Here is a 112,959-nt window from a genome sequence, read left to right as displayed (position 1 = left end):
GCTGTCGGCGCTCGACCCCTTTTTGCGCATCCAGATGCGCGCCGAGCTGCGGCGCTGGCAAAAGGAGCTCGGCCTGACCTTCGTGCATGTCACGCATTCACAAGAAGAAGCGATGGCACTGGCCGACACCATGGTGGTGATGAACCACGGGGTGATCGAGCAGGTCGGCTCTCCGCACCAGATCTACAACCACCCGGCCAACGAGTTCGTGGCGCGCTTCATGGGCGGGCACAACGTGTTCGACACGTCCACCGGCCCCATCGCCGTGCGCAACGATCACATGCGGATTGCTCCGGCTTCCGATGGCGCCGCCTCCGGTGGCCTTGCCGCGACGGTGACCGATGTCGAATACCAGGGCACCTACGTGCTGCTCGGGCTGGCGCTGCAAGCCACCCCGCCCGGCCGCCAGAACGTGTCGGTGCTGATGGGCGAAGCCGCCTTTCTCGCGCGTCCCTATGCACAGGGCCAGGCGGTGAGCCTGGCCTGGGCCGAGGCCGACGCGCGCGCTCTCGCCACGACTCCGCAGGCGTCGCCGCCTCACCCCATCCCCGTTCCCTTACCCGCCACTTTCCACACGGAGGCTCTTTCATCATGACCGACCCCATCGACTCGTCCGCCGGCGTCCAGCGCCGCACCCTGCTGCAAGGCACCGCCGGCATCCTGGCCACGGGCATCGCGCCCTTCGTGCATGCACAGGAAAAAATCGTGCTGCGCTACCTCGGCACCGCGGTGAACCAGGACAAGGCGATTGCCGAGAAGTTCAAGGCCGACACCGGCATCGAGATCCAGTACGTGGCCGTAACCACCGACGACGTGACCAAGCGCGCCGTGACCGCCCCCAACAGCTTCGACCTGATCGACACCGAGTTCTTCTCGCTCAAGAAGATCGTGCCGACCGGCAATCTGAAGGGCATCGATACCAAGAAGATCAAGAACGCCGACAAGATCACCACGCTCTTCACCAAGGGCGAAGTCGGCGGCAAGGCCGTGGGCGACCAAGGCACCGCGCCCAAGAAGGTGATCTATCTCGAGGGCGAGAAGAGCAAGAAGTTCGCGGCGGCGCCAACACAGTTCATGTCGCTGATCCCCACGGTCTACAACGCCGACACGCTGGGCATCCGTCCCGACCTGATCAAGCGCCCCATCAGCTCCTGGGCCGAGCTGCTGAACCCCGAGTTCAAGGGCAAGGCCGCGATCCTGAACATTCCGTCCATCGGCATCATGGACGCCGCGATGGTGGTAGAGGCCAAGGGCATCCACAAGTACAAGGACAAGGGCAACATGACCAAGGCCGAGATCGACCTGACGATCAAGACCCTGATCGAAGCCAAGAAGGCCGGCCAGTTCCGCGCGCTGTGGAAGGACTTCAACGAGTCGGTCAACCTGATGGCTTCGGGCGAAGTGGTGATCCAGTCGATGTGGTCGCCCGCCGTCACGGCCGTGCGCACCAAGGGCATTGCCTGCAACTTCCAGCCGCTGAAGGAAGGCTACCGCGCTTGGGCCGCCGGCTTCGGCCTGCCGGCCACGCTGTCGGGCAAGAAGCTCGACGGTGCGTACGAATTCATCAACTGGTTTCTCGACGGCTGGGCCGGTGCCTACCTGAACCGCCAGGGCTACTACAGCGCGGTGCTCGACACCGCCAAGGCCAAGATGGAGGCCTACGAGTGGGCCTACTGGATGGAAGGCAAGCCCGCCTCGCAGGACATCAAGAGCCCCAATGGCGACGTGCTCGCCAAGACCGGCGCGGTGCGCGACGGCGGCAGCTACGAGCAGCGCATGGGCGGCATCGCCTGCTGGAACGCAGTGATGGACGAGAACGAGTACATGGTCAAAAAATGGAACGAGTTCGTTGCCGCCTGACCCTGTGAGCGCTCCAACCGCCAGCGCGCATGCGCCCAGCCAGTCCGTCCACGCCGTCAAGGCATGGTGGCAGGCTGCGCCATTCGCGCTGGTTTTTTTGCTCTTCTTTCTAATTCCACTGGCGCTGATCGCGATGGTCAGCCTGTGGAATTTCAACGAGTACGAGTTGATCCCGGCGGTGACGCTGCGCAACTACGCGAGTCTGTTCGAGGGCTGCTCGCAGCTCACAGACAACGGCGACCTGTGCGTCACGCTCAATACCTACCTGAGCACCTTCAAGTTCTGCCTGCTGGTGTGGGGCATCACGCTGCTGATCGGTTTCTCGGTGGCGTACTTTCTTGCGTTCCACGTGCGCTCGTCGACCATGCAGACGGTGCTGTTCGTGCTGTGCACGGTGCCGTTCTGGACCTCCAATGTCATCCGCATGATCTCGTGGGTGCCTCTCTTGGGGCGCAACGGTCTGGTCAACCAGATGCTGGCGGGCCTCGGCCTCGTTGACCATCCGGTCGAGTGGCTGCTGTTTTCCAATTTCTCGGTGGTGCTCGCCTTCGTGCACCTCTACACGATGTTCATGATCGTGCCGATCTTCAACAGCATGATGCGCATCGACCGCTCGCTGCTCGAAGCCGCCAGCGACGCGGGCGCGTCGGGCTGGCAGACGCTCTGGAACGTGGTGGTGCCGCTGTCGCGCACCGGCATCCTCATCGGCTCGATCTTCGTCATCACCATCGTGATGGGCGACTTCGTGACCATCGGCGTGATGGGCGGTCAGCAGATCGCATCGATCGGCAAGATCATCCAGGTGCAGACCTCGTACCTGCAGTTTCCGCTGGCCGCGGCCAACGCGATGATCCTGCTGGCGGTGGTGCTGATGATCATCTGGGGGCTCACGCGGCTCGTTGATATTCGCAAGGAGCTCTGAGATGAAGCCTTGCTATGTCATCCGTAGCGTTGATGGTTCTGAACGCTGCAGTTCGTGGGGCGCTCCCGCCGACGGGGTACCTTACTCCGCGAATGTCCCCCGGCCTGCGGCCTCCTCCTTTATTTCGCTGCGCAAGGCACCCCGCCAGCGGGATCGTTGGGCAGTGCGGTGGTTGATCGAGCGGAACAGGATCAGCGTCCAGTGGGCACAGGGCGCCGGGTGCTCCCCGCAGCGAAATAAAGGAGGAGCCGAAGGCGGGGGACATTCGCGGAGGGGAGTACCCGGTGGCCTTTGCACGCGCCCTGAACACTCCTGAACTGAACGCCCCCGAACGCCCCGAAGCAAGGACAACACACATGAGCCAGCGCATAGGAGAACAACGCAGCCCAGGCTTCTGGCCATTGGCCATCGTCTTCGCCCTCTTCGTGCTGTTCCTCTACGGCCCGATGATCACGATCTTCATCCTGAGCTTTCAGGGCCCTGAAGGCGGCCTGACCTTTCCACTGCGCGGCGTTTCTCTGCACTGGTTCTACAAGTTGGCAGAAGGCCTGGGCACAGTAGACATCGGCGCGGCTTTCAGGCGCTCGCTGGCGCTGGGCGCGGTGGTAATGGGCTTCACCGTGGTGCTCTCGGTGCTGGCCGGCCTTGCGTTCCGCAAGAAGCTCGCGGGCAGCAACGCGCTGTTCTTCGTCACCGTGGCGAGCCTCATCATGCCGTCGATCATCATTTCGCTGGGCATCGGCCTGCAGTTCCGGCTCATCGACACTGGGGTCAAGAGCCTGCTCGAGGCCGTGGACGCCACCGCGCTGCTCGAAGGCTACGGTACTGCGCTCGGCCTGTTCAGCTCCGCGCTCGGCGCCCACCTGACGTGGACCCTGCCCTTCGGGCTGCTCATCATGTTCGCGGTGTTCAACCGCTTCAACCCGGCCTACGAGGAAGCCGCGCGCGACCTCGGCGCCACGCCCTGGCAAACCTTCCGGCACGTGGTGCTGCCGCTGATCGGCCCGTCCATCGTCGGCATTGGCATGTTCGGCTTCACGCTGTCATGGGACGAGATCGCCCGCACCTCGCAGGCCATCGGCGACGTCAACACGCTGCCGCTCGAACTGCAGGGCCTGACCTCGACCGTCACGACGCCTTCGATCTATGCGCTGGGCACCGTGACCACCGTGGTGTCCCTGCTCGTGATGGCCGTGGCGCTGGGCACGGCCGCGCTGCTGCGCCGTCGCGCCGTTCGGCCGCGCTAACGCCAAGATTCGCGCATAAGGCGGGAAAGCCACGAAGGCCGTCTACCCCGTTCGGTCGACGTGAGAGTTTTCCTACAGCCGCCTAAAATCGCGCGCAACAAATCACAAGCGAGAGAGAGGCGGGCATGCTCGACATCGAGAAACTCAACGAATTCACCCAGACCCACGGCGAGCTGCGCCGCGGCCGAGGCCTCGTCACAGGAACCATTGCGCTGAGCCTGGGCATCCTGTGCTTCCTGGGCGTGCTGGCATTCCACTTTCCGCAGTACCTCACGACGCCCGAGTTGCGCAAGAGCTACAACGTCGACGTGATGCGCTTCATTCTGCTGGCGGCCATGGTCGTCGCGGGCGGGATGGCGCTGGTGAACATCATCTTCAACCGCTCGCGCTGGCTGTCTTCGGCCGCGTTCCTGCTGGTGGCCGCCGCGGCCCTGCTGGGCGGGCACAAGGTGCCGGTGAACGACTTTGCCGACAACACGCCCTATATCGGGCTGGACTGGTTCATCCTCGACCTGCTGGGGTCGTCGCTGATCTTCATCTTCATCGAGAAGCTCTTCGCCTTGCGCAAGGACCAGCCGGTTTTCCGCGCCGAATGGCAGACGGACTTTCACCACTTTGTGGTGAACCACATGATCGTGGGCTTCGTGCTGCTGGCCACCAACCTGATGGTGCACAAGTTCTTCGGCTGGGCGGCCAACGACGGCATCCGGGGCTGGGTGGGCAACCTGCCGTTCTGGGCCGGGCTGCTGCTGATCGTCCTGGTGGCCGACCTGGTGCAGTACTGGACCCACCGCGCCTACCACGAGGTGCCGGTGCTGTGGCGCCTGCATGCCGTGCACCACAGCGTGAAGAGCATGGACTGGATGGCGGGCTCGCGCCAGCACATCCTCGAGCTGCTGATCACGCGCACACTGGTGCTGGCCCCCATCTACGTGCTGGGCTTCTCCAAGGAAGTGATCGACGCGTACATCGTGGTGGTGGGCTTCCAGGCGGTGTTCAACCACTGCAACGTGAGCGTGCGGCTCGGGCCGCTGCGCTACATCATCGTGACGCCCAACTTCCACCACTGGCACCACAGCCAGGACGTCGAGGCGCTCGACAAGAACTATTCGGCGCACTACGCCTTTCTCGACTATCTCTTCGGCACCGCGGTCAAGAGCACCAAGCTCTGGCCCGAGAAGTACGGCGTGCTCGGCGACTACGTGCCCAACGGCTTCTTCAAGCAGTTGAAGTTCCCGTTCATCTGGAAAGGATGATGCGGCGCCATCTCCGCGCGGCGGTGCTCGGTGCTGCCGCATTGCTGCTCTCTGCCTGCGCCACCCGTGTCGAGCTGCCGTCCAAGGACGCGGGCCTGCGGCTGCGCGTGCAGAGCTCGGTCATCGCCCCCGGCAATGGCGGCGAGCTGATTGCAGCCGATGCGCTGCAGCCAGGGGACATCCTCCTGACCTCCATCGCCACCGTCAATTCCTTCGGCATCCGGCTGGGCACCTTCTCGCCTGTGAGCCATGCGGTGCTGTACCTGGGCGACGGCCTGATCGCCGAGGCGGTGGGCACCGGCGTGCGCGCGCGCCCGCTGGCCGACGTGGTGGACGAAGAACAGATGGTCGTGGCCTTTCGCGTGCCCGGGCTCGACACCGCGGGCGCCGACAAGCTGCGCACCTGGGCCAACTCCCAGGTGGGCACCCGCTACAACACCACGGGCGTGCTGCTGAATGCGCCTTTCGTGCTGAACCGGCGCCTGTGCGAGCTGCCGCTGATTCCCTCGGCCGTCAGCCACTACTGCATCAGCGGCATGGCCATGGTGCAGCTGGGCGCGAGCCGCGACGACCAGTTCTTCTGTTCGCAGTTCGTACTCGAGGCCTACAGGCGGGCCGGCCTGCCGATCACCGACGCCGACCCGCGCTGGGTGAGCCCGGCCGACCTGCTGCACATGCGCGAGGGCGACGTGCCCTCGATTGCCGCCACGCAGCCGCTGCGCTACGTGGGCCACCTCAAATACAACCCACCGCCCCTGCTGGCGGCCGACGGACCCTGACTGATTTGAGCGCGCCTTTTCGATTCGATGTCGTCGTTGTCGGCGCCGGTGCCGCGGGCCTGTTCTGCGCGGCGCTGGCCGGGCAGCGCGGGTTGAAGGTGCTGCTGGTCGACCACAGCGAGAAGGTGGCGGAAAAGATCCGCATCTCGGGTGGCGGCCGCGCCAATTTCACCAACCGCGACCTCGACGTGCGCGCTCCGCAGCGCCACTTCATCGGCGAGAACCCGAATTTCTGCCGCTCGGCCCTGTCGCGTTATGCGCCGCAGCAGTTCATCGAGCTGGTGCAGAAGCACGGCATCGCCTTTCACGAGAAGCACAAGGGGCAGCTGTTCTGCGACGGTTCCTCGCAGCAGATCATCGACATGCTGCTGGCGGAATGCGACGCGGGCAATGTCACGCGCTGGCAGCCGTGCAAGCTCGGGAAGATCGAGTTTTCGGCGTCCGGCAATGATGGAGCGGGCACGGGCAGCTACAAGATCGATAGCAGCAAGGGCCTGATCGAAACGCCCAAGCTCGTGGTTGGGACGGGCGGCCTGTCGATCCCGCAGATCGGCGCCAGCGATTTCGGCTATCGCCTGGCCGAGCAGTTCGGCCTGCGCGTCGTCACGCCCCGCCCGGCCCTGGTGCCGCTGACCTTCGGCGGCGAAGCCTGGGCGCCGTATGCCGAACTGGCCGGGCTGGCGCTGCCGGTGCGCATCGAAACCGGTGCCAAGAAGGAAAAGATGGCCTTCCTCGAAGATCTGCTGTTCACTCACCGCGGCCTTTCGGGCCCAGCCGTGCTGCAGATTTCGAGCTACTGGAAGCCCGGCACCCCGCTCACGCTCGACTTCGCGCCCGGCGTGGACGTGGCCGAGGCCCTGGGCGATGCCAAGCTCCGCTCGAAGAAACGCATTGCCAATGAACTGGCCATGCTGGTGCCCTCGCGGCTGGCGGACGCCTGGGTAGGGCAGGATGCTGCCCTGCAGCGGCCCGTCAACGAGGCCGCCGACAAGGCCCTGGCCGCCCTGGCCGAGCGCATCGCCCGCTGGCAGATCACCCCCAGCGGCACCGAGGGCTATAAGAAGGCCGAGGTCACGGCAGGCGGCATCGACACCCGCGATCTGTCCTCCCAGACCATGGAATCGAAGCAGCCGGGGCTGTATTTCATCGGCGAAGTGGTCGACGTGACGGGTTGGTTGGGCGGATACAACTTCCAATGGGCCTGGGCGAGCGCACATGCGTGCGCAACCGCGCTATAATCGCGGGCTAACTTTGGCCTCCCCTCAACGGCCGCAAAAATTTTTCAGTTGAGGAACCCCGGCTTGGGGCCTCGATCTCCCCGAGCCAAATTCAGTTCAACGATTCATCAATGACCACCATTCGCGTTAAAGAAAACGAGCCTTTCGACGTCGCCCTGCGCCGCTTCAAGCGCACCATCGAAAAGCTCGGCCTGCTGACCGACCTGCGCGCCCGCGAGTTCTACGAAAAGCCGACCGCCGAGCGCAAGCGCAAGAAGGCAGCCGCCGTCAAGCGCCATTACAAGCGCGTGCGCAGCATGCAGCTCCCCAAGAAGCTGTACTGATGCCCGTTGGCAACAGGATCGCCGGCCTTTGACGCAAGTCGGCCCAGCGATCCGATTGCTGCCTCAGCCGCGCCAGGGAAACCTGCCGCGGCTTTTGTTTTTCCCGAACCAGGAGCCCCGAGCATGAGCCTCAAGGAACAGATCACCGAAGACATGAAGACCGCGATGCGCGCCAAGGACTCGGAGCGCCTTGGCACCATTCGCCTGCTGCTGGCCGCCCTGAAGCAGAAGGAAGTCGACGAGCGCGTGGAGCTCGACGACGCCATGGTCGTTGCCATCGTCGACAAGATGGTCAAGCAGCGCAAGGACTCGATCGCCGCGTTCACGACCGGCGGGCGCGCCGACCTGGCCGACAAGGAAGCGGCCGAGATCAAGGTGCTCGAGGTCTACCTGCCGCAGCGCATGGGCGCCGACGAAGTGGCTGCCGAAGTGAAGGCCATCGTGGCCGAGCTGGGCGCCAAGGGCCCCGGCGACATGGGCAAGGTGATGGGCGCGGTCAAGACGCGCCTCGCCGGCAAGGCCGACATGGGCCAGGTGAGCGCGGCGGTCAAGGCGGCCCTGGCGAGCGCCTGATGCGCAGCGGCGGCGCCGGCGCCACCACGACGATTCCGAAGGCCTGCGCCTGCCTGGTCGATGCCAGGGGCCGGCTGCTGGTGTTCCGCCATCCCGGCGATGGGAACATGCAGCTGCCCAAGGGCACCATCGAGCCCGGCGAATCGCCCGAGGTGGCGGTGCGCCGCGAGCTGCTCGAGGAGTCGGGCATCGACCACGTCGGCGAGCTGCAGCCGCTCGGCACCCTGCAGCGCGACTGCGAGGCCGGCATCGAGGGCAATACGCTGCGCCACCCGCAGCTGTGGCACCTGTTCCTGATGCGCGCCGATGGCCCGCTGCCCGAAACCTTCGAGCACGTGGCCATGGGCAGCCCCGAGGAAGACGGCCTGGTGTTTTCGTTCAGCTGGCTCGCGCCCGACGACGGCATCGAGAACTTCGCCCTGCCCTACAGGCAGGCCATCGCGCGCGTTCGCGCGGCCCTGCTCTCCGCCTGAGGATCGCCGGGGTTCCGGCTCACCTGGCTCAGGCCAGCGCGTGCACCACCATATAGAGCCCCAGGAGCGCCAGCCCGGCCAGGAAGCAACGCCGGAACACCGCCACGGATAAGCGCCTACGCAACCACGTTCCCAGCACCATGCCGGCCAGAGCCGGCAGCAACATCGCCACCGACCCGCCGATCGCCGAAGCGGGATAGCCGCCGTTGCCCGCCAGCCCGATGGCCAGCACCACGGTCGAGGTAGTGAACGAAATACCCATCGCCTGGATCAGCGCATCGCGCTGGAAGCCCAGGGCCTGCAGGTAGGGCACGGCCGGCACCACGAACACGCCGGTCACGGCCGTCACCAGACCCGTCGCGGCGCCCACCAGCGGCCCCAGCCAGCGCTCGTGCGCCGCGGGAACCTGCAGCTGCCGCCCCGTGAGCCCCCAGAGCGCATAGGCCACCAACGCCGCGCCGAGCGCCACCGAAGCCCAGGCGCCAGCCGGCACCCCGAACCACAGCGCGCCGCCCAGGGTGCCCACCACGATGCCCGCCTGCATGCCGCCGATACGCCGCAACACCGGCCGGAAGGTCGCCCGCGGCCCGGTCTGCCACAGGTTGGTGACCAGCGAGGGTGCGATCAACAGCGCCGCCGCGCGCACCGGCGGCATCCACAGCGCGAGGAGCGCCATCGACACCGTCGGCAACCCGAGCCCGACCACGCCCTTGATCACGCCGGCCAGGAGAAATACCGCGGCGGCGGCGGCCCAATGGCCTGTTGCCAGTTCGTTCGAGATCGTCATTGCGGCGCAGTCTGCCGGCCTGTGCCGACGCTGAAAATGCGGCATTCGCGCAGCCAGCCTCAGGCACAGGCTGAGGCTCCCGTGCTACCTTGCAGCCTCAATGCGATTCGACCTCACAGACCTGCGGCTCTTCCTCCACGTCGTGGAGGCCGGGAGCCTGACCGCCGGCGCACAGCGCTCGCACATGACGCTCGCCTCGGCCAGCCAGCGCGTGCGCGGCATGGAAGACGCCCTTGGCAGCCCGCTGCTCACGCGGCATGCGCAGGGCGTGCGCCCCACCGAGGCCGGCCGCACCCTGCTGCACCATGCGCGGGTCGTGCTGCAGCAGATGGAACGCATGCGCGGCGAACTCGGTGAATACGGCCAAGGCCTCAAGGGCCACGTGCGCTTCATGTGCGGCACCTCGGCGCTGAACGAGCACCTGCCCGAGGTGCTGAGCCGCTTTCTTGCGCAGCATCCGCGCATCTCGGTCGATCTCGAGGAAAGACCGAGCCCGCAATCGGTCGATGCGCTGCGGGCTGGGCTGTGCGACATCGGCATCGTCTCGGACGCGGTCGGCACCGAGGGCCTCGAATGCCATCCCTTCCGCCGCGACGACCTGGTGCTCGTGATGCCGCGCGGCCATGCGCTGGCGGGGCGCCGGCGCGTACGGCTGGCCGAGGTGGCCGACAGCGAATTCGTCGGACTGACCGAGGACAGTGCGCTGCAGCAGTTGGTGACGCAGCATGCCCGTGCGCTCGGCAAGCAGCTGGCCTACCGCGTGCGCGTGCGCAACTTCGAGGCCGTGTGCGGCATGGTCGCGCACGGCATCGGCGTGGGCATCGTGCCGCAGACCGCAGCCGCGCGCTGCGCCCGCTCGATGAAGATCGCGCGCGCCAACCTCAGCGATGCATGGGCCGAGCGCACTCTGATGGCCTGCGTGCGCTCGTCGGAACATCTGCCGCTCAACGCGCGGCGGATGCTCGAGCACCTGCTGGCGCCGCCCGAGAAGCCTGCGGCGAAGTAACCTGAACGCGAGGCCGGATGCGGCTCAACGCCGCTGGAATGCAAGCAGCTCCGCCATCTTTCGCAGCGCTTCTTCCGGCGTCGGCGCGATGTGGATCGAACAGGCCAGCATCAGGTTCAGCGGCTGGCCGAAGTCTTCCACCGCGATGCCGCTGCCGGTCTCGCGCAGCACCCCGGCTGCATCGGGCGCGCACGGCAAGAGGGACCGGGCGCGGTCCGCATAGCTGCCCGCAGGCACGCCGTAGGCCACGACCGGAATCCCCAGCGCCACCGCAGCGCCCACCTCGAACACCGTCCCTGAATCGGGCTCCAGGCCGCGGAAGCTTGCGAGGTTGGCCACCACACCGTCCGCGCCGCGAAGCCGCTGCATGTTGGCCTCGTAGATCTGCTCTTCCGGCGCGCCGGCGACTGGCTGATCGTTGCCATCGGCCGGCAGCAGGGCCGCAAGCCCTAGCGCATCGCAAGCCGCCGCGAGCCGCACGAAGTGGTCTCGGGCGTCGGGGCGGAAGACGTCCGGGCCCGCGAGGTAGATCTGCGGGCGAGCCGGATTTTGTGAGTTTCGATTCATGGAGAGCACATCTTAGATTTACCGGGGCCGCCCGGGCCAACTCCAAAGATGGTTCAACGCCCCTTGGGCTCCGCCGCCATGGCCAGCCCCGCCCCGGCTTCACTGCGAAACTGCCGCGGCGTGACGCCGTTGCGCAGCCTGAAACGGCGGCTGAAGTACACGGCGTCGCCAAAGCCGCACTGCCGCGCGATGTCGCCGATGCGGGCGTTCGAGGTGACCAGCAACTCTTTCGCACGCTCCAGGCGGCGCTCGGTCACCAGCTCGGTGAAGGTGCGGTGGGTCTGCTTCTTGAGCAGGTGCGCAAGGTAGTTGGGCGACAGCATGGCGGCCGCCGCGGCATCGTTGAGCGACATTTCCTCGCCCAGATGCTCGCGCACGTAGCGCATCACGCGCTGCAGCGCATCGCGCCCCGAACTGCGCCCGCTCTGCAGCGCCGCCTGCGCGAGCAGTTGCGGCTCGTGCCGGTCGCAGGCCAGCGCCATCAGCTGCAGCAGGATGCCGCGGATCGCGCTCCCGGCACCGAAGCGCCGCTCCCGGTTCAGCGCCGCGAGCTCATCGAGCCAGGCAAGGATGCGCGCGAAATCGGCCTCGCCAAAGTGGAAGTCCATGTACTCCTGGAACAGGAACGGCGCGAGCTCGGGCTGGCGCAGGGCCGGCACCTCTTCCAGATCGAGCGCTTCCACGGCCAGTTCGGGCCACAGAAAGCCCTGGTCGAAGTTCACGATGGCATAGCGCGCCCCGGGCGGATGCGGCACCACGTGCACGCGATAAGGCAGCACGAAGCTCAGGTGCCCCGCGGTAAAGGGCCGCACCGCGCCGCCGATCACCTGTTGCGAGCCGCCATGGATGCTGACCTGGATCTGGAAATACTCGTGCCGGTGCGGCCGCGCCAGAACGTCCCGCGCGCCCTCGAAGCGGATGTCGAAGTCGAGGTGGTTCGCGCGCTCCTGCATGCCGTAGAGGCGGAGGCTGGATCGAAGGGCCGACATGGCGCGATGGTAAGCCCTGGCCTCGAGGCTGCAGATGCGGGCGCCTGGTGTTGCTTGCGTCCTGTTTTTGCGTAGATGCGTACGGAAGCAATACCTCGACGCGCTCCAGAATGACCCCGCTGGCACGGCCGGCTTTCATCGCTTACCCAAGAATTCAGGAGACAAAAATCATGTCCAGTTCACGACGCGGCCTGCTGGCCGGTTCCGCCGCCATGGCCGCCGGCGCGATGACCGGCTGCGCCCTGCCGGCGGGCGCATCGCGTGCGCCACAAACGCCCTTCACGGTGGCGCAGGCCACGGTTCCGATCGTCGGCAGCGAGCAGGCGTTTCCGGTGCGCCGCATCTACTGCATCGGCCGCAACTATGCGGCTCATGCGCGCGAAATGGGTTCCGACCCGACCCGCGAGCCGCCGTTCTTTTTCCAGAAGCCGACGGACGCGATCCAGGTCGTCACGCCCGGCGCCGTGGCCGACCATCCGTACCCGCCGCTGACCAAGAACTACCACTACGAAGTGGAATTGGTCGTGGCCCTCGGCAAGGGCGGACGCGACATCGCGCAGGCGGATGCGCTGGGGCTCGTCTACGGCTATTCGCTTGGCCTGGACATGACCCGGCGTGACCTGCAGCGCGAGATGGGCGACCAGAAAAAGCCGTGGGAAATCGGCAAGAGCTTCGACAAGTCGGCGCCGATCGGGCCGATCCATCCGGTGGCCAAGGTCGGCCACTACACCGACGGCGCCATCTGGCTCAAGGTAAATGGCCAGACGAAGCAGAACGCCACGCTCAAGCACATGATCTGGTCGGTAGCAGAGCAGATCAGCCGGCTGTCACAGGCCTTCGAGCTGATGCCCGGCGACATCATCTACTCGGGCACGCCCGAGAACGTGGGCCCAGTGGTGCGCGGTGACCTGATCGAGATCCACATCGACGGGCTGCCGAACCTTTCGGTGCGGATCGTCTGAGCGAGTCAGTGTGCTGGCAGCCTTTAGCTGCCGGCCACTTTCATGCGATTGATCAGGACCGACCCCGTGGTCTTGGCGCCGAAGGTGTAGGCATCGGCCCCGATGGCCTCGACGCCCATCAGCATGTCCTTCAGGTTGCCGGCAATGGTGATCTCGTGCACCGGGAAGGCAATGCGGCCCTTCTCGACCCAGAAGCCGCTGGCGCCGCGCGAATAGTCGCCGGTGACGTAATTCACGCCCTGCCCCATCAGCTCGATCACGAACAGGCCGGTACCGAGCTTGGCGAGCATGGCGTCGAGGTCGTCGCCGGCCTTGGTGAGGCGCGAGCTCAGGATCAGGTTGTGCGAGCCGCCGGCATTGCCGGTGGTCTTCATGCCCAGCTTGCGCGCCGAATAGGTCGAGAGAAAGTAGCCCTCGAGCCGCCCGGCATCGACCACCTTGCGCGCGCGGGTCACCACGCCTTCGTCGTCGAACGGCGAACTGCCCTTGCCGCGCAGCACGTGCGGGTCTTCGGCCACGTCCACGTGCTTCGGAAGCACAGGCTTGCCGAGCGAATCGAGCAAAAAGGTGCTCTTGCGGTACAGCGCCCCGCCGCTCACGGCCTGCACCAGCCCGCCCAAGAGGCCCACGGCCAGCGGCGACTCGAACAGCACCGGGCATTCGGTGGTCTTGATCTTGCGCGACTTGAGACGGCTCAGCGCCCGTTCGGCGGCGTAGCGGCCCACGGCCTGCGGGCTGGCCAGCTCGTCGGCCGAGCGCATGGAGCTGTACCAGGAGTCGCGCTGCATGTCGTCGCCCTTGCCGGCGATGGGCGCAACCGAAATCGAATGCCGCGAGCTGGCATAGCCGCCGCGAAAACCGTGCGTGTGGGCGCTGAAAAAGTGGCTCTGCTGGGCCGAGACGCCTGCGCCTTCGCTGTTGGTGATGCGCTTGTCGGTCGACAGAGCCGCCGCTTCGCATTCCAGCGCCAGCTTGGCGGCCTGTTCGCTCGTCACGTCCCAGGGGTGGAACAGGTCAAGTTCGGGGTGTTCCTTGGCAATGTCTTCCTCGTCCGGGAGGCCGCTGACCGGGTCTTCGGCCGTGAAACGGGCGATGTCGTAGGCGGCCTGCACCGTCTGGGCAATGGCAGCCTCGGAGAAGTCGGATGTGCTGGCGTTGCCGCGGCGGTGGCCCACGTACACGGTGATGCCCAGCGACTTGTCGCGGTTGCGCTCGACGTTCTCGAGTTCGCCCTTGCGGACCGAGACGCTGAGGCCGCAGCCCTCGGAGGCCTCGGCGCCGGCATCGGTTGCACCGAGCTTTTTGGCGTGGGCCAGGGCCGAGTCGACCAGGTTTTCGAAGAAGGAGCGGCTGTAGGCGAAGCCGGAATCGGCGCGCGAGGAGGATGTCGTCATGTGGTGGCTATGATACTTGCGCCCCCCACATTCCGTTTTCCCTTCAGCTTCCCACTGCGCATTGCACGCGTTGCAACGCCGCACGGTGCGGCCCAGAATCCACCCCATGTCCCGCAAACCCAAAAAAGGCTATTTCGTCCGTGGCCAGTTCGTCGCCGAAGGCAGCGAGCTCGACCTGGAGCTCAAGCGCGAGCTCAAGGGCACCGACGAAGCCAGCCGCACCGACCTCAAGCGCGAAAGCGACGAACTGCAAAAACTCGGCACCGAGCTGCTCGGCCTGCGCGCCGGCTTGTTCGATGCGCTCCCACTCGACGAAAAACTGGTCGACGCCGTGGCCGAGGCCAAGCGCATCACCAATTTCGAGGGCAAGCGCCGCCAGATGCAGTTCATCGGCAAGCTGATGCGCAAGCTGGAGCCCGAGGTGCTGGAGGCCGTGAAGCTCGCCCTGACCGAGCAGAACAGCGTGCCGGCGGCCGAAACCGCCGCGCTGCACGAGGCCGAGCGATGGCGCGACCGGCTGATTGCCGACGACGATGCGCTGGGTGGCTGGATCGAAACCCACCCTGCCACCGATTCCCAGCAGCTGCGCGCCCTGGTGCGCCAGGCCCGCAAGGACATGAAATCCGGCCCCGCCGGTGAAGCGCCGCGCCAGGGCAAGGCCTACCGCGAGATCTTCCAACTGGTGCGTGCCCAGCTGGCGGTGCACGGTGGCGCAGACCACGCTGCGGAGGCTGCCGCGCAAGACCGGGAAGACGACGCATGAACCCCTTGCCTTTCTTCCTCCCCTCCCGGGGGAGGGCTGGGGTGGGGGCAAGCGGCGCATCCATCGGGCGCCCTGCCCGCCCCCATCCCAACCTTCCCCCAAAGGGGGAAGGAGCAACACCATGACCGCACCTGATTCAGTCCGCATCGGCATCGTCTCCATCAGCGACCGGGCCTCCAGCGGCACCTATGAAGACAAGGGCCTGCCTTCGCTGAAGGAATGGCTCGGCCGGGCGCTGAAGAACCCCATCGATTTCGAGTCCCGGCTGATTCCCGACGAAACCGCCCTCATCAGCGCCACGCTGATCGAGCTGGTGGACGCCGGCTGTTCGCTGGTGCTGACCACCGGCGGCACCGGCCCGGCCCTGCGCGACGTGACGCCCGAGGCCACCCTTGCCGTGGCCCACAAGGAAATGCCCGGCTTCGGCGAGCAGATGCGCCAGATCAGCCTGCGCTTCGTGCCCACCGCGATCCTTTCGCGCCAGGTGGCGGTGATCCGCGACAAGAGCCTGATCATCAACCTGCCAGGGCAGCCGAAGTCGATTGCGGAAACGCTCGAAGGGCTGAAAGACACCGAAGGCGTGCAGGTCGTGCCCGGCATCTTCGCGGCGGTGCCCTATTGCATCGACCTGATCGGCGGGCCGTACCTGGAGACCGACGACACGGTCTGCAAGGCGTTCCGGCCCAAGTCGGCCATTCGGCCGCCACGCTAGGCGGCCGCGGCGCGCTGCCGAACCCAGGCCTCGAAGCCGGTCGGCGCGAGGCGCGCACCGGCAGCCGGCGTGAGCGAGCGGTCGTCGAGGCGCACGCCGAAGTAATCCGCGTTGGCATCGGTGACCACTTGCCGGGCGTCGCCTGTCGCAGTGAGATAGCGCCGCACCAGGTCGTCGAGCGGCACCGCCTCCGGCCCGGCGATCTCCACCCTGCCACCTGACGGCGGCTCGGTCACGATCTCGGCCAGCGCCGCGGCCACGTCTTCCGCCGCAATCGGCTGCACCAGTGCGTGCGACAGGCGGATCTCGCTGCCCGCGGCGCCCGCGTTGGCGATGCCGCCCAGGAACTCGAAGAACTGCGTGGCCTGCACGATCGTGTAGGGCACGGGCGAGGCCTCGATCAGGTCCTCCTGAGCCTGCTTGGCCCTGAAATAGCCGCTCGCGAGCAGCCGGTCGGTGCCGACAACCGACAGCGCGATGTGGTGGGCCACCCCAGCTTCGGCCTCGGCCGCAAGCAGGTTGCGCCCCGAGGTTTCGAAGAAGCGCAGCACGGCCTCGTCCTCGAACGACGGCGAGTTCGCCACGTCGACGACCACCTGTGCGCCTGCCAGCGCCTCCTTCAGGCCTCGGCCCGTGAGCGTGTCGACGCCCGTGGAGGGCGAGGCGGCGACGACTTCGTGGCCGGCATGGCGCAGCCGCGCGGCGAGCTTCGAGCCGATGAGGCCGGAGCCTCCGATGATGACGATCTTCATGGTCGATTCCTTGTGAAAGGGAGTCCAGAGAACGTCCCCCTTGGACGTCCATGCGAGAAAGACGTGCAATGGGGATGGTTTGTGACAACGGGACCAAAAACTACCTTGAATCGGCCTGGGGGTAAAGCTCGGCGCCACGCCCTTTCTCCTCGTGGCGCCGGTGCGCCATGCGGTAGAGCAGCGGGAGCACCAGGAGCGTCAGCACGGTCGATGACAGGATGCCGCCAATCACCACCGTGGCCAGCGGGCGCTGCACCTCCGCGCCGGTGCCGGTAGCGATCGCCATCGGCACGAAGCCCAGCGATGCGACCAGCGCGGTCATCAGCACCGGCCGCAGCCGCGTGAGCGCGCCTTCGCGGATCGCCGCATCGAGCGGCAGCCCGCCCTCGCGCAGGTTGCGAATGAACGAGATCATCACCAGCCCGTTGAGCACCGCCACGCCTGAAAGCGCGATGAACCCCACCGCCGCGGAGATCGAGAGCGGAATGCCGCGCAACCACAGCGCGACGATGCCGCCCGTGAGCGCAAATGGAATGCCGGTGAACACCAGGAGGCCGTCCTTCAGGTTGCCGAACATCGCGAACAGCAGCGTGAACACCAGCAGCAGCGATACCGGCACCACCACCTGCAGCCGCTCGGTGGCCGAGGCGAGGTTCTCGTACTGGCCGCCCCAGGCCGTCCAGTAGCCCGGCGGAATGCTCACCTTGCGCATCGCTTCCCCGGCCTCGGCCACGAAGGAGCCGAGGTCGCGGCCGCGCACGTTGGCGCTCACCACGATGCGGCGCTTGCCGTTCTCGCGGCTCACCTGGTTGGGGCCGGGCGCCAGCTCCAGCGTGACCACCTCGCCGAGCGGGATGAAGCTGGTGCGCTGCTGCGCCTCCGCGCCCACGCCCCGGGGCAGCGCCACGGGGAGGCGCTTGATCGCCTCCAGGTCGGCGCGCAGGTGCTCGGGCAGGCGCACGAGGATGTCGAAGCGCCGGTCGCCGTCGAACAGCGTGCCGGCCTCGCGGCCGCCCACCGCGATGGAGACGGCGTCCTGCACGTCGCCCACGTTGAGCCCGTAGCGCGCGGTCTTCTGGCGGTCGATGTTGACCGTGAGCATAGGCAGGCCAGTGGTCTGCTCGACCTTCACTTCGGCGGCGCCGGGGATCTTGCCCAGCACGCCCGACACCTCGGCTGCCGTCCTGTTCAGCACGTCCATGTCGTCGCCGAAGATCTTCACCGCCACGTCGCTGCGCACGCCGGAGATCAGCTCGTTGAAGCGCAGCTGGATCGGTTGCGAGAACTCGTAGTTGTTGCCCGGCAGCTTCTCGATCTCCTCCTGCACGGCCGCCAGCAGTTCTGCGCGTGTGCGGCGCGATGTACCTTGCGATGTGGGCCACTCGCTCTCGGGCTTCAGCATGATGTAGCCGTCGGAAATGTTCGGCGGCATCGGGTCGGATGCGATCTCGGCCGTGCCGGTGCGCGCGAACACGCGCTCGATCTCCGGAAACTTCGCCTTCAGCGTGCGTTCGATCTGCTTTTGCATCTCGACCGACTGCGTGAGGCTGGTACCCGGAATGCGCAGCGCCTGCACGGCGAAGTCGCCCTCGCCCAGGCTCGGCACGAACTCCGTGCCCAGGCGCGTGGCCAGCAGGCCCGAGAGCACCACCGCCACCACCGCCGTGGTGATGACCAGCGGCTTGGCTCCCATTGCGCGCGCCAGCAGCGGCGCGTAGCCGCGCCTGGCCCAGTGCATCAGGCGGTTTTCTTTCTCGCCCACCTTGTTGCCGATGAAGAGCGCCACGGCCGCGGGGATGAACGTGATCGACAGGATCATTGCGCCCAGCAGCGCAATCACCACGGTGAAGGCCATCGGGTGGAACAGCTTGCCCTCCACACCTGTGAGCGCAAAGATCGGCAGGTACACGATCATGATGATCAGCTGGCCGAACAAGAGCGGTCGCCGCGCCTCCTGCGAGGCCGCGAACACTTCATGGAAACGCTCACTGCGCGTGAGCGGCCGCCCGTGCTTCGCCTGCGCATGGGCGAGGCGCCGCACGCAGTTCTCCACGATCACCACCGCGCCGTCGATGATGATGCCGAAGTCCAGCGCGCCCAGGCTCATGAGGTTGGCGCTGATTTTCTGGTTCACCATGCCGGTGAAGGTGAAGAGCATCGACAGCGGAATCACCAGCGCGGTGATCAGCGCCGCGCGCATGTTGCCGAGAAACAGGAACAGGATGGCAATAACCAGCACTGCGCCTTCGAGCAGGTTCTTCTTCACCGTGGCAATGGCCTTGTCGACCAGCACGGTGCGGTCGTACACGGTCACGGCCTTCACGCCCGCGGGCAGCGTTCGGTTGATTTCCTGCATCTTCTTGTCGACCGCCTGAGAGACGGTGCGGCTGTTCTCGCCGATCAGCATGAACACGGTGCCGAGGACCGCCTCGCGGCCGTTGTCGGTCGCCGCGCCAGTGCGCAGTTCCTGGCCAATGCCCACATCGGCCACGTCGCGCACGCGCAGCGGAATGCCGCCGGCGTTGCCGAGGATCACGTTGCCGATGTCCTCCACCGACTTCACCTGCCCCGGCGCGCGGATGAGGTACTGCTCGCCGCGCTTCTCGATGTAGCCCGCGCCCACGTTGGCGTTGTTGCGTTCCAGCGCGGCCACCAGGTCGGTCATCGTGAGGCCGTGCGCCAGCAGCTTGGCAGGATCGGGCGCGATCTGGAACTCCTTGGCGTAGCCGCCGATGGAGTTGATCTCCGTCACGCCCTTCACGTTGCGCAGCTGCGGCTTGATGATCCAGTCCTGGATCTCGCGCAGGTCGGTCGGCGTGTATGGTTTGCCGTCGGCCTTCTTCGCGCCCTCTTCCGCTTCCACGGTCCAGAGATAGATCTCGCCAAGGCCGGTCGAGATCGGACCGATCACCGGCGAGATGCCGCTCGGCATGCTTTCGCGCGCCGACTGGATGCGCTCGTTCACGAGCTGACGCGCAAAGTAGATGTCGGTGCCGTCCTCGAAGATCACCGTCACCTGCGAGAGGCCGTAGCGCGAGAGCGAGCGAGTCTGCTGCAGCCCCGGCAGGCCGGCCATCACCGTCTCGATGGGATAGGTCACGCGCTGCTCGGCCTCGAGCGGCGAATAGCCGGGCGCGGACGTGTTGATCTGCACCTGCACGTTGGTGATGTCGGGCACCGCGTCGATCGGCAGCTTCTGGTAGCTGAAGATGCCGAGCGCGGCCATGCCCAGCACCGCGAGCAGGATCAGCCAGCGCTGTTCGATGGAAAACCGGATGACTCGTTCGAACATTCGGCCTCCTCAGTGCGTGTGCGTGGCAGAGCTCTTGCCCTGCTGCGACTTGACGACGAAGCTGCCGCTCGCGGCATACGTGGAGCCGGACGCAAGGCCGCTCACGATCTCGATGCGCCGGCCGTCGCTGCGTCCGGTCTGCACCGCCTGCGGCATGAAGCCGCCGGGCACCTTGACGAAAACCGTGGGCTGCCCCTCCACCGTCTGCACCGCCTCGGCCGATACCGTCACCGGGGCCTCTGCTCCGGACGAAGCAAGCTCCACGCTCACGAACAACCCGGGCCGCCACACGCGCTGCGGATTCGTCACGGTGACGCGCGCCGTCGCTGTACGCGTCTGCGCGCCGATGAGCGAGCCCAGGTACGACACCGTGCCGCTGGCTGTCTGGTCGAAAGCGCTGGAGCGGATGGTCACCGGCTCGCCGATGCGAACGAGGTTGAGGTTGTTGGCGGCCACGCTGATCTCGGCCCAGACCGTGGAGAGATCCGAAATGGTGAAGACGCTGGCGTCTTCCTTGACCGACTCGCCGAGCGAGATGTGCTTCTCGACCACCATGCCGTCGAAAGGCGCGCGCAGCTCGTAGCGGCCAAGGGCCGGCGAGCCCGGCGTGGCGCCCAGCGCCAGCAGCTTCTGGTTCGCGTTGGCCACGGCGATCTGCGCCTCTTGCATGGCCTGCTCCACCTGCAGGTAGTCCTGCTGGGCCGAGATCTTTTCTTGCCAGAGTTTTTTCTCGCGCTCGTAGGTGGTGCGGGCGAGCGCCAGCCGGCGCTGCGCCGACTGCAGTTCGCTGCGCTGCTCCGAGAGCCCCGGGCTCGACAGCACCGCCAGCACCTGGCCGCGCCTCACTTCCTGGCCAAGGTTGGCCGGCACGCTCTCGACCACGCCCGCCACGCGCGGCACCACGTGGGCCGTGCGGTCTTCGTTGAACTTGATCTCGCCCGGCAGTTGCAGCAACGACCGGATGCGCGCGGGGCCGGCGCTTTCGATGGCCATGCCGACGGCCTTGACCTGCTCGTCGGTGAAGACGATTTTTTTGTCGCCTTCCCGTTCTTCGTGCGCCTCGCCGGTGTGGCCCTTGGCTTCGCCGTGGCCCTTGGCCTCGCCATTGCCATGGCCATGGCCGTGCTCATCGCCCTCTTCATGGTGCTCGCCCTCGGCATGCTCTGCGGCTTCCGAATGTCCCCCGGCTTCGGGTTGGGCGGGCGTGGTGCGCAGGATCATTGCGCCGGCCGCGAGGCCTACCACCAGCACGGCCACGATGGCCAGCCACTGCTTCTTGCCGACGCGTTCCGCGAAGGTCTTGCGTTCTTGCGTGTTCATGATTCGTGGAGTCCTTGTCAGCGCGCAGCAGGTGCCGCACGGAGGGTTTCGTCGCCGATGCCGAGCAGCCGGTCAAGTTCGCCGGCCGCGCGATGCGCCTCGGCCAGGGCGAGCAGGTGCTGGTTACGCACCTGGAACAGCGTGCGCTGCGCATCGAGCGCTTCGAGAAAGCTGAACTTCCCGAGCTCGAAGCCTCGGGCGGCTGCGTGGCGGGCGGCTTCGGCGCCGGGCAGCGCGTCGCGCTGCAGCATCTCGGCGGTGGCGCGCGCCGAACGCAGGCGCTCGGTGGCCTGCGCCACGTCGGCACGCAGCTGAAGTTCGGCCGCCAGAAGGTCGTCGCGCGCCTTCTCTTCGCGGCTCAGCGCCTCGGCGACGTTGCCGCGGTTGGTGTCGAAGATCGGCAGCGGCACCGACACGCCCACCACGACCTGGTTGCGGCCGCTGCCGCTGCCCATGCCTTCATCGGCCGGCACGCGCTTCGCGCCCAGCGACACGGTGATGTCGGGCACACGCCGGGCCTGCTCCAGCGCCGAGAGCGCCTCGCGCCGCTCGACCTCGAGCCTGGCCTGGCGCAGTACCGGTGCCTCGGAAAGCCGATGCTGCACGGCGTCCGCAGTCGCTGCAGGCAGCAGGTCGATCGCGCCGTCTGCGTGCGTGAAACGGGGCGACGCATTGCCCCAGAGCGCAGCGAGTTGCCGGCGCGCCGAACGCAGCGCGCCCTCGGCCTGCAGCAGCTCGACGCGGATGCCGGCCTCGGCCACGCGCGCCCGGTTCTCCTCGAGCGGCGACACCTTGCCCGCCGCCACCCGGTTGGCGGCCGCGCGGGTCGCCACCTCTGCAAGCCCCACCGAGTCCTGCGCCAATCGCAAGCGCTCCTGCGCGGCCAGCACTTCGAAGAACAGCGTGATCGTCGATGCGCGAAGCTCGGAACGCCGCGCAAGCAACGCCGATTCGGCCTGGTCCCGGGCACGCTCGGCCGCCGTCACGCGGGCCGCGCGCTTGCCGCCCAGCTCGATGGGCTGGCTCAGCTGCAGCGTGGTGGTGCGGTTGTCGCGCCGCAGGTCTTCCACCTGCGCGCCGAACACCGGGTTGGGCCAGGCTCCGGCCTGCACCACGGCCGCATCGGTGGCCTCCCGTTCGCGCGCGGCGGACGAGAGTCCGGGGTTGAACTGCCGTGCCAGCGCGAGCGCGCTGGGCAGGTCCAGCGGGCCTGCGGGCTCTGTCGCTCCCGGGGCAGCGTGCCTGAGCGAAGAAGGATTGGAACCGGCAGTGGATTGTGAAAATGCCGGGGACACCGCCAAGGCCATGACGGCCAGCGGCACGAAGAGCGTGCGCATCGAATTCTCCTGGGTTGCAAAACAACGGGCGAGGGAATTCGGCGAGAGCTCAGCTGATGATGGGTATCAGGAAAATGGGTTGTTCTCTCGCCGAATCAAAGGGCGAGAGGCCACGCAGGAGGCACGGGCACTTCGGAGATGTGCGAGACGAAATGTTCCGCGCGCATGGCGCGCAGTGCCTGCGCGATTGGCGGAGCCTGCACGCGATCGGCCATGGTCGGCAGGTGTTGCGCATGGCCCAGGTGGCAGACGGCGCAATCGCCGAGCACGGCGTTGGGCTGGGTGCCGGGGCTCTTTTGCGCGTCATCGGTCGTGCGCGAATCGCTGGCACTGCTGCTCGGCTCGTGCTCGTGATGCCCCCAGTGGCCCGGTTGCACATCGCGTTCATGCTGGCAATAGGCCGCCGACGCCGCCCAGCTGAACTGGAACGGAAGCAAAAGCAGCAAAAAGATCAGAAGCCAGTGGCGCATGGTCCAAAAAAGTATATCGGCGACATGGAGCTCGCCGGTCTGAAATGCCCTTGCAGTTCGCAGGCGATGCGAATTCTTGTCATCGAACGCGAGCCCGGACTGGGCGACGAGCCGGTGTCAAGGCTTGGCCGGCGCCTCCGGCTCTGCCTCAGGCTTGCCCCCAGCGTCGCCGGCATGCAGCGCCTTGCGTCCGATGCACAGCGTCATCAGCGGCCCCGTCATCGCGGTGGTGGCCAGGGCCATCACCAGCAGCATGGTGAAAAGCTCGGGGCCGATCAGTCCCACGTCGAACCCGATCTTGATCACGATCAGCTCCATGAGCCCGCGCGCGTTCATCAGCGAACCGGTGGCCAGGCTGTCGCGCCAGCTGTAGCCCGCGATGCGCGCGCCGGCCGCGCCACCGGCAATCTTGCCGACGGTGGCCACGCCCACGATCAGCAGCATCGCACCCAGGCTCGCACCGGAGAAGGCATTCGCCGTGGTGCCCAGCCCCGCAAGCGCAAAGAACAGCGGCATCAGCACGACGATGGAAATCGGCTCGATGCGTTCGCTCAGCGAGCGCAGCAGGCGGTCATCGCGCGGCAGGCAGGCGCCGAACAGGAAGGCGCCGAACACCGCGTGCAGGTGCAGCCATTCGGTCAGCAGCGCGGTGAGCAACAGGCCGATCATGAGCGAGGCCATCACCGTGGTCGAAGGCTCGCCGTCGGGCGCCTTCACCCGCAGCAGCCATGCAAAGGCGGGCTTCAGACCGAAGAACAGGAAGGCGAGCATCACGACCACGCCGACGGTGATCTTGATCAGGCTCTCGTAGCCCTCGCCCGCGCCAACCAGCGCCACCACGAAGGCCAGCAGGATCCAGGCGAACACGTCGACCACCGCCGCCGCACTGAGCGAGAGCTGGCCGAAGGCCGTGCGCGTCATGCCGCGGTCCTTGAGGATGCGCGCCATGACGGGAAAGGCCGTGATGGAAAGCGCCGCCGCCATGAAAAGCGCAAAGGGCCAGAAAGCGACACCGGCCGGCGCGAGCGTGGGGTACAGCGCAGGCGAGATCGCAATGCCCAGCGCCAGGGGCACGATCACGCTGAGCACGCCCACCGCGCCCGCCGCCTTGAGCTGCGCCCGCATGTTCCGCGTGGCCCGCAGCTCCAGGCCCACCACGAACATAAACAGCACCAGCCCCACCGTCGACAGCGAAGAAAGGCCCTGCAGCGAGTCCTTGGCAAACAGCTGCGCGTGCAGCGAAGGGAAGAGCGCGCCCATGACCGCCGGGCCGAGCATGAGGCCCGCCGCCATTTCACCCACCACGCCCGGCTGGCCGAGGTAGCGAAGCACCCAGCCGCACAGGCGCGCGGTGGTCAGAATGACGACGAGTTGCAGCAGAAGGGAGGTGACGGACATCGAGGGGCTGGAGTCGGAAGGCGAGGCAGCCGATGTTAGTTCCAAGCGGTGTCGCCCAGCCAGCGGTTGGCCCACTGGTTCAGCGTGAGGCGCTTGGCAGCCCCCGGCAACTCACCTGGACGCGCGCATCAGCCGCAAGCCGTTCGCAACCACCAGCAGGCTCGCTCCCATGTCAGCAAACACCGCCATCCACATCGTTGCGCCGCCGAACACCGCGAGCACGAAGAACACGACCTTGATGCCGAGCGCCAGGGTGATGTTCTGCCACAGCACCGAATGCGCGCGGCGCGAGAGGCGAATCGTTTCGGGAATGCGCCGCAGGTCGTCGTTCATGATGACCACGTCGGCCGCTTCCATGGCGGTGTCGGTGCCCGCGCCGCCCATCGCAAAGCCGATGTCGGCCTGCGCGAGCGCGGGTGCGTCGTTGATGCCGTCGCCCGTCATGCCGGCCATGCCGTAGCGCTGCTGAAGCGCCTTGATGGCATCGAGCTTCTCCTCGGGAAGCAGGTTGCCGCGCACGTCGTCAATGCCGGCATGTTCGCCGATTGCCCTGGCCGTGGCGGCGTTGTCGCCGGTCAGCATCACGGGCGTGACGCCCAGCGCACGCAGTTCGGCCATGGCCGCCTGCGAAGAAGGCTTGATGGTGTCGGCCACCGCGAACAGCGCCAGCACCGCATGGCCGGAGGCCAGCAGGGTGACGGTGCGCCCTGCCTCCTCATGCCGCTTCAGCTCGGCTTCGAGCGCGGGGCTGCACAGCTTCTGTTCTTCGATGAAGCGATGGTTTCCAAGCACATAGCTGCGGCCTTCGTGCGTGGCCTGCACGCCGCGTCCGGGCAAGGCCATGAAGTTGCCGACCGGTCGGTGCTCGCGCTTCAGGCCCTCGGCAATGGCCTTCGACACCGGGTGGTCGGAGCGGCCAGCGATGCTCGCGGCAATGGCAAGGATTTCGCCCTCGTCCGCCGTCTTGTCGAGCAGGCTGGTTTCGACCAGCTTCGGCTTGCCTTCGGTGATGGTGCCCGTCTTGTCGAGCGCGACGGCCTTGAGCTTGCGCGCCTCCTCGAGGTAGGTGCCGCCCTTGATCAGGATGCCGCGCCGCGCGGCCGAGGCCAGTGCACTCACCACCGTGACGGGCGTCGAGATGACGAGCGCGCAAGGGCATGCAATGACCAGCAGCACCAGCGCCTTGTAGACGGCCTCCATCCAGGTCCAGCCCATGAGCCAGGGCGTGAGCACCGCCACTGCGATTGCCAGCACGAAGACCGCGGGCGTATAGACGGCGGCGAACCGGTCGACGAAGCGCTGCGTGGGAGCGCGCGTGCCTTGCGCTTCTTCGACCGCGTGGATGATGCGAGCCAACGTGGTGTTGGCAGCCACGGCCGTGACGCGGAATTCGAGCGCACCCGCCTGGTTGATGGTGCCCGCAAACACGGCGTCGCCCACCGACTTGTCGACCGGAATGCTCTCGCCGGTCACGGGCGCCTGGTCGATGGCGCTCATGCCTTCCGTCACCACGCCGTCGAGCGGCACGCGCTCGCCGGGGCGAATGCGCACCAGGGCACCAAGCGCCACGGTGTCTGCCTTTGCCGTCTTCCAGCTGCCGTCGGGCTGCCTGACCTCGGCCAGCTCAGGCGCCAGCGCCAACAGGCCCTGGATGGCATTGCGGGCGCGGTCGACGGCGCGAGCCTCGATCATTTCCGCAATGGCATAGAGCGCCATCACCATCGCGGCCTCGGGCCATTGGCCGATGACGAAGGCGCCCGTGACCGCCACCGCCATCAGGGCGTTGATGTTGAGGCGCCAGCGCACCAATGCGGCAAAGCCCTTCTTGTAGGTGTCGAGCCCGGCCAGCGCGATGGCTGCGAGCGCCACCCCCATCTCCACCGCCGTGAACGCGATGCCCTCCGGGGCGAGAAATGAAATCGTCTCGGCCGCGATCGCCAGCACCAGCGCGGCCACCAACCGCAAGAGCTCCGGCGTCATGAGGCCGGCGGCGCGCGCCGTGCCGGGAGCAGGCGGCGCACCGGCCACCTCGTTCAGCGGCTCGGGCTTGAAGCCCGCCTTGCGGATGGCCTCGAGCGCATCGGGCAAGGCAGTGTCATCGGCGGTGATCGCCATCGTCCGTTCGGCGAGCCGAAAGCGCAGCCCGCTGATGCCGCCGACAGGCTCCAGCGCGCGGCGGATCTCGGACTCCTCGACGGCGCAATCCATGGTGGGAATACGGAAGAGCAAGGCGCCCTTCGGGATGTCTGCGGTATCGACGGAGGCAACAACTGCCGATCCACATGCGGAGTTGCCGCAGCAGGCTGTTTCGGCCGGCGCATGCGAATGAGCATGTGCATTCGGCGCCACCGATTTCAGAGCGTTCTGGTTCGTCATGAATTGCATTGGAAACCCTGAAGCAGGTGTAGAGTCAAACGCTGTATTCCTCCACCCCCTTCTTGCCGCATCATGAAAATCGGAGAACTGGCCAAGGTCGCGAACACGCCGGTCGAAACCATCCGGTACTACGAGCGCGAGCAGCTGCTGCCCGAGCCGGCGCGCACCGAAGGCAACTACCGCATCTACGACGACGAGCATGCGCAGCGGCTGGGCTTTATCCGCCGCTGCCGTTCGCTGGACATGACCCTCGATGAAATCCGCAGCCTGCTGCGCTTTCGCGATGCGCCCGGCGAAGACTGCGGCGAGGTCAACCAGCTGCTGGACGACCACATCGGCCACGTGGCTGCGCGCATTTCCGAACTCAAGACACTGGAGAAGCAGCTGAAGGCCCTGCGCCTGCAATGCGGCGCCCCTCAATCGGCGCAGAACTGCGGCATCCTGCAAGAGCTCGACACTGCCGCGCCGGCGACCGAACCCTTCGGACAGCACGCAGGCCATGTTCATGGCTCGCTGCATGCGGCCGCGAAACGATCGCCCTGAAAGGCCCCGCTACTTGCCGATGAGCTGCGTGAGCTTCTCCGCCTCGAAGCTCTCGTCAAGCGCCGCATCGCAGGGCACGCAGTCCTTGGTACCGGGATGCGCAGACAGCTTCTCGATGGCCTGCCACAGCAGGGCGATCTGGTGTTCCTGGCTCGCGGCACTGTCGACGAGGCCGCGCATGGCCTGGCTCAACGGGTCGTCGTCCTGCGTGATGCCGTAGGCGGAGAACTTCTGCGGCGCGGCCACATCGGCGCTCTCGCCGGCCTTCGACGGGATGATGCGTGCGGGAATGCCCACCGCGGTTGCCCCTGCCGGCACCGGCTTGATGACCACCGCGTTGCTGCCGATCTTGGCGCCATCGCCGACGAGAAACCCGCCCAGCACCTTGGCCCCCGCGCTCACCACCACGTTGCGCCCCAGCGTCGGGTGCCGCTTGGTGCCCTTGTAGAGCGAGGTGCCGCCGAGCGTCACGCCCTGGTAGATGGTGCAGCCGTCGCCGATCTCGGCGGTTTCGCCCACCACCACGCCCATGGCATGGTCGAAGAACACCCGCTCACCGAGCTTGGCCGCGGGATGGATCTCGATGCCGGTGAGCCAGCGGGCCCAGTGCGCGATGGCGCGTGCCGGCCACTTGAAACCGTGCATCCAACATGCGTGCGCCCAGCGGTGCAGCACCACGGCATGGAAGCCGGGGTAGACCGTGATCACTTCCCAGGCGCTGCGGGCGGCCGGGTCGCGTTCGAGGATGCACCGGATGTCGGCGCGCATTCGAGAAAACATCGCTGCCTTTGTTGTCGTTATATCGATAGGGGCCGGGCAGTCTAAAGCGCAGGGTCTTCGCGTACGGGCGATGGGGTTTTAGGCTCGCGCGCGGCGTCGGCCATGGCCTTGGCGATGCCGCGGAGGATGTGAATTTCCTCCGGCGTGGGCTGGGCGCGGTTGAAAAGCTGCTGCAGCCGGGGCATCAGCTTCTTGGGCGCCTGCGGGTCGAGAAAACCGATCTCCACCAGCGACCGTTCCCAATGATCGAGCATGCCGGCCACCGCCTTCGCATCGGCCGCCTGCACCGGCGCCGTGGCGTCGCGCACCTCGTAGCCCCCCAGGGCCAGCCGCCATTCGTAGGCAACCACCTGGATGGCGGCGCCGAGGTTCAGGGAGCCGAACTTCGGATCCGTGGGAATGCTCAGGGCCACGTTGCAGCGGTAGACGTCTTCGTTGCGCATGCCGAAACGCTCGGAGCCGAACAGGAAGGCCACATGCTGGTCGCCCTGCTTCACGAGCGGCTCCAGGTGCTCGCGCGGGGTGCGCGTGGGCGGGCCGAAGTCGCGCGGGATCATGGCGGTGGCGCACAGGTGGGTCACGCCGTCGAGCGCCTCGTCCAGCGTTTCAACGATGCGGGCGTTGTTCAGAACGTCCAGCGCACCGCTCGCGCGCTGGATGGTTTCTTCCCGCCGCAGCACGTTGGCCCACCGTGGCGCCACCAGCACCAGGTCGTCGAAACCCATGGTCTTCATGGCGCGGGCGGCGGCGCCCACATTGCCGGCATGGCTGGTCTGGATCAGGATAAATCGGGTGCGCATGGAGGGTTTGGAGACACAAAACGGGCGGAGCCGGTAAAATGTCCGATTCTCGCCGCCCGCATCGCCGGGCCGCTCATCGGGGCGCCAGCCGCTCCTTCCGCCGTTCTTCTCACAATCCAATGTCGTCCCCCAACCTGCATCCCATGCTCAATGTGGCCGTCAAGGCCGCACGCGCCGCCGGCGCGATCATCAACCGCGCCGCCCTCGACGTCGAGGCCGTGCGCATCTCGCAAAAGCAGGTCAACGACTTCGTCACCGAAGTCGATCACGCCAGCGAGCAGGTCATCATCGAAACGCTGCTTGGCGCGTATCCGGGGCACGGCATCCTGGCCGAAGAATCGGGCACCCAGCATGGCGCCAAGGATTCGGACTACGTCTGGATCATCGATCCGCTCGACGGCACCACCAACTTCATCCACGGCTTTCCGGTCTACTGCGTTTCCATCGCGCTGTCGGTGCGCGGCAAGATCGAGCAAGCGGTCATCTACGACCCGAGCCGCAACGACCTCTTCACCGCCACCAAGGGCCGCGGCGCCTTCATGAATGAGCGCCGCATCCGCGTTTCCAAGCGCACCAAGCTCAGCGAATGCCTGGTGTCCACCGGCTTCCCGTTTCGCAGTGGTGACAACTTCAAGCAGTACCTGGCCATCATGGCCGACATGATGCCCCGCATGGCCGGCCTGCGCCGCCCTGGCGCGGCCGCGCTCGACCTGGCCTACGTGGCGGCCGGCTTTACCGATGCCTTCTTCGAGACCGGCCTCAACCCCTGGGACGTGGCCGCGGGTTCGCTGCTGGTGACCGAGGCCGGCGGCCTGATCGGCAACTTCACGGGCGAGCCCGACTTTCTCGAACAGCGCGAATGCCTGGCCGGCGCGCCGCGCATCTATGGCCAGATGGTGCCCCTGCTCGCCAAGTACTCCAAGTTTGCCGGCATCGACGACAAGATGCGCGCCAGCGACCGCGTGCGCGCCGTCTCGGCCGCCGCGCGGCCCGGTGCCGATGAATCGGTCGACCTGTATGCCCGCAGCACCGTCACCGAGCTGACGGCAGCCCCGCTCGACGGCGAAGCGCCCGCGCCGGCCGCCGCACCTGCGGCCCCGGTGTCGCGCAAGCTCACGCGCATTCGCCGCGACGCGCCTGCCGACGGCAGCCCTTCCGAAGGCGACACCTCCGCCAAGTGATGCAGGGGCCACGTGCCGCCCTCAGGCTCCGTGCGGCGCTGCGCATCGCGCTGAGCCAATACGTCGCCAGCGGGCTCACCGTCGCGCTCGGCCTGCTGGTCATCTCGGCCGGCGCGCACCTATGGCTCGGCGCCATTGCGGCGGCGTCGGCCGCGGTGGGCGTGATTGTCACGGCCCCGCCGGACCTGCCCGGCCCGCGCCGCGGCAAGTTCTTCCAGATGCTGCCGGCGCCGCTGATCGGGCTGCCGCTCTTCTTTTTGGTGCAGCTGCTGCACACCGCGCCCATCCGCCTCGGCCTGGTGCTGGTGCCCGCCACCTTCATCGCCTTCCTGGCCATGGCATGGGGCAAGCGAGGCATCCCGATTGCCATCGCGGTGATGTTCTCGATGATTTTCTCGATGGCCACGCCCGCGCCCAGCGGCATGGCCGAGGCGCTCGAACGCACCTGGCACTTCGGCCTGGGCGCGGGGCTCTACGTGATCTGGGCCACGCTGGCCAACCATGCGCTCAACACGCGCTTTCGGGTGCAGTCGGTCTCGGACGTTCTTTATTCGCTGGCCGCGCTGATGCGCACCGAGGCCGGCCAGTTCACCCCGCTCGACGACACCAGCGACATCCGCGAAACCCCCGCGCCATTGCTGGGCCAGCTGTTGCGCGAACAGGCCGCGCTGGCCGACCAGCTGCAGGCCACGCGCGACATCGTGCTGGAGTCGCCGCGCACGCCACGCCGGCAGCGGCTGGCGGCCATGCTGGTGATCGTGCTCGAGATGCGCGACCAGCTGCTCGCGAGCGAGCTCGACCTGGACGCGCTCAAGAGCCATCCCGCGCATGCCGAGGCGCTGATCGAAATGCGCCGCGTGCTCGAAGAACTGGCCGACGAAACCACCGCGCTCGGCGATGCGCTGCTGATGGGCCGCCAGCCCGAAGCAGTGGCCGACCGGCGGCCGCGGCTCGCGTCGATCCATCTTTCCGGCGAGGACGATGGCGGGGGCCATGGTTTGCCCGGCCCGAATGCCGCCATGCTCGCGCGCGGCCTTGCCAGCCGCATCGGCCACATCAACGACGAGGTGCTGCGCCTGTCGGCCATGGCGCGCGGCGACGCCGAGCCCAACCTTGCCGTGGTGCGCGCCAACTGGCAGATGTTCGTGAGCCCCACCGATTGGTCGCTGCGGCCCTTTCTCACGCTGTGGCGCTGGGACGCACCGCCGCTGCGCCACGCCATTCGCGCGGCGCTGGCCATTGCGGCCGGTTACGCCATTGCGGTGTCGCTGCCCTGGGGATCGCACGACTACTGGATTCTGCTGACCATCGTGGTGGTGCTGCGCGGCAGCCTCTCGCAAACGCTGGAGCGGCGCAACAGCCGCGTGGCCGGCACGCTGCTGGGCAGCGTGCTGGCGGTGGGGCTGCTCTCCGCGCATCCGTCGCCCTTGCTGCTGCTGGTCATCGTCACGGTGTCGCAAGCCATTGCACACAGCTTTGCGGTGCGGCGCTATCTCATCACGGCGGTGGCGGCCACGGTGCTGGGCTTGGTGCAGGCGCACATGCTCAACACCGGCGCCGCGCCCATCTTCGCGCTGTTCGAACGCATTGCCGACACGCTGATCGGCGCCGCGCTGGCATGGGGCTTCTGCTATGTGCTGCCCTCGTGGGAGCGTGGGCAGATTCCGGCGCTGGTGGCGCGCACGCTCACCGCCCAGGCGCGCCATGCACGCCTGGCACTCGGCCTGGGCCAGCTGCAGGCAGTCGACAGCAGCCCCGAACTCGAATGGCGGCTTGCGCGCCGCGAGGCCTACGACAGCCTCTCGGCGCTGGTGCAGGCCACGCAGCGCTCGCTGTCCGAGCCGCGCGCGGTGCAGCCGCCGCTCGAGCCTCTTGAGCACCTGCAAGCGCACAGCTATCAGTTGCTGGCGCAGCTGAGCGCAGTCAAGTCGATGCTCGTGCTGCGGCGCGACCGGCTCACGCCGGCCGATATCGAAGGCCCGCTCGCGCGCACGGCGCAGCGCATCGACGCCGCCATCGGCACCGCCCCGATCACCGGCCCATCGCTTCCCGAAAGCTCCGCCTCCACCACGGTGGGCGGGCCGATTCCCCTGCCCGACCCGTTCGACAACGACATCAGCCCCTGGCTGCTGCGCCGCCTCGACCTGGCCACGGCGCTTGCCACGCAGCTGCGCGACGACGCGGCGCGCATTCTTCAACCTCTGAACGAGACACAGACCACGACGACCGCCACTGTCCAATGACTCAAGAGATCCTTGCCCACCCCTGGTTCGGCACCTGGCTCGCAGCCTTTGTCGGCGTTCCGGTCGCCCTCTTGATCCACCGCGTGGGCGGCCTCGTGCTGTTGCGGGTCACGCGCCCGACGCCGGCGCTTCATGCGATGGTGGTCAACTGCAAGGCAGTGGCGCGACTGGTGCTGCCGCTGGTCGCGCTGCTGCTGGTGTTTCAGGCTGCGCCAGACAACCTGCGCTTCATTGGCAGCGTGCGGCATTTCAACGGCCTGCTGCTGATTGCCGCCACCACATGGCTTGCCGTCAAGGCCATCAGCGGATTCGCCGACGGCGTGCTGGCGCAGCACCCGCACGACGTTGAAGACAACCTGCATGCGCGCCGCGTGCTCACGCAGACGCGCGTGCTTGCGCGCACCGCCATGTCGATGGTGCTGGTGGCTGGCGGCGCGATGATGCTCATGACTTTTCCGGGCGCGCGTCAGGTCGGTGCCAGCCTGCTGGCCTCGGCAGGCGTGATCGGCATCGTGGCGGGCCTGGCGGCCAAGCCGGTGTTCAGCAACCTGATTGCCGGCTTGCAGATTGCGCTGGCCCAGCCCATCCGCATGGACGACGTGCTGGTCGTCGAGGGCGAATGGGGCCGCGTCGAGGAGATCACCGGCACCTTCGTGGTCGTGAGGATCTGGGACGACCGGCGGCTGATTCTGCCGCTCAGCTATTTCATCGAGAAGCCGTTCCAGAACTGGACGCGCCAGTCGTCACAGTTGCTTGGCGCGGTCTTCATCTACGTTGACTACGGCATGCCGGTGGCCCCGCTGCGCGCAGAGGTCGAGCGCATCGTGAAGGGCGCACCCGAGTGGGACGGCCGCTTCTTCAATCTGCAGGTGACTGACGCCACCGAGCGCACCATGCAGATCCGCGTGCTTTGCACCGCGAGCAATTCGAGCCTCGCCTTCGAGCTGCGCTGCAAGGTGCGCGAAGGGCTCATCGACTTCATGCAGCGGGAGTACCCGCAGTTCTTGCCCAAGATGCGCATCGAGGGCGACGCGATGCAGGCCGCGCGCGCAGACCACCCGCTGGGTCAGGAAGCCGCGCCTCCCCATTAACTGCCGCGCTAGCCTGCGCGGAGGCTTCGGCGCAGCGGCGGAAGCTGGAGGTAGGTGAACGCCCGCAGCAGCCACTCCACCGGACCGTAGGCAAAGCGGCGCATCCACCACCCGCTGAGCAGCAGGTTGCCCGCGAAGATCGCCAGCGCGACGCCGAAAGTGGCCAGCGGCCCCATGGTGCCGATCCACCGCAGACCGTAGGCGAGAAAGAGCCACGCGCACACCAGTGATTGCAGCAGGTAGTTCGACAGCGCCATGCGGCCTGCCGGCGCAAGCACCCGCGCCAGCACGCGGCCGCGCCCGCTCTGGAACACGAGCAGCATGCCGGCCGCGTATGCGGCCGCCAGGAACGGCGCCGTCAGCAGCGTGACCGCGAGGCCCTGGACCTCGCGCACCGCGTTCAGCCGAAGGGTTGGAAGCGCATAGGCCAGCGCACCCGGCAAGCCGATGGCCAGACCCCAACACAGCACCCGCCACAGCAGGGTGCGATGCGCTTCGATGTGCGCAAGAAGCCCGCGCCGGCCGGCAATGAACCCCAGGAAGAACATGGCCAGCGCCTCCGGCGCCTGCACCAGCGCCGTCATCCACCAGGTCTGCGAAAGGTCGCGCACATGCTGCACCGCCACCATGGCCGGCGTGGCGCGGTAGGCGGCCAGTGCCGCGGCGGCCTCTCCGTAGGCCGCCTGCACGGCCATCTGCATGTCCAGTTGCGAATACATGCTGCCGAGGCGGGCCCACAACAGCGAAGTGAGCAGCACCAGCCCGATGGCCGCGCACGCCAGAAACACATCGCCGCGCCGCCGCAGCATGAGCAGCACCGCGCCCAGCACCGCGTATGCCATGAGGATGTCGCCGTAATAGAGCAGCACGGCATGCGCCACGCCGATGATCCACAGCCCGAGGTGCCGCCGCACCATGCGGGGCACGAAGGGTTTGCCGTCGCGCTCCGCCGCCCGCATCTGCAGGGTGAAGCTGTAGCCGAACAGGAACGAGAACAGCAGGTAGAACTTGGTCTCGAACGCAAAGGCCCGGACGAACGAGGCGATGTGGTCGGGCAGCGACATGCCCAGCGGATCGGGAATGCCCAGCGCGTAGTAGGTCGAAGCGAAGCTCGCGATGTTGACCACCAGGATGCCCATCAGCGCGAAGCCGCGCAGCGCATCGACCATCTGCTGGCGCTCGTCCGTTGCACTGCCCGGGTCCGGTGCGGAAGGGTGGTCCAAGGCGCGGTGCGGCGCGGTCATTGGGGGTTATTCCGGGGGATGGTTGATTAGATCAATCGACTGTAGCGTCTCTACAGTCGTTCGGGATCGAACGCCGACCGGCAAAGCAGGTGCAGGGCACACTGGGTCCGGGCCAACGATTGAACGAACGAACGATCGATCGAACCAACCAACGAATGAACGGATCGACGAATGACCGAACGAGGAGCAACCCCATCATGCTGAAGAACACCCCCATCACCCGCCGCCTGGCCACGCTGCTTGCCGCAGCCGGTTTCATGGTGTCCATCGCCGCCATGGCCACCACCGCGGGGGCGCAGACGCTGGACAGCCCGCTGCACATCGTGGTCGGCTATGCGCCCGGCGGCGCCACCGACCGCGTGGCGCGCATCGTTGGCGACAAGCTCGGCGCACGCTTGGGCGTGCCGGTGGTTGTCGACAACAAGCCCGGCGCGGGCGGCCGCCTGGCGGCGCAGCAGGTCAAGACCGCACCCGCCGGCCAGAACGTGCTGATGCTCGCCAACCCCGCCGTGATGGTGGTGGCGCCGCTTGTCTTCAAGGACAACAACTACGACCCCGAGCGCGACTTCGTGCCCGTGTCGCACGTCAACGCCTACGACTTTGCGCTTTCGGTCTCGCCCGCACTGCCCGTGCGCGAGCTGAACCACTTGCTGGCGTGGATGCGCGCCAATCCGAACCAGGCCAACGTGGGCGTGCCCGCCACGGGCAGCCTGCCGCACTTCTTCGGCCTCATGGTGGGCGAGAAGGCCAAGGTGCAGACGCAGATCATCGGCTACCGCGGCTCGGCCCCGCTGCTGAACGACCTGATCGGCGGCCAGGTGCCGATTTCCATCGACACCGAAGACGTTGTGCTGCCGCAGCACAACGCGGGCAAGCTGCGCATCCTTGCAATCTCCGGCGCCAAGCGCTCGCCCTTTGCGCCGAACATTCCGACCTTCAAGGAAGCCGGCCTCGACCTGGCCGCCACCGGCTGGAACACCTTCTTCGCGCCCGCCAGCATGCCCAAGGAGAAGGCCGAACGACTGTCCAACCTGATCCGCGAAGTCATGCAAGACCCCGACACGCAGCGCAAGTTCAAGGACGCGGGCATGACGCCGGTGGTGAGCACGCAGGCGCAGACGGTGGCAATGCTCAAGGCCTACCGTGCGCAGTGGGCCCCCGTCGTGCAGAAGTCCGGCTACCAGCCCTGAACCTTTCCAGACACATGACCAGACCCAACATCATCTTCATTGTGGCCGACGACCTCGGCTATGCCGACCTGGGCTGCTACGGCGGCCGCGATGCCGCCTTCGGCCCAGTGTCGCCCGTGCTCGACGGCCTGGCCGCCAACGGTTTGAAGCTCACGCAGGGCTATTCGAATTCGCCCGTGTGCTCACCCACGCGCTTTGCGATGATCACCGCGCGCTACCAATACCGCCTGCGCGGCGCGGCCGAGGAGCCCATCAGGAGCAGCAGCCGCGGCAGCACCACGCTCGGCCTGCCGACCGACCACCCCACCCTGCCATCATTGCTGAAGGCCAGCGGCTACCAGACCGCGCTCATCGGCAAATGGCACCTGGGCTACCCGCCCAGCTTCGGTCCGCTGCGCTCGGGGTACGACGAATTCTTCGGGCCTATGTCGGGCGGTGTCGACTACTTTACCCACTGCGACTCCACCGGCGGCCACGACCTGTGGCTTGGCGAAGAGGACAAGAAGGAAGAGGGCTACCTCACCGACATCCTCTCCAAACGCGCCGTGGACTACGTAGAGCGCATGGCCGTAAAACAGAAACAAGAGGAAGCCCCCTTCTTCCTCAGCCTGCACTACACCGCCCCCCACTGGCCCTGGGAAACCCGCGACGACGTCGAGAAGGCGCCGACCGTGAAAGACAACCTCTTCGACCTGGCCAGCGGCAACATTCATGTGTACCGCCGCATGATCCATCACATGGACGAAGGCATCGGCTGGATCATGGCCGCGCTGCAAAAGCACGGCATGGCCGACAACACGCTGGTGGTGTTTACCAGCGACAACGGCGGCGAACGCTTCTCCGACAACTGGCCGCTGGTCGGCGGCAAGATGGACCTGACCGAAGGCGGCATCCGCGTGCCATGGATCGCGCACTGGCCCGCGGTGATTGCCAAGGGCGGCGAGAGCAAGCAACTCTGCATGACCATGGACTGGTCCGCCACCATGCTCGACGCGGCCGGCGTGAAGGCCGATGCGGCCTACCCGCTCGACGGCGTGTCGCTCATGCCCGTGCTGAAGGATGCGAAGCACAGCTTCCGCCGCCCGCTGCACTGGCGCATGAACCATCGCGGGCAAGAGGCGATGCGCGATGGGGACTGGAAGTACCTGAAGGTGGACGGGTACGAATACCTGTTCAACATTCCGGCCGATGAGCGCGAGCGGGCGAATCTGGGGAAGAAGGAGCCGGAGCGGTTGGCTGCGATGCGGGCTGAGTGGGCGGCGTGGAATGCGACGATGCCTGGGATTCCGGAGGATGCGACGGTTAGTTTGGGGTATTCGGTTAGGGATATGCCGCAGAGATAGCGGTGCGACGGCGTGGGGAATGCGTGCCGTGCCTTCCGAAAACGACTGATTGGAGGACGTCGTCGAGCGGCTACTCAAGACTGTGTTGCAGACCTTGAAGCGGCGCGCCGCAGAGCAGTCGTTCAGCGCTCAATCCGAGGGGAAATTTTAGTGCGAAACGCAGGCCTATTTGGTCAGCAAGACGTCGCCGTAGACTGTCATTGCCAGGGAATACTGTGGGCCATCGCCGAGGGCCTGCGCAACTGCCTCGTTAGCTTTTTTTGTTGCTTGGAGAATTGTCGAGCCGGTTTCCCAATTACGGAGAAATGGCCCAAGCCATCGATAGGTCACCTTTACGTCTAGCGGCCAAGGTGAAGCGATGACCGCACGCGCTCCCTTTTCCAAGAGCTGCTTGGGTAGACCGACCGTTCTGTTATCCCAGGGATGCTTGTCGATTCGACCACCGCTGCACACAAACAAAATCACGACCTCAATGCCAGCCAATGCGGTTGCAAGCGCCGAAGGCGCTTCGACGAGGGTACCTTCATCTCGAATGCTATGTATGTACCGCCCCTCAGCCATTAGGCCACCATGGGCCGTAACAACCGCCAAGCCAGCATCGGTCATATCGCGCGGGAGCCTCCGCCCTGTGTCGACGGTGAACCCAAATTCCTCAAATGCCCCACCAAGCCTTGCGAGCGCAACATTCAGAGCGCCCGCCTCCTGTGGGTCGTCCTGAGCAGATATCCACGCTTTGTAGGCGTGATTGCCTTTGCGCTCGCGGGCTCTAGTCATCGAAAGCCAAGTAAGGGATGGAACCATACCGACTGCGGTTTGGGTGCCGAGGAAATAGCTAAAACCGCCGTCCTGTGGCTCGATCGGCACGAGATTGATTGTCAGTTGCTGCAGCAAGGGTTCTGCCACCACAACAAGCGAGTCTGGCGCGGGCAGGCGGACGTCCAGCTTCTCCATCGTCGTAAAGAAGTCATTGTTGCCTTGGGCCGCATCTATGTAGCCGTAGTTCCGCGGGTAGTCCTCCAGCCATGCGAGCATCCTCTGCTGAAAGGACTGCCCGTGTCGAGGCTGTTTAATGGACTGAGCTTTGCCCCCGGAGACGTAGATTACGTGCAAATTCCAGCGTTATCTACCCCTAAGAATGCGACGTTCAATCCTTCTTTGTTGAGCGACTGCGCATAGCGCACGGGCCAGTCGATCACCATGTCAGGTGGCACGCCGGACACTGAAACGGTGTGATCCGCCAGAAGCTCGACAGAGAGCGCTTTGTCGTCATCCGTTGGCGTTTGTTGAGCATGACCATCCAGGAGGCGGCGGGCGGCCAACCCCACCACCGCGTAATCGCCTGCAGCGTCCGCGGCATAGAGTGCTCGCTGCACCATATTGAACATCGCCGCTACGTCCAGAGCCGATGGTGTGACGGACGAGACTGTCTCCACCATTTGCGATGCTTGTTCGCCTACTAGGCCGAATGTCTTCCTCAGCAGGTCGCGCGTTTGTATGTCCACGGGAACACCTGCGACGTCAGCCTTCCGAACGATTTGAGCAAGTAGAATTGCGAGAGGAAGGAGCTCCGTCCGGTTGTTCGCGGCGAGCTCACAGCCGCGTGCCAATTCATCCACCAGCGTCGCGATTTCGTCAGGCTCGGTGTCCTTGACTACCAATAAACGCAAACCCAGTTCAGTAGAGACAATGCGCAGGTCAGTTAGCGGGTCGAACCCCAGATCCGATAACAGCTCCTTCAACTTCGGCAGAAACTTGCGCGCAAGCTCGTGCAGACCCAGGTCGCGCAGGATACGGATAACCGCATAGACCTCTTGCCACAGGTCCGCCTTTTCGACTGGAGCATCGGTCGCCAGCGCGCATGCGAGGCCGACTAGCGCCTCCACTTGATTTCGACACCGGTGGTACACATCCGCGAAAGCGAGCCATGCCAAGCGCCGGCGAGATCCGTTTCCCTGCCCCATCAACAACACTTGTTCGGCGAGGTTTCGGGCTCGTTGGAATTGGCCCGCTATCGCACAGTGGCTTGCCAAAAGACGCATCACCCGAAGATCCTCGTTGCGCTCTTTGGTCGCATATGGGCACATCGCGCATGCCAAGAGAACCATCCGTTCCATGTAGACAAGGTCGACGTCCTCGCCCTGCTGTGCCCCAATACGCAGGATGATGCGCGAAATGTATTGGACAACAAGGTCCGGATAGGGGCCCATCAACTCGGCGGGGAGAACGGTTACTCCAAATTCAGCGGCGCCCTGGACGTTCAGCCACGTCAAGCCTCGCTCGATAGCTTGCACGATGGCATCCTCGTCCACTTCCACGTTGTCAGCGGCCTCATTCAGTCCGAATTCAGGTGCTTCCTTTTCTGGCAAGGCAAGTCTCACCCCCTCACCCGCTATATCGAGCATCGTGAGCGCGATGATTGGAATGCCTAGATCGCCGCAAGACTCCACGGAGAGCAGCGTCGAGAGCGCCGAGCGTATCCCCCTGTCCTCAGGGTGCTGCGCCATGAAACGGATTGAAGCCAGAAGAGGTGCTCGGTAGTAGTCACGCTCTTCGCGACCGACCTCTTCTTTGAGCATCATGGCGCGCACCGACGACAGCACGATCTGTGTTGCCTGCCGTCCATACAGATCAGAAGTTGTGATTAGGCTTGCGGCATTGGCGGCATCTCGTGATTGACCAATGCTCCGCGCGTGAATGGCACAACAAATCAATGCAAGCTCCAGCCAATCCGTGCCCCATGCGCGAGCTTGCTCTATGGCTTGGTCATAGTTTGGCTCAGCGACCGACACATCCCTCAACAGCGCAAGATGATGCTCGGAAAATCCTGCTGTCGTGAAAACGCTGCCCCCATCCGACTTTGGCTGCTGGCAATTTAACAACAGGCGACGGTCGCGGTTTTCCCTGAGACGGACTGAGTTCGGATAAATCTGGGTGAGACGCGCATCAAAGCGCTCAATTCGTACGTTGTCTTCGAGATGAGTCGCAAGCTCGAGTCCTTCCTCCAGCCAGATCTCCTCAACAATGCCGTCAGCGTCATTCGGCAGTAAAGCGCGTGCGCGGGAGTCGTCACCAGCTTTGTGAGCAATCCGTGAAACCTGAACTAACTGCGAGGGCGTCAGGGACGAGAGAGATGACTGCATCTGCCCTATGACGTCCAGCGCTTCGTCGTCCCTGCCAGCCCGATGGAATAGTTGCGCCAATATATGTAGTCGCGCAACCTCAGTCAGTCGTAGTTCGCCAATCTCCTTAATCGCCTCAGTAATGCCTCCTCGGAGTGCCATGGAAAGCCACGCCTGTGCTCGCCGATTGACTTCCTCTTCGGGGTCATGCTCATATTGCAGAGAACCAACATAGCAGTCGTCGACACTGAGCAATTGCTCCAAGTTGTCTGGTCGTTCCGCCGGGATATCAGCAACATGCACTACTGCGTACCCGTTCGTTGTCTTGACCGCAGATACGCACTGACGGCATAGGGAAGTCACGTGGGACGCCCACAGGTCTTCTGAAGTCCGGACGGCCGATAGTCCGAAGACAGGTGGAAAGATGATGGTTGGGTCTCGATACTTGCTAGCCTCAGCAATAGCCACGAGCCTCTTTTGTCCTTCGTGCACGACGGCTGCCGTAAGGTCAGCGACTTCAAGCGTGGGGCAACTTACCACTCTCAATTGACGCTTCAAGACTTCAAGTTCTTCGGGGTCTGGCACCGAACCACGGAGTGCCTCAGTGCCGGACACTATGGCCTGCAGCACAGACTCGGGCGTCAAGCTAGTCGTCGTGGCCGGTGACAAGATGACGGAGACACCGGAGAACGGAAGCTTTCCAGTCTTCTTATCTATCGCCCCTATCAACAATGCGACCACCGTTCGTCCAATGGCCTCTTGAAATGAGCCCCCTTGAATCAAGTCAATACATCCGAGGTCGAATCCTTTAGAAAACAGGTAACGGGGATCGAAGCCTTTGACGACGTGAGCCTGTCTCGTTTCCACTCCGTTCATGTAGTCCTCCATTTTTTGCTGCGCGAGCTTAGCGGACGTTGAGCATTTGTTTCTCAAAGAAATCAACGTGCAGCAAGGACCAGGCCACAACCTCTCCCTCGAACGCCTGCTCCCAATCGAGGTCTGCAATCGCTGCGTAGCAGCCCTTGAGGGATGGCGGCTTCGGACTGAAAAATGGAGGTTCACGATTGACGCTGGCAAAATCGTTGGATGAATACAGAGAACTTTGAAGCTATTCACGCGATCAATCGCCCGCACGCGCCCGACGAAGCCACCGCTGATTTCATCTTCAAGGCCTATATGCTGCTGAAGAATGCTCCGCCCACCTTCAGCAAGTGGGCACGACAGGGCGCCTTCGAGAATATTGCGGCCTGCGCGGTGTCGTGGCGAGTCGTAGGCATTAGTGAAGACGCCCTCCGCAAGATCGCCGCGACCGGCAAGCGCGGTGACCTGCAACGTGGCCACTGGTTCGCGCGAGACAAGCGCTATGAAGCCTTGTTCGGCGTATCGGGGCCGACCATGGAGCGAGATGCTCTCATTAGGTTTTTCTTCGATCACGACACCACGGTAGTGATCACGAAAGAGCAGAACAATGCCGACGGAGGCCCCACCACATGGGGAAAAATCGTCGCAGTGCCGGAGGGCATGTTCACGACCAGCGGATACAGCTTTAATGTGCGCAAGCGCACCGAGATCCCCTGGGTCGCTGCCGCGGTGGCAGAGCTTGATCAAGGATGAATAGGATCTGGGTCCGCCTACACTGCCGGAGCCTATGGTTCGCGCCCATCGTCGGCGGGGGTTGCGGAGGTCTTCAAAACCGACACCTACGATCGCCCGCTTGTGGCCGACATCTGCCTGACAGCAAATCGACCGCGAGCGGCAGGTAACGTTGCATACCGAAACGTCGAGGCCATCCCCTCGACGCCAGCTATGCGCATGCATCGACATATGACACGGCCAGGCCCGCATGGCGGCCCTGCGCATCGCGCGCATGAGAGAACAGGTCCGGGGCCTTCGCCGCCTTGTTCGATGCACATGCCCATTGCCTCTCAGTCCTCGCGAACAAGCACATCCCCCTCAAACCGATACCGAAAATAAAACCACTTCTCAGTCTCCGACTTCGCTTCGATGCGAAACGCCGTGATCAGCCGTTCGCCATCCGTCTTCAGGTAGATAGCGCCGTACACCTCGACGTTGCTGCGCGCGAGCTCTTTCACGTCGGACTTGAGCTGGGTGATCTTGTCGGGCGAGAGCGTGCCCGCGGCCAGCTTGTCGATGGCGGCCAGCAGCTTGTCGACCGCATTCTTGTCTTCCATCGCCCGCGAGGAGCGCTGGAGCTCGGTTGAAAGAATCACCGGTGCGCCGCCGCGGCCAAAGCGTCCCAGTCGGCCCAGCAGGTCGGGCCTCGGGTGGATGTGGCCCTCTTCGTCTCCCGACGAGATGATGAAGGCGGCCGGGTTGACGGCATCCAGAAATGCATCGGTGACTTTCTCGGAGCCGTGGTGGCACGACTTCATGACGTCTGACCTGAAGGTGTCGCGCGCCTTGGTCACCATGTCGTCGTAGGCCGGGGTGCCGGTCTTCGGAAACTTGCTCGCGCCGGTGTAGTGCTGCAGCAGAAATTTTTCGGCGCCCTCGTTCAGGTCGCCGCCGAACAGCACGCTGAACTTTCCGTACTGGAGCCGCAGGATGACGGAATGGCCGTTCTTGGTTTCGCTGTACGAGCCCAGCTGCCGCAGCGCCGGGGTGCCATCGGGGCCTTCTTCGACGACAGGGGCCAGCACCCGTATCGTGTAGCCGCGGTCGTCCGACGGGGCGAAGTCGGGCATCCAGGCAGCGCCGTCTTCGATCGTCGCGTGCTGCGCCGAGAGCATGCGGACGTCGTGGATCTTCGGGTTGTCGAGCGCGGCTTTCATGACCTGTGGAAACAGATGGCCGGTGCCGGCGTTCTCGAAGATCGTCTTGACGGTTGCGTAGTCGGTTGCCAGATCGCCTATGTAGGCAATGGAAGCGCCGTCTTCCTTCACGGGCTTGCCGCCCAGCTTCTCCCAGGTTCCTGCAACGGGCCGCTCGACCAGCCCGTTGTGATAGACCGCACCAAAGCCGATGCCGGGGTCGGCAAAGACGTCCTTGAAGCCGAGGTAGTGATCGCTGTCCGGATGCGTCATGACGGCGGCCGCAAAGTTGAAGCCGCGATAGGTTTGGAACCTTGCGGCGAGAAAGGCGCGCATGTTGCCGCCCTCGCCGGCGTCGATGACCACGATGCGCTCTTCGTCGTCGGTCTCGGGTGAGATCAGCACGGCGCCATCGCCCTGCCCCACGTCGACAAAGATGATTTCAAGCGGCCGGCGGGCAACCGTGTCTTCCTTGCGGATGTAGAGCGTGCGCCGCTTGGTGGGCGAGCGGGCGGCCCAGTCGATCTCGAGCCATCCGTCGCCTAGATCTTTCTTGACCTTGAGGTAGTCACCCCAGATCACCTCGCGAAATTTTTTCTTCTTGTCATCGAAGAGATGGATCGGACTTCCGTCCGCGCGCAAGTTGACGAATCGATGTGCCATGCCTCGCCCCTCTCGTTCTCGGTGCGAGGGGGACGAGGCGTATCAACCAACGGCCTCGTCCCTCCGCCAAGCTTCATCCGTTCACGACAAGCTGGAACCTGCGCGCGAAGCTTCCTGCCCAGACGCGACGGCCTTCATCGAGGGACCTGCCGCAGCACCCGCCTCCAGCGAACACCATGCGGCTGACGGTTTGCCTGCTTCGAGCGAGCACCATGCAGCTGAAGGTTTGCCGGCCTCAAGCGAACACCAAGCAGCTGCAGGTTTGTCCACCTCAAGCGAGCACCAGGCCGCAGTTGGCTTGCCTGCCTCAAGCGAGCACCACGCGGCAGCTGGTTTATCTACCTCAAGCGAACACCAAGCAGCTGCTGGCTTGCCCGCCTCCAGCGAACACCACGCAGCCGCCGGTTTACCCGCTTCCAGCGAGCACCAAGCCGCCGCAGGTTTGCCCGCCTCAAGCGAACACCACGCGGCCGCATCCTTGCCGACCCCACGTTGAGACGTCGCAGGCGTAGCCTCGCCAAACTCCTCAGCCGTCAACCGCTGCATCTCTTCAAAAGCAGCTTGCAGCGCCTTGGCATCGTCCTCGCCGCGGAGGCCAAGGTACGGAAAGTGATGCAAGAAATAGCCGAAGGTGATTTCGCAGTCAGCGGCGTACTTTCTCGTGTCCAGAATGTGCATGTGCCAGAAGCGGTCGACGTCCTGCTCGGGAGCGAGCGTCAGGTCGGGGTGCTTGGCGTGCAGGATCAGGTAGCGCTTGTAGGCCACTTCCATTTGATTCGCGTAGCTTGGGGACCAGCCGTAGCCGTCTTCTTTACGGCAGGCCTTGAACTTGATGGGCGTGAGATCGAGCGCCTCGATGGCGGCGATGGTTTGGTCGAGTGTCTTGCGTTGGGCCGATTGAGTCATGAATGAATGCTCCTGTGGAGTTGCTGCAATGTCCGAGCGAACGTGCCCGGTAACGATTGCTTCAAAGGTTCGCTTGTCAGGCAGTCACCGTTGGAGCAAATTGGTTGCGCAGATGACGCGCCATGAAATTGCGCACCTCGTCGGCGGGCACGGGCTTGCAGAGCCAGTAGCCCTGGGCCTCGTCGCAACCGCGGCTGCGCAAATAGTCGAACTGGGCCGTGGTCTCGATGCCCTCGGCCACCACCTTCATTCGCAGCCCGTGGGCCAGGGTGATGATGCCGTCGATGAGCGCGCGTGCGTCGGCGTCCTGCGAAAGGTCGTTGATGAAGGAGCGGTCGATCTTGACCGTCGACAGCGGAAAGTGCTTCAGATAAGAGAGCGAGGAATAGCCCGTTCCAAAATCGTCGATGGCAAGTCCAACGCCCATCTCTCGAATCGTCCGGAGCAATTGGGTCGCACGCTCGGGGTTGGCCATTACCGCCCCCTCGGTAATTTCCAGCTCCAGCAGCGACGGGTCCAAGCCCGAGTTTTCCAGGACGGACCGAATGTCGGTAATGAGCGTGCGGCTTTCGAACTGGCGCGGCGACAGGTTGACGCTCATCAACACGTCCGGCAAGCCGAATTCCTGCCATGAACGCGAATCGGCGCAGGCTTTCTCCAGCGCCCACTTGCCCAGGGACACGATCAAGCCGATCTCTTCGGCAATCGGAATGAACTGCACCGGCGGAATCATGCCCAGGACCGGGTGGTGCCAGCGCATCAGCGCCTCGACACCGACGATGCGTTGAGTCTGAAGATCCAACTTCGGCTGGTAGTGCATTTCCAGCTCGCCGCGTTCCAGAGCATGGCGCAGCGCGCTTTCCATCATCAGCTGCTCGGTACTCTGCGCGTTCATCTTCGCCGCGTAGAACCGGTAGGTGTTGCGGCCTCTTTCCTTGGCGCGGTACATCGCGGTGTCGGCGTTCTTCAAGAGCGCTTCGGCGTCGCCGCCGTTGTCCGGGTAGACGCTCACGCCAACGCTGGCGGTTACGTGCAGCTCGCGCCCCGCAATCATGAAAGGCTCGGCGCAGCAGGCGAGCACTCTTTCGGCAAGCACCGCGGCATCGTTCGCGCTGGACAGGTTCTCCAGAAGCAGCACGAACTCGTCGCCCCCAAAACGCGCCACGACGTCGGCCTCGCGCAGCAGCGCCGTCAAGCGCTCGCCGCAGATCTTGATCATCTCGTCGCCCACGCCGTGGCCCAGCGTGTCGTTGATGTGCTTGAAGCGATCCAGGTCGACGAATATCACCGCAAACTGCTTCTCGTGACGGTTGCTGCGCTTGATGGCGCGAACCAGCTCGTGTTGCAGCGCGGCGCGGTTGAACAGCCCGGTCAGTTCGTCATGACTGGCCATGAAGCGGAGACTTCTCTCGGCCAGCTTGCGTTGCTTGTACTGGGCGATCTGCAAGGCAATCACTCGCAGCGACTCCAGCGTCTCGGCTTCGACAACGTACGGATTCGAGCCAAAGAGCTCCAGCGCCGTGGTCGAACCGGTGATGACCATGGGCACGATGACGCCGATGGTCAGTCCGGCCTGCCTGGCGCTCACATCGCGCGCAAAATTCTTCGGAGCCGCCTGCGCGTCGATCTGGACGATGCCGCCTGTTTTCCAGGCGCGGCCCAGCGAGCCTTCGTCAGCCGGGTATTCGAGCAAACGACTGTCAGAGACGAACTGCTGCACTGCCAAGGGGATGTCATTGGCATGCCAGGCGGCGGTGCAGCGAACCAAGCCGTCCTCGCCGACGCTCCACAGGGCGCCGCAGTCCCAGCGCAAGTCGGTGCATACGGCTTCCAATGCGAGTGTGATGACCGTCTCGGCCCGGCCATCGCCGGCAAGCAGCCGGGCGATCTTGTATTCGAGCTTCTGGCGCAAGGCATCCTTGCGCGGCCGCGTAGCGTCGCGCACGGTGCCGCGCACCAGCGTCTTTCCGTCTTCCACGGCCGACTGCGCGATGACGTGGAGCCAGCGTTCGGTGCCATCGGGCAGGCACAGGCGGTGCTCGAATTCGCTGCGCTCCATGGACTGCGAGGCCAGTGCGATCTGCTCTTCGACCGCGGCGCGTTCCGCGGGTGGAACCCGCGAGAGCAGCGCGGGCAGGTCCGGCTGCGAAGAGCCGGGTTCAAAGCCCAGGATGCGCCGAGCTTCGTCGGAGCATTGCAGGGCTCCGGTTTGGGGATCGAGGATCCAGCTGCCCAGGCTTGCCAGGTGCTGGGCCTCTTCCAACTGCCGCTCGCTGGTGCGCAGGTGAACGGTCATCTTGTTGGCCAGAACCTGGGCTCGGCTGCGCGAGGTGGTCAACGAAAAAACGATGCCGGCAAGCAGCATGCTGGTGGCCAGCCCGCCAAAGACGATGAACCACGGAATGGCCCTGTCGAGGGGGCCGAAGACCTGGTTTTCGTCTTGGGCGACCTCCACGAGCCAGGAATGGCCGCCCAGCTCGAAGCCGAGCATGCGCTCGAGGCTGTGCGCCGGGGCCGAAGCACTGGGCTTCGCCAAGGCCCCGCTGTCGAACATCAATTGCCGCTCTCCGAATGAGGTTGGCGTTACGAATCGCGTCTCGACGCGTGTCCCGATCGCTCCCTTGCCCGGCCCCGCGTCGATCAGGCGCAACCGGAAGGTCCTTGCGGCAGGGGCGCCCACCACGTCGCTCAGCATCCCTGCGATGCTGAAGCCCGCGCCCACCGATCCGATATAGGCACTGCGCCGCTGCTCGAGCGTGTCGAGCGGTTGTCTTGGGCGATAGACCGGCAGCCGCATCGCCAATCCGATGTCGGACTCGCGGCCCGCGATGCGGACCTTGCGGCCGGACATGACGAGCCCGCCGGTGTCGCGCCCCTGCTCGAGCGCGTCTCCCCTGTCGGGCATCGCGCCCAGGTCATTGCCGATCAGCCTCTCGTTCCCGGCCCGCGGTTCGATGTAAACCAACGGGTAGTACGTGTCCCGCTCACCGGGCGGCTTGATGGCAAAGGCGGAGGCAACGCCAGCGGCAAGGCTGGCATCGCCGCGGACCTGTTGCTCGAAGGCCTGCTTGTCGTTGGCCAAAATGCGGGGCGCATAGTTGACGGCCTGGAAACCGGGGTAGGCGCTCGCCAGGTTCAGCCCTGCGACGTAGTCCGTGAAGTCGCTTCGCGTAACGGGCTCGGAGGTGTTGAATCGCGCACGCAGGCCGATCAGCACGGCAATGTAGTCGTCGAAGCGGGCTTCGACCTTTCGCGCCAGGTCGAAGGCGGCTGCGTCGAAGCGCGCCTGGGCACTGCGTCCGATCTCCTGGCGGGCGGAGACGGCGAGGGCGATCGCTAGCGCCGCGCCGGCAACGAAAATTACCAGCGGCAAGCGAATCCTGACCCAGACGGACAATGACATTGGATTCGACTCCCGTCGTTGCACAGACCGGTTGGCTCTGGGTGCTGCAATGCAGCACGGAGAGAACGCAGCATTTTGTATTGTTTTGTCGCAATATATACAAAGGTTACCGAAACGTCACGCGATTTGTCCTACCCACAGTCGGGTCATGGCGCGGACGACTTGACCGAACTTCGGCAGTTCGCGTTTTTGCGTGCTTGGTTGAGCATTGCGCCTCCCTAATTCGCACCTAAGTCTTTTGCCTTTTGACTGACACAGGGCAAACCTAGATTCGTTCGCGGTCCTCAGCGCCGACGCACCCTGCGCGGCGCTGCGTCATGCCCCTCCCACGCCGAAAGAACGAATTGAATAGAGAAGCCACTCCAAACATCAGATCCTGTTTGCTGTACCCCACCCTGACCGTGCTCGCAGCGTCGCTGCTGGCCGCGTGCGGAGGCGGCGACAACGGCACAGGCCAGTTCGCGTTTCTGCCGCCCGCGAACCAGCCCGGCACGAGCCAACCCGCCGGCCCCGGCAACACCACCTTCAGCGGTGTGCTCACGGCCAGCGCCTTCAAGCCCGGCAGCAGCGCCGACCCGGTAATCGGCGCCGGCTACTACGCCGGCGCCACCGTCTGCGTGGACGCCAACGGCAATGGCCGCTGCGACACCGGCGAGCCTGCGGCGGTCACAGATGCCAATGGCAAGTTCAGCCTTTCGCTCTCCGGCGCGTCGGCACTCATTGCTGACATCGGCACCAACGCCAAGAACACCGCAACCAACACCAACGTGGCCACGCGCGAAGTGCTGCGCGTCATGCTCGATCAAGTGCAGGAGCAAGGCACGGCGGTGGTGGTGAGCCCGCTGTCGTCCGAAGTGGCGCGGCTGGTCGAGGCCAACGGCACAAGCTATGCCGTCGAGAAGCAGAACCTGGCCACGCGCCTGGGCGTGCCCGTCGCCTCCCTGCTCGGCGACGTCAACGCCGCCAGCGGCACCGTGCAGACCGCCTTGCTCAACGAAGCCAATGCGCTGAACAACCGCTTCGCCTACGCCACCACCAAGCTCGATCGCGGCGACAAGTTCCCTGATGCGCTGGCCAACCCCGGCGGCGATCCGCGCCTGACCGGCATGGCCGGCGTGACCACGGCCACGGCCAACGTGGTGGACAACCGCAAGCCGATCACCTTCCTGCAGTCGCAGCAGGCGGCTTTCAACGTCGAAGGCATTCCGCGCTACGACAACATCTTCATCGTGATGCTGGAAAACAAGGCCACGATGTCGATCCTGAACTCGGCCTACGCGCCCAAGATCAACGGCTACCTGAAGGCCGGCAACCAGCTGGTGAGCTACTACGCCACCGGCAACCCGAGCGAGCCCAACTACACGGCGCTGGGCGGTGCGGACGACTGGGGCATTACCGACGACAGCCAGTGGAACTGCGACGCGACCGGCACCAATGCCGTGCAGGACACTCCCGTGCCCGACAACACGCAGCCCGGCCTGTCCAAGTCGCCGTTCGCAGCCACCTGCACGCAGGCCGCCGCGGTGAACCACAACATCGTGGGCAAGCCCAACCTGTTCAATGCAATGACGAGTGCCGGCCTGACCTGGCGCACGTACAGCGAGTCGATGAACCCGGGCCAGGACTTCCGCACCGACAGCGTGGCCGATGCGGCCGTTACCGCCAAGGACAACGTCTATGCACCGGGCACGCTGGGCGGCAACACCACGGCCATTGGCGACGCCACGCTCACGCTGCCGCTGCCCGCGGGCCTGTACAAGACCAAGCACCACCCCGGCATGGCCTACCAGAACGTGCGCAGCGCGCCCGAATGGAAGTACAGCAACCGCACCATGGGCGGCGGCCAGTGGGACGCCACGCTGAAGAACAGCACCGACTACGCCATTCCCGCCAGCTACGACTACGACCAGCTCGGCGCCGACCTGGCGAGCGGCAACGTCGGCAACCTGAACTTCCTGGTGCCCGACCAGTGCGACGACATGCACGGCATCAGCGTGAAGGGCACCGGCGGCGTCGGCACCGCGAGCGACTGCGGCAGCGTGGCGAACAACGTGTCGGCCACGGCCGTCTCGCCGATCATCACGCGCGGCGACAACTACGTCGATTTCACGGTGAAGCGCATCCAGGCTTCACCGCTGTGGCAGAACCCGCAGAAGCGCGTGGCCATCGTGCTGATGTTCGACGAAGGCAGTGCCACCAGCGGCTTCAACTCCTGCTGCGGCTGGAACGTGTCGAACAGCACGGTCGCCAACCCGGTCAAGCAGAACGCGGACGGCACCTGGTCGGTGGACGCGACCATCAACAACTACACCAAGGGCAACCGCGGCCACGGCGAGAGCATCTTCGGCATCCTGACCAACAAGGCCAACGCACCCAAGGGCGTGTCCGACAGCGACGCCTACAGCCACTTCTCGTTCGTGCGCACGCTGCAGGACATGTTTCAGCTGGCCGACCCGGTGGCCGACGGTTCGTACATGAACCGCTCGAAGTACACCGAGGCCTTCATCGCCGAGAACATCATGAACCTGCCGGAATACGCAGGCAGCGCGGACACGCACTTCGACAGCGTGCGGCCGATCAACCACGCCTTCGTGATTCCGGCGAGCTATACGCAGAAGCAGTCGGGCGACGTGTCGACCACGGCGCAGGTCGGGCCCGATGCCAACCAGCTGAATGTCTGGTCGCTGAAGCAATGAGGGCGCTCTGTGCGGCGGGCATCGCAGGCGCGATGCTCGTCGTCGCATGCGGCGGCAGCGGCAGCGGCCCTGCCGTCGCGTTGCCGGGCACGGCCACGGGCGCCATGGCGGGCGCATCCGCACCCGCACCCGCACCTGCATCCGCATCTCCGACGGCGGCATCCGCGCCGTCCAGCACACTGAGCCTTGCGGCGCAGGTGGGCCAGAAGATGTTCTTCGACAAGAGCCTCTCGGGCTCCGGCGCCATGTCTTGTGCCAGCTGCCACGACCCGGCGCATGCGCATGCGCCGGCCAACGACCTGTCGGTGCAGCTCGGCGGCGTGCACATGGACCAGGCCGGCCTGCGTGCCGTGCCTTCGCTGCGCTACAAGGACATCACCCCGCCCTACGCCGACCTGCTGGACAACCCGGACGGCATCAGCGTGCCGGGCCCGGGCGGCGGCTTCACCGCCGACGGCCGCGCCGACACGCTGGCCGCGCAGGCCCGCATTCCGCTGCTCGACCCGATCGAGATGGCCAACGCCAGCAGCGCCGACGTGGTGAAGAAGCTGCAGGCCGCCGACTACGCGCCGCTCATCGCCAAGGCTTTCGGTGCAAAGGTGTTCGACGACAGCGACGCCGCCTTTGCCAATGCCTTGCTGGCCCTGCAGGCCTACCAGCTCGAGGACAGGAGCTTTCATCCGTACAGCAGCAAGTTCGACCTGTATGCGGGCAACAAGATCGGCGGCACGCTCACGCCTGCGGAAGCGCGCGGCCTCAAGGTGTTTGCCAATCCGGCCACGGGCAACTGCGCGTCGTGCCACTACCAGGGCGCGGGCCTCAACGGCAGCTCGGCGCTGTTCACCGACTTCTCCTACGAGGCAATCGGCGTGCCGCGCAACGCCGGCATTCCCGCCAACAACAACGTGCAGTACTTCGACATGGGCGTGTGCGGCCCGCTGCGCACCGACCACGCGCCGGCCGCGCCCAATGCCGCGAACAGCTTCTGCGGCATGTTCAAGGCGCCAAGCCTGCGCAACGTGGCGACGCGCACGGCCTTCTTCCACAACGGCGTGATGCATTCGCTGGAACAGGTCATCCGCTTCTACAACACGCGCGACACGCAACCCGAGCTCTGGTACCCCACCGTGGGCGGCACGCCCAAGGCGAAGAACGAACCCGGCTTTCCGGGCTACGGCCTCGTCACCACCCAGTACACGGGCGGCAAGGTCCAGAAGTACGACGACCTGCCAGCGGCCTACGCGCCGAACATCGATACCCAGCTGCCGATGGACGGCCGCGCCGCGGGCTCGACGCCTCCCATGTCCGAACAGGACATTGCCGACCTGGTCTGCTTCCTGAACACCTTGAGCGATGCGGACACGAAGCCCGCAACGCCCACGAAGCCAGGTGCATGCGTCAATTGATTCCTTTCTTCTCTCCTTCCATGAACAACGAAAAAATTTCCACGGTGCTGGGCGCGGTTGCGCTGGCCGTGCTCGCCCTGCTCGCTGCGTGCGGCCCGCAGCAGCCCGAAGCCAATCTGCAGAACCTGACGGCCGCGATGAATGCCTACCTGGCGAAGAAGGGCGACCTGTGCCTGGGCAAGACGCAATGGCCCATCGACGTGCCACAGCGGGAAGCGGGCACGCGTTCGCGCAACGCGGTGCAAATGCCGGTGCTGGAGCACGTCGGGCTGGTGAGCGCATCCGCGGCCAAGGTGCAAGACGCCAAGGAAAGCCAACAGCCCACCGAGATCGCCGTCACGCGATATGCGCTGACCGAAGAAGGAAAGAAGTACTTTCACGCGCGCGAAACCCAGGGCGACTTCTGCGCCGCCCACCTGACCCTCGACAAGGTCGTGGGCTGGGAAGCACGCAAGGACGAGAAAGACGCATCCGCCGTCGTTGTCACCTACACCTACAAGATCGATGCCGCGCCGTGGACCGGCGATGCCGACGTGCAAAAGGCTTTTCCGATGATGGACCGCGTGGTGCGCGGGGCCGGCACGATGCAGCTGAAGCAGAACTTCAAGCGCACGCAAACCGGCTGGGTTCCGGAGGGCGTCTGAGCCATGGATGCCGTGCTGCGTTTCTCGCCCGCACTGAGCGACTGGGTGCTGCACAACCTGCGCCAGGGATGCACGCCCGCGCAGGTGGTGGTGGCCATGCGCGCGCAAGACATGCCTCCGGAAGCGGCCAAGGCCATCGTCGATGCCTTTGTCTTCGCGCTGCGCACCGGAAGCCCGGTGCCGACCGATTCGGTGACAGTGACGCCGGCCTATGAACACGAAGCGTCGCGGCTGCCGCCGGGCACGTCGATCCGCACGGCGGACCGGATCGTGCGCGTGGTGGCGCGCGCGGCGCAGCCGTCGCTGGCGGTGCTGAACGATGTGTTCAGTGCCGAGGAGTGCGAAGAGCTGATCGCCCTGGCCAGGCCGCGGCTGGCGCCCTCGACCACCGTCGATCCGCTGACCGGGCGAAACCGCGTGGGCGAACAGCGCAGCAGCCTGGGCATGTTCTTCCGGCTGCGCGAAAACGCCTTCATCGCGCGGCTCGACGAGCGCATGTCCGAGCTCATGAACCTGCCGGTGGAAAACGGCGAGGGCCTGCAGGTGCTGCTCTACCCGGCTGGCGCGCAGAGCCTGCCGCATTTCGATTTTCTGGTGCCGTCGAATGCGGCCAACCAAGCCTCGCTGGAACGCAGCGGCCAGCGCGTGAGCACGCTCGTGGGCTACCTCAACGAGGTGGAAGAAGGCGGCGAAACAGTGTTTCGGGAAACCGGGTGGTCGGTAACGCCGCAACGCGGCAGCGCGGTGTACTTCGAGTACTGCAACAGCCTCGGGCAGGTCGACCACGCATCGCTGCATGCGAGCGGGCTTGTAGTGCGCGGAGAGAAATGGGTGGCGACCAAGTGGATGCGGCAGCGGCGCTTCGTGCCGGCGGGAGAAGCGCCCGGTCCCTGACGAGCGCGGGCGTCCGATGCGTACGGGTTGACTTTTATTTAGATATATCTAAAATAATCTCGACACACCTCGGAAAGGATGCCCGCCATGAGACATTTCCACTTCGGCCACCACCACCATCACCACTGCCACGCCCCCCGTGGCGAACACGAAGACGGCCTTTCCGGCGGCTGCGGCCCCCGCCATGGCGGCGGTGAAGAGCGCATGCACGGAGGAGGCCGCGGCGGACGCGGCGGCGGGCGGGTCTTCGGCCACGGCGGTCTGCGCTTCGTGCTGCTTCAGCTCATCGCCGAGAAGCCGGCGCACGGCTACGAGCTCATCAAGGCCATCGAAGACCGACTGGGCGGAAGCTACGCACCGAGCCCCGGCGTGGTCTACCCCACGCTCACGCTGCTAGAAGAAATGGGCTACCTCAGCGTTGAAACGGCCGACACCGGCGGGCGCAAGCGCTACAGCATCACCGCCAGCGGCCAGGAGTTTCTGGCCGCCAACCGCGACACGGCCGACGCAATGATGGCCCGCATGAACGGCGGCGTCGACGGGGCCGGGCCGCGCGGCGGGCGCCCGCCGCAGGTCACGCGCGCCATCGAGAACCTGAAGCTCGCGATGCGCATGCGCCTCTCGGGCAAGCCCCTCACCGAACAACAAGCCCACGATTTCGCCGCGGTGCTCGACAGCGCCGCCCAGCAACTGGAACGACTCTAGAAAGAATTTTCTTGAATGACTGACTTCACCACCACAACCTCCCCTGTCGGCGCGCCCGACCGCACGCCGCGCCGCGTGCGCCACGAGCTTCGTTTTCGCCAGCTCACCGTGAAGACGGCGCAGCGCATCACGCCGCACCTGATCCGCATCACCCTCACGGGCGACGACCTCGCGGGGTTCACGAGCCTGGGCTTCGACGACCACTCGAAGGTCTTTTTCCCCGATGCCGCAACAGGCCAGCTCACGCTTCCGACTGTCGGCCCAGACGGTCCGGTGTGGCCCGCGAGCGGCCGGCCGACCATGCGCGACTACACGCCGCGCCGGTACGACGCCAAGGCCAACACGCTCGAAATCGACTTCGCGCTACACGAGGCCGGCCCCGCCACCCAATGGGCCGAGCAGGCCAAGCCCGGCGACGTGCTGGGCGTGGGCGGCCCGCGCGGTTCGTTCATCGTGCCGACCGAATTCGACTGGCACTTGCTGATCGGCGACGACACCGCCCTGCCCGCCATCGCCCGGCGCCTGTCCGAGCTGCCGGCCGGCGCGCGGGTGGTGGTGCTGGCAGAGGTCGACAGCGAAGCCGACCAGATTCCGTTCGAGACGCAAGCCGAACTCACGCTGCAATGGGTGCACCGCCGCGGCGCCGAGCCGGGGGTGAGCCCTGTTCTGGTCGATGCGCTCAAGGCGATGAAGCTGCCTGCCGGCGACTTTCATGCGTGGGTGGGATGCGAATCGGCGATTGCTAAGGCGTTGCGCGCGCATCTGGTGGGCGAGCGCGGCGCCAACCCGAAGTGGGTTCGCGCCTCTGGCTACTGGCGGCGCGGCGCAGTGGCCACGCACGATACGCACGACGAGTAAGCGCCTTCGGTTTTGCTCCTTCCCCTTCCGGGGGAAGGTTGGGATGGGGGCACGCGGCCTATGAAAAGGCCGCTATCGCTTGATACGCCGCTTGCCCCCACCCCTGCCCTCCCCCGGAAGGGGAGGGAGAAAGAAAAAAAGAAACTCAGATCCAGCCGGCCCGCTTGAACCGGTAGTAAAGATAACTGCAGGTGCCGCCCATCAGCGCCAAGGCCATCGCATATCCATAGCGCAATTTCAGCTCGGGCATGTGCTCGAAGTTCATGCCCCAGATGCCGGCGAACGCGGTGCACACCGCAAAGATGCTGGCCCAGGCGGCAAGCCGCTTGGTCACTTCGCTCTCCTCGATGGTGACCATCGAAAGGTTCACCGAAATGGCGGTGCCGATGGTGTCGCGCATGGCGTCGATGGAGCCGTTGATGCGCCCGAGGTGATCGGCCACGTCGCGAAAATATTCCTGCGATGTCACGCAGATCTGTGGCACCCGACCACCGTGCAGCTTGCCGGCGGCCTCCACCAGCGGCGCCACCGCGCGCTTGAGAATCAGGCTGCGCCGCTTCAGGTCGTACAGCTGCTTGATCTTGTCGCGCGCCGCGCCGCCTTGCGTAAAGATCTGCTGCTCGATGGATTCCAGCTCCACCTCGAGCGCATCGATCACCGGAAAGTAGCGGTCGACCACCGCATCCATCAGCGCATAAAGCACAAAGCCCGCGCCGTTGCGCAACAGCTCGGGCTCTCGCTCGCAGCGCTCACGCACGCCCAGAAAGCCTTGTTTGCTGCGGTTGCGCACCGAGAGCACGTAGTTCTTGCCCACGAACACGTCGACCTCGCCCACGTTCACCGAATATTCGCCCTCGGCAGCGGGCTCGACCAGGTGCATCACCACGAAGAGGGAGTCGCCATATTCCTCCACCTTGGGCCGCTGGTGGCCATGGTGGGCGTCTTCCACTGCCAGCGGATGCAGGTTGAACTCGTCCTGCATCTGGGCCAGCTCTTCCGGCGTGGCGTCGCTCAGCGCTACCCAGACGAAACAGCCGGGCCGGATGATGTATTCGCTGATGTCCTCCACCGGAATATCGGCGAGCTTGGCGCCGTTCTCATAGGCAACGCAGTTGATCAGCATCGGTACTCGTCCATGGTCAAACTGGATGTGGGGTCAGGTCTTCACCGCATCTGGGTTCGAAGCCGCGGCCAGGAGGGCGGTGGCGGCCAGCGAAGCCTCGATGGCCTCTGTCTCGCCCCTGAGCAGGGCGAGCCCCTTTTCGGCGAACGCCGAGTGGCTTGCAACGTCGGCCCACAGACTCGCGGCGGCTTCGGCGCATGTCAATGATGTGAAGCGGATGCGGCCCTTCGCCAGCTCCACGAAGCGCTTCTCGCGCAGCGGGTCCGCCCGGTCCCAGGCGCCGCCGATGAGCACGCGCCGGCCGCGCTTGACGCGGGGTTCGAGCTCGGCGAAGAAGGGCAGCTTGGCGGTCACCCAGCCTAGCATCCCGGAATTCAACGCGGTGTCGAAGGCTGTTGGGGCGGTGTGCGACTTCGCAAAGTCGCGCAAGGTGCTGAGTTGGTAGAGCACCGGGTCTTTCGCCCCCTTTGCGCTGCTTTCGGCAGGCTTGATGATGGGGGGGCCGTTGCCAGCTCGGCCATCGGGCCGTCTCGACTTGCGCAGGTCGGCAAGCTGGGCCGGCGACATGCAGAGATACAGCGCGGCGAGTTCTGCGGGCAAGGTCGCGGTGTCTGGCAGCGCGTCTGCATCAGGGCCTTTGAATTCATCCGGGTGGACCATGGGCGCCTTGTTCTTCACGCGGGGTTCGCGCCGGCAGATTTTAGAACGGCGGGGTGGACGCTGATTCGCGCCGGCAAGCCGGCCAGGTCGGCCGTCGGCCGAGCCGTCCGGCGTCCCCGATAATCGTCCGAGTGAAAACGACGACTGCGCAACCCTCTCCCTCCACCAGCGACTTCTCCGGGCATACGCCCATGATGTCGCAGTATTTGGGCCTCAAGGCGAACCATCCGGACACCCTGCTGTTCTACCGGATGGGCGATTTCTACGAGCTGTTCTGGGCCGATGCCGAAAAGGCCGCGCGCCTGCTCGACATCACGCTCACCCAGCGCGGCCAGTCGGCCGGGCAGCCGGTGGTGATGTGCGGCGTGCCCTTTCACGCGGTCGACACCTACCTTGCGCGGCTCATCAAGCTCGGCGAATCGGTCGCCATCTGCGAGCAGGTGGGCGAGGTCGGCGCGAGCAAGGGGCCAGTCGAGCGCAAGGTGGTGCGGGTGGTCACGCCCGGCACGCTGACCGACTCGGAGCTGCTCAACGACAAGAGCGAATCGCTGCTGCTCGCGGTGCATGCGGGCACGCGCAACTTCTGCGGGTTGGCCTGGCTCAGCGTCACGGGCGCCGAGCTGCGGCTGGCCGAATGCCCGGCCGACGCGCTCGAAGCCTGGATCGCACGCATCGCACCGAGCGAGCTGCTCTACAGCGCCGAGGTAACGCCCGCCTTCGAGCAGCGCCTGAAGGCCGCGCGCGCGGCCACGCCCTTCACCCTCTCGATCCGCCCGGCCTGGCAGTTCGACGGCGGGCTGGGCGAACGCAAGCTCAGCGAGCAGATGGGCAGCAACAGCCTTGCCGCCTGGAACGCCGAAACGCTTTCCAACGCGCATGCCGCGGCGGCCGCGCTGCTGGGCTATGCCGAGCACACGCAGGGCCGCGCCCTCTCGCACGTGCAGCGCCTTTCGGTGGAGCGCGACGGCGACCTGATCGAGCTGCCACCCACCACGCGGCGCAACCTGGAACTGGTGCAGACGCTGCGCGGCGAAGACTCGCCCACGATGTTCTCGCTGCTGGACACCTGCATGACGGGCATGGGCAGCCGCCTCTTGAAGCGCTGGCTGCTGTCGCCCCGGCGCGACCGCAGCGAGGCGCAGGCGCGGCTCGAAGCCATCGGCGCGCTGCAGTCCACGGTGCTGGGCGGCACGGCCGCGCCCTGGCGCTCGCTGCGCGAGCAGCTCAAGAACACGAGCGACGTGGAGCGCATTGCGGCGCGCATCGCGCTCAGGCAGGTGCGCCCGCGCGAGCTGCTGGCGCTGCGCCTGGCACTCGCCAAGGCCGAGCAGTTGGCGCCGCTTTTGCCCGCCTCGGCCGCGCTGCTCGACCGGATTGCCGAGCGGCTCGCGCCCCCGCCGGGCTGCGCCGACCTGCTGGTGAGCGCCATCAAGCCCGATCCGTCGGCGCTGGTGCGCGATGGCGGGGTGATCGCCACCGGCCACGACGCCGAGCTCGACGAGCTGCGCGCGATCAGCGAGAACTGCGACGACTTCCTGCTGAAGCTCGAAATCAGCGAACGCGAGCGCACCGGCATCAGCAACCTGCGGGTGCAGTTCAATCGCGTGCATGGCTTCTACATCGAGGTGACGCAAAGCGCGCTCTCGAAGGTGCCCGACAACTACCGCCGCCGCCAGACGCTGAAGAACGCCGAGCGCTTCATCACGCCCGAGCTCAAGACTTTCGAAGACAAGGCGCTGAGCGCGCAAGACCGCGCCCTGGCGCGCGAGAAATGGCTCTACGAACAGCTGCTCGATGCGCTGCAGCCCTCGGTGCCGGCGCTCACGCAACTGGCCGGTGCCATTGCCACGCTCGACACGCTGTGCGCGCTGGCGGAGCGTTCGCACACGCTGCACTGGCGCGCGCCGAGCTTCGTCTCACACCCCTGCATCGAGATCCAGCAGGGCCGCCACCCGGTGGTGGAAGCGCGGCTGGCCGAAAAGTCGTCGGGCGGCTTCATTGCCAACGACACGCAGCTCGGGCCGCAGCAGCGCATGCAGATCATCACCGGCCCCAACATGGGCGGCAAGTCGACCTACATGCGGCAGGTGGCGATCATCGTGCTGCTGGCTTCCATCGGCTCGCACGTGCCGGCCGCGGCCTGCCGGCTCGGGCCGATCGACGCGATCCACACGCGCATCGGCGCGGCGGACGACCTGGCCAACGCGCAGTCGACCTTCATGCTCGAAATGACCGAGGCCGCGCAAATCTTGCACGGCGCCACCGCCCAATCGCTGGTGCTGATGGACGAAATCGGCCGCGGCACCAGCACCTTCGACGGGCTGGCGCTGGCGGCCGGCATCGCGGCTCAGCTGCACGACCGCAGCAAGGCGTTCACGCTCTTTGCCACCCACTACTTCGAGCTGACCGAATTCCCGGCCACGCACCACTCTGCAGTGAACATGCATGTGAGCGCCACCGAAGCGGGCCGCGACATCGTGTTTCTGCACGAAATGCAGCCCGGTCCGGCCAGCAAGAGCTACGGCATCCAGGTGGCGCGGCTCGCCGGCATGCCTGCCGCGGTGGTCAACCATGCGCGGCAGGCGCTGGAGGCACTTGAATCGCAGCATGCGCAAACTCGTGCACAGGTCGACCTGTTTGCACCGCCACCCGCGGCTGAAACTCCCATGGCCAGCGCCGTAGAATCCGCGCTGGCTGCACTCGACCCCGACACGATGAGCCCGCGCGAAGCCCTCGACGCGCTCTATGCCCTCCAAAAACTGAACACGCGTGAACGCAGTGCCGCCTGAGCGGGCCTGATTCATGCGAGACGAACTCATGACTTACTGCGTAGGCATCAAACTCAACGCCGGCCTGGTGTTTCTTTCCGACTCGCGCACCAACGCGGGCGTGGACCACATCAGCACCTTCCGCAAGATGATCGTCTACGAGCAGCCCGGCGACCGCGTCATGGTGCTGCTGTCGGCGGGCAACCTGAGCATCTCGCAGTCGGTGCGCGAAATCCTCCAGATCGAGGAACTGCGCGAAACCCGCGAAGACGGCACTCAGGGCGCCCCCATCACCATCTGGAACGCCAAGAGCATGTTCGACGCCGCGCGCGTGCTCGGCTCGGCCGTGCGCCACGTGTACGACCGCGACGCCGAGGCGCTCAAGCATGCGGGCCTCGACTTCAACGTGTCCTTCATCTTCGGCGGACAGGTCAAGGGTGAAGGCATGCGCCTGTTCCTGGTCTACGCGGCCGGCAACTTCATCGAGGCCACCACCGAGACGCCCTACTTCCAGGTCGGCGAATCGAAATACGGCAAGCCCGTGCTCGACCGCGTGCTCACGCCCGAAACCCCGCTCGATGAAGCCGCCAAGTGCGCGCTGGTGTCGATGGACTCGACCATGAAGTCGAACCTTTCGGTCGGCCTGCCGCTCGACCTGGTGGTGTACGAGGCCAACAAGTTCGAGACCGACCGCGTGATCTGCATCGACGCCGACAACCCCTACTACCGCATGATGCACAACAGCTGGGGCCAGAAGCTGCGCGAGGTGTTCGACAGCATCGAAGACCCGGTGTGGGACGACGCCGCCACCGAGCATCCGCTGAAGATGCCGGCAACCCGCCACAGCCCGCTGCGGAAAATCTCCACGCCCGACGAAAAGCTGATCTGAACCCCGTGCCTCCGGTCGTTTTTTCGCACGGCAACAGCTTCCCTGCGAGTACCTACCGCGTCGTTCTCGACAGCCTGCGCAACCGCGGCTTCGAGGTCGATGCCATCGAGAAGTTCGGCCACGACCCGAAATACCCTGTCACCGACAACTGGCCGCACCTGGTGCAGCAGCTGGCCGACTTTGCCCGGCAGCACGCCGACCGCGCCGGCAAGCCGGTGTTTTTGGTCGGCCATTCGTTCGGCGGTTTCCTGAGCCTGATGTGCGCGGCCATGCATCCGGCGCTCGCCTGCGGCGTGGTGCTGCTCGACTCCCCCGTTCTCGGTGGCTGGCGTGCCAACACGCTGAACCTGGTCAAGCGCACCCCGCTGATGAAGACCGTGTCGCCCGGCGCCGTGAGCCGCCGGCGCAAGAACCGCTGGGCGCACCGCGAAGAAGTGTTCGAGCACTTTCGCGGCAAGAAGGCCTTTGCCAAGTGGGACGAGCAGGTGCTGCACGACTACATCGACCACGGCACTTTCGACAGCGAGGACACCCGCGAGCTGAGCTTCGATCGCAACGTGGAAACCGCGATCTACAACACCCTGCCCCACAATCTCAGCGCGCTGTTGCGACGCAATCCGCTCAAGTGCAAGGTGGCTTTCATCGGCGGGCGCCAGTCGGCCGAGATGAAGCAGGTGGGCATGAAGATGACCCAGCAGGTCACCAAGGGGCGCATTGCCATGCTCGACGGCACGCATCTCTTTCCCATGGAAAAGCCGCTCGCCACCGCCGCGGCCATCGAGGCGTCGCTGCGCAACCTGCTGGGCTGATCGCCAAAGCAAGAACGACCTACTGGCTTCCACCGATCAGAATGCCGGCACATGTCCATTTCCCGACCGGAAATCGTTGAAGCCGTTTCCCTGAGTCCCTCGCTGGTGGTCGAAGACGACCCGGCGATGCGCGAGCGCCTGGGCCGCGTGCTGTCGACGCTCGGCTGCGACGAGCCGCAGATCGCCTGGGCCGACAGCGTTGCCACGGCCAAGAAAATGCTCGAGGCCCAGAGCTTTGGCGTCGCGCTGGTCGACATCGGCCTGCCGGACGGCAGCGGCGTCGAACTGATCGACTGGATGCAGGCGACGCATCCCAAGGTGCCGGCGGTGGTGATCTCGGCCTGGCGGACCGAGGAAACCATCTTCGCGGCGCTGCGTGCCGGCGCCATCGGCTACCTGCTGAAGGAGCGCGACGACCTCGAACTGAGCATTGCGCTGCGCAGCATCGAGCAAGGGGGCGCGCCGATCGATCCGGCCATTGCGCGCCATATCCTCGGCTGGCTTGCAGCGCAGCAATCGTCGCCATCCGCCGTGTTGGCGGCCGATGCGCCCGTCCCACCGCCTGCCCCGCTTGCGGTTGCGCTGACCCCGCGGGAGCGAAAGATCCTCGAACTCGTGTCGCAGGGGCTGAGCAATCGCGACATGGCCGAATCGCTGTCGATCTCCAAGTTGACGGTCGAGTGCCACACCAAGAACATCTACCGAAAGCTGGCCGTCAACTCCCGCACCGAGGCGGTCTATCAGGCCCGAAGGCACGGCTTGCTGCACTGACCGGTGCTTGCGGCATCCCTGCGCGCTTCACCATGAGTAACCCGCCTGAACGCGAGCGGCCATGCGATTGCTGCTGCCGCTGCTGGTGGCAGTGGAGACGCCCAGCCCCAGGTTCAGGTTGTCATTGACCTGATAGCCGAAAGCGAAGCCGATGGCCGATGCCCCGGCGTAGTTGCCCACGGCGGCACCCATCCATTTCTTGCCCACCGACAACGTCGGCATCGACGGCATCGCCAGCGCCGCAGCGACGCCCTGCGCTGCAAAGGCGTTTGCCTGGCTTGTCGCATTGCTCACCGCCTGCTGCAACTGGTTGACGTTGACGGCATCGGTGCCCAGCAAGCCGGGGGCGACATTCGCAATGCCGCGCAGCTGGCCGGTGGCCGCGTTGCCTACCGAGACGGTGTTGTCGCGATCCGCCACCGAGCCCTGTCCCAGCGCGACCGCATTGCTGCCCGAAGCCAGTGTGTTGGCCCCCAGCGCCACGGCGTTGTTGCCGGTGGCCACCGCATTGTTGCCCACGGCGGTGGTGGGATCGGCCAGCGCCCTGGCGCCGGCGCCGATGGCGACCGAGCCCGCATGGCTGGCTTGCGCGCCGTTCCCGATGGCGACGGTGTTTTCGCCATTGGCCTGCGCGTTGGTGCCCATCGACGTGCTGCCGGCACCGCTAGCGCTGGCCCCGGGCCCGCAGGCCACGGCGCCACCCGCGCCCACCGCGCACACACCGCTGGCCAATGCCTGGTTCATCAGGGCCTGCAATGCGGTGACCTGCTGAACGGTGAAGTTGTTTGCCGTGGTGACGGCGGTCTGTTGGGCCTGCTGCACCTGGCCGACATTGGCGGCATCCGTCGTAACCTGACCCGCGCCGACATTGCTGATGGTGGTGCCAGCACCGCCGTTGGCATTGAGTTGCAGCGAAGTGCCCCCCGCACCGTACTGCGCCGAGTTCTGGGCCAGGCCAAGCGCGGAGTTGGCCGTTGTCTGTGCCGCGCCCGCAGCACCCACGGCTGCGTTGGCAGTGGTTTGTGCAGCAGAGGCGGCGGTTTGTGCCGCGGAGGCGGTGGATGCCGCGGTGTTGGCGGTCTGCTGCACGGTGAACAGCTGACTGCCGTTGACGGCGTCGGTGCTCGTGGCGGTCACCGACCCCGCGCTGACATTGACCAGGCCGCGCGTCTGCCCCGCAGTCCCGAAAGACACCGTGTTGGCCGCCGTGGCAACAGAATTCGCACCGATGGCCACGCTGCCATTCGCGCCGCTCGCGACCTGGCTGCCGGACCCGATCGCCACGCTGCCCGTGGCCAATGCGGCCGCGCCCGAAGCGCCGCCGTTGGCGCCACCGATCGCGGTGCTGCCGTTGCCGGATGCCACGGCGCCCTGGCTGGTGCCGGAGGCGCTCCCGATGGCGATCGCCGCATTGCCCGAAGCCTGCGCGCCGCTGCCGCCCGCCTGGCCGGTGCTGCCGCAACAACCGTCGGTGCCCGCGCCTCCCGCGCCGAGCGCGATCGCGCCGCCCGCCGAGGCCTGGGCGCCGCGTCCCCCTGCGCCGCCCGTTCCCCCCGCTTCGCCCAGTGCGCCAGCACCGCCGCCCCCGACGGCGGTTGCGCCGCTTGCGGTTGCGCTGGCTCCCGCCCCGCCCGCGCCGCCGACGCCTCCCGCAGTTCCGATGCCGCCATCACCGCCCGCACCGACCGCCGTGGCCCCGTTTCCCGAGATGATGGCCGCGGCGCCTCCGGCGCCTTCCGTCCCGTTGTTGGTTGCAGGGCCGTCATTGCCCGCCGTGCCACCTGCGAATCCTGCCGCGTAGGCGCTTCCTGCGACCAGCAACGCAATCGCAGGCAGATGCCGAAGTTTGCGCAACCCTTGACGGGTGCCATTGGTGCCGATCTGGACTGGCATGGACTTCCTCATTTTTCGAAAGCAAATAAAACAAACGTGGCAAAGTGTGTCTTTCCGGGCTCGACGGGGCCATCCCCGAAAATTGGTAAATGCCACACCGAGAACCTCTTCCGCGGGCATGGCTTGCTGCGTCGATTGGCGCCGTTCTTTTCTTCCTCCTCCTTGTCACCGGCCCTGCGTTGGCGCGGGCGCAACCACCCGCTGCTGAACTCCATGTCGAAGCGGTGCGCAGCCCCGGCTGGGACGACACCGCCCCGCCGGCCGACGGCTGGACGCCCGTCACCCTGCCCGACAGCTGGGCCGGGCGCTGGCCGGGCTTCGACGGCGTGGTCTGGTACCGGCTGACCTGGGAGCAGCCGGAACAGCTGCGGGAGGTCGGGCTGCTGCTGCACTACCTCAACATGGCCGGTGCGGTGTCGCTCAACGGCACGCCGATCTCGCGCGACGAGAGCCTGGTCGAGCCGCTCACGCGCGCCTGGAACACGCCGCGCTACTGGCTGCTGGCGCCGCCGCTGCTGCAAAGCGGCACCAACACGCTGCAGGTGCGCGTCTCGGGCCTGTCCGCCTACCAGGCAGGCCTCGGCCCGGTCAGCCTCGGCACGCCGGCGGCGATGCAAGCCGCGTTCACTTACGAGCACATCGTGCGCCGCGACCTGCAGGTGCTGGGCCTCGCGGTGAGCGCCGCTGTCTCGGCCCTCTTCGCCGCGCTGTGGCTGATGCGCCGGCGCGAAACCGCCTACGGCTGGTTCGCGGTAATGGACGTGCTGTGGCTGCTGTTCGGCTACAACCAGATAGCGACCAGCCCCTGGCCCTTTGCCTCCAACCACAGCTGGCAGGCGCTGAACACCTCGCTGCTGCTGGTGTTCAGCGCTTCCTATGTCGTCTTTGCGTTGCGCTTCTGCGACCGGCGCATGCCGCGCCTGGAACTGGCGGCGCTGCTGGTCACGCTGGCCGGCGTGCTCGACCTGTGGCTGGCGAACGGCCCGGGCCTGCCCCTGCATCGCGCCTTCTGGACTCTGGTGGGCGGCCTCATGACCATTGCCGTCAACAGCGCGTCCATCGTGCACGCCTGGCGCCACCCCGGCAGTCCGATGCGTTTGCTTGCGCCGTTCATGGCGGTATCCGCAGTCGCAGGTGCGCACGATCTGCTGGTGTTCACGCAGGTGATCGACAGCAACGTCTACTACACGACCATCTCGTCGTACCTGCTGCTGCTCGGCATGGCGCTGACCCAGGCCGGCCGCTTCGTGCAGAGCCTGAAACGCATCGAGAACTTCAACACCGAGCTGATCGAGGAAGTGAACGCTGCCAAGGCCGAGTTGGCCGCCACGCTCGCGCAGCAGCATGCGCTGGAGCTGGCGCATGCGCGCATCGGCGAGCGCGTCAACCTTGCGAGCGACCTGCACGACGGGCTGGGGGGCATGCTGGTCGGCAGCATCGCGACGCTGGAACGCAAGCCCGAGAACCTCTCCGCGCCCGAGTTGCTGGCCATGCTCAAGCGCCTGCGCGACGACCTGCGGCTGATCATCGACGCCACCGGCCGCCACGACGGTGCCCGGGCGTTCGGTGAACTGCTCGCGCCACTGCGCCATCGCACCTCGCAATTGCTCGACGCCAACGGCATCGACTGCCGCTGGCAGGTGTCGAACATCGAGATGCTCGAACTCCCTCCCTCGCAGAGCCTCGACCTGCTTCGCTTTCTACAGGAGGCACTGACCAATGTGCTCAAACACAGCGCAAGCCGCCGCGTGGATGTGGCAGTGACGCGCACCGGCAACGAACTGCAACTAAGCGTGCGCGATGACGGCTGCGGCTTCGTGGTGGATGGGGCCGACAAGGGAGGCGGCGCGGGCTTACGCAGCCTGCGCGCCCGCGCGCGCCGCCTCGGGGCGGATCTGCAGTTGCATTCGCGGCCCGGCGAGACGCAACTGGCCCTGCGCCTGCCACTGGCGTCCACAGCCTGAGAGCCTGCGAACGCCCGGCTTCTCGCGCGGGGCGCGTTTTCGTCCGTATCCGCTGGGACGGGCCTGCTCCGCGCCGGCCCTGTCAAGACGGGGATAAACCAGATGATACAAATTGCCATCTTCGGTAACAATTGCTGAAAATAAGTAAAAACGTCCCAGTTCTCCGGCCGCCGCTTCAGAATGCAGCACAAATGTCAACTTCCCTCTCGGAAGCCGTTGAAGTCATCTCCCTGAGCCCGACCCTCGTGGTCGAAAACGACCGGGCGATGCAGGAACGTTTGCACTACGTTCTGTCGATGCTCGGCTGCGACGAGCCGCAAATCGCATGGACCGACGACGACGCGACGGCCATGCAACTGTTCGAGAGCCAGCGCTTCGGCGTCGCCCTTGTCGATATCGGACTGCCGGACGGCCGCGGAATCGAGCTCATCGAATGGCTGCAAGCGCACCACCCGCAGGTGTCGGCGGTGGCAATTTCCGCCTCGTCGCGCACCGAAAAAACCATCTTTTCGGCATTGCGCGCAGGCGCCGTGGCCTATTTGCTGAAGGAGCGCGACGACCTCGAACTCAGCATCGCGCTGCGAAGCATCGAACAAGGCGGCGCGCTCATCGATGCGGCCATTGCCCGGCGCGTTCTCGCGTGGCATGCCGATCACGCAAGCGACTTGCTGTCCATGCCGGACGCGGCACTGACGCTGCGCGAACGCAACATGCTGGAACTCGTGGTGCAGGGGCTTACCCACCGCGACATCGCCGAAACGCTTTCGACCCCCCGGCTTGCGGTGGAACGCCGCACCCGGAACATCTATAGAAAGCTGGCGCTGGGCCCGCGGGCCGGCTCGGCGTACCAGGCGGTCAGCACAAGCATTCTGCTGCGATAGCGCAGTTGCTTCGCGGCCGCGCTACGCCGCACGCTACGTTCCTTGCTACTCCGCCCAAACCACCGTCCCCGTCCATGCCGTCGCCAGCACCACGATGCCGAAGGCGATGCGGTACCAGGCAAACGGGATGAAATTGTGCGTGCTGATGTACTTCAGCAGCCAGCGCACGCAGAGCCACGCACTGACGAACGAGAACACCAGGCCCACGGAGAACAATGGAACGTCGGCCATCGAGAGCAGCGCGCGTTCCTTGTAGAGGCTGTAGGCACCAGCGCCGATCAGCGTCGGAATGGCAAGGAAGAACGAGAAGTCCGTGGCGGCCTGGCGTGACAGGCCCAGCAGCATGCCGCCGATGATGGTCGAGCCGCTGCGGCTGGTGCCCGGAATCATCGCGAAACACTGCACCAGACCGACCTTGAGGGCGTCCCACATCGTCATGTCGTCGACGTGCTCGATGCGGATCGAACCCGGCGGCCGCTTCTCGGCCCACAGGATGATGAAGCCGCCGATGATGAACGTGCTTGCCACCACCACGGGCGTGAAGAGCTGCTCCTTGATCATCTTGCCGAATATCAGGCCGAGCACCACGGCGGGAATGAAGCCGATGACCACGTTGAGCGCGAGACGCCTTGCCTTGGCCTGCCGCGGCAACGCCACCACGGTGGAATGGATCTTCTGCCAGTACACCAGGATCACCGCGAAGATCGCGCCGGTCTGAATCGCGATGTCGAACACCTTGGCCTTGGCGTCGTCGAAGCCGAGCAACGAGCCCGCAAGAATCAGATGTCCGGTCGACGAGATGGGCAGAAACTCGGTCAGCCCCTCGACGATGCCCATGACGGCGGCCTTCACCAGCAAAACGATGTCCACGCTTACTCCTTTAAAGAGCGTCAATTATGGCGAGGCATCGAGTCAGGCCAGGTTCAGCTGGCCCCGGACAGTTGCGGGCCTTATCGAGGGACTTGACCGGCGCGCATCCGCAGGGCTCGCACCGCACTGTCTACGGTGGTGAGCACGGGCAAGCCGCTCGCTTGCTCGCAGGCCGTGCGCGCGCGCGCCATGCTGAACTGCGCGAGCGCAATGCGCGTGCAGCCGCGATTGCGCAGAGCCACCGCCTGCGCGGCGATCAAGGCATCGTGGCGCTGTGTGTCGCCAGCGTTCAAGGCATCGAGCGCGCCTTCGGCCAACGCGGGTTCGAGCGCGATGCCGGAGGGAAATTCAGGCGGCATCGACACGAGCGTGGCCGCGAAGGTTGCGATGAGGCCGAGCTTGCCCTGCCCTTCGGTTGGAGCTTGCGCGGCCTCGGCAACCATGGCCTCGTTGGGCTTGAGCACCGGAATGCCCGCATGCCGCTGCGCCACCGCCTCGATGCACGGCCCGAAGGCCGAGCATGTGAAGAGAATGCCCTCTGCACCAGTGTCGACCGCGTACTGTGCGAGCCGCTGAAAGCGCACGTGCATGGCAGCGCCGAGGCCGCGCCCACCGCGCGCAAGGTTGGCCGAGAGGCTGTCGTCCAGCAGGTTCATGCGCACGGCCTCTGGCCACTCGCGCTCGAAGGCGGCGTTGATGGGCGCAACCGAATGCGAAAGCGCGTGGATCAGTGCGATGCGGGTCATGCGGGAACGGCGGTCAGATGCCCTTGGAAGACGGGTTGGCAAAGGCCTCTTTCGTCTCTGCGTTGAGCGGGTAGTTGATGTTGATGCCCTTGGGCGGAATGGGCGACGTGAACCACTTGTTGTAGAGCTTCTCCATCTCGCCGGACTTCATCATGCCCGACACCACGCGGTCCACCAGCGCCTTGAAGGCCGGATCGTCCTTGCGGAACATGAGCGACTGGTTCTCGGTGCGCAGGCTCTCGCCGGCGATGATGAAATCCTTCGGGTTGCGCGCATTCGCGATCTGCCCGGCCAGCAGGATGTCGTCGAGCACGAAGGCCTGCGCCCTGCCGCTTTCCACCAGCAGGAACGAGTCGCTGTGGTCCTTGCCGCCGAGGTTGTTCACCTCGAGATTGCGGCCCTTGTCCGCCTCGCGCAGCAGGCGGAACGAGGTGGTGCCGGTGGTGGTGACCACCGTCTTGCCCTGCAGGTCGGCAATGCTCCTGATGCCCGCATCGGCCTTGACCAGCATGCGCACGTTGTAGCGGAAGATGTCGGGCGAAAACGCCACCTGTTTCTGGCGCTCGACCAGGTTGGTGGTGGAGCCGCACTCGATGTCGACCGTGCCGTTCTGCACCAGCGGAATGCGGTTGGCCGAGGTCACGGCCTGGTACTTGATCTCGATGGCCGGCAGCTTGAGCTCGCTCTTCACCGCCTCGACGATGCGGTTGCAGATTTCGATGCTGTAGCCCACGGGCTTGAGGTTGCCATCGAGGTACGAGAAGCCGAAGGACGACTCGCGATAGCCGAAGGTGATGGTGCCGCTTGCCTTGATCTTGGCGAGCGTGTCGTTGTTGTCCTGCGCCTGTGCGGCCGTGTGCGGCAGGAGGACGGCAAAGGCCACCGCGAGAGCGGCAGCACCGAAGGGAATCGGCAGACGAAGCTTGGGCATGGGAGCGCTCCTCGGAACGGCGGTTGAAGAAAACGGCGAAAGAAATTGAGCAGTGGTCAGCGCGCGGCGGCACTCGTCACCGCGCCGATCGAAGCAGCGAGGCGGGTGGCGATTTCCCGCAGGTCTTGCCGCTTCGCGATGAACGGTGGCGCGAGCAGCACGTGGTCGCCCTGCCGGCCATCGACCGTGCCGCCGAAGGGATAGCACAGCAGGCCGCGCGCCATGGCGTCCTTCTTGATGGCTGCGTTGACCTTCAACGTCGGATCGAACGGCGCCTTGCTCGCGCGGTCGGCCACCAGCTCGATGCCCCAGAAGAAGCCGCGGCCGCGGATGTCGCCCACGTGCGCATGGCCGCCGAGCGCTTCGGCCAGCATGGCGCCGAAGGCCGCGCCGTCTTCACGCACCTTGGCGACCAGGCCGTCGCGCCGGATCACCTGCTGCACCGCGAGCGCCGCCGCACAGGCCATGGGATGGCCAAGGTAGGTGTGGCCATGCTGGAAGAAGCCGCTGCCCTTCGACATGGCCTCGACGACCTTGCCCTGCGCCAGCACCGCGCCGATCGGCTGATAGCCGCCGCCCAGGCCCTTGGCAATGGTCATCAGGTCGGGCACCACGCCCTCTTGTTCGCAGGCGTGCAGCGTGCCGGTGCGCCCCATGCCGCACATCACTTCGTCGAGGATCAGCAGCACGCCGTATTTGTCGCACACCGCGCGCACGGCCTTGAAGTAGCCCGGCACGGGCGTGAGCACGCCGGCCGTGGCGCCGCCCACCGTTTCGGCCACAAAAGCGATGACGCGATCGGCGCCCTGCGCGACGATGGCCGTCTCGAGTTCGGCCGCAAGGCGCAGGCCGTATTGCTCGGCGCTCTCGCCGACGCGCTGCTCGCGATAGGGGTAGCACGGCGCCACATGCGTGGCCGGCACGAGGATGGGCGCGAACGGCTCGCGCCGCCATGCGTTGCCGCCCACAGCCAGCGCGCCCAGCGTGTTGCCGTGATAGCTCTGGCGGCGCGCGATGAAGTGCGTGCGCTGCGGCTGGCCGATCTCGACGAAATATTGCCGCGCCATCTTGAGCGCCGCCTCGACCGCCTCGGACCCGCCGCTCACCAGGTACGCATGGCTCATGCCTTCGGGGGCGGAAGCGATCAGTTCGTCGGCCAGCCGCTCGGCCACTTCGCTTGTGAAGAAGCTGGTGTGCGCGTACGCCAGCTTGTCGATCTGCGCATGCATGGCGGCCAGCACCTCGGGGTGCGCATGGCCGAGCGACGACACGGCCGCGCCGCCCGAGGCATCGAGGTATTCGCGGCCCTCGGCGTCGCGGATGAACATGCCGCCGGAGCCTGTGGCAACGGGGGGCGTGTGGCGAAGGTGGCGATGGAGGACGTGCGTCATGACGGTTGGGCGGCGGTGGATGGCGGATGCGTGTTTGGAACCAACGTTTCCGCCGGATTATTATTTGGAACGTTTGTTCCGTCAACTACTTCGTCGTTCCGTGTCCGGTACATTCGTTCCAACAACCGCCAGAAGAGAGACACCGCCATGGGCGCCAGAGACCAGATCCGCCAGCGTTTCAACGAGTTGAGCCCGGCCCTGCAGCAGGTTGCGCGCTACGTGCTCGACCACCCCAACGAGGTGGTGACCGCATCGATGCGCAACGTGGGCACGCGCGCGCAAAGCACGCCCGCCACGTTGGTGCGTTTTGCGCAGCATCTGGGCTATGCGGGCTGGCCGCAGCTCAAGGAAGCCTTTGCTGGCGACATGGGCCTGGGCAGCGAAACCTACGGCGGGCGGGCCAAGCAACTCATCGGCCGCGCGCAGGACCGAAGCCTGACGGCCGAGATGTTCGAGGTTCAGCGCCGCAACCTCGAGGCCACGCACCAGCAGAGCGAGCAGGCGCTGCAAAAAGCCTGTGCGCTGATCGAGAAGGCGCCGGCCGTGCATGCGGCGGGTTTCAGGGCCTGCTTTCCGATCGCGTTTTCGTTCGTCTACGTGTATCGGCTCTTCCGCGCCAGCGTGCACCTGGTCGACGGCCAGGGCGGCTCGCTCGAAATGCAGCAACGCGCCTTTGCCAAGGGCGACGCGCTGGTGGTGGCCAGCTTCATGCCCTACTCGCGCGAGGCGCTTCAGGTGGCACAAGCGGCCAAGGCGGCCGGTTGCCGCATCGTGGCCATCACCGACAGCGTGACGTCGCCGCTGTCGCTGCTGGCGGACGAAACGCTCCTTTTCACGATCAACAGCCCCTCGTTCTTTCCGTCGGTGGCGGCGGGGGTTGCCGTGACCGAGGCGCTGGTCGAATTGCTCGCAAGCCGCGCGGGCAAGCCGGTGATCCGGCGCATCGACCAGGCCGAGGCGCAGCTGTTCGAGTCAGGGGCTTACCTGGTGCCGCCGGTGCCGCGCGGAAATTAGGCCTCCGAGCCGAATCCGCGTGCTGCAGTGCCGCAATGGCGGAACCCCGTTCGAGCCCGAATGGTCGAACGACTGTCGCGGTTGTGTGCCGCGACAGGAGGTAATGACCATGAAGCAGGTGAAACATTGGCAAGACCCCGTCAGCGTCGCGCTCGGTGCGTGGCTGATCATCTCGCCTTGGGTCCTGGGGTTCCAGGACGTCACTTACGCGATGTGGAGCGCAGTGGCGACAGGCGTCGTGCTGGGCGCAGTGGCGCTGGGGGCGACCCTGGTTCCGCGTGCATGGGAAGAGTGGACCGAAGGCGCGATCGCCATCTGGCTGGCCGCGTCACCCTGGGTACTAGGCTTTGCCACCGTTGAGAAAGCGATGGTCAACGCAGTGCTCGTGGCAGCGGCGATCCTGGTGCTCGCACTCTGGGTTCTGGTGACCGACAAGGACTACCTCGGCGGGTCCCTGGACCGTCACGCGCACTGAGCGCCTGACGATCGCGCCGTGAAGAAGAACGGCTCCGCGCGTAACCCACGCCGGGGCTGAGGGGATGGGCAGCCGCCCATCTCGCGCACAGCCAGTCCGCTCCGCTCAGCGGAGGGGGGTGGGCTGTTGCCAGCCGCCGCCAAGAGCTTGGATGAGTGCTACCGCGGCGGTCTGCCGATTGACCTGCAGCTGCACCAGCGTGCGCCGCGCACTGAGAGCGGCTGCCTGCGCCGTGACCACGTCCGTGTAGCTGACCTGCGCCGCGCGGTAGCGGTTGAGCAGCTGCTGCTCGGTCTTGTCGGCGGCGGCCGATGCCTCGCGCCGCAGGCCCTCCTGCTGCGCGAGCGCGGCGCCGGCCGTCAACTGGTCTTCCACCGCCTGGAACGCCGTGAGAACAGCCTGCCGGTAACGCGCCACGCTGGCTTCATGGGCCGCCTTGGCCGAGTCGACGCTCGCGCCGATGGCGCCGGCATCGAACACCACCTGCGCCACGGAAAGGCCGAGCGCCCACAGCGTGTTGGAGGCATTGAACAGGTCTTTCACGCGGCTCGCATTGCTGCCAATCGAAGCGCTGAGCCCGAAGTTCGGGAAGTACGCCGACCGCGCAATGCCGATCTGCGCATTGGCCGCTGCCACCGCACGCTCGGCGGCGGCAATGTCGGGCCGGCGCTGCAGCAGGGTGGAAGGCACGCCGGTGGGGATGCCAGGCACCGTGGGCGTCCACTGCGCAGGCGGCAGGCTGAAGTCGGCGGGCGCCACGCCCACCAGCATGGCAATGGCGTGCTCCAGCGTGGCACGGGTGCGCTGCAAGCCCACGCGCTCGGCCTGCGCGGTCACGAGCTGGGTCTGCGCCTGCAGCACGTCGGTCTGGGCCGCAATGCCGGCCTTGTAGCGGTTGCTCGTGATCTCGAAGGCGCGCTGGTAGCCCTCGATGGTCTGGTCGAGCAGAACGATTTCGGCGTCGGCTTCGCGCAGTGAAAAATAATTGGTCGCCAGGTCGCCGATGGCCGAGAGGCGTGCCGACGCCAGGTCGGCCTCGCTGGCCTGTGCATTCGCCTGTGCGCTGGTCACGGCCTGCCGCAGCCGGCCCCACACGTCGGGCGCCCAGTCGACACCGAGCGTGGCCGAAAAGGCATTGGACGCATTGCTGCTGCCGCCGATGTTGCCGCTTCGCCGGCCGCTGCCGTCGAGCGATACCGTGGGGAACAGTGCGGCGCGCTCCCCCCGCACCAGAGCCTGCGCCTGCGCGTAGTTGGCCACGGCCGCGGCAATGTTCTGGTTCGACACCTGCACCCTGGCGGCCAGCTCGTCGAGCGTGGCATCGCCGAAAAGCTCCCACCAATCGCCGCGATCGAGCGCATCGGCCGGGGCCGCGGGCAGCCAGCCCTCGGCGGTCTTCTGCTCCTTCCAGCCGGCGGGCATGGCCGAGCTTGGCACCTGGTATGCAGGGCCTACGGCGCAGCCGGCCACCATGGCCGCGAAGGCGAGCGCGGACAGCGAAGGGATGCGGGTGCGATGTGTCATGGCAAGGGATTCATTTTCTCGGAGGCCGGGGACACCGCGGAACCGGCTTTGCCGGGCCGCCGGTGTTGCCCCCTTGAGGGGGGAGTCGAGCTACACGAAGTGAGCGAGGGACGGGGGTGGGTTTCATACTGGCAAGCTCGCGGCGCGGCTCAGGTGCCGCTCGTTGCCCGAGCGCCGGCGCAGCTTGTCGAGCAGCACGTAGACCACCGGCGTGGTCAGCAGCGTAAGCAGCTGGCTCGCCACCAGGCCGCCGATGATCGCCACGCCCAGCGGCTGACGCAGTTCGGCGCCCTGGCCGAAACCGATCGCCAGCGGCAGCGCGCCCAGCGCGGCGGCCAGCGTGGTCATGAGAATCGGCCGGAAGCGCAGCAGGCACGCCTCGCGCACCGCTTCCACGGCCGAGATGCCGCGCGCGCGCTCCGCCTCGAGCGCGAAGTCGATGATCAGAATCGCATTCTTCTTCACGATGCCGATCAGGAGGAAAAGCCCGATCAGCGCAATGATCGAAAAATCCATGTGGAACAGCAGCAACGCCAGCACCGCGCCCACGCCGGCCGAAGGCAGCGTGGTCAGCACCGTGATCGGGTGGATCAGGCTTTCATAAAGGATGCCGAGCACGATGTAGATGACCACGATGGCTGCCAGGATGAGCGCCAGCTGCTGCCCCTGCGATTGCTGCGCGGCGAGCGCCGTACCCTGGAAGCTGCCGCGCACGTTCACGGGCATGGCGATGTCGGCCTCGGCCTGCGCGACGATGCGCCGCGCATCCTGCAGCGTCACGCCCTCGTCCAGGTTGAACGAGACGGTGCTTGCGAGTTCGGTGTCCTGGTGGTCGATGGAGCTTGGCACAGCGCGCTCGCTGACCTTGGCGATGGCCGAGAGCGGCACCATCAGCGTGGTGTTCGCGGCCAGCGCCTGGCCGGTGGACGCGGTGCGCAGTGCCGGGTTGGCCGACGTGGTGGTCGAGGTGCCGGTGGTCGCATCGGTGGTGTTGGCCAGCGAACTCACGATGGTTGCGCCGCTCGCGGTGGTGCTGGTGGTGAGCGTCGAGGGTACGTACAGGTCCTTCAGCACGACGGGCGCGCGCTGGTAGCGTGGCGCCCATTCCATGATCACTGAATACTGGTTGAGCTCGTCGTAGATGGTGGCGACCGAGCGCTGCCCGTAGGCGTTGTAGAGCGCGTTGTCGACCGCGCTCGACGTCACGCCAAGCCGCGCGGCGCTTTCGCGGTCGACATCGACATAAGTTTCAACGCCGTTGTCCGCCTGGTCGCTGTCCACGTCGGTCAGCGCGGTTTCCTGGCGCAGCCGGTCGGCCAGCTTGGCGGTCCAGGTGCGCAGGTCGGCCAGGTTGTCGCCCTTCAGCGTGTACTGGTAGGTCGAATTACTCGATCGCCCGCCCATGCGCAGGTCTTGCACCGGGCTCAGGAACACGCGCAGGCCGGTCAGCTGGTTGAGCTGCGGCCGCAGCCGGTTGACGACCGCCGCGGTCTTTTCGGTGCGCTGAGACAACGGCTTGAGATTGACGAACATGAAGCCGCCACCCGAGCGGCTGCCGCCCGCAAAGCCAACCACGGTATCGACCGCCGGGTCCTTGTGAATGATGTCGACCGCCTGGCGCAGTTTTTCGCTCAGCGCGGCCGACGAAATGCTCTGGTCCGCGCGCAGGCCCGCATTGAGCTGGCCGTTGTCCTGCTCGGGGAAGTAGCCCTTGGGAATGGCAGAGAACAGGTACACGTTGAGCCCGATGACTGCCAGCAGCACCACCATGACCACGGCCTTGCTCGCGAGGGCCCAGTCGAGGCTGTGGGCATAGGTGCGCAGGCTCCATTGGTAGACGCTTTCGGCCATGCGCGCCAGGCGCCCCGGCGGCTTGGCATCGGGCTGCTCGGCCCGCAGCAGCATGGCGCACAGCATGGGCGTGGTGGTGAGCGAGATCACCAGCGAGATGAGCACCGCCACCGACAGGGTGACCGCGAATTCGCGGAACAGGCGGCCGATCTGCCCGTCCATGAACAGCAGCGGTATGAACACCGCCACCAGCGACAGGCTGATCGACAGCACGGTGAAACCCACCTCGCGCGCGCCGCGCAGGGCCGCCTCGATGCGGCCCACGCCGGCCTCGATGTGGCGGCTGGTGTTCTCGAGCACCACGATGGCGTCGTCCACCACGAAGCCGGTGGCCACCGTCAGCGCCATCAGGCTCAGGTTGTTCAGGCTGTAGCCCAGCAGGTGCATCACGCCGAAGGTGCCGAGCAGCGACACCACCGTGGCCACGGCCGGAATGATGGTGGCACGCGCACGGCGCAGGAACAGGCCCACCACGAGCACCACCAGCGCGATGGAGATCATCAGCGTGGCCTCGATCTCGCGCAGCGAGGCGCGGATGGAGTTGGTGCGGTCGGAGGCCACCTGCACCTCGATGTCCTGCGGCAGCTGGGCACGCAGCTCAGGCAGCAGTTCGCGCAGGCCGTCCACCGTCTGGATGATGTTGGCGCCGGGCTCCTGCGTGACCAGCACGACCACCGCGGGTTGTCCGTTGAAAAGGCCCAGCGTGCGCGTGTTCTCCACGCTGTCTATCACTCGCGCGACGTCGCCCAGCCGCACGGCCGCGCCGTTGCGCCAGGCGATCACCATGTCGCGGTACTCCACAGCGTGGCGGCCCGGCGAGGGCGTATAGATCTGCAGCCGGCGCTCGTCGTTCTCGATCGCGCCCTTGGGACGGTTGGCGTTGTTGGCCTGGATGGCGGCGCGCACGTCTTCGCTGCTGATGCCGTAGCGGTTGAGCGAAAAAGGCTCGAGCTCCACCCGCACCGCCGGCAGCGAGCCGCCGCCGATCTCGACTTCGCCCACGCCCTCCACCTGCGAGACCTTCTGGCTCACGATGTTGGACACGGCCTCGTAGATCTGCCCCGGCGTGCGCGTCTTGGACGTGAGCGCCAGGATCGCGATGGGCGCGGCCGTCGGGTTGCGCTTGCGGTAGGTCGGGTTGCTGCGCAAGGTGGCCGGCAGGTCGGCCCGCGCCGCGTTGATGGCCGCCTGCACCTCGCGCGCGGCACTGTCGATGTTGCGCTTGAGGTCGAACTGGAGGCTGATGCGGGTCGAGCCGTTGGAACTGGTCGAGGTGAGCTCGTTGACGCCCGCAATCACGCCGAGCCGCCGCTCCAGCGGCGTCGCCACGCTCGATGCCATGGTGCTCGGGCTCGCACCCGACAGGCTGGCCGTCACCGAGATAGTGGGAAAGTCGACCTGCGGCAACGGCGACACAGGCAGCACGAGGAACCCGGCGATCCCAGCCAGCGCAATGCCGATGGTCAAGAGGACCGTGGCAATCGGACGTTCGACGAAAGGCCTGGAGAGGTTCATGCGGCTGCGGCCTCCCCCTTGGGCCGGAAGCGACGGCCCAGCCGGTCGAATGCCAGGTAGACCACCGGCGTGGTGAACAGCGTGAGCACCTGGCTCACCACCAGCCCGCCGAAGATCGCCAGGCCCAGCGGCCGGCGCAGCTCGGCGCCCTCGCCCCAGCCGAACATCAGCGGCAGCGCCGCGAAAAGCGCCGCCAGCGTGGTCATCAGAATGGGCCGGAAGCGCAGCAATGCCGCCTGGTGGATGGCCTCCTGCGGCGACTTGCCCTCGCGCCGCTCGGCGTCGATGGCAAAGTCGATCATCATGATCGCGTTCTTCTTCACGATGCCGATCAAGAGGATGATGCCGATGATGCCGATCACGCCCAGGTCGTTGCCGGTGACCATCAAGGCCAGCAGCGCGCCCACGCCGGCCGAGGGCAGTGTCGAGAGAATCGTCAGCGGATGGATGTAGCTCTCATACAGCACGCCCAGCACGATGTACACGCACACCACTGCCGCCAGGATGAGCCACAGCTGGTTGGAAAGCGATTTCTCGTAGGCCCCCGCCGCACCCAGGAAGGTCATGGTCATGCTCGACGGCATGCCGATTTCCTTGGCCGCCGCGCGAATGGCCGCCACCGACTTTCCGAGCGCCACGTTCTCGGCCGTGTCGAAGCCCACTGTGGCCGCCGGATACTGCGCCACGTGCGTGACCTGCAGCGGCGCCGGCCGCTCGCGCACCGTGGCAATCGACGACAGCGTGGTTGCACTGCCGCCGCCGGTGCGCAATTGCAGGTTGCCCAGCAGCTGCGGCGAGGCCAGGGCTTCGCGCTGCGCTTCCAGGATCACGCGGTACTGATTGGTTTCGGTGAAGATGGTCGAGACGATCCGCTGGCCGAACGCGCTGTACAGCGTGTCGTCCACCGAACTGGCCGTGACCGAGAGGCGCGACGCCGTGTTGCGGTCGATGTCCACATAGGCAGCCAGGCCCTTCGCGCCTGCGTTGGTGGTGGCATTGCGCACCAGCGGTTCGGAGCGCAGCCGCTCCACCAGCTTTTGCGCCCAGGTATCGACGGTGTTGGTGTCCACCCCTTCGAGCGAGACGCGGAATTCGGTCGGACCGGTTTCGGCGTCGATGGTCAGGTCTTGCGTGGGCTGCAGGTACAACGTCACGCCGGCCACGGCACGCACCCGCTCGCGCAGGCGCTGCATGGTGGCTTCCTGGTTGCCCCGGTCGGCGCGCATGTTGATGAGCATGCTGCCGGTGTTCAGCGCCGTGTTGTTGGCAGCGTCAACGCCCACCACCGAGCTCACGCTGGCCACTTCGGGGTCGGCCAGGATGGCATTGGCGGCTTGCTTCTGCAGCTCGGCCATTCGCGTGTACGACACATCCTGCGACGCCTCGATGCGCGCCTGCAGCTGCCCGGTGTCCTGCGTCGGAAACAGCCCCTTGGGAATCACCACGTAGAGCAGCACCGTCAGCGCCAGCGTGGCCAGTGCCACGATGAGCGTCAGCGGCTGGTGGCGCAGCACCCATTGCAGCCACACGTCGTAGCGGCCAATGACGCGGTCGAAGAAACGCTGCACGCTGGCACCGAAACGTCCGCCCTCCTCGGCCTGCGGCTTGAGCCAGCGCGCCGACATCATCGGTACCAGCGTGAGCGACACCACGGCGGAAATCAGGATGGTGATGGCCAACGTGACGGCAAACTCGCGGAACAGCCGGCCCACCACGTCGCCCATGAACAGCAGTGGAATCAGCACCGCGATGAGCGACACCGTGAGCGAGATGATGGTGAAGCCGATTTGCGTGGCACCCTTGAGCGCGGCCTTGAACGGCGGGTCGCCCTCTTCCAGGTAGCGCGCGATGTTCTCGATCATCACGATCGCGTCGTCCACCACGAAGCCGGTGGCAATGGTCAGCGCCATCAGGCTCAGGTTGTTGAGGCTGTAGCCCAGCAGGTACATCAGCCCGCAGGTGCCGATGAGCGAGATTGGCACCGCCAGGCTCGCGATGATGGTCGCGCGCACGCTGTGCAAAAAGAAGAAGATCACCAGCACCACCATCACCACGGCCAGCCCGAGCTCGAGCTGCACGTGCGAGACCGAGGCGCGAATGCCGGTGGTGCGGTCGCTCAGCACCTCCACCTTGATCGAGCCCGGGAGCGATGCCTCGAGTTCGGGCAATTGCTTCTTGATGGCATCGACGGTGCCGATCACGTTCGCGCCGGGCTGGCGCTGTACGTTGAGGATGATGGCGGGATAGAGCGTGGCCGGCTGCTCGCCGGCGCGCAGCGCTGCCCAGGCGCCCAGCTGCGTGTTCTCGGCGCCGTCGACCACGCGCGCCACGTCGGTCATCCGCACCGGTGCGCCGTTCTTCCAAGCGACGATGAGGTTCTTGTAGTCGTCCGCCGTCACAAGCTGGTCGTTGGCGTTGATGGTGTAGGCACGCCGCGGTCCGTCGAAACTGCCCTTGGCGCTGTTGGCGTTGGCCGCGGTGATGGCGCTGCGCAGCGTGTCCAGGCCGATGCCCACCGACGCGAGCGCGTTGGTGTCGGCCTGGATGCGCACGGCCGGGCGCTGCCCGCCCGAAAGCGACACCAACCCCACGCCGCTGACCTGGCTGATCTTTTGCGCGAGCCGCGTGTTCACGAGGTTCTGCACCTCGGTGAGCGGCATGGTCTCCGAGCTCACGGCCAACGTGAGGATGGGCGCATCGGCCGGGTTCACCTTGGCGTACACCGGGGGTGCCGGCAGGTCGGCCGGCAGCAGCGAGCTGCCCGCGTTGATGGCGGCCTGCACCTGCTGCTCGGCCACGTCCAGCGTCTGGTCGAGGGCGAACTGCAGCGTAACGATGGAGACGCCCGCCGAGCTCACCGAGCTCATGCGATTGAGGCCCGCCATCTGGCCGAACTGGCGCTCGAGCGGGGCCGTCACAGTGCGGCCCATGACCTCGGGGCTGCCGCCGGGATAGAGGGTCTGCACCTGGATGGTCGGATAGTCGACCTGCGGCAGCGCGGCCAGCGGCAGCAGCCGCAGTCCGACGAGGCCGGCCAGCACGATGGCCACCATCAGCAGCGCCGTGGCCACCGGCCGTTCGATAAAAGGGCGGGAGGGGCTCATCGCGGACGCTCGCTGTTTCCGTGTGGTGTTGTGGTTGCTCGTCATTGCGGCGGGCGTTGGCGCCGCCGCTCTCCACCGCCTTCGCCGCGTTCTCCACGCTCGCCGCGTGCGCCGCGCGGACCCGAAGCCGCACCGCGCGGGCCGGAAGCACCGCCGCGCGGACCTGCCGCGGGCCGGTCGCCCTGCAGCTGCACGGCCGACCCGTCCTTGATGCGGTCGCCGCCTTCGGTCACCACGTTCTCGCCGACACGCAGGCCCGAGGTGATGGCCACCACCTCGGAGTTGGCTTCGCCGCGCTTCACCGGCCGCGTCGACACCTTGCGGTCTTCGTCGATCACGTAGACATAGTCGCCATTGGGGCCCGTGCGCACGGCCGTCACTGGAACCACCACCGCCCGCACCTTGCGCAGCAGCATCTGCACATTGACGAACTGGCTCGGGAACAGCGTGGTCTCTGCATTGCCGAAGCGGGCCTTGGCCTTCACCGTGCCGGTGGTGGTGTCGACCAGGTTATCGAGCGTGGAGAAAGTCCCGATGTCGAGCGTTACCGCTCGGGTGCGATCGAATGCGGTGACCGGCAGCGGCTCACCCTTGGCGAGCTGTGCCTGGATATCAGGCACTCGGTCTTGCGGCACCGAGAACTGCACGTCGATCGGGTTCATCTGCGTGATGACCGCGATGCCCGTGGTCGCGTTGGCCGTGACGGTGTTGCCGGCGTCCACGGCGCGCAGGCCGATGCGGCCGGCCACCGGCGAAGTGATGCGGGTGTAGTCGAGGTTCAGCTTGGCGGCGGCTTCGGCGGCGAGGTCGGTGGTGACCGTGCCTTCGAGCTGGCGGACCAGCGCGGCCTGGGTGTCGACGTCCTGCCGGGCGATGGAGTCCTGCCCCAGCAGCGTGCGGTAGCGCGCCAGCGTGACGCGCGCGGCCTCGAGCTGCGCCTCGTCGCGCTGGCGGGTGCCGCGAGCCTGCATCAGCGCCTGCTCGTAGGGCCGGGGATCGATGCGCGCGAGCAGTTGGTTCTTGGCAACGGTCTGCCCTTCGGTAAAGAGAACCTCGGTCAGCACGCCGCCCACCTGCGCCTTGAGCGTGATCGTTGCCAACGGCGTGACCGTGCCCAGCGCATCGATGGTGACCGGAAGCTCGATTTCGCGCGCCGCCGCATGGCCAACCGTGACGGTCGCACCGCCGAAGCCCGGGCCGCCGGTGGGGCTGGCCTTGCGGTTGATGAGATACCAGGCGCCGCCTCCCAGCGCCAGCAGCAACAGCAGCGCGATCAGGCTGCCGAGCCAGAGCTTGCGGCGCGAGGGCGGCCGGGGCGGCGGAGACGAGGAAGGTTGTGTTGCCGGTTGTACAGCAGGCGAATCGCCGGAAGAAGGCTCGGAGTTCGGAGATTCCATGTGTGATGTGGCAGTGCGCAAGTACGGCCGCTAGTGGAGCGCTGCATCGTAGCGCGCCTGTCTTATGAACCGTAAAGCGCCGGTAAAGCTGCGGCGAACGGCGCGTTTCGCGCCAATCCCCTGCGCTTGGCGCCGCAAGCCCGCATTTCGTCGCAGACCCGTGGCGGCTGCGTGGGGGCGCCGGCACAGTCCGCCCATCGAATCACCGTTTGTTGGAGAAACACCATGCTGCTGCAAATCATTCTTCACACCCCGAAGTGGGTCTTCGCCGTTTTCGTGCTGCTCGTGTGGCTGGGCTGCAAGCAGCTGATGTCCGGCAGTGTCAGCCTCGCCAAGGTCACGGTGGTGCCGATTGCCATGACAGGTCTTTCGCTGGCCGGCGTGATCTCGGCTTTTGGCGATTCGCCCGGCGCCCTGCTTGGCTGGGCCGTGGCGGCTACCGCGCTGGTGCTGATGGTGCTGCAGCGGTCCCTGCCCGCCGGCACGCGCTACGACCGCGCCGCACGCGAGTTCCAGGTGGCTGGCAGCGCGGTGCCGCTGGTGCTGATGATGGGCATCTTCTTCACCAAGTACGTGGTGGGCGTGGCTCTGGCCATGCACCCCGAGCTGCGCCAGCAAGCCAGCTTCGCCGTCGCGGTTCCCATGCTTTACGGCGCCTTCAGCGGGATTTTCGCGGCACGGGCCGTGCGCCTGTGGAAGCTGGCCATCCGCACCGACGCCATGGCCGTGGCAGCCCGCGCGGCCTAAGATCGCCGCCGGCGCACATTCCAGGAACCACCATGACCGTGCTCTTGTTGATCCTCCAGATTGCCGTCACGGTGGTGCTCGCCGCTTCCATCGCCGAGGCGCTGGTGCTGTCGTGGCGCAACGGCTGGGGCAGCTACGACTGGAAGGCCGCCGGCGTTTCCGTGGTCGACTTCCTGGTGCGCGAGTATCCCCTGCGCTGGTTGCTGCCGCTGGCCTTCTGGACCGGCGCGATGGACTGGTTCTGGAACCACCGCCTCTTCACGCTGCCCATGGGCCACTGGAGCGGCTGGGTCGCCTGCTTCGTCGGCCAGGAGTTCTGCTACTACTGGTACCACCGCGCCGCGCACCGGGTGCGCTGGTTCTGGTGCACGCACGCCATCCACCATTCGCCGAACCAGCTGAACCTGTCGGCCGCCTACCGCTTCGGCTGGACGGGCCGGCTCACCGGCACGCTCGCTTTCTTCATGCTCGCGCCGCTGCTGGGCATGCCGCCGAAGGTGATCCTGCTGATGCTCACGCTGAACCTGCTGTACCAGTTCTGGATTCACGCCACCTGGATTCCGAAGCTGGGGCCACTGGAATGGGTGCTCAATACGCCATCGGCCCACCGCGTGCACCACGCCTCGAACCTGGAATACCTGGACGGCAACTACGGCGGCGTGCTGATCGTGTTCGATCGCCTGTTCGGCACCTACATTCCGGAGCGCGCCGACCTTCCCTGCCGCTACGGGCTGGTGAAGCCGATGGTGTCCAACAACATCTTCGAGATCGAATTCACCCATTGGCGTGCACTGCTGCGCGACCTGCGCGCGGCGCGCTCGGCGCGGGCTTTCATCGGCTACCTTCTCATGCCGCCAGGCTGGCAGCCCGACGGGCCGGGCGAGACGACCGAGGAACTGCGCGAGCGGGCGGCTGTGCGACCACCATCATCATTGCCCGCCGCCACCGATCTCATTCCTGTCCAATTCAAGGAGCTGTCATGAACACCGCTGCATCCAATTCGAACCCCTCTTCCTCCGACGTCGAGCGACTTGCCCGCCGCCGCGCCCGTGCCAAGATGGGCTGGTACATCCATGCCTTCGTCTACGTTCTGGTCAATCTCGGGCTGGTGGTGCTCTCGGCATCGCGCGGCCATACCTGGGCGGTGTACCCGCTCATGGGCTGGGGCCTGGGCCTTCTCATACACGGCGCCGTGATCTGGTTCGTTGCGCCTGGCGGCAATTTCTACGACCGGCTGGTGGAGCGCGAACGGCGCGCTCTGCGCTCCGGAGAGCGCGGATGAGTGTTGAGGCGCTCCCTCGTTTCCGCGCGGAGAACGTCCGCGGCATGCTTCGGCATGGCCTGATCACCGTCGCCTTCTGCTGCCTCATCGCTTCCGCGTTGGCCATCTCGGGCAACGGCAGTTGGGAATCCCAGATGGTGTATTCGCTGTCGATCGGAACGATCTGTTGGCTCGTCATCGACACCGGCCGGTTGCTTCTGAGCGGTCACAAGGAGGTGCTGTGGCCGCACGGCCTCTGGAGCTATGGGCTGATAGCGCTGGGTATCACCGTCGGCTTTCTGGGCGGCAACGTCATCGGCGACGCCTGGGTCGGCGCGCCGCCGCTCGAGTTCCGCAACCTCGCCGCGCGCAAGATGGCCTCGACCATCATCATCACCCTGGTTGCCACCATCGGCATGTGCTTCTTCTTTTTCAGCCTCGGCAAGAGCAAGCACATGCAAAGCCAGCTCGACCTGGCGCAGCGCAATGCCACCGAGGCACGGCTCAAGCTGCTGGAGACGCAGCTGGAGCCGCACATGCTGTTCAACACGCTGGCGAACCTGCGCGTGCTGATCACCCTCGATCCGCCGCGCGCCGTGGCCATGCTCGACCGCCTCAACAACTACCTGCGCATGACGCTCAGCGGCTCGCGCGCCCTGGCGCATCCGCTGTCGGCCGAGTTCGAACGCCTTGCCGACTATCTCGAGCTGATGTCCGTGCGCATGGGCGAGCGCCTGCGCTACACGCTCGATCTGCCGGAAGATTTGCGCGACACGCCCGTGCCGCCGCTGCTGCTTCAGCCGCTGGTGGAAAACAGCATCCGCCACGGGCTCGAGCCCAAGGTCGAAGGCGGCAATATCATGGTGCGCGCCCGCCAGGAGGCTGACCGGCTGGTCATCGAAGTGAGCGACACCGGGGTCGGCCTCGACGCAAACCCGTCGCCGTCGGAAGGCGGCGGTTTCGGGCTCGCGCAGGTCCGCGAACGGCTGGCCACCGTGTACGGCGACCAGGGCCACATGAGCCTGGGCCCCGAGCCCGCGGGCGGTACCCGCACCATCATCAGCTTTCCCTTGCCCCCACGCGCATGAACCCCACCGCCCTCATTGCCGAAGACGAGCCCCTGCTTGCCCAGGCGCTCAAGGCCGAACTGGCCGCTGCATGGCCTGAACTGCAGGTGCTTGCCACCACCGGCGACGGCCGCGGCGCCGTCCGCGAGGCGCTCCGCCTGCTGCCGCAGGTACTGTTCTTCGACATTCGCATGCCCGGCCTCGACGGCCTGGGCGCTGCCGCCGAACTGGCCGACAGCTGGCCGACCGACGAGGCGCCCATGCCGCAGCTGGTGTTCGTGACCGCCTACGACGAATACGCCGCCCGCGCCTTTGAAACCCAGGCCATCGACTACGTGCTCAAGCCGGTGCAGCCCGAGCGCCTGCGCAAGACCGTGCTGCGGCTGCAGCAGGCCTTGACCGCACAGCAGCCATCGAAACCGGCCCCGCACGGAGCCGACGAAGTGTTGGAGCAAACCCTTGCGCAGTGGCGCCAGGTGCTTTCGGCTGCGTCCGGCGGCGCGCAGGCACCAGCCACCGCCCCGCTCCGGATGATTGCAGCCAGTGAAGCCGGCGGCAGCACCGTGCGCATGGTCCCGATGGACGAGGTGCTGTATTTCGAGGCGGCGGACAAATACATTCGCGTGCTCACCGCCACGCACGAATACCTGATTCGCACGCCGCTGAAGCAGCTGCTGACCCAACTCGACCCCGAGGTCTTCTGGCAAGTACACCGTGCGGTGGTGGTGCGCAGCTCGGCCATCGAGGCCGTACACCGCGACGAGGCGGGCAAGTTGCATCTGGACTTGCGCGGCCGGCCCGAGAAAATTCCGGTCAGCCGGCTTTACGGGCACCTGTTTCGCGCAATGTGAAATAAGCAGGCTCGAAACGCACATAAAAAAGCCGGCCCTGAGGGACCGGCTTTTTCACATGGCGGAAATTCCGCCTCAGCTACCGCTTAGCGCCAGTGGCGATGGCCGTGGTGATAGCCGCGCGGACCGTAGTAGCGGGGCGCGTAGTAGGCCGGCGGCGCGTAGTACACCGGGGCCGGACGGTAGTAGACGGGCGGCGGCGGACGGTAATAAACCGGGGGCGGCGCGTCGTAGTACACGGGCGCAGGGGCCGCGTACACCGGCGCCGGGTAGTAGGCTGGAGCGCCCACTCCCACAGCCACCCCTGGCAGGCCCACGCCCACCGACCAGCTCACGTCACCACGAGCACTGGCCGAAGTGGCCGCAAACAATGCACCGGCTGCCACGACACCCGCGGCGGCCCATTTGAAAAAGGTTGAACGTGTGAGGCTCATGATCTTGGACTCCTGGTTGGGGCGTTTCCCGCCCATGTATGTATTGAACGCGCCAAATGCAAAGCGGTTGCCCGCCGCAATGTGAAGAACGTTGCCAAAGGTAACTGGCAGGGGGTGCACTCTAGAATGCCGCAATGACCTCCCCGACCGACAAAGACAGCGCAAAAACAGCCGCTGCACCGAGTAATTTCTTGCGCCACGTGATCGAAAACGACCTCGCGCAGGGTGCCTATTCTGGCCGCAAATGGGGCGGTTCGCCCGGCGACGCCGCCCATCACGCCCAGGGCATGGCCGATCCGGCCAAGGTGCGCATGCGCTTTCCGCCCGAACCCAACGGCTACCTGCACATCGGCCATGCCAAGAGCATCTGGCTCAATTTCGAGCTGGCCAGGGAATACGGCGGCGTGTGTCATCTGCGCTTCGACGACACCAACCCGGAGAAAGAAGAACAGGAATACGTCGATTCCATCCGCGATGCCGTCCAGTGGCTCGGCTACGAGACCTACCTGGCCGACCGCCCCAGCGCGCCGGGCACCCTGCAGCCGCACGAATACTTTGCGAGCGACTACTTCGACTTCATGTACCGCGCGGCCGAGTACCTGATTGGCGCCGGCCTCGCTTACGTGGACGAACAGACGGCCGACGAAGTTCGCGCGAACCGCGGCGACTTCAACACGCCCGGCACCGACAGCCCCTTCCGCACCCGCACGCCCGAGGAAAACCTTGCGCGCTTTCGCGCCATGCGTGATGGCCAGGTGGCCGACGGCGCTGCCATCCTGCGCGCCAAGATCGACATGGCCAGCACCAACATCAACATGCGCGACCCCGCGCTGTACCGCGTGCGCCGGGCCACTCACCACAACACCGGCGACAAGTGGTGCATCTACCCGATGTACACCTTTGCGCATCCCATCGAAGACGCGCTGGAGCAGATCACCCATTCCATCTGCACGCTGGAGTTCGAAGACCAGCGCCCCTTCTACGACTGGTTGCTCGACCGTTTGGCCGAAGGCGGCCTCATCGCCAGCCCGCATCCGCGCCAATATGAATTTGCGCGGCTGAACGTCACGCACGTGATGACCAGCAAGCGCAAGCTGCGCCAGCTGGTCGAAGAAAAGCACGTCGACGGCTGGGACGACCCCCGCATGCCCACCCTGGCCGGCCTGCGCCGCCGCGGCTATACGCCCGAGGCGCTGCGCCTGTTCTGCGAACGCAGCGGCACCACCAAGTCCGGCGGCTGGATCGACTACGCGAGCCTTGAGGCCGCGTTGCGCGACACGCTCGACCCCATCGCACCGCGCGCCATGGCCGTGCTGGATCCTGTGAAGCTGGTCATTACCAACTGGGGCGAACTCATGGGCGGCGACGACGTCCTGGACGACTGCTCCGCCCCCGTGCACCCGCACCACCCCGAAATGGGCAGGCGCGACTTCAAGCTCGGCCGCGAGGTGTGGATCGAGCGCACCGACTACGAAGAAGTGCAGCCCAAGGGCTTCTTCCGACTGTTCCCCGGCAACAAGGTGCGGCTCAAATACGGCCACGTCATCGAATGCACCGGCGGCACCAAGGACGCGAGCGGCAAGCTCATCGAAGTGCAGGCCACGCTCGTGCCCGACACCAAGAGCGGCACGCCCGGCGCGGACGCCATCAAGGTGAAGGGCAACATCACTTGGGTGGCCTCGGCGGATGCGGTGCAGGCTGAAGTGCGCTTGTATGAGCGGCTGTTCTCGGCGGCGAATCCGGGCAGCGGTGAACTGCTGGACGAGTTGAACAAGCAGAGCCTGGAGGTTTGCTCGGCCTTTGTGGAGCCTTCGCTGGCCAAGGCCGAACCCGGTGTCGGGATTCAGTTCGAGCGGCACGGGTACTTCGTGCTCGATGCGAAGGCTGGTGCAAGCGGCAAGCGGGTGTTCAATCGCGCCGCGGGCATGCGGGACAGCTGGGGAAAGTAATTCCTTCCCGCCTGATCCGCTTCAACAAACCCTACGGCGTGCTCAGCCAGTTCACGCCCGAGGGCCGCTGGCGCGGGCTGAAAGACTTCATCGACATTCCTGACGTCTATGTCGCCGGCCGCCTCGATGCCGACAGCGAGGGCCTGCTGCTGCTCACCAACGACGGCCAGCTTCAGGCGCGCATCGCCGATCCGCGCTTCAAGATGGAGAAAACCTATTGGGTGCAGGTGGAAGGCGTGCCCACTGAAGAGGCGCTTGCCGCGTTGCGCCAAGGCGTGCAGCTCAACGATGGCCTCACGCGCCCGGCCCGTGCACGCCTGCTCGACCCACCGCCCGATGTGTGGGCACGGCAACCGCCCATTCGCGAACGCAAGAGCATTCCGACCGCGTGGCTGGAACTGGCGATCAGCGAAGGCCGCAACCGCCAGGTGCGGCGCATGACTGCCGCCGTGGGGCTTCCCACCCTGCGTCTGATTCGCGCCGCCATCGGGCCGCACACGCTGGACGGATTGGCGCCCGGCACCTGGCTGGAGTAGCGAGGCAGTGCCGCCGCACACCTTCATTCATTCGCCCTTATGCGCAACCAAACCCATCTTCCCGATCTCCTCTCGCCCGTCCTGAATCGCCGCCGCGCGTTGCTCGGCACGCTGAGCTTGCTCGCGCTGCCTGTAGCGCACGTCAGTGCCGCGCCCCCAGCGAAGCCGAAGCAACAACAGCGGCCCGACGTCTGGCCGCACGCGTCCCAGGTGCCGGGCGGCGTAGCACGCCTGTCGCTCGGTCCGAGCGCCAAACGACCGGCCGCCTTTTCAGGCGATGTGCCATTGCTCGTGCTGGGCGACGCCATCGAATGGACAGCGTTGGTGGGCATTCCGCTCGCCGCCACGCCAGGCGACGCAAGCATCGTTGCGCGCTCCGAGAGCAGCGCCGAAAAACAGGTCGCCTACACCGTGGCCCCCAAGCAGTACCGCGAGCAACGCCTCACGGTGCCACCGCGCACGGTCGACCTGTCGCCCGACGACGAAGCACGCTATGAACGAGAACGCGCGCACCTGGCCACCGTGATGGCAACCTTCACCGACCTGCGGCCCGATGCGTCGCTGCAGATGCGTGTCCCCGTGCCGGGCCGCCGCTCCAGCTCGTTCGGCCTGCGCCGCGTGTTCAACGGCCAGTCGCGCAATCCGCACAGCGGCATGGACATCGCGGCTGGCACCGGCACGCCCGTGCTGGCGCCGTTGCCGGGGCGAGTGATCGACACGGGCGACTATTTCTTCAACGGCGGCACGGTGTGGCTCGACCACGGCGGCGGTTTGCTGACGATGTATTGCCACCTGAGCCGGGTGGATGTGAAGGTAGGCGACGTGCTCAAGACCGGCGAGCAGCTTGCCGCCGTGGGCGCCACCGGGCGCGTGACGGGGCCGCATCTGCATTGGTCCGTGATGCTGAATCGGGCGATGGTGGATCCGGCGCTGTTCATTGCGGCTTGAGTCGCCACTCCGACCTCAGATCGGCTTCGTCAAATACACCGCCTCCCGCCCCACGATCACCCGCTGCGCGGGCATGAAGATCGTGCAGTCGTCGCACGGCGCGCGGATCTCGTCCGAGCCGTTGGTGGCGATGAGTTCGCCCTTGGCAAAGGTCTCGAAGCCGATCAACGGGCGCACGAATACAAACTCTTCCGACTTGATGACGTGGGTTTGCAGCAACTCGAAGCGGCGTTGCGGACCGGGCGCGGGCACGGCCGGGTCCTTGTCGATGAGGCCGAAGTGCGCCAGAAAATCGAGCGAGATGGCTGTGGCCAGCTCCGACGCAGAGCGCAGAAAGTGCTGGCCGCATTCGGCCACCAGCGCCACGCCCTTGCCTTCGGGGAGGCCATGGCGGCCATGTTGGATCAGCGGTGTGCCGGAGCCGAGGCCCTCGGGCATCACCAGATGCACCGAGGGGCGGCCGATGGCCATTGCAGCCTCGGCATTGCGATCGAACGCCGGGTACACCCAGAACGGAATCACCGGCTGGCTGGTGGAGTGAATGTCCAGGATATGGTCGGCCGCGCTCACCACCGGACGGAGCACGCGCGCGCGGCGCAGTTCGGGGCTGTCCTCGGTGCCGTCGAGCCATTCGGGCGACCAGATGCGATTGAGGTTGTGCACCAGCTGGCGGCTGTCGAAAGGCAGCGCCTTGTCGAAGGACTCGTACGCTTCCACATTGGCAAAGCTCACGGTGAGCGTGCCGATTTTCGGGCGCACGTTGGTGTCGAGCAGATGCGTGGCGGCGGTCATGCCGCAGATCTCGTTGCCGTGCGTGAGTGCGTTGATCAGCACGTGCGGGCCCGGCTTGCCGGACTCGAAGCGGTGCACGTAGTCGATGCCGACGTTGCCCTTGCGGTAGGAGGAGAGGTCGCGTGGGAGGACTTCGAGGGCGGGGGGCGTTTGGGTCATTGGCGTTGACGAAATTGAAGCGGACAGGTCGGGCGAGTTTGCTACAGGCTGCGCTTTCGTGCTTCTTGTGCTGCCAGCAGCTACGTCGAGCGGATGAGCGCGTACCGAGTTGACTTGCCCTGCCCCGTTTTTTCGAGCAAGCCGGATACCACCATCTCGGTCAGTTCCCGATATGCGGTGGCGCGCGACACGCCCGCAATGGCCACATATTTCTCCGTGCTCATGCCGCCCAGGAATCCATCGGGACCGGCGTCATAGAGCTTGTTCAACACTTTGCGCTGGCTCGGCGTAAGTTGCGGATGCGCGGTGTCCAGTTGGGCCCAGAACCCGGCCTTGGCGCCTGCGGCCTGGATCTGCGCCAGCGTCGAGAGGCACGCCTTTTCGATACAGCCGATGAACCAGCGCACCCAGGGTGTGACATCCATGTGCCCCTGCGCGCTGGCAGCCTGCAGCTGGTTGTAGTACCCGGCGCGGTCGAGCCACAGCTGCTGCGAGAGGCTGAACAGTCGCTGGTTGCTGCGCAGGTCCTGCGCCAGCGCCAAGTCGCTCAACGCCCGGCCGATGCGGCCGTTGCCGTCTTCGAACGGGTGAATGGCTTCGAACCATAGGTGTGCGATGGCGCTGCGCACGATGCCATCGATCTTCGGGTGCTCCCGCCCTTCTTCGAACCATTCGAGCAACGCCTTCATCTGCGCTGGCACATCACGGGAAGGAGGTGCTTCATAGTGCACCGTGTCGGGCTTGCCGATGCGCGGCGTGACGATCTGCATGGGGTCTTCGTGGACACGGTAGCCACCAGTGACGATGCGCGTGACGCCGCTTCGCCCGTTTGGAAAAAGCGCGGCATGCCAATCGAGGAGCCTGTCTTCTGCCAGTGGTTCATTCCAGCGCGCGATGGCCGCCTCAACGATGTCGAGCGTGGCTTCCGTGCGTGCATCCTTTGGCACGCGATCGGCGGGCGTGAGCCCCAGCCGCCGGGCCGCCGAGGCCCGTACCGAATTGACCTGAAGCGTTTCGCCCTCGATCTGCGCGGTAGCGATGGCTTCCTGCGTCCATTCGCCGAGTTGGAGCTCGCTCAGGTCGACGAGTTGAAGGTTGCCCGCCACGCCCAGCATGCGCCCCTGCGCCAGGCGCACAGCCGACAGCGCGGGCTGCAGCGCCTGCGCGTCGACTTCGAAGTGCGGCCATTTTTTGGCTTGCCAGATCCACATGAAGCGTATTCTAGGTAAATACGCTTCAAAAATGAAGCGTATTCAAGGCGAATGCGCTTCAGCACCGGTTGCGCTTACCAGTTCACCTCACGCTCCGGTGTCGCCGAAATGTGGTGAATCGACAGGTCAGCGCCGTCGTATTCCTCTTCCTGCGTGAGCCGCAGGCCCATGGCGGCCTTGAGTACGCCGTACACCACCGTTCCTGCAAGTGCAGCCCAGGCCACGCCTATCAGGGTGCCGATGAGCTGCGCCCACACGCTCACGCCGCCGATGCCGCCCAGCGCCTGCGTGCCGAAGATGCCGGCCGCGATGCCGCCCCAGGTGCCGCACAGGCCGTGCAGCGGCCACACGCCGAGCACGTCATCGATCTTCCACTTGTTCTGGGTGAGCGTGAACATCACGACGAAGATGGCGCCTGCCACGCCGCCCACCACCAGCGCGCCCAACGGGTGCATCAGATCGGAGCCCGCGCACACCGCCACCAGCCCGGCGAGCGGTCCGTTGTAGACGAAGCCGGGGTCGTTCTTGCCGAGCGCCAGCGCCACCAGGGTGCCGCCCACCATGGCCATGAGCGAATTGACGGCCACGAGGCCCGAGATCTTGTCGATGCTCTGCGCGCTCATGACGTTGAAGCCGAACCAGCCCACGCACAGCACCCAGGCGCCCAGCGCCAGAAAGGGAATGTTCGACGGCGGATGTGCGCTGAGCGAGCCGTCGCCGCGGTAACGGTTGCGGCGCGCGCCCAGCAGCAGCACGGCCGGCAGCGCGAGCCAGCCGCCCACCGCGTGCACCACCACCGAACCCGCGAAGTCGTGGAACTCGCTGCCCGTGAGTGAAGCAATCCACGCCTGGACGCCGAAGGCCTTGTTCCAGGCGATGCCCTCGTACAGCGGATAGACAAAGCCGACGATGACCGCCGTGGCGATCAGCTGCGGCCAGAACTTGGCGCGCTCCGCGATGCCGCCCGAGATGATCGCCGGAATGGCCGCGGCAAAGGTCAAGAGGAAGAAGAACTTCACCAGCTCGTAGCCGCTCTTGGCGGCGAGCTCGGTGGCGCCCACGAAGAAGTGCGTGCCGTACGCCACGCCGTAGCCCACCAGGAAGTACACGATGGTCGAGACCGAGAAGTCGACCAGGATCTTGACCAGCGCATTGACCTGGTTCTTCTTGCGAACCGTGCCCAGTTCGAGAAAGGCAAAACCGGCGTGCATGGCCAACACCATGATGGCGCCGAGAAGGATGAACAGCGCGTCTGCGCCCTGTTTGAGTGCGTCCATTGAAGCTTCTTGCAGTTTTCTGGTTTGAATTGGTGCATGCACCCGAATTGCCCGGCGCAGCGGCGCAAGAAAGCAAAAATGGTGCCTATTGGCTCTGCGATGGTGCGCTACGGGCCAAAACGGGGCTACTGCATTTCAGGGCGCACCGGAACAGGACACTGCCAAGCTACGGCACGAACTCACCGGCCCACCCCGGCATGCAGGGCCTCTCGATAGCGGCGGCTGCATGGCACGGTGGTGCCGTCGGCCATGTGGAGCCGGGCATCGCCGCCGTCGAGAGGCTCGATCTCCTTGATGCGGCCGAGGTTGACCGCATGGCTGCGGTGTACCCGCACGAATCGGACGGGGTCGAGCTGGGCCAGAAAGTCGGTGAGCGTGGCGCGCAGCAGGTAGTCGTGGCCGTTGACGTGCAGGCCGACGTAGTTGCCTTCGGCCTGGAGCCAGTCGATATCGCCCGCAGCAATGAGAAATTCGCGCCGCAGCTTGCGCACCAGAAATCGCTCTGGCCGGGCGGGCGGCACGGAGTGCTCTGGTGCGGTGGGCTGAATAGGCTCGGGCGCCGCCGCCTCAGGCGGATCGAGCACGCGCGCCTCGCCTTGCAGCCGCAGCATGAAGACACCGTAGACCCAGATGCCGAACACCATCGCCAGGTAGGCACGCACGTCCTTCAGGTATTCGTAGCCCCAGTGCCCGGTCCAGCCCGCATAGTCGTAGCGCTCGCCGGCCGCGGTGTAGACCATGGACCGCAGCGCGAACATCGCCGCCACGTGCACAACGCTGAAGACGACGCTTGCCGCCAGGTGCCAGGCCAGGTAGCGCAGCAGATGGGTGCGCGCCAGCGGCGACAGCCGGCGCTGGATGGCCACCACGGCCGGCACCAGCACCAGCAGCACCAAGTGGCTCGACACCTCCCAGGTGACGATTTCCCAGCTGGCGCGCGGCACCGCGCGGTCGCGCGCATCGACCAGCGCCACGATGGTGTTGAACACAGCCTGCAGCGCCATGAAGACGATCCAGAACCCCACTTCCACGCGGCGGCGGATGGGCTCATAGCGCTCGTACAGGTTCTTTTTTCGGGAATCTCCCATGCCCGGGATTCTCGCGATCCACGGGCCCTGCGGGAAAATTTCGCCCCCGCCGGCCACCGCTCGTCACAAAAGGGCCGCGATCCGTCCCTCGGGAAGACCGCGCGCGGCGCAACAACGCAACCATCGGCCCTCCTTCCCAAGCGTTTTCGAGGAGCGACCGATGAGCGCAACCCCTGACACCCCGTCCGCAGCGCCCGACCGCCGGCACGACATCGATGCGCTGCGCGCATTGGCCTTCTTGTTCGTCATCCTCTATCACGTGGGCATGTACTACGTGGCCGATTGGCCCTGGCACCTGAAAAGCCCGCATGCGGCAGAGTGGCTGCAGTGGCCGATGCGGGTGCTCAACCTCTGGCGCATGGACCTGGTGTTTCTCGTCTCGGGCGTCTCGCTGGGCTTTCTCGCCCGCAACCAGGACAGCTGGGCCCTGATTCGCAGCCGCGGCGTGCGGCTGATGCTGCCGCTGGCCTTCGCCATGGCGGTGATCGTGCCCTACCAGGCCTATGCGGAGGGCGTCGCCAACGGGCTGGTGGCGCCGGGCTTCGGCGCGTTCCTGCTGCGCTATCTCTCGATGGGCCACCCTTGGCCGAAGCAGGCCTTTGCCGGCGCTGAGTTCGGCATCACCTGGAACCACCTCTGGTACCTGCCCTATCTGTTCACCTATACGGCCATCATCGCGCTGACGCTGCCGCTGTGGAGGTCGCCCGCCGGCCAGTGGATGCGCCAGCGCTTCAACGGGCTGCGCGGCTGGAAGCTGCTGTTGCTGCCGGTGCTTCCGCTGCTGCTATCGACGATGCTGCTGGCCCGGCACTTTCCGCCCACCCACAACCTGATCCGCGACTTCCACCTGCACAGCATCTACTTCACGGTGTTTGTGTACGGCTACTGGATGGGCGTGGACACGGGCGTGTGGCGCGAACTGGAGCGCCTGCGGCGGGTTTCGCTGGCGCTGGCGGTAGCGGTGATCGCCACATTCGTCGTGCTGAGGCTCGGCGCCAAGGGGCCGCCTTCCGGCGTACTCATGGACACCTTGCGCATGCTCTACCTGTGGCTGGCGGTGGCCACCATCCTGGGCCATGGCCACCGCTACCTGAACCGGCCGTGGCCCTGGCTGCGCTGGGCCAACGAGTCGGTGTACCCGTGGTACGTGCTACACCAGACGCTGATCATCGCCGGCGCTGCGCTGCTGGCGCCCCTTGCATTGGGCCCGGTGCTGGAGCCCGCCTTGCTGGTGGCGTTGACCATCGCCGGCTGCTGGGCGCTCACCGACGGGCTGATCCGGCGCGTCAACTGGCTGCGGCCGCTGTTCGGGCTCAAGCCTCGGCGCACGAGCGCCGATCCGCGGGCTACTTCGCCGGAGGGGCCTCTTCCACCGGAACCAGGATTGCGCTCCCCGTCGCCACGAGCTTGAGACTGTCGCCCTCGCCCTGGCCATAGAGCTCGGCGGTCGCAAACACCTGCTTGCGCCCGGCCTTCACAACCTTGCCGCGTGCAATGAAGGCGCGACCCAGTGCGGGCGAGAGGCAGTTGACCGAGAAATGCGAGGCCAGCACCCGCCCCGCCACCGTGGCCGCCGCGAAGCCGCAGGCGGTATCGAGCATGGCGCCGATGAGCCCCGCGTGCAGGAAACCGGCGTACTGGCCCATGTCCTCCTCGCGCCACGCCATCCGCAGTTCGGCTTCGCCGTCAGCGGCGCGGGTCACTTCGAAGCCGGCCCAGCGATTGAAGGCGGCAGTCTTGTTGATGGCCTGGAGGGTGTCGAGCATGGCGGTCTTTCACGAAGAAGGATGAAGCGTCGAAAAAGCCACTCTACGAAGCAGCCCCGCTGCGCCCCGTCGCGCGGGCGACGCGCACGGCCCGATCAGCTGCCTTGGCGACAGCGCGCTTTTTTTTCAGCCCCTTAACCCCGGTCTGCGAGCCCCGCCGTATGAGTGGAGGAACGATCCACTACCGAGGCTCCGATGAAAGCTATCTCTTCCTCTTCTTTCCTTTTTCGCACCACCGCCGTTGCCGCGCCTTGGCTGATGCTCGCAGCCAGCGCGTATGCGCAGGCCCTCCCCACCGGCGCGGATGCATCGCGCATCACCCAGGTCAAGGTCTATCCCGGCAGCGCGACGGTGGAGCGCGTGGCACGAGTCGCGGCCGGCAGCCGATCCGTCACTTTCGCCTGCCTGCCCGCGGGGCTCGACGTGCAGAGCCTGCAGGTATCGGCCGGCTCATCGGTGCGCGTGGGCGAGACCTCGGTACTGAGCGAGCCACGCGAACTTTCGGCACGTTGTGCAACCAGCGCGCTCGACGGCCGCATTCGCGAGCTCGAGGACCAGAAGGCAGCACTCCAGGCCGAGAACGACGCGCTCGGCATGGTGACGGGTTATCTCAAGGGCCTCTCGGGCGGCGGCGAGTCGGCCCAGGGCGCACGCGCGCCAATGGACGCACGCAACCTCGCCGCGATGACCGAAGCCATGCGTCGCGCCGGGCAAGACTCGCTCCTCAAGCAGCACCAGATCCAGCGCAGGCAGGCCGACATCGACCGCCAGCTCAACCCGCTGGTGGCCGAGCGCACGCGCACACAGGGCAACGGCGCGCAGGTAGTGGCCGTGACCGTCACGCTGGCCGCCAGTGCCGATGCCGACGTGAAGCTCAGCTACCAGGTCAACGGCCCCGGCTGGACCCCCGCGTATCGCGCGCTGCTCGACACCGCCACGCGCAAGGTGCGCATCGAGCGCCAAGCCCTGGTGGCGCAGGCCACGGGCGAAGACTGGCGCGGCGTGAAGCTGGTGCTTTCCACCGGCCAGCCGCGCCGCGAAACCACCGGCCGCACGCCCGGCGCATGGCGCATCGGCATCGAGCCGCCGCAGCGTGCGCCGGCGAGCCCGGCACCGGCCGCAATGATGGCGGCACCAGCTCCCATGGTGTCCGCCGACAAGCGTGTCATGGCCGAGGCTGCACAGCCGCTCTTCGACGTGAACGTGTTCGACAACAGCTTTGCCACCGAATTCGCGGTGCCGCAGAGCATCGACGTGCCTTCCAACGGTCAGCGCGTGACGCTGGCGCTGGGCCAGCACGAAGACACCGCAAAACTTGCCGCGCGCACCAGCCCGCGCGTGGACGCTAGCGCTTTCCTGGTCGCCGAACTCGCGCAGCCGGCGGGCGTGTGGCCGGCCGGTGCGTTGCAGCTCTACCGCGATGGCAACTTCGTAGGCAGCGGCCGCTGGAACCAACCCAGCGATTCGAAGCTCACGCTCTCCTTCGGCCGCGACGAATTGGTGCGCGTGCAGGCCGAGCCCGAGCAGGACAGCCAGGGCACGGGCGGCTTCGTCGGTTCGCGCGCCGAGCGCAAGGTACAGCGTGCCTACGTGGTCGAGAACCGCCACCGCACGCCCATCGCGGTGCAGGTGCTGGAGGCCGCTCCCGTGTCGGTCGACGAGCAGGTGCGCGTGGCTGCGCAGTTTTCGCCCCAGCCCGGTGAACTGGCCTGGAACAAGCAGCCTGGCCTCGCGATGTGGAGCTTCGATCTCGACGCGGGCAAGACCGCGCGGGTGGCAGCTGACTACACCATCAGCTACCCGAAGGACGCGCGGCTGCAGATGCGCTGAGCGCGCAGTTCAGTGCGTCTGGGGCGCCTGGCCTTCACCGGGCTCGGCGCCCGGCTTCCGCTTCTTGCCCCGCGCCGCTTTCTTTGCCTGCCGCTCGACGTCGATGCGCTGCCCTTCCGCAAGCCACTGCGCGAATTCCTCGGGCGTCTCGAGCGTGATGCGCCCGAGGTTGCCGGCACGAAACTCGTGCATCACGATCTCGGCCGCCTTCTGCAGGTTGACGCGGCCCTTGCCCAGCAGCGCACCGCGCTTGCGGCCGATGGCGTCGAGCACGTCCTCGTCCTTCATCCCGGCGATGGTTGCTGCATCGAGCTCGACCAGCTTGAATCGCTCCGCGATGCCCGCCGCATAGTGCGTCTTCAGGTAGTTGAGCAGCTCCAGTGCCACTTCTTCCTCGTCGAAGGCGTTGCGCCCCACGGCGCCGCTGGCCGCAAGGTTGTAGCCGCTCTTGGGCACCACGATGCGCGGCCACAGCATGCCGGGCGTGTCCCACAGGTAGAAGTCGTCGGCCAGCGTGATGCGCTGCTCCAGCTTGGTGATGCCGGCCTCGTCGCCGGTCTTGGCCTTGCGGCTGCCGGTCAGGGTGTTGATGAGGGTCGACTTGCCGACATTCGGTATGCCGCAGATCAGCACGCGCATCGGCTTGGCCATGCCCCCGCGGTTGGGCGAGAGCTCATGGCAGGCGCGAACGATGGCCTGTGCGGGCGTGGTCTGGCTGGCGTCGAGCGGGATGGCGCGCGTGGACGGCAGCGCGTTGTAGTGCGCGAGCCAGAGCGCGGTGCGCCCGGGGTCGGCCAGGTCCTGCTTGTTGAGCACCTTGAGCGAGGGCCGCCCCGCCGTGAGTTCGGCCAGCATCGGGTTGGCGCTGGAGCCCGGCAGGCGCGCGTCGAGCAGCTCGATGACCACGTCGATGTCCTTCACCCGCTCGGTGATGGCCTTCTGGGTCGTGTACATGTGCCCGGGGAACCACTGGATCGCCATCGATGGATGCTCTTTCTTTCGCTTTGTCTGGAATCGGCCCGAAGGCGGGTGGGCATTGTGACCCCGGAATGTGCGCTAGGTCACACCGCTATGCTTTCGATAGCCTCGAATGCCGATTCTGCCTGCGTCCGAGGAATGTCGGCCTCTAGAATGCGCGCGCTGCGGCCGCAGCCATCTTCAATAAGTACCGAGGGAAATCCATGTTCAAGCGCCTTGCCGCTGCCGCCCTGTTGGCAGCCACCGTCCTTCCCGCGACCGTCGTCCATGCGCAGCGCCCCTCGCCGCCGCAAGGCCCGATGCTCAGCGGCTACCTGTGCTGCAACATGCGCACCTACGGCAGCTCGATCAGCGACATCAACTACGACGAGCAAGGCACGAGCATCGTGGCGGTGGGCACGCCGGCGCGCATCACGGCATACGACTTCCGCTGGTTCGACACTGATCTCGGCGGCAAACCCCAGCGCATCAAGAACGACTACAGCCGCAACATCACGCTCGCCGATTTCGCGAAGCGCTATGTGGTGACCGAAGATCCGAAGCAGAAGATGGCCGCCTTCCCACCCGCCGTCCGCGATGCCATCGTCGCCGGAAAGGTGGCGCCCGGCATGACGCGCGAACAGGTGCTGATGGCCATCGGTTATCCGGTGGCCGGCGAGAACCCCAGCCTCGACGCACCCACGTGGCGCTACTGGCGCGACAGCTGGTCGGAATACCAGGTGATTTTCGACGACAAGGGCTTGGTCAAGACCGTCGCGGGCAACCCCGTGGCGCTCAGCCGTGTGCTGGCATCAACACCTTAGTTCGCCCGTTGCGCGCGACGCGCACAATCCCCTAGAGGTTTTTGGATTGCGGGGGGCAGTTCCTCTGATATCGCCCCTATGATTTGACCGAGTGCGGCGCATGGACGCGTCGGTCGAATCGAAACTTTTTTGTTGGAGTTACCGCGATGAAACCCGTCTCCGAACTGCTCAAGCGCCACGATTCCGCGGCCTGGCGCACCTCGCCGGACACCAGCGTGTTCGATGCGCTGGCCACACTGGCCCACTTCGAGGTGGGCGCGCTGATGGTGATGGACGGCGACCGGCTGGTGGGCTTTCTTTCCGAGCGCGACTACACCCGCAAGGTGGCGCTGCAGGGCAAGAACTCCAAGGAGATGAAAGTCTCCGAGATCATGACGCCCGACGTGATGACCGTGACTCCGCAGACCCACACGCGGGCTTGCATGTCGCTCATGAGCCAGCGCAAGTTTCGCCACCTTCCCGTGGTCGACGGCGACAAGGTGGTGGGCATGATCTCCATCCAGGACCTGATGGACGACATCATCAACGAGCACGAGCAGACGATCGACCAGCTCACCAGTTACATCCGGAGCTGAAAAAAGCCCCGTCCCGGACCATGCCCGGCCCGGGGGTGGGGAACATGCCTACGCGCAGGGTCACCGTTTAGGGCGCACAGTAGGGGCTCGTTCATCCATCAGCAGGGACATGGCATGCAGATTCAGGTCAACACGAGCAACGGCATCAACAACAGGGACGCCCTCGAGCGCTGGGCCGACACCGAGATCAAGCAGCAACTGGGCCGTTTCGTCGAGGACGTGACGCGCGTCGAGGTGCATCTGAGCGACGAGAACCACGACAAGGCCGGCGGCGGCGACAAGTGCTGCGTGATGGAAGCCCGCCTTGCCCACCACCAACCGCTTGCAGTTACGCAACACGCCGCCAGCCTCGACGAGGCCTTCCGTGGCGCGGCGGACAAACTCAAGCGCCTGCTGGACAACACGCTGGGCCGTCTCAGCAACCACCGCGACCGCGAATCGATCCGCAGGGACGCGGGCTTTATCGCGGAGTAGCCAGAAAATCCAGCAGCAGGCGGCTCACTTCGGCGGGCTGCTCCTGCTGCACCCAGTGCCCCGCCCGCTCGATCCAGTGCACGCCGCGCAGCTGTGTGAAGGCCGTCGCCTGCATGGCTTCGAAGTCGCCCGGCTTCTGGAACACGCCCCAGTCGCTGCGGCCCGCGATAAAGCACGCGGGCACGTCGATCGTGCGCCCCGACCAAGCCTGCATTTCCGGAATGTAGCGCCCGCCGGTGCCGCAGCGATACCACTGCAACCCGCCCTGGAAGCCGGTCCGCGCGTATTCGGCGGTGTACACGGCCAGGTCTTCTTCGGGCAACCATCGGCAGGCGGCGATCTGTTCGGCGGAGGGCATTTCAGCAGCCACCGTCTCGGCCATGGTCTGGTCGGCCTGCATCACGTAGTAGGTGGGCAGGCGAGCCAGTTCGTCGGCGCTCATTGCGGCCAGCGCGAAGGGCCGGTTCTGCGGCCAGTCGGCACTCTTGTGGTGGTAATAGCCGCGCAGGAAGGCATGCAGCCCTTGCGGTGCCAGCCGCATGTCGGCATCGGCCTCGGGCCCCGAGTAGTACCACTGATAGTGTTTGCGTGGCGGATGCAGGGCGGCCAGGCCATCGAGCAGGTGCCGGATGGCCTGCGCGAACACGGGTGCCGCCCCAGAGCTCGGCGGGCCCGGAAACGGCGCGCTCATCAATGCAACCGAGCGGAACACGTCCGGACGGGTCAACGCGCACCAGGCCGCCACCGGCGAGCCGAAGTCGTGCCCCACCACGGCCGCCGTCTGGTGGCCCAGCGCGGACACGAGCCCCGCCGCATCCCGTACCAGGTTGAGCAGGCGAAACTCGTCCAGCCCGGCTTCGTAGCCCTGCTGCCAGCCCGTGGTACGGCCATAGCCGCGCTGATCGGGTGCGACCACGTGAAAGCCCGCCGCGGCCAGCGGCAACATCACCTTGCGCCAGCTGTAGGCCAGCTCCGGAAAACCGTGCAGCAACAGCACGCAAGGGCGCCCCGGCGCATCGAAGCCGGCTTCGAGCACGTGCATGGACAGGCCATTGCCGTTGTCGACCTGGCGCGCGCGGATGCCCACGGGCAATGGGATGGGGGCAAGTTCGGCGATGGTCATGGGGATTTCCGTGGTTTTGACGGTTTCGGCGCGAGCGCCCGGACGCGGGGTGTTTCGGCGGGAATCAACGGCGGCCGGTGGCCGGTGTGCATCCACTCGTCGTAGAAGTCGATCTTGCGATCGACCAGTGACAAGGCGCGTTTCCAGTCTGCAATGGTTTCGGCCACACGCGCACGGTGCGCTGCGAGCATGCCGCGGCGCTGCGGCAGCGTGGCCCTGCCCTGCAATGCGAGCGCGGTGTATTCGCGCATCTCGGCAATGGACATGCCAGTGCGGCGCAGCCGGTCGATCAGGTCCAGCCAGCCGACGTGCATCTCGCCATAGAGACGTCGGCCACCCTCGTCGCGCGAAACGCCGGGCACCAGGCCCTGCGTCTCGTACCAACGGATCGCGTGCACCGTGCGGCCGGTGCGCGTGGCGAGCTCGCCGATGTGAAAAGGGATGCCGCCGTCAGCCGGCATGGGCATGGGGAGCAGAGGCGGGCGGCGCCTCGAGCGCCTCCTGGACCAGTGCGGTGTCGAAGTACTCGGTCAGCTCTTTCACCTTGCCTCCTTCGAGTCGATAGATGTAGCAATAGCGGTTGTTGTACCGCTTGCCGGCCTTGGTGGGCACGTCGCCGCTGAAGAGCACCACCACCCGGTCGTCCTCGGCAATGATGCGCTCGGTATGGCTCACGTAGGGGCCCGCGAACTGCGCGAACAGCGGCTTGATCAGCTCTTCGCGGATGGCCGCCTTGCCCGCGTAGGTGCGCGACCATGGCGTGGTGCCTTCCAGCGTCCAGCGGGCGTCGTCGGCCAGGCTGTCGATGAAGAGCTGGCCGTTGCCCTTGTCCAGCTCGGCATGGATGCGCTGCACCAGCGCCTTGTTGTCTGTTGTCGTGTTCATGGCTGCTTGTCCTCGTCGAATGAATGAACCGGAAGCCCCGGTCGATTCATTGGAAATGCTCGAGTGCACTTCAGGTCAAGCGCCATGGACAGGATTGGCGCGTCAGCCCTTGCGCGTGTTTGCGGCCATGGCCTTGCCGACCTCGTTGCTGCCTTGCGCAGTGCCGCTCTGCGGCACGATTTCACCCTCGCGCGAAGTCACCTCGGCGAGCCGCGCGGCCAGTTGCTCCGGCGTGTCCGCACCGATGCCGAGCCAGGCGCCCTGCGTCAGCGTGATGTGCGCGGCCTCGAAGGTGCCGGCACCCGCGCAGAGGATGGTGCGGTTCGGCGCGTCCGTGGAGGCCAGCACCAGCATGGCGGGCACCACGGCCTCCGGCTTGAGCGCATCGAGCACCTCCTGCGGCATCAGGCCCTCGGTCATGCGCGTGGCCGCCGTGGGGGCCAGGCAATTGACGCGGATGTCGTTCTTGGCACCCTCGATGCTCAGGGTCTGCATCAGCCCCACCAGCGCGAGCTTGGCGGCGCCGTAGTTGCTCTGGCCGAAGTTGCCGTAGAGGCCGGACGACGAAGTGGTCATGACGATGCGGCCGTATTTCTGCTCGTTCATGAGCGCCCAGACGGCCTTGGTGCAGTTCACAGCGCCCATCAGATGCACGTCGACCACCAGCCTGAAATCGGCAAGCTCCATTTTGGCGAAGCTCTTGTCGCGCAGGATGCCGGCGTTGTTGACGAGGATGTCGACCCGGCCCCAGGCATCGACGGCCTGCTGCACCATGGCCTGCACCGCGTCGAAGTCGGTCACCGAGGCGCCGTTGGCCATGGCCTCCCCGCCCGCGGCCTTGATCTCGTCGACGACGGCCTGTGCCGCGCTCACCGAAGCGCCGGAGCCGTCGCCGGCGCCGCCCAGGTCGTTCACCACCACCTTGGCGCCGCGCGCCGCCAGGGCCAATGCATGCTGGCGGCCCAGGCCGCCGCCCGCGCCGGTCACGATGGCCACTCGGCCCTTGAAATCGATGGTGCTGTTGCTCATGTGTCGCTCTCGCTGCTTTGCTGGGGAATGGGGATGTGCAGGCCATGGCGGCCGCGAGGCGTTTTACCTCAGAAAAGCGGGCCGGGCCGACCGGCCGGCCGCCAGCTCAGTCGCGCGCGTGACGCAGGGTTTCGCAATAAGCAACCAGCTGGTCGAGTTCGGCCGACTTGTCGAAGAAGGCATCGGCGCCCAGTTGCTCGGAGCGCTGGCGCATGTCGTCCGTGGCGTAGTTGCTCAGCACCACGACTTTTTGCTTCGCCTTGCGGTTGCGGCAGGCCTTGATCACGCCAAGGCCGTTGCCGCGCTCCAGGAACAGGTCGACGATGGTCAGGTCCCAGTCGTCGCGATGCTGGCGCAGCCAGCGCACCGCCTCTTCCTCGCTGCTGGCGCAGGCCACCACGTCAGCGTCGGCCACGTCGTGAAGGAACCCGACGAGGTTTTCACGGATGAGGGCACTGTCCTCGACAAGATAGGCCTTGAAAGTCATACCAAAATTTCCGGCCAAACCGCGGGCCGGAACAAAAAACTGGAGCTTGCGGGATGCATGTCTCCATGGTCTCCACGGTGGCGGCGCCCGCAGTGGGTCATGCCGGCCAATGCCTGTAGGCCATCGGCCCCCGCCGCTGTCGTCAGGCGGGCTGCGTGACGGTGAGACGCGTAGGACAGGGACGGGTCAGGCCGCGACGGCCATCCGGCCGCGGCCGAACCCCAGGCGTGCCGGCGAGACGTATTGCTCGCGATAGATCTCGAACGGCATGGTGTCCGCGGCCTCGATGCGCTTCTGCTCCTGGATCGATTCTTCGGTCATGTGCTCGAACGCGGCCTGCTGCTCGGCCGAGAACGGCAGCGCCAGCAGCGTGGCGCGGGTCTGTTCGGACTGGGCCCGCACGAAGCCGATGAAAGAGTTGCCGTGCCGCTCCTCGACGGCAGCCAGCACGCGCGCCGAGGGTAGGCTGTCCGGGTTCTGCAAGGCGGAAAGCGCCGCGCGAACCGCGTCGGCATGCTGCGTGCCGCCATTTGCAGCGTCAAGCGCCGCGGCGATGGGCAGGCACTGCTCGACCAGTTCCACGCCCCAGTCGGTCAGCGAAACGTCGCGCCCACCGCGCAGCAGTTGCAGGCCCGGCTCGCGTCCGCGCGCGGCGGTGAGATGCTGGTTGTGGGCCAGTTCGGCAATTTCCTTGGGCGTGTCGGCGGGGCTGTCGCTCAGAAGGCACTGCAGCAGGAACACGTCAAGGAAGCGCATCGTCTGTGCATTGATGCCCACCGGCTCGAAGGGGTCGAGGTCCATCAGCCGCACCTCCACGTACTCGACACCGCGCTCGCGCAGCGCATGCAGCGGACGCTCGCCGGGGTTGATCACGCGCTTGGGCCGGATGGTGCCGTAGAACTCGTTCTCGATCTGCAGCAGGCTGGTGCCCAGCTGGTTGTAGTCGCCGCCGAGGTTTTGGATGCCGATGGCCTCGTAGGCCGGCCACGGCCGCGTGAGTGCGTCCTGCAGCGAGGCGGCGTAGCCTTCGAGGCTGTTGTAGCTCACGGCCAGCGAGGCCTGCGCGTCGCTCTGGTAGCCGAGCCGGCCCATGCGCAGGGAGGTCCCGTGCGGCATGTACATGCTGCCATCGCCCAGCGCCTGGAGCTCGTGCGGACGGCCCGCGACAAAGCTCGAACACAGCGCCGGCGATGCGCCGAACAGGTACAGCAGCAGGAAGGCATGCCGGCGGAAGTTGCGGATGAGCGCGAAATACTGTTCGCTCGACACGTCGGGCAGCGACCAGTTGTAGTGAATGCCCGAGATGGTCTGCATGCGTCGGCCGTAGCGGTGGCTCAGGCCCATGCGGTAGACGCTCTTGGCGCGCCCGACGTTCGACGAGCCGTAGCGCCCGATCGGAATGGTTTCGTCGGTCGGCAGGCCGCAGGGCATGCTCGACACCCAGAGCCCCTCGTCGCCGAGCGAATCGAGCACGCGGTAGGTGAACTGGTGCACGCGGGTCAGTTCCTCGAGCGCCGACTCGACACCCGCATGCACGCCCGTGATGAGCTCGAGCTGCGACTCGCTGAAGTCGGTGGTGATGTGCGGATGGGTCAGCGCAGACCCGAGGGCGATCGGGTGGGGCGTGAGCGCAAGCTTGCCGTCCGGGAGCGCGCGCAGGCTTTCCTTCTCGATGCCGCGCCGCATTCCCTTCAACCGCGCGGTCGAGAGTGCACTCAACCTTTCTTGCAATCTGCTGCTCATATTGTTATGACCCGTCATTCTCTGAGGGGCTGGAAGGTAGCACGGCCGCGCGGGCATTGCTGGTGCAGGGAATCCCGACTTCCGCTAGGCCGCACGGCGCTACGGTTTTGATAGCTGAGTTCATGGGATTCGGCGCCCTCCTGGATTCGATCCGCGAACCTCAGTCGCGCCCTTCTCCAAGATCGATCTCGTTGCACTCGTAGACGGAGATCTGCGGCATGCCGTCGGCCATGGCGGCCAGCGCCTTCGCGAACGCGCGCGAGGCCTCGACGCCGAAATGCGCCTTCAGCGCTGCCATGTCGCTCCACCGCTCCACGAAGGTGAGCCGCAGCGGCTGCTGCACATTGGTGCTGACCTCGTGCGAGATGCAGCCGGGTTCGGTGCGCGAACGCAGCACATGCTCCACGCTGATGGCCAGCATTGCGTGCAGGGTTTCTGCCTTGGCCATGGCGTGCCCGATGACGAGGATCATGGTGTCGTCTCCTGCTTTGTCGCGTATGGGTGAAGGTGTCGAAAAAAGCGTCAGGAAGCCAGAACGCGCAGAAGAAACCGGTTCAGGTCGGCAATTTCCTCCATGCAGACCGAATGCGCCATCGTGTACTCGTGCCACTCGACGGGATGGCCAAGCGCGATGAGAGCGTCGCGCGACTGCAGCGCCCTTTGGAGCGGCACCACCGGGTCTTGCCGGCCATGGGCCAAAAAGACCGGGGTCTCGTGATTGGCCGCGTGCCGCTCGGCTGCGGTGGTGGCCGCAATGGGCAGATAGCCCGAGAGCCCGACGATGCCCGCCAGCCGCTCGGTGTGGCGCAGGCCGGTCATCAGCGCCATGGCGCAGCCTTGCGAAAAACCCGCCACCACGATGCGGCCGGCCGCGATGCCGCGGGCCTTCTCGTTGGCGATGAGTGTCTCGATAGTGGCCTGCGAACGGCGCAGTCCCGCCTCGTCCTCGCGCGCGGCCAGGTCGGCCACGGCAATGTCGTACCACGCCGGCATCTGGTAGCCCCCGTTGATGGTGACCGGGATGACCGGGGCATTGGGGAACACGAAGCGAACCGGGCCCACGCTCGACAGGTCGAGTTCGTTGGCAATCGGCACGAAGTCGTTTCCATCGGCGCCCAGGCCGTGCATCACGATCACCGTGGCGGTGGGATGGGGAGCGGTTTCGATTTCGATCGGGGAGCGGGACATGGTCGGTAGAAGGTATTCAGAGACGCAAAAAACCAGACCTTAGCGCATTCGGGCCGGGCGGGGCGCGGTCTCACGGAATGCAACACAATGGCGGTTCCGTGAAGAACCCATGAGCCTGCATCCGAAGCCCCCTCTCGCCGCCACGCCGCCCGACAGCGAAACCCTGCTGCGCCAGAGCGGCCTGCGCGTGACGCGCGCCGCGCAAACCGTGGTGGAACTGCTCGCGCGCGCCTCGCAGCCGCTCACGCACGACGACGTGGTTGCCGCCTACACCGCCGCCGCCGGCGAGGCGCCCGACCGCGTGACCATCTACCGCGTGCTCGACCGCCTGGTCGAAGCGGGCCTGTGCGACCGCCGTGTGGGCGCGGACCGCGTCAACCGCTTTTCGCGCCACGTGGAGGCCGCTTCGGGCAACATCTTCGAATGCGACCAGTGCCACAAGGTGCTGGCCCTGCCCTCCGACCCCGAGCTGCCCAAGGTGATGAGCCGCCTGGGCCGGGAACTGCGCAAGCAGGGCATCGACACCCGCCACACCGCGCTCACGCTGCACGGCACCTGCGGGGAATGCAGGGGCTGAAGCCCAGGAGCTACACGTTCCAGGACGGAAACGGATCGGGAAAGTTGGTCCACCACGAAGCGCCGTAGCGCATTTCGCTCTCCGTCAGCAGGCAGGCATCGAGCCGCGCACGCAGGCCGGGTTCGTCCATGCCGATGCCGATCAGCACCAGCTCCTGCCGTGCGTCGCCGGTGTCCGGGTCCCAGTTCTTGCGGATGGCTTCGAGCGCGTCCTCGTCGGAAGGCCAGTGCTCGCGCGGCACGGCGGCCCACCACAGGCCGGCGACCCCATGGCGGCAGGCGCCACCGGCCTGCGACCATGAGCCTGCCCGCGTGGCGCGGCTCGCGAGCCAGAAGAATCCCTTGGAACGCACCACGCCTTCCCATTCGCTTTGCACCAGCTCCCAGAAGCGCTGGGGATGGAACGGCAGCCTCGCGCGGTAGACGAAACTGCCGATGCCGTAGGTCTCGCTCTCGGGCGCATGCTCGCCGCGCAGTTCCGCCAGCCATCCGGGCGCGCGTTCAGCCTGCTCGAAGTCGAACAGGCCCGTGTCGAGCACGCGGTCGAGCGCGATGCGGCCGAACTCCGAGGCCTCGATGCGCGCACGCGGGTTGAGGCTGCGCAGAATGGCCATCAGGCGCTCGCGCTCCTCGGCCGTGACGAGGTCGGTCTTGTTGACCACCAGCACGTCGCAGAACTCGACCTGCTCGATCAGCAGGTCGACCACGGTGCGGGTGTCCTCGTCGCCCAGCGACTGGCCGCGCTGGCCCAGGCTGTCGGGCGAGCCGTAGTCCCGCAGGAAGTTGAAGGCATCGACCACGGTGACCATGGTGTCCAGGCGCGCCACGTCGGCAAGACTCTTGCCGTCCTCGCCCGCGAAGGTGAAGGTCTCGGCCACCGGCAGCGGCTCCGAAATGCCGGTCGATTCGATCACGAGCTGGTCGAAGCGCCCTTCCTTCGCGAGCCGGCCAACTTCCACGAGGAGGTCTTCGCGCAGCGTGCAGCAGATGCAGCCGTTGCTCATCTCGACCAGTTTCTCGTCGGTGCGCGAAAGCTCGGCGCCGCCGGCCCGCACCAGAGCCGCGTCGATGTTGACCTCGCTCATGTCGTTGACGATGACCGCCACGCGACGCCCCTCGCGGTTGTGCAGGATGTGGTTGAGCAGCGTGGTCTTGCCGGCGCCGAGAAAGCCGGACAGCACGGTGACGGGAAGGCGGTCGGTCATGGGTATGGCTATATATGCAACAGAATTGCATTATAGGAAGCAATGCAACCATGTTGCGTTTGGTGGGGCATCGGCTTTTTCACTGCCGTGCCGACCGGCATAGACTCTTGCGCGCGATGCAAAACCCCGCCCTGCCCGTTCTCTACAGCTTTCGCCGCTGTCCCTACGCAATGCGCGCGCGCCTGGCGGCGGCCGCGAGCGGCGAGCGCTGCGAGCTGCGAGAGGTAGTGCTGAAGAACAAGCCCGCCGAGATGCTCGCGGCGTCGCCCAAGGGCACAGTGCCGGTGCTTGTGCTGCCCAATGCCACCGTGCTGGAACAAAGTCTAGACATCATGCTGTGGGCGCTGCGCCGCAACGATCCGTTGCGCTGGCTGGAGCCCGGCGCTGGAACGCTCGCAGACATGCTCGCGCTCGTGGCTGAGTGCGACGACCAGTTCAAGCCGCGGCTCGATCGCTACAAGTACCCGGCGCGTTTCGAGGGTTCGTCCGCCGATGCGCGCGAGTTGGGCGTCCGGTTTCTGTTGGATCTGGAGGCGCGGCTCTCCGACTCCGGGCAGCTTTTCGGCGCGCGGGCCTCGCTGGCGGATGCGGCCGTCATGCCCTTCGTGCGGCAGTTCGCAATGGTCGAGCCCGCATGGTTCGAAAGCCAGCCGTGGCCCTTGCTGCGCGCCTGGCTCGCGGGCTGGACCGGTTCGCCGCTGTTCGAGCGTGCGATGTGGAAGTACACGCCGTGGATCCCCGGCGAAACCGGCGTCGTCTACCCGCCGGCCTGATCAGCCGAAGTTCGGCGCCCGCCGCTCGCGCAGCGAGGCCACGCCTTCGCGCACGTCGGCGCCCGCGAAGCCCATGAATTCGAGCGCCAGCGAAGCGTCGAAGGTCGGCCCGGCCTGGCGCAACCAGTTGTTGAGCGCGTACTTGGTGAGGCGGATCGCGCTCTGGCTGCCGGCCGCGAGCCGGTCGGCCACTTCGTAGGCCCGCGGCAGCAGGTCGGCCTCGTCCACCGCGAGCGACACCAGGCCGATGCGCTCGGCCTCTTCGCCGCTCACCGGTTCGCACAGCAGCAGGTGGTACTTGGCCTTGGCCATGCCGCACAAGAGCGGCCAGACAATGGCTGCATGGTCGCCCGCGGCTACGCCCAGGCGCGTGTGGCCGTCGACGATCTTCGCGCCCTTGCTGGCAATGGAAATGTCGGCGAGCAGGCCCGCCACCAGCCCCGCACCCACGGCCGGGCCGTGCATGGCGCTCACGATGGGCTTGTCGCAGTTGATGAGGTTGTAGACGAGGTCGCGCGCTTCCTTCCAGACGCGCTGGCGCACCGCGTCGTCCGTGGTCATGTCCTGCACCATGGCCAGGTCGCCGCCGCCCGAGAAGCCCAGCCCCTCGCCCCGCAGCACCGCGCAGCGCACCGTGTCGTCGGCCGACACGTCGCGCCATATTTCGGCCAGTTCGCGATGGCCGTCATGGCCTGCCGTGGGCAGCTTGCCGTTGGTCGCGCGCATCTGGATGTCGAGCACCGCATCGCCGATGCCGCGGCGCGTGATGGCAAGGGTCTGGTAGCGGGCGTAGTCCATGGCGTGTCTCCACCTCGCACTGCATGCGAGGACTTTGTTTTTTGTCGAAAGACGGGACGCCTATTTTCGCGCGGCGACCTCGCGGCAGCGCTGCACATTGGTCTCGAAGCGCGATGCCAGCCCGGGGTCGCACCCGTCGCCCGAGGGATTCAGCTTGCACATGCCGACCACCACATAGTCCATCACCGCCTCGGTGCACATCGGGTACTTCGCGAGGTCGGGATTGGCCTGTGCCTTGAAGCCCCAGCGCTCTGAAAACTGCACGGTGCGTGCCATCGCACCCTGAAAGAAGCTGCGGTCCCTGGCGGCAATGGCCGCCTCCATGCGAGGTAGTTCTTCGTTCAGGTAGCCGACCGAGTCCAACGGGAAGTCCGAAGGCGCCTGCTGTGCACTGGCGATGGATACGGCCAGCATGAACAGCGGCAAGGCGACGAAGGTGCGAAGCCGCGAGGACGTAGGCGCGAAACGGTTGGGCGTGCGGTGTGATTGCATGGCTCGGGATTTTGCAACGTCTGGAAGCATCTTTTCGTGGCGGACGCCACATCTACCTGCCTTTTTTCGGCCGGTCGAACTTGCGCCAGTACTGGAATTCGTCCTCGTGCACTTCGAGATCGACCTCCGAAATGCGCGACTGGAGGCGCTCCTGCACGTCGGCCACGGCCTTGTTGTAGACGATGGGGCCGACCTCTTCAAGAAAGAAACCGAGCAGCGCGCCGGCCGCGATATTGCCGATCTTCTCTTCCATGTTCTCGTTGAAGTAGCGCTCGATCGAGGCGATGGCCTGCTGGCGCGCTTCCTTGGATATTTCGATGGTCATGCGGACTGCTCTTCGATTCCTGGAAATTGGGCCGATCCATTGTGCCGCTACCATGCGCTGCGGCCGCGCGCGGCTCGCAGCACAAAGACCTACAACACGGAGACCGCTTCATGAAATTCCATCCGGCTGCACTGGCCGCCCTGGCCCTGGCCGCTCTCGCCGGCTGCACCAACCTGACACCCACCGTGCCGCAGCGCCAGCTGATGCTGGTGGCGAACGACGAAAAGCAGTCGTGGAGCGACGCCGGTGCTGTGATCCTCGGCCCGATGGGCCGCGACACGGTCCAGGTGCTCGACATCGGCACCGACCCACTCGCACCGAAGCTCGTCGGCACGCTGCAGCTCGACAACACCATTGCCGGCCCGCCGACCAACCTTGCGATCACGCCCGGTGAAACGCTGGCGCTGGTCGCCAACTCGCTCAACGTGGTGGAAGAGAACGGCGTGCGCAAGCAGGTGCCCGACAACCGGCTCTTCGTGATCGACCTGACCACCACGCCGCCCAGGCTGATCGACACGCTCACCGTGGGCAAGCAGCCCTCGGGCCTGTCGATCAACCGCGCGGGCGACCTGGCGCTGGTGGCCAATCGCGCCGACAACTCGGTCAGCGTGCTGCGCATCGCGGGCAAGAAGGTGACGCTGATCGATACCGTCGCCATGAACGATTCGGTGGCGCACGTGCGCTTCACGCCCGACGGCAAGCGCGCGCTCGCAGCCAAGTTCCCGACCCACAAGATCGCGCTGCTCGAGGTGAACGGCGAGAAGGTCAGCTACAACAAGGTCGATCTTGCGGCCGGCCTCTGGCCCTACAACGTCGACGTGACGCCGGACGGCAAGCTTGCGCTCACGGCAGACAACGGCAACTCGGGCGCGTCGGACGGGCAGATCGACACGGTGAGCGTGATCGATCTGGAAGCTACGCCGCCGCGTGTGGTCGACAAGGTGGTGGTGGGCGACGGCCCCGAAGGCCTGGCCGTGAGCCCGACCGGCCGGCATGCCGTGGCCGTGCTCCTGCGCGGCAGCAACGCGGCGAAGAACGCCTACTTCTACAACCGCAACGGCTCGGTGGTGCTGCTCAAGATCGACGGCAAGAAGGTGACGCGTGCCAACGAGGTGGTGGTGCGCGGGCTGCCCGAAGGGGCCGTATGGAGCGCGGACGGCAAATACCTGTACGTGGGCAACTTCATCGACCAGGACATCACGATCCTGCGCGTGGACGGCGACACGCTGGTGCCGACGGGCAAGTCGTTTCCGTTGCAGGGGCATCCGGCCGCGATGCGCGGGACAATGTCGCACTGACCGAATGAACGCTCAACGCAACCCGACCTGAACGCAACGCCATGGCGCAACCCAAACGACAACTTCGCACGCTGGAACGCGGCATTCTCTGCCTCGTGATCGGTGCCGCCGTTCTGCTGGCGCCGCGCTTCCTGCAAGGCACGCGCTGGTTCGATATGGTGGCCGGCGCCTCCGTGGTCGGCTGGTTCGCGCTGGCGCTGGGCGTGGCGCTGGTGGCGGTCGGCCTCTTTCAGCGCGGCAAATAGCGCGGGCAAGAACCGGCCCGCAGCCCGCAAGGGCTCAGGCCTTCTTGCCGCGCAGCTTGCCCACGAGTTCCGCGCCCGCCAGCACGATGGCGCCCGCCACGATGCCGATGCCTGCGTTCACCCCCATCGAGCCGAGCGCGCCGAACACGCCGCCCGTGGCCTTGGCCCAGTCTTCGACCGCATGGCCGAACGCG

The 112,959-nt window shown here is 66.2% G+C and carries 102 protein-coding genes (2 of these 102 only partly in view); 52 read left to right on the top strand and 50 right to left on the bottom strand.

Annotated features, from left to right (window positions below; genetic code table 11):
* The 10 genes from BLR24_RS09865 to BLR24_RS09820 all read left to right on the top strand — a co-directional run.
* Positions 1-595, top strand: the 3' portion of a protein-coding gene (locus BLR24_RS09865; protein ID WP_093016251.1) for an ABC transporter ATP-binding protein. 509 nt of this gene lie to the left of the window's left edge; the window shows 595 of its 1,104 coding nt (coding positions 510-1,104); its start codon lies beyond the left edge, outside the window; the stop codon is at positions 593-595.
* On the top strand, positions 592-1,860 hold the full coding sequence (locus tag BLR24_RS09860; RefSeq protein WP_093016249.1) for an ABC transporter substrate-binding protein: 1,269 nt from the start codon (positions 592-594) through the stop codon (positions 1,858-1,860). Before BLR24_RS09865 ends, BLR24_RS09860 begins: the two co-directional genes overlap by 4 nt.
* 4 nt (positions 1,861-1,864) lie before the next feature.
* The gene (locus tag BLR24_RS09855) at positions 1,865-2,782 is read left to right on the top strand and encodes an ABC transporter permease (RefSeq protein WP_093016247.1); all 918 of its coding nucleotides are present in this window, start codon (positions 1,865-1,867) and stop codon (positions 2,780-2,782) included.
* Between the two features lie 356 nt (positions 2,783-3,138).
* Positions 3,139-4,029 (top strand): ABC transporter permease, encoded by an 891-nt coding sequence (locus tag BLR24_RS09850; protein WP_093016245.1) that lies wholly within the window; start codon positions 3,139-3,141, stop codon positions 4,027-4,029.
* A gap of 125 nt (positions 4,030-4,154) precedes the next feature.
* Positions 4,155-5,285, top strand: coding sequence for a sterol desaturase family protein (locus BLR24_RS09845; protein WP_093016243.1), 1,131 nt, complete (start codon positions 4,155-4,157; stop codon positions 5,283-5,285).
* Positions 5,282-6,064, top strand: coding sequence for a YaeF family permuted papain-like enzyme (locus BLR24_RS09840; protein ID WP_093016242.1), 783 nt, complete (start codon positions 5,282-5,284; stop codon positions 6,062-6,064). Before BLR24_RS09845 ends, BLR24_RS09840 begins: the two co-directional genes overlap by 4 nt.
* Before the next feature lie 5 nt (positions 6,065-6,069).
* Positions 6,070-7,302: a BaiN/RdsA family NAD(P)/FAD-dependent oxidoreductase gene (locus tag BLR24_RS09835; RefSeq protein ID WP_093016240.1), complete on the top strand. Its 1,233-nt coding sequence runs from the start codon at positions 6,070-6,072 to the stop codon at positions 7,300-7,302.
* A gap of 110 nt (positions 7,303-7,412) precedes the next feature.
* Positions 7,413-7,625, top strand: a complete 213-nt coding sequence (gene rpsU / locus BLR24_RS09830; protein ID WP_007833691.1) for a 30S ribosomal protein S21 — start codon at positions 7,413-7,415, stop codon at positions 7,623-7,625.
* A gap of 123 nt (positions 7,626-7,748) precedes the next feature.
* Positions 7,749-8,198, top strand: coding sequence for a GatB/YqeY domain-containing protein (locus BLR24_RS09825; protein WP_055798861.1), 450 nt, complete (start codon positions 7,749-7,751; stop codon positions 8,196-8,198).
* Positions 8,198-8,671 (top strand): NUDIX domain-containing protein, encoded by a 474-nt coding sequence (locus tag BLR24_RS09820; protein ID WP_093016238.1) that lies wholly within the window; start codon positions 8,198-8,200, stop codon positions 8,669-8,671. Before BLR24_RS09825 ends, BLR24_RS09820 begins: the two co-directional genes overlap by 1 nt.
* 28 nt (positions 8,672-8,699) lie before the next feature.
* Here the strand turns inward: BLR24_RS09820 and BLR24_RS09815 are convergent, their stop codons facing one another.
* Complete coding sequence (locus tag BLR24_RS09815) at positions 8,700-9,458, bottom strand: sulfite exporter TauE/SafE family protein (RefSeq protein ID WP_175543230.1); 759 nt, start codon at positions 9,456-9,458, stop codon at positions 8,700-8,702.
* A gap of 100 nt (positions 9,459-9,558) precedes the next feature.
* Between BLR24_RS09815 and BLR24_RS09810 the strand changes: the two genes are divergently transcribed.
* Complete coding sequence (locus BLR24_RS09810) at positions 9,559-10,464, top strand: LysR family transcriptional regulator (RefSeq protein ID WP_093016234.1); 906 nt, start codon at positions 9,559-9,561, stop codon at positions 10,462-10,464.
* A 24-nt stretch (positions 10,465-10,488) separates the two neighbouring features.
* Here BLR24_RS09810 and BLR24_RS09805 read toward each other — a convergent pair whose 3' ends face one another.
* Positions 10,489-11,031 carry a nucleoside 2-deoxyribosyltransferase gene (locus BLR24_RS09805; protein WP_093016232.1) on the bottom strand — a complete coding sequence of 181 codons (543 nt, stop codon included), beginning with the start codon at positions 11,029-11,031 and terminating at the stop codon, positions 10,489-10,491.
* A gap of 53 nt (positions 11,032-11,084) precedes the next feature.
* Positions 11,085-11,984 (bottom strand): helix-turn-helix transcriptional regulator, encoded by a 900-nt coding sequence (locus BLR24_RS09800; protein ID WP_093016230.1) that lies wholly within the window; start codon positions 11,982-11,984, stop codon positions 11,085-11,087.
* Positions 11,985-12,190: 206 nt separating this feature from the next.
* Between BLR24_RS09800 and BLR24_RS09795 the strand changes: the two genes are divergently transcribed.
* Positions 12,191-12,982, top strand: a complete 792-nt coding sequence (locus tag BLR24_RS09795; protein WP_093016228.1) for a fumarylacetoacetate hydrolase family protein — start codon at positions 12,191-12,193, stop codon at positions 12,980-12,982.
* A 23-nt stretch (positions 12,983-13,005) separates the two neighbouring features.
* Here BLR24_RS09795 and pmbA read toward each other — a convergent pair whose 3' ends face one another.
* Positions 13,006-14,376 carry a metalloprotease PmbA gene (gene pmbA / locus BLR24_RS09790; protein ID WP_093016226.1) on the bottom strand — a complete coding sequence of 457 codons (1,371 nt, stop codon included), beginning with the start codon at positions 14,374-14,376 and terminating at the stop codon, positions 13,006-13,008.
* 106 nt (positions 14,377-14,482) lie between these two features.
* On the opposite strand from pmbA, the gene yjgA reads away from it, so the two are divergent.
* Positions 14,483-15,139, top strand: a complete 657-nt coding sequence (gene yjgA / locus BLR24_RS09785; protein ID WP_093016224.1) for a ribosome biogenesis factor YjgA — start codon at positions 14,483-14,485, stop codon at positions 15,137-15,139.
* 121 nt (positions 15,140-15,260) lie between these two features.
* Entirely contained in the window at positions 15,261-15,851 is a 591-nt protein-coding gene (mog, locus tag BLR24_RS09780; protein WP_093016222.1) for a molybdopterin adenylyltransferase, read from the top strand.
* Here the strand turns inward: mog and BLR24_RS09775 are convergent.
* The 7 genes from BLR24_RS09775 to BLR24_RS09745 all read right to left on the bottom strand — a co-directional run bounded on the left by BLR24_RS09775 (position 15,848) and on the right by BLR24_RS09745 (position 26,796).
* Positions 15,848-16,603 carry an SDR family oxidoreductase gene (locus BLR24_RS09775; protein WP_093016220.1) on the bottom strand — a complete coding sequence of 252 codons (756 nt, stop codon included), beginning with the start codon at positions 16,601-16,603 and terminating at the stop codon, positions 15,848-15,850. The two genes, mog and BLR24_RS09775, sit on opposite strands and share 4 nt — an antisense overlap.
* 100 nt (positions 16,604-16,703) lie before the next feature.
* Positions 16,704-19,895, bottom strand: coding sequence for a CusA/CzcA family heavy metal efflux RND transporter (locus BLR24_RS09770; RefSeq protein ID WP_093016218.1), 3,192 nt, complete (start codon positions 19,893-19,895; stop codon positions 16,704-16,706).
* A 9-nt stretch (positions 19,896-19,904) separates the two neighbouring features.
* The gene (locus BLR24_RS09765) at positions 19,905-21,215 is read right to left on the bottom strand and encodes an efflux RND transporter periplasmic adaptor subunit (protein WP_093016216.1); all 1,311 of its coding nucleotides are present in this window, start codon (positions 21,213-21,215) and stop codon (positions 19,905-19,907) included.
* A gap of 17 nt (positions 21,216-21,232) precedes the next feature.
* A complete protein-coding gene (locus BLR24_RS09760; protein WP_093016214.1) occupies positions 21,233-22,552 on the bottom strand; it encodes a TolC family protein in 1,320 nt (439 codons plus the stop codon).
* Positions 22,553-22,647: 95 nt separating this feature from the next.
* Positions 22,648-23,022, bottom strand: coding sequence for a cation efflux protein, CzcI family (gene czcI, locus BLR24_RS09755; RefSeq protein WP_093016212.1), 375 nt, complete (start codon positions 23,020-23,022; stop codon positions 22,648-22,650).
* Between the two features lie 117 nt (positions 23,023-23,139).
* Complete coding sequence (locus BLR24_RS09750) at positions 23,140-24,420, bottom strand: cation:proton antiporter (RefSeq protein ID WP_093016210.1); 1,281 nt, start codon at positions 24,418-24,420, stop codon at positions 23,140-23,142.
* A gap of 111 nt (positions 24,421-24,531) precedes the next feature.
* Positions 24,532-26,796 (bottom strand): heavy metal translocating P-type ATPase, encoded by a 2,265-nt coding sequence (locus tag BLR24_RS09745; protein ID WP_093016348.1) that lies wholly within the window; start codon positions 26,794-26,796, stop codon positions 24,532-24,534.
* 72 nt (positions 26,797-26,868) lie between these two features.
* Between BLR24_RS09745 and cadR the strand changes: the two genes are divergently transcribed.
* Complete coding sequence (gene cadR / locus BLR24_RS09740) at positions 26,869-27,339, top strand: Cd(II)/Pb(II)-responsive transcriptional regulator (RefSeq protein ID WP_093016208.1); 471 nt, start codon at positions 26,869-26,871, stop codon at positions 27,337-27,339.
* Positions 27,340-27,348: 9 nt separating this feature from the next.
* Here cadR and cysE read toward each other — a convergent pair whose 3' ends face one another.
* On the bottom strand, positions 27,349-28,140 hold the full coding sequence (cysE, locus tag BLR24_RS09735; RefSeq protein WP_302848498.1) for a serine O-acetyltransferase: 792 nt from the start codon (positions 28,138-28,140) through the stop codon (positions 27,349-27,351).
* Between the two features lie 20 nt (positions 28,141-28,160).
* The gene (locus tag BLR24_RS09730; protein ID WP_093016204.1) at positions 28,161-28,919 is read right to left on the bottom strand and encodes an RNA methyltransferase; all 759 of its coding nucleotides are present in this window, start codon (positions 28,917-28,919) and stop codon (positions 28,161-28,163) included.
* 119 nt (positions 28,920-29,038) lie between these two features.
* On the opposite strand from BLR24_RS09730, the gene BLR24_RS09725 reads away from it, so the two are divergent.
* The 3 genes from BLR24_RS09725 to BLR24_RS09715 are packed head-to-tail and all read left to right on the top strand — an operon-like array spanning position 29,039 to position 33,434.
* Complete coding sequence (locus BLR24_RS09725; RefSeq protein ID WP_093016202.1) at positions 29,039-30,100, top strand: inositol monophosphatase family protein; 1,062 nt, start codon at positions 29,039-29,041, stop codon at positions 30,098-30,100.
* The gene (locus BLR24_RS09720) at positions 30,100-32,343 is read left to right on the top strand and encodes an FUSC family protein (protein WP_093016200.1); all 2,244 of its coding nucleotides are present in this window, start codon (positions 30,100-30,102) and stop codon (positions 32,341-32,343) included. The genes BLR24_RS09725 and BLR24_RS09720 overlap by 1 nt, the downstream gene beginning before the upstream one ends.
* Positions 32,340-33,434 carry a mechanosensitive ion channel family protein gene (locus BLR24_RS09715; protein WP_093016198.1) on the top strand — a complete coding sequence of 365 codons (1,095 nt, stop codon included), beginning with the start codon at positions 32,340-32,342 and terminating at the stop codon, positions 33,432-33,434. The genes BLR24_RS09720 and BLR24_RS09715 overlap by 4 nt, the downstream gene beginning before the upstream one ends.
* Before the next feature lie 8 nt (positions 33,435-33,442).
* Here the strand turns inward: BLR24_RS09715 and BLR24_RS09710 are convergent, their stop codons facing one another.
* The gene (locus BLR24_RS09710) at positions 33,443-34,678 is read right to left on the bottom strand and encodes a DUF418 domain-containing protein (protein ID WP_093016196.1); all 1,236 of its coding nucleotides are present in this window, start codon (positions 34,676-34,678) and stop codon (positions 33,443-33,445) included.
* A 197-nt stretch (positions 34,679-34,875) separates the two neighbouring features.
* On the opposite strand from BLR24_RS09710, the gene BLR24_RS09705 reads away from it, so the two are divergent.
* Positions 34,876-35,868, top strand: a complete 993-nt coding sequence (locus BLR24_RS09705; RefSeq protein ID WP_093016194.1) for a Bug family tripartite tricarboxylate transporter substrate binding protein — start codon at positions 34,876-34,878, stop codon at positions 35,866-35,868.
* Between the two features lie 14 nt (positions 35,869-35,882).
* Positions 35,883-37,211 carry a sulfatase family protein gene (locus tag BLR24_RS09700; protein WP_093016192.1) on the top strand — a complete coding sequence of 443 codons (1,329 nt, stop codon included), beginning with the start codon at positions 35,883-35,885 and terminating at the stop codon, positions 37,209-37,211.
* A gap of 165 nt (positions 37,212-37,376) precedes the next feature.
* Here the strand turns inward: BLR24_RS09700 and BLR24_RS30890 are convergent, their stop codons facing one another.
* Together BLR24_RS30890 and BLR24_RS09695 are read right to left on the bottom strand one after the other, a co-directional pair.
* Positions 37,377-38,243: a CHAT domain-containing protein gene (locus BLR24_RS30890; protein WP_217636307.1), complete on the bottom strand. Its 867-nt coding sequence runs from the start codon at positions 38,241-38,243 to the stop codon at positions 37,377-37,379.
* Positions 38,244-38,311: 68 nt separating this feature from the next.
* Complete coding sequence (locus BLR24_RS09695; RefSeq protein ID WP_217636306.1) at positions 38,312-41,206, bottom strand: phage holin family protein; 2,895 nt, start codon at positions 41,204-41,206, stop codon at positions 38,312-38,314.
* Between the two features lie 210 nt (positions 41,207-41,416).
* On the opposite strand from BLR24_RS09695, the gene BLR24_RS09690 reads away from it, so the two are divergent.
* The gene (locus BLR24_RS09690) at positions 41,417-41,944 is read left to right on the top strand and encodes a hypothetical protein (protein ID WP_093016190.1); all 528 of its coding nucleotides are present in this window, start codon (positions 41,417-41,419) and stop codon (positions 41,942-41,944) included.
* 311 nt (positions 41,945-42,255) lie between these two features.
* On the opposite strand, the gene BLR24_RS09685 is transcribed toward BLR24_RS09690, so the two are convergent.
* The 3 genes from BLR24_RS09685 to BLR24_RS09675 form a co-directional block, all read right to left on the bottom strand.
* Positions 42,256-43,764: a ComEC/Rec2 family competence protein gene (locus BLR24_RS09685; protein ID WP_093016188.1), complete on the bottom strand. Its 1,509-nt coding sequence runs from the start codon at positions 43,762-43,764 to the stop codon at positions 42,256-42,258.
* A gap of 81 nt (positions 43,765-43,845) precedes the next feature.
* On the bottom strand, positions 43,846-44,670 hold the full coding sequence (locus tag BLR24_RS09680; RefSeq protein ID WP_254787222.1) for a glycine-rich domain-containing protein: 825 nt from the start codon (positions 44,668-44,670) through the stop codon (positions 43,846-43,848).
* Positions 44,671-44,746: 76 nt separating this feature from the next.
* Positions 44,747-48,073, bottom strand: coding sequence for a bifunctional diguanylate cyclase/phosphodiesterase (locus BLR24_RS09675; RefSeq protein WP_093016186.1), 3,327 nt, complete (start codon positions 48,071-48,073; stop codon positions 44,747-44,749).
* Positions 48,074-48,453: 380 nt separating this feature from the next.
* Here BLR24_RS09675 and BLR24_RS09670 point away from each other — a divergent pair, with 380 nt between their 5' ends.
* From BLR24_RS09670 to BLR24_RS09645, 6 genes are all read left to right on the top strand, one after another.
* A complete protein-coding gene (locus BLR24_RS09670) occupies positions 48,454-50,769 on the top strand; it encodes a phosphoesterase (RefSeq protein WP_093016184.1) in 2,316 nt (771 codons plus the stop codon).
* Positions 50,766-52,175, top strand: a complete 1,410-nt coding sequence (locus BLR24_RS09665; RefSeq protein WP_093016182.1) for a cytochrome-c peroxidase — start codon at positions 50,766-50,768, stop codon at positions 52,173-52,175. Before BLR24_RS09670 ends, BLR24_RS09665 begins: the two co-directional genes overlap by 4 nt.
* 20 nt (positions 52,176-52,195) lie before the next feature.
* Positions 52,196-52,819, top strand: a complete 624-nt coding sequence (locus BLR24_RS09660; protein ID WP_093016180.1) for a hypothetical protein — start codon at positions 52,196-52,198, stop codon at positions 52,817-52,819.
* A gap of 3 nt (positions 52,820-52,822) precedes the next feature.
* On the top strand, positions 52,823-53,713 hold the full coding sequence (locus BLR24_RS09655; protein ID WP_093016178.1) for a 2OG-Fe(II) oxygenase: 891 nt from the start codon (positions 52,823-52,825) through the stop codon (positions 53,711-53,713).
* 87 nt (positions 53,714-53,800) lie between these two features.
* The gene (locus BLR24_RS09650) at positions 53,801-54,418 is read left to right on the top strand and encodes a PadR family transcriptional regulator (RefSeq protein WP_093016346.1); all 618 of its coding nucleotides are present in this window, start codon (positions 53,801-53,803) and stop codon (positions 54,416-54,418) included.
* Between the two features lie 15 nt (positions 54,419-54,433).
* Positions 54,434-55,276, top strand: a complete 843-nt coding sequence (locus BLR24_RS09645) for a siderophore-interacting protein (protein ID WP_093016176.1) — start codon at positions 54,434-54,436, stop codon at positions 55,274-55,276.
* Positions 55,277-55,421: 145 nt separating this feature from the next.
* Here the strand turns inward: BLR24_RS09645 and BLR24_RS09640 are convergent, their stop codons facing one another.
* A complete protein-coding gene (locus tag BLR24_RS09640; RefSeq protein ID WP_093016174.1) occupies positions 55,422-56,399 on the bottom strand; it encodes a magnesium and cobalt transport protein CorA in 978 nt (325 codons plus the stop codon).
* A gap of 33 nt (positions 56,400-56,432) precedes the next feature.
* Positions 56,433-57,059, bottom strand: a complete 627-nt coding sequence (locus BLR24_RS09635; RefSeq protein ID WP_093016344.1) for a hypothetical protein — start codon at positions 57,057-57,059, stop codon at positions 56,433-56,435.
* A gap of 131 nt (positions 57,060-57,190) precedes the next feature.
* Here BLR24_RS09635 and mutS point away from each other — a divergent pair, with 131 nt between their 5' ends.
* Genes mutS through BLR24_RS09615 form a run of 4 tightly spaced genes read left to right on the top strand, consistent with a single transcriptional unit; the run spans position 57,191 to position 62,296 of the window.
* The gene (mutS, locus tag BLR24_RS09630) at positions 57,191-59,848 is read left to right on the top strand and encodes a DNA mismatch repair protein MutS (protein WP_093016172.1); all 2,658 of its coding nucleotides are present in this window, start codon (positions 57,191-57,193) and stop codon (positions 59,846-59,848) included.
* A gap of 28 nt (positions 59,849-59,876) precedes the next feature.
* Entirely contained in the window at positions 59,877-60,716 is an 840-nt protein-coding gene (locus tag BLR24_RS09625) for a proteasome-type protease (protein WP_093016342.1), read from the top strand.
* A 5-nt stretch (positions 60,717-60,721) separates the two neighbouring features.
* On the top strand, positions 60,722-61,525 hold the full coding sequence (locus tag BLR24_RS09620) for an alpha/beta fold hydrolase (protein ID WP_093016169.1): 804 nt from the start codon (positions 60,722-60,724) through the stop codon (positions 61,523-61,525).
* A 51-nt stretch (positions 61,526-61,576) separates the two neighbouring features.
* Complete coding sequence (locus BLR24_RS09615; RefSeq protein WP_093016166.1) at positions 61,577-62,296, top strand: response regulator transcription factor; 720 nt, start codon at positions 61,577-61,579, stop codon at positions 62,294-62,296.
* 27 nt (positions 62,297-62,323) lie between these two features.
* Here BLR24_RS09615 and BLR24_RS09610 read toward each other — a convergent pair whose 3' ends face one another.
* Complete coding sequence (locus BLR24_RS09610) at positions 62,324-64,189, bottom strand: YadA family autotransporter adhesin (RefSeq protein WP_093016163.1); 1,866 nt, start codon at positions 64,187-64,189, stop codon at positions 62,324-62,326.
* Between the two features lie 89 nt (positions 64,190-64,278).
* Between BLR24_RS09610 and BLR24_RS09605 the strand changes: the two genes are divergently transcribed.
* Together BLR24_RS09605 and BLR24_RS09600 are read left to right on the top strand one after the other, a co-directional pair.
* Complete coding sequence (locus BLR24_RS09605; protein WP_093016160.1) at positions 64,279-66,153, top strand: sensor histidine kinase; 1,875 nt, start codon at positions 64,279-64,281, stop codon at positions 66,151-66,153.
* Between the two features lie 131 nt (positions 66,154-66,284).
* A complete protein-coding gene (locus tag BLR24_RS09600) occupies positions 66,285-67,034 on the top strand; it encodes a response regulator transcription factor (RefSeq protein WP_254787221.1) in 750 nt (249 codons plus the stop codon).
* Positions 67,035-67,079: 45 nt separating this feature from the next.
* Here BLR24_RS09600 and BLR24_RS09595 read toward each other — a convergent pair whose 3' ends face one another.
* From BLR24_RS09595 to BLR24_RS09580, 4 genes are all read right to left on the bottom strand, one after another.
* Positions 67,080-67,904: an undecaprenyl-diphosphate phosphatase gene (locus BLR24_RS09595; RefSeq protein WP_093016154.1), complete on the bottom strand. Its 825-nt coding sequence runs from the start codon at positions 67,902-67,904 to the stop codon at positions 67,080-67,082.
* Positions 67,905-67,984: 80 nt separating this feature from the next.
* Positions 67,985-68,650 carry an aspartate/glutamate racemase family protein gene (locus tag BLR24_RS09590; RefSeq protein WP_093016151.1) on the bottom strand — a complete coding sequence of 222 codons (666 nt, stop codon included), beginning with the start codon at positions 68,648-68,650 and terminating at the stop codon, positions 67,985-67,987.
* A 13-nt stretch (positions 68,651-68,663) separates the two neighbouring features.
* The gene (locus BLR24_RS09585) at positions 68,664-69,581 is read right to left on the bottom strand and encodes an amino acid ABC transporter substrate-binding protein (RefSeq protein ID WP_093016147.1); all 918 of its coding nucleotides are present in this window, start codon (positions 69,579-69,581) and stop codon (positions 68,664-68,666) included.
* Positions 69,582-69,637: 56 nt separating this feature from the next.
* Entirely contained in the window at positions 69,638-70,972 is a 1,335-nt protein-coding gene (locus BLR24_RS09580; protein ID WP_093016144.1) for an aspartate aminotransferase family protein, read from the bottom strand.
* A 147-nt stretch (positions 70,973-71,119) separates the two neighbouring features.
* On the opposite strand from BLR24_RS09580, the gene BLR24_RS09575 reads away from it, so the two are divergent.
* The gene (locus BLR24_RS09575; RefSeq protein ID WP_093016141.1) at positions 71,120-71,986 is read left to right on the top strand and encodes a MurR/RpiR family transcriptional regulator; all 867 of its coding nucleotides are present in this window, start codon (positions 71,120-71,122) and stop codon (positions 71,984-71,986) included.
* A gap of 109 nt (positions 71,987-72,095) precedes the next feature.
* A complete protein-coding gene (locus BLR24_RS09570) occupies positions 72,096-72,461 on the top strand; it encodes an SPW repeat protein (protein WP_093016340.1) in 366 nt (121 codons plus the stop codon).
* Positions 72,462-72,566: 105 nt separating this feature from the next.
* Here the strand turns inward: BLR24_RS09570 and BLR24_RS09565 are convergent, their stop codons facing one another.
* The 4 genes from BLR24_RS09565 to BLR24_RS09550 form a co-directional block, all read right to left on the bottom strand.
* Positions 72,567-73,985 carry an efflux transporter outer membrane subunit gene (locus BLR24_RS09565; protein ID WP_093016138.1) on the bottom strand — a complete coding sequence of 473 codons (1,419 nt, stop codon included), beginning with the start codon at positions 73,983-73,985 and terminating at the stop codon, positions 72,567-72,569.
* Between the two features lie 123 nt (positions 73,986-74,108).
* Positions 74,109-77,351 carry an efflux RND transporter permease subunit gene (locus BLR24_RS09560; RefSeq protein WP_093016135.1) on the bottom strand — a complete coding sequence of 1,081 codons (3,243 nt, stop codon included), beginning with the start codon at positions 77,349-77,351 and terminating at the stop codon, positions 74,109-74,111.
* Complete coding sequence (locus BLR24_RS09555; RefSeq protein WP_093016133.1) at positions 77,348-80,455, bottom strand: efflux RND transporter permease subunit; 3,108 nt, start codon at positions 80,453-80,455, stop codon at positions 77,348-77,350. Before BLR24_RS09555 ends, BLR24_RS09560 begins: the two co-directional genes overlap by 4 nt.
* Positions 80,456-80,496: 41 nt before the next feature.
* Entirely contained in the window at positions 80,497-81,852 is a 1,356-nt protein-coding gene (locus BLR24_RS09550) for an efflux RND transporter periplasmic adaptor subunit (protein ID WP_093016130.1), read from the bottom strand.
* Positions 81,853-82,077: 225 nt separating this feature from the next.
* On the opposite strand from BLR24_RS09550, the gene BLR24_RS09545 reads away from it, so the two are divergent.
* From BLR24_RS09545 to BLR24_RS09525, 5 genes are read left to right on the top strand one after another with little or no spacing between them, the layout of a single operon-like run.
* Positions 82,078-82,599 (top strand): DUF6622 family protein, encoded by a 522-nt coding sequence (locus tag BLR24_RS09545; RefSeq protein ID WP_093016127.1) that lies wholly within the window; start codon positions 82,078-82,080, stop codon positions 82,597-82,599.
* 32 nt (positions 82,600-82,631) lie between these two features.
* The gene (locus BLR24_RS09540; protein WP_093016124.1) at positions 82,632-83,582 is read left to right on the top strand and encodes a sterol desaturase family protein; all 951 of its coding nucleotides are present in this window, start codon (positions 82,632-82,634) and stop codon (positions 83,580-83,582) included.
* Complete coding sequence (locus BLR24_RS09535) at positions 83,579-83,881, top strand: 2TM domain-containing protein (RefSeq protein WP_093016121.1); 303 nt, start codon at positions 83,579-83,581, stop codon at positions 83,879-83,881. The genes BLR24_RS09540 and BLR24_RS09535 overlap by 4 nt, the downstream gene beginning before the upstream one ends.
* Complete coding sequence (locus tag BLR24_RS09530) at positions 83,878-84,948, top strand: sensor histidine kinase (protein ID WP_093016118.1); 1,071 nt, start codon at positions 83,878-83,880, stop codon at positions 84,946-84,948. Before BLR24_RS09535 ends, BLR24_RS09530 begins: the two co-directional genes overlap by 4 nt.
* Positions 84,945-85,778, top strand: a complete 834-nt coding sequence (locus tag BLR24_RS09525) for a LytR/AlgR family response regulator transcription factor (RefSeq protein WP_093016115.1) — start codon at positions 84,945-84,947, stop codon at positions 85,776-85,778. The genes BLR24_RS09530 and BLR24_RS09525 overlap by 4 nt, the downstream gene beginning before the upstream one ends.
* 86 nt (positions 85,779-85,864) lie before the next feature.
* Here BLR24_RS09525 and BLR24_RS09520 read toward each other — a convergent pair whose 3' ends face one another.
* Positions 85,865-86,212 (bottom strand): hypothetical protein, encoded by a 348-nt coding sequence (locus tag BLR24_RS09520; protein ID WP_093016338.1) that lies wholly within the window; start codon positions 86,210-86,212, stop codon positions 85,865-85,867.
* Positions 86,213-86,346: 134 nt separating this feature from the next.
* Between BLR24_RS09520 and BLR24_RS09515 the strand changes: the two genes are divergently transcribed.
* Genes BLR24_RS09515 through BLR24_RS09505 form a run of 3 tightly spaced genes read left to right on the top strand, consistent with a single transcriptional unit; the run spans position 86,347 to position 89,645 of the window.
* Positions 86,347-88,161 (top strand): glutamine--tRNA ligase/YqeY domain fusion protein, encoded by a 1,815-nt coding sequence (locus BLR24_RS09515; RefSeq protein WP_093016112.1) that lies wholly within the window; start codon positions 86,347-86,349, stop codon positions 88,159-88,161.
* Positions 88,161-88,697 carry a pseudouridine synthase gene (locus BLR24_RS09510; protein ID WP_093016336.1) on the top strand — a complete coding sequence of 179 codons (537 nt, stop codon included), beginning with the start codon at positions 88,161-88,163 and terminating at the stop codon, positions 88,695-88,697. The genes BLR24_RS09515 and BLR24_RS09510 overlap by 1 nt, the downstream gene beginning before the upstream one ends.
* Before the next feature lie 39 nt (positions 88,698-88,736).
* On the top strand, positions 88,737-89,645 hold the full coding sequence (locus BLR24_RS09505) for a M23 family metallopeptidase (RefSeq protein WP_093016110.1): 909 nt from the start codon (positions 88,737-88,739) through the stop codon (positions 89,643-89,645).
* A 15-nt stretch (positions 89,646-89,660) separates the two neighbouring features.
* Here BLR24_RS09505 and BLR24_RS09500 read toward each other — a convergent pair whose 3' ends face one another.
* The 4 genes from BLR24_RS09500 to BLR24_RS09485 all read right to left on the bottom strand — a co-directional run bounded on the left by BLR24_RS09500 (position 89,661) and on the right by BLR24_RS09485 (position 94,172).
* Positions 89,661-90,596, bottom strand: coding sequence for a M14 family metallopeptidase (locus BLR24_RS09500; protein WP_093016107.1), 936 nt, complete (start codon positions 90,594-90,596; stop codon positions 89,661-89,663).
* An 80-nt stretch (positions 90,597-90,676) separates the two neighbouring features.
* A complete protein-coding gene (locus BLR24_RS09495; RefSeq protein WP_093016104.1) occupies positions 90,677-91,807 on the bottom strand; it encodes a Fic family protein in 1,131 nt (376 codons plus the stop codon).
* 74 nt (positions 91,808-91,881) lie between these two features.
* Positions 91,882-93,084, bottom strand: coding sequence for an ammonium transporter (locus BLR24_RS09490; protein WP_093016101.1), 1,203 nt, complete (start codon positions 93,082-93,084; stop codon positions 91,882-91,884).
* Positions 93,085-93,263: 179 nt separating this feature from the next.
* Positions 93,264-94,172, bottom strand: a complete 909-nt coding sequence (locus BLR24_RS09485; protein ID WP_093016098.1) for a LytTR family DNA-binding domain-containing protein — start codon at positions 94,170-94,172, stop codon at positions 93,264-93,266.
* A 160-nt stretch (positions 94,173-94,332) separates the two neighbouring features.
* Here BLR24_RS09485 and BLR24_RS09480 point away from each other — a divergent pair, with 160 nt between their 5' ends.
* A complete protein-coding gene (locus BLR24_RS09480) occupies positions 94,333-95,583 on the top strand; it encodes an acyltransferase family protein (protein WP_093016095.1) in 1,251 nt (416 codons plus the stop codon).
* Here BLR24_RS09480 and BLR24_RS09475 read toward each other — a convergent pair.
* Positions 95,519-95,938 carry a PaaI family thioesterase gene (locus tag BLR24_RS09475; RefSeq protein ID WP_055799013.1) on the bottom strand — a complete coding sequence of 140 codons (420 nt, stop codon included), beginning with the start codon at positions 95,936-95,938 and terminating at the stop codon, positions 95,519-95,521. The two genes, BLR24_RS09480 and BLR24_RS09475, sit on opposite strands and share 65 nt — an antisense overlap.
* 195 nt (positions 95,939-96,133) lie before the next feature.
* Here BLR24_RS09475 and BLR24_RS09470 point away from each other — a divergent pair, with 195 nt between their 5' ends.
* Positions 96,134-97,768 (top strand): DUF4139 domain-containing protein, encoded by a 1,635-nt coding sequence (locus BLR24_RS09470; RefSeq protein ID WP_093016092.1) that lies wholly within the window; start codon positions 96,134-96,136, stop codon positions 97,766-97,768.
* A gap of 9 nt (positions 97,769-97,777) precedes the next feature.
* On the opposite strand, the gene ylqF is transcribed toward BLR24_RS09470, so the two are convergent.
* The gene (gene ylqF, locus BLR24_RS09465) at positions 97,778-98,749 is read right to left on the bottom strand and encodes a ribosome biogenesis GTPase YlqF (protein ID WP_093016089.1); all 972 of its coding nucleotides are present in this window, start codon (positions 98,747-98,749) and stop codon (positions 97,778-97,780) included.
* A gap of 200 nt (positions 98,750-98,949) precedes the next feature.
* Between ylqF and bamE the strand changes: the two genes are divergently transcribed.
* The 3 genes from bamE to BLR24_RS09450 all read left to right on the top strand — a co-directional run bounded on the left by bamE (position 98,950) and on the right by BLR24_RS09450 (position 100,598).
* Positions 98,950-99,549, top strand: coding sequence for an outer membrane protein assembly factor BamE domain-containing protein (gene bamE, locus BLR24_RS09460; protein WP_093016086.1), 600 nt, complete (start codon positions 98,950-98,952; stop codon positions 99,547-99,549).
* A 146-nt stretch (positions 99,550-99,695) separates the two neighbouring features.
* A complete protein-coding gene (locus BLR24_RS09455) occupies positions 99,696-100,124 on the top strand; it encodes a CBS domain-containing protein (protein ID WP_093016083.1) in 429 nt (142 codons plus the stop codon).
* Positions 100,125-100,238: 114 nt separating this feature from the next.
* Positions 100,239-100,598 (top strand): HPF/RaiA family ribosome-associated protein, encoded by a 360-nt coding sequence (locus tag BLR24_RS09450; RefSeq protein WP_093016080.1) that lies wholly within the window; start codon positions 100,239-100,241, stop codon positions 100,596-100,598.
* Here BLR24_RS09450 and BLR24_RS09445 read toward each other — a convergent pair.
* From BLR24_RS09445 to BLR24_RS09410, 8 genes are all read right to left on the bottom strand, one after another.
* Positions 100,585-101,721, bottom strand: a complete 1,137-nt coding sequence (locus BLR24_RS09445) for an alpha/beta fold hydrolase (RefSeq protein ID WP_093016077.1) — start codon at positions 101,719-101,721, stop codon at positions 100,585-100,587. The genes BLR24_RS09450 and BLR24_RS09445 overlap by 14 nt on opposite strands.
* Complete coding sequence (locus tag BLR24_RS09440; protein ID WP_093016334.1) at positions 101,718-102,182, bottom strand: MerR family transcriptional regulator; 465 nt, start codon at positions 102,180-102,182, stop codon at positions 101,718-101,720. The genes BLR24_RS09445 and BLR24_RS09440 overlap by 4 nt, the downstream gene beginning before the upstream one ends.
* Positions 102,172-102,606, bottom strand: coding sequence for a nuclear transport factor 2 family protein (locus BLR24_RS09435; RefSeq protein ID WP_093016074.1), 435 nt, complete (start codon positions 102,604-102,606; stop codon positions 102,172-102,174). Before BLR24_RS09435 ends, BLR24_RS09440 begins: the two co-directional genes overlap by 11 nt.
* Before the next feature lie 102 nt (positions 102,607-102,708).
* On the bottom strand, positions 102,709-103,635 hold the full coding sequence (locus BLR24_RS09430; protein WP_093016071.1) for an SDR family NAD(P)-dependent oxidoreductase: 927 nt from the start codon (positions 103,633-103,635) through the stop codon (positions 102,709-102,711).
* A gap of 106 nt (positions 103,636-103,741) precedes the next feature.
* On the bottom strand, positions 103,742-104,122 hold the full coding sequence (locus BLR24_RS09425; RefSeq protein ID WP_093016068.1) for a response regulator transcription factor: 381 nt from the start codon (positions 104,120-104,122) through the stop codon (positions 103,742-103,744).
* 186 nt (positions 104,123-104,308) lie between these two features.
* Positions 104,309-105,865, bottom strand: a complete 1,557-nt coding sequence (gshA, locus tag BLR24_RS09420) for a glutamate--cysteine ligase (protein WP_093016065.1) — start codon at positions 105,863-105,865, stop codon at positions 104,309-104,311.
* A gap of 160 nt (positions 105,866-106,025) precedes the next feature.
* Positions 106,026-106,337, bottom strand: a complete 312-nt coding sequence (locus tag BLR24_RS09415; RefSeq protein WP_093016062.1) for a putative quinol monooxygenase — start codon at positions 106,335-106,337, stop codon at positions 106,026-106,028.
* 50 nt (positions 106,338-106,387) lie between these two features.
* Positions 106,388-107,053, bottom strand: a complete 666-nt coding sequence (locus tag BLR24_RS09410; protein WP_093016059.1) for an alpha/beta hydrolase — start codon at positions 107,051-107,053, stop codon at positions 106,388-106,390.
* A 109-nt stretch (positions 107,054-107,162) separates the two neighbouring features.
* Between BLR24_RS09410 and BLR24_RS09405 the strand changes: the two genes are divergently transcribed.
* Positions 107,163-107,630 carry a Fur family transcriptional regulator gene (locus tag BLR24_RS09405; RefSeq protein WP_093016056.1) on the top strand — a complete coding sequence of 156 codons (468 nt, stop codon included), beginning with the start codon at positions 107,163-107,165 and terminating at the stop codon, positions 107,628-107,630.
* Between the two features lie 10 nt (positions 107,631-107,640).
* Here the strand turns inward: BLR24_RS09405 and zigA are convergent, their stop codons facing one another.
* Positions 107,641-108,834: a zinc metallochaperone GTPase ZigA gene (gene zigA, locus BLR24_RS09400; protein WP_093016053.1), complete on the bottom strand. Its 1,194-nt coding sequence runs from the start codon at positions 108,832-108,834 to the stop codon at positions 107,641-107,643.
* Positions 108,835-108,950: 116 nt separating this feature from the next.
* Between zigA and BLR24_RS09395 the strand changes: the two genes are divergently transcribed.
* Entirely contained in the window at positions 108,951-109,607 is a 657-nt protein-coding gene (locus tag BLR24_RS09395) for a glutathione S-transferase (RefSeq protein WP_093016332.1), read from the top strand.
* Here BLR24_RS09395 and BLR24_RS09390 read toward each other — a convergent pair whose 3' ends face one another.
* Genes BLR24_RS09390 through BLR24_RS09380 form a run of 3 tightly spaced genes read right to left on the bottom strand, consistent with a single transcriptional unit; the run spans position 109,608 to position 111,222 of the window.
* Positions 109,608-110,405, bottom strand: coding sequence for an enoyl-CoA hydratase/isomerase family protein (locus tag BLR24_RS09390; protein ID WP_093016049.1), 798 nt, complete (start codon positions 110,403-110,405; stop codon positions 109,608-109,610). It abuts the gene before it with no gap.
* Positions 110,406-110,465: 60 nt separating this feature from the next.
* Positions 110,466-110,897 carry a hypothetical protein gene (locus BLR24_RS09385; protein ID WP_093016046.1) on the bottom strand — a complete coding sequence of 144 codons (432 nt, stop codon included), beginning with the start codon at positions 110,895-110,897 and terminating at the stop codon, positions 110,466-110,468.
* A gap of 52 nt (positions 110,898-110,949) precedes the next feature.
* On the bottom strand, positions 110,950-111,222 hold the full coding sequence (locus BLR24_RS09380; protein WP_093016042.1) for a DUF2164 domain-containing protein: 273 nt from the start codon (positions 111,220-111,222) through the stop codon (positions 110,950-110,952).
* A 110-nt stretch (positions 111,223-111,332) separates the two neighbouring features.
* Between BLR24_RS09380 and BLR24_RS09375 the strand changes: the two genes are divergently transcribed.
* Both BLR24_RS09375 and BLR24_RS09370 read left to right on the top strand, forming a co-directional pair.
* Entirely contained in the window at positions 111,333-112,520 is a 1,188-nt protein-coding gene (locus BLR24_RS09375; RefSeq protein ID WP_093016040.1) for a lactonase family protein, read from the top strand.
* 41 nt (positions 112,521-112,561) lie between these two features.
* The gene (locus BLR24_RS09370; RefSeq protein ID WP_093016037.1) at positions 112,562-112,765 is read left to right on the top strand and encodes a hypothetical protein; all 204 of its coding nucleotides are present in this window, start codon (positions 112,562-112,564) and stop codon (positions 112,763-112,765) included.
* Positions 112,766-112,799: 34 nt separating this feature from the next.
* On the opposite strand, the gene BLR24_RS09365 is transcribed toward BLR24_RS09370, so the two are convergent.
* Positions 112,800-112,959, bottom strand: the 3' portion of a protein-coding gene (locus BLR24_RS09365) for a DUF808 domain-containing protein (RefSeq protein WP_093016034.1). It continues 749 nt past the right edge of the window; 160 of the gene's 909 nt are visible here — the last part of the coding sequence; its start codon lies off the right edge, out of view; the stop codon is at positions 112,800-112,802.

This window comes from Variovorax sp. OV700, from assembly GCF_900099805.1.
GTDB lineage: Bacteria > Pseudomonadota > Gammaproteobacteria > Burkholderiales > Burkholderiaceae_C > Variovorax.
Note: the sequence above shows the minus strand (reverse complement) of the source record. Positions and strands in the feature narration are given on the sequence as shown.

Coding starts and splice junctions, on each gene's coding strand:
- BLR24_RS09860 (WP_093016249.1), top strand. CDS start 592: ATGACCGACCCCATCGACTCGTCCGCCGGCGTCCAGCGCCGCACCCTG.
- BLR24_RS09850 (WP_093016245.1), top strand. CDS start 3,139: ATGAGCCAGCGCATAGGAGAACAACGCAGCCCAGGCTTCTGGCCATTG.
- BLR24_RS09845 (WP_093016243.1), top strand. CDS start 4,155: ATGCTCGACATCGAGAAACTCAACGAATTCACCCAGACCCACGGCGAG.
- BLR24_RS09840 (WP_093016242.1), top strand. CDS start 5,282: ATGATGCGGCGCCATCTCCGCGCGGCGGTGCTCGGTGCTGCCGCATTG.
- rpsU (WP_007833691.1), top strand. CDS start 7,413: ATGACCACCATTCGCGTTAAAGAAAACGAGCCTTTCGACGTCGCCCTG.
- BLR24_RS09825 (WP_055798861.1), top strand. CDS start 7,749: ATGAGCCTCAAGGAACAGATCACCGAAGACATGAAGACCGCGATGCGC.
- BLR24_RS09820 (WP_093016238.1), top strand. CDS start 8,198: ATGCGCAGCGGCGGCGCCGGCGCCACCACGACGATTCCGAAGGCCTGC.
- BLR24_RS09815 (WP_175543230.1), bottom strand. CDS start 9,458: ATGACGATCTCGAACGAACTGGCAACAGGCCATTGGGCCGCCGCCGCC.
- BLR24_RS09810 (WP_093016234.1), top strand. CDS start 9,559: ATGCGATTCGACCTCACAGACCTGCGGCTCTTCCTCCACGTCGTGGAG.
- BLR24_RS09805 (WP_093016232.1), bottom strand. CDS start 11,031: ATGAATCGAAACTCACAAAATCCGGCTCGCCCGCAGATCTACCTCGCG.
- BLR24_RS09800 (WP_093016230.1), bottom strand. CDS start 11,984: ATGCAGGAGCGCGCGAACCACCTCGACTTCGACATCCGCTTCGAGGGC.
- BLR24_RS09795 (WP_093016228.1), top strand. CDS start 12,191: ATGTCCAGTTCACGACGCGGCCTGCTGGCCGGTTCCGCCGCCATGGCC.
- pmbA (WP_093016226.1), bottom strand. CDS start 14,376: ATGACGACATCCTCCTCGCGCGCCGATTCCGGCTTCGCCTACAGCCGC.
- yjgA (WP_093016224.1), top strand. CDS start 14,483: ATGTCCCGCAAACCCAAAAAAGGCTATTTCGTCCGTGGCCAGTTCGTC.
- mog (WP_093016222.1), top strand. CDS start 15,261: ATGACCGCACCTGATTCAGTCCGCATCGGCATCGTCTCCATCAGCGAC.
- BLR24_RS09775 (WP_093016220.1), bottom strand. CDS start 16,603: ATGAAGATCGTCATCATCGGAGGCTCCGGCCTCATCGGCTCGAAGCTC.
- BLR24_RS09770 (WP_093016218.1), bottom strand. CDS start 19,895: ATGTTCGAACGAGTCATCCGGTTTTCCATCGAACAGCGCTGGCTGATC.
- BLR24_RS09765 (WP_093016216.1), bottom strand. CDS start 21,215: ATGAACACGCAAGAACGCAAGACCTTCGCGGAACGCGTCGGCAAGAAG.
- BLR24_RS09760 (WP_093016214.1), bottom strand. CDS start 22,552: ATGCGCACGCTCTTCGTGCCGCTGGCCGTCATGGCCTTGGCGGTGTCC.
- czcI (WP_093016212.1), bottom strand. CDS start 23,022: ATGCGCCACTGGCTTCTGATCTTTTTGCTGCTTTTGCTTCCGTTCCAG.
- BLR24_RS09750 (WP_093016210.1), bottom strand. CDS start 24,420: ATGTCCGTCACCTCCCTTCTGCTGCAACTCGTCGTCATTCTGACCACC.
- BLR24_RS09745 (WP_093016348.1), bottom strand. CDS start 26,796: ATGACGAACCAGAACGCTCTGAAATCGGTGGCGCCGAATGCACATGCT.
- cadR (WP_093016208.1), top strand. CDS start 26,869: ATGAAAATCGGAGAACTGGCCAAGGTCGCGAACACGCCGGTCGAAACC.
- BLR24_RS09730 (WP_093016204.1), bottom strand. CDS start 28,919: ATGCGCACCCGATTTATCCTGATCCAGACCAGCCATGCCGGCAATGTG.
- BLR24_RS09725 (WP_093016202.1), top strand. CDS start 29,039: ATGTCGTCCCCCAACCTGCATCCCATGCTCAATGTGGCCGTCAAGGCC.
- BLR24_RS09720 (WP_093016200.1), top strand. CDS start 30,100: ATGCAGGGGCCACGTGCCGCCCTCAGGCTCCGTGCGGCGCTGCGCATC.
- BLR24_RS09715 (WP_093016198.1), top strand. CDS start 32,340: ATGACTCAAGAGATCCTTGCCCACCCCTGGTTCGGCACCTGGCTCGCA.
- BLR24_RS09710 (WP_093016196.1), bottom strand. CDS start 34,678: ATGACCGCGCCGCACCGCGCCTTGGACCACCCTTCCGCACCGGACCCG.
- BLR24_RS09705 (WP_093016194.1), top strand. CDS start 34,876: ATGCTGAAGAACACCCCCATCACCCGCCGCCTGGCCACGCTGCTTGCC.
- BLR24_RS09700 (WP_093016192.1), top strand. CDS start 35,883: ATGACCAGACCCAACATCATCTTCATTGTGGCCGACGACCTCGGCTAT.
- BLR24_RS30890 (WP_217636307.1), bottom strand. CDS start 38,243: ATGCTCGCATGGCTGGAGGACTACCCGCGGAACTACGGCTACATAGAT.
- BLR24_RS09695 (WP_217636306.1), bottom strand. CDS start 41,206: ATGAACGGAGTGGAAACGAGACAGGCTCACGTCGTCAAAGGCTTCGAT.
- BLR24_RS09690 (WP_093016190.1), top strand. CDS start 41,417: ATGAATACAGAGAACTTTGAAGCTATTCACGCGATCAATCGCCCGCAC.
- BLR24_RS09685 (WP_093016188.1), bottom strand. CDS start 43,764: ATGGCACATCGATTCGTCAACTTGCGCGCGGACGGAAGTCCGATCCAT.
- BLR24_RS09680 (WP_254787222.1), bottom strand. CDS start 44,670: ATGACTCAATCGGCCCAACGCAAGACACTCGACCAAACCATCGCCGCC.
- BLR24_RS09675 (WP_093016186.1), bottom strand. CDS start 48,073: ATGTCATTGTCCGTCTGGGTCAGGATTCGCTTGCCGCTGGTAATTTTC.
- BLR24_RS09665 (WP_093016182.1), top strand. CDS start 50,766: ATGAGGGCGCTCTGTGCGGCGGGCATCGCAGGCGCGATGCTCGTCGTC.
- BLR24_RS09660 (WP_093016180.1), top strand. CDS start 52,196: ATGAACAACGAAAAAATTTCCACGGTGCTGGGCGCGGTTGCGCTGGCC.
- BLR24_RS09655 (WP_093016178.1), top strand. CDS start 52,823: ATGGATGCCGTGCTGCGTTTCTCGCCCGCACTGAGCGACTGGGTGCTG.
- BLR24_RS09650 (WP_093016346.1), top strand. CDS start 53,801: ATGAGACATTTCCACTTCGGCCACCACCACCATCACCACTGCCACGCC.
- BLR24_RS09645 (WP_093016176.1), top strand. CDS start 54,434: ATGACTGACTTCACCACCACAACCTCCCCTGTCGGCGCGCCCGACCGC.
- BLR24_RS09640 (WP_093016174.1), bottom strand. CDS start 56,399: ATGCTGATCAACTGCGTTGCCTATGAGAACGGCGCCAAGCTCGCCGAT.
- BLR24_RS09635 (WP_093016344.1), bottom strand. CDS start 57,059: ATGGTCCACCCGGATGAATTCAAAGGCCCTGATGCAGACGCGCTGCCA.
- BLR24_RS09625 (WP_093016342.1), top strand. CDS start 59,877: ATGACTTACTGCGTAGGCATCAAACTCAACGCCGGCCTGGTGTTTCTT.
- BLR24_RS09615 (WP_093016166.1), top strand. CDS start 61,577: ATGTCCATTTCCCGACCGGAAATCGTTGAAGCCGTTTCCCTGAGTCCC.
- BLR24_RS09610 (WP_093016163.1), bottom strand. CDS start 64,189: ATGCCAGTCCAGATCGGCACCAATGGCACCCGTCAAGGGTTGCGCAAA.
- BLR24_RS09605 (WP_093016160.1), top strand. CDS start 64,279: ATGCCACACCGAGAACCTCTTCCGCGGGCATGGCTTGCTGCGTCGATT.
- BLR24_RS09590 (WP_093016151.1), bottom strand. CDS start 68,650: ATGACCCGCATCGCACTGATCCACGCGCTTTCGCATTCGGTTGCGCCC.
- BLR24_RS09585 (WP_093016147.1), bottom strand. CDS start 69,581: ATGCCCAAGCTTCGTCTGCCGATTCCCTTCGGTGCTGCCGCTCTCGCG.
- BLR24_RS09580 (WP_093016144.1), bottom strand. CDS start 70,972: ATGACGCACGTCCTCCATCGCCACCTTCGCCACACGCCCCCCGTTGCC.
- BLR24_RS09575 (WP_093016141.1), top strand. CDS start 71,120: ATGGGCGCCAGAGACCAGATCCGCCAGCGTTTCAACGAGTTGAGCCCG.
- BLR24_RS09570 (WP_093016340.1), top strand. CDS start 72,096: ATGAAGCAGGTGAAACATTGGCAAGACCCCGTCAGCGTCGCGCTCGGT.
- BLR24_RS09565 (WP_093016138.1), bottom strand. CDS start 73,985: ATGACACATCGCACCCGCATCCCTTCGCTGTCCGCGCTCGCCTTCGCG.
- BLR24_RS09560 (WP_093016135.1), bottom strand. CDS start 77,351: ATGAACCTCTCCAGGCCTTTCGTCGAACGTCCGATTGCCACGGTCCTC.
- BLR24_RS09555 (WP_093016133.1), bottom strand. CDS start 80,455: ATGAGCCCCTCCCGCCCTTTTATCGAACGGCCGGTGGCCACGGCGCTG.
- BLR24_RS09550 (WP_093016130.1), bottom strand. CDS start 81,852: ATGGAATCTCCGAACTCCGAGCCTTCTTCCGGCGATTCGCCTGCTGTA.
- BLR24_RS09545 (WP_093016127.1), top strand. CDS start 82,078: ATGCTGCTGCAAATCATTCTTCACACCCCGAAGTGGGTCTTCGCCGTT.
- BLR24_RS09540 (WP_093016124.1), top strand. CDS start 82,632: ATGACCGTGCTCTTGTTGATCCTCCAGATTGCCGTCACGGTGGTGCTC.
- BLR24_RS09535 (WP_093016121.1), top strand. CDS start 83,579: ATGAACACCGCTGCATCCAATTCGAACCCCTCTTCCTCCGACGTCGAG.
- BLR24_RS09530 (WP_093016118.1), top strand. CDS start 83,878: ATGAGTGTTGAGGCGCTCCCTCGTTTCCGCGCGGAGAACGTCCGCGGC.
- BLR24_RS09525 (WP_093016115.1), top strand. CDS start 84,945: ATGAACCCCACCGCCCTCATTGCCGAAGACGAGCCCCTGCTTGCCCAG.
- BLR24_RS09520 (WP_093016338.1), bottom strand. CDS start 86,212: ATGAGCCTCACACGTTCAACCTTTTTCAAATGGGCCGCCGCGGGTGTC.
- BLR24_RS09515 (WP_093016112.1), top strand. CDS start 86,347: ATGACCTCCCCGACCGACAAAGACAGCGCAAAAACAGCCGCTGCACCG.
- BLR24_RS09505 (WP_093016110.1), top strand. CDS start 88,737: ATGCGCAACCAAACCCATCTTCCCGATCTCCTCTCGCCCGTCCTGAAT.
- BLR24_RS09500 (WP_093016107.1), bottom strand. CDS start 90,596: ATGACCCAAACGCCCCCCGCCCTCGAAGTCCTCCCACGCGACCTCTCC.
- BLR24_RS09495 (WP_093016104.1), bottom strand. CDS start 91,807: ATGTGGATCTGGCAAGCCAAAAAATGGCCGCACTTCGAAGTCGACGCG.
- BLR24_RS09490 (WP_093016101.1), bottom strand. CDS start 93,084: ATGGACGCACTCAAACAGGGCGCAGACGCGCTGTTCATCCTTCTCGGC.
- BLR24_RS09485 (WP_093016098.1), bottom strand. CDS start 94,172: ATGGGAGATTCCCGAAAAAAGAACCTGTACGAGCGCTATGAGCCCATC.
- BLR24_RS09480 (WP_093016095.1), top strand. CDS start 94,333: ATGAGCGCAACCCCTGACACCCCGTCCGCAGCGCCCGACCGCCGGCAC.
- BLR24_RS09475 (WP_055799013.1), bottom strand. CDS start 95,938: ATGCTCGACACCCTCCAGGCCATCAACAAGACTGCCGCCTTCAATCGC.
- BLR24_RS09470 (WP_093016092.1), top strand. CDS start 96,134: ATGAAAGCTATCTCTTCCTCTTCTTTCCTTTTTCGCACCACCGCCGTT.
- ylqF (WP_093016089.1), bottom strand. CDS start 98,749: ATGGCGATCCAGTGGTTCCCCGGGCACATGTACACGACCCAGAAGGCC.
- bamE (WP_093016086.1), top strand. CDS start 98,950: ATGTTCAAGCGCCTTGCCGCTGCCGCCCTGTTGGCAGCCACCGTCCTT.
- BLR24_RS09455 (WP_093016083.1), top strand. CDS start 99,696: ATGAAACCCGTCTCCGAACTGCTCAAGCGCCACGATTCCGCGGCCTGG.
- BLR24_RS09450 (WP_093016080.1), top strand. CDS start 100,239: ATGCAGATTCAGGTCAACACGAGCAACGGCATCAACAACAGGGACGCC.
- BLR24_RS09445 (WP_093016077.1), bottom strand. CDS start 101,721: ATGACCATCGCCGAACTTGCCCCCATCCCATTGCCCGTGGGCATCCGC.
- BLR24_RS09440 (WP_093016334.1), bottom strand. CDS start 102,182: ATGCCGGCTGACGGCGGCATCCCTTTTCACATCGGCGAGCTCGCCACG.
- BLR24_RS09435 (WP_093016074.1), bottom strand. CDS start 102,606: ATGAACACGACAACAGACAACAAGGCGCTGGTGCAGCGCATCCATGCC.
- BLR24_RS09430 (WP_093016071.1), bottom strand. CDS start 103,635: ATGAGCAACAGCACCATCGATTTCAAGGGCCGAGTGGCCATCGTGACC.
- BLR24_RS09425 (WP_093016068.1), bottom strand. CDS start 104,122: ATGACTTTCAAGGCCTATCTTGTCGAGGACAGTGCCCTCATCCGTGAA.
- gshA (WP_093016065.1), bottom strand. CDS start 105,865: ATGAGCAGCAGATTGCAAGAAAGGTTGAGTGCACTCTCGACCGCGCGG.
- BLR24_RS09415 (WP_093016062.1), bottom strand. CDS start 106,337: ATGATCCTCGTCATCGGGCACGCCATGGCCAAGGCAGAAACCCTGCAC.
- BLR24_RS09410 (WP_093016059.1), bottom strand. CDS start 107,053: ATGTCCCGCTCCCCGATCGAAATCGAAACCGCTCCCCATCCCACCGCC.
- BLR24_RS09405 (WP_093016056.1), top strand. CDS start 107,163: ATGAGCCTGCATCCGAAGCCCCCTCTCGCCGCCACGCCGCCCGACAGC.
- zigA (WP_093016053.1), bottom strand. CDS start 108,834: ATGACCGACCGCCTTCCCGTCACCGTGCTGTCCGGCTTTCTCGGCGCC.
- BLR24_RS09395 (WP_093016332.1), top strand. CDS start 108,951: ATGCAAAACCCCGCCCTGCCCGTTCTCTACAGCTTTCGCCGCTGTCCC.
- BLR24_RS09390 (WP_093016049.1), bottom strand. CDS start 110,405: ATGGACTACGCCCGCTACCAGACCCTTGCCATCACGCGCCGCGGCATC.
- BLR24_RS09385 (WP_093016046.1), bottom strand. CDS start 110,897: ATGCAATCACACCGCACGCCCAACCGTTTCGCGCCTACGTCCTCGCGG.
- BLR24_RS09380 (WP_093016042.1), bottom strand. CDS start 111,222: ATGACCATCGAAATATCCAAGGAAGCGCGCCAGCAGGCCATCGCCTCG.
- BLR24_RS09375 (WP_093016040.1), top strand. CDS start 111,333: ATGAAATTCCATCCGGCTGCACTGGCCGCCCTGGCCCTGGCCGCTCTC.
- BLR24_RS09370 (WP_093016037.1), top strand. CDS start 112,562: ATGGCGCAACCCAAACGACAACTTCGCACGCTGGAACGCGGCATTCTC.